The organism is Ruegeria sp. N4, assembly GCF_056531425.1.
Window position 1 is genome coordinate 221966 of record NZ_JBQFLT010000004.1, and the last position, 89115, is coordinate 311080.

The window sequence follows — 89115 nt, forward strand, 5'->3', positions numbered from 1 at the left end:
GAGGCCAGATCGCGCACCACCCCAGTAAAGGTCACAATGGCGCCGTTGGCGTCGTCACCGGCAGCAAAAGCATTGGCCTCGGCCCCCAGATCAAATGGCGCTTCCTGAACCGCGATACGCATCTCAGCCACCGGTCATGGGCGGGAAAAATGCAACCTCGCGCACCCCGGCCAGCGAGGCGTCGAAGTCGGACAATTCCTGATCCAGCGCCACGCGCAGGGCCGAGATGTCGGCAAAGGCGGCGGCATAGCGATCTTCACGTGCGCTAAGCTCGGCGACCAGCTCGGACACGGTCGCAGCCTCGGTCTCGACCTTTTCTTTCGGCAGTCCGATGCGTTCGCGCACCCAGGCGAAATACAGCACGTCCATCGCTTAGCTCTCCTTCAAATGGGGCATGGCTTTACGTAGGTAGTCGTAGCCGGTGATCAATGTCAGAGTCGCGGCGATCCAAAGCAGCCACAACCCGATCTGGCCCGACCAATACATGCCCTCCAACGTCCAGGCGATGTTGTTTACATCCTCGATCTGGCCGGTCAGAACCTGATCGATGGTCGGCGCGTCCATGCCGAACGTTGCCATCACAAAGTAGTGTTCAAAGATCCCCTGCGAAAACAGAATTGCAATGGCGAACATCTGCGCCGTGGTCTTCCATTTTGCCAGCTTTGTTACCTTGAGCGTCCCGGCAACATCCCCCAGATATTCGCGCAGGCCCGAGACAAAGACCTCACGAAACAGGATCACGGTGGCGGGCAGCACCAGCCACGGGGTCCAGTGCTCGGTCGAGTATCCCACAAGGATCATCAGCGCGATCACCACCATCGCCTTGTCGGCAATCGGATCCAGCATCGCTCCGATCTTGGTTTCCTGCTTCCACGCGCGGGCCAGATAGCCATCGAACCAGTCCGTGATCGCCGCCGACATGAACAGGATCAGGGCAAACCAGTCTGCGTAGGGGCGGGTGAAATACAGAAACATCACGGCCAGACCGGGTGCCGCCAGCAGGCGCAGCAGGGTCAGAATATTGGGCAAGTTCCACTTCATGCGCAGACCCTACATCGCCGGGTCAGGACAGAAAAGACGAACACGCAAAAAACTGCACCAATCACAGGCGGTTGTTCAAAGCGACACGGGCTCGGTGCGGGGCTGCATTGCCTCTTGGCCCCAGGTCGGAATGACGTCAGATTGCGGGTGACTTGGCCAAGGGCGACATATGACCCCGAATATTCAAACCGACGCGCGTGCGAACCTGACGGGCAGCGCGTGGATGATCGGCGCGATGGCGTGTTTCGCGCTAGAGGACGCGCTGTTGAAGGCTGCCGCCCTGACGCTGCCGATCTGGCAGATTCTGGTCCTGTTCGGTGCGGGCGGCGCGGTGATTTTTGCCAGTGTCGCGTTTGCGCGTGGCACACGGTTATGGCAGCCCGACGTGCTGTCGCCCGCGATGAAAATCCGCGCCGTGTTCGAGATTCTGGGACGCCTGTTCTACATACTGGCCTTCACGCTGACCCCCTTGTCCTCGGCCACCGTGATCCTGCAGGCCACCCCGCTGGTCGTCGTCGCCTGCGCCGCGCTGTTGTTCGGCGAAACCGTCGGCTGGCGACGGTGGAGCGCCATTCTCGTCGGTCTGCTCGGCGTTGTGATCATCATCCAACCAACAGGGAATAGTTTCACGCTGCTGTCTCTGCTGGCCGTGTTTGGCATGTTGGGATTTGCCGGGCGCGATCTGGCCAGCCGTGCCGCCCCGGCCAGTCTGGGCACCGAAGTGCTGGGGTTCTATGGCTTTGCCTGCGTGATCATCGCCGGGTTTGCCTATAGCTTTTGGGAACAGGTCCCGGTCGCCGCGATGAATTTGAACACAGGCCTGCACGTTGCCGGAGCCGTGGGTTTCGGAACAATCGCCTATGCATCGCTGATGAAAGCCATGCGCACCGGAGAGGTCTCAGCCGTCACGCCGTTCCGCTATTCCCGCCTGCTGTTCGGTGTGGCGTTGGGCGTGGTGATGTTCGGAGAACGTCTGGACCAGACCATGTGGATCGGTTCCGCACTGATCGTCGCCTCGGGGCTGTATATCCTGTGGCGCGGGCGGCGGGTTTAGCCCTTGTCGTGGAAGAAATCGTAAACCTTCTGTGCCAACCCGGCTGAGATCCCCTCGACCGCTTTCAGATCCGCCAGATTGGCCCGGCTGACCGCCTTGGCACTGCCGAAATGCGCCAGCAGGGCACGTTTGCGCGCCGCCCCCACGCCGGGGATTTCGTCCAGCGGGGTCGCGCCCACAGCCTTGGCCCGTTTGGCGCGATGGGTGCCGATGGCAAAGCGGTGCGCCTCATCCCGCAGACGCTGGATGAAATACAGCACCGGGTCATTGCGTTTCAGCGCAAAGGGGCGCTGGCCGGTGCGGTGAAATTCTTCCTTGCCGTGGTCACGGTCGACACCTTTGGCGACGCCGACCATGGGGATATCCTCGACCCCATATTCCACCATGATCTCATGCACCGCACTCACCTGCCCTGCGCCGCCGTCGATCAGCAGCAGATCGGGCCATAACCCTTTGTCCCGATCCGGGTCTTCCTTTTGCAGGCGGGTGAAACGGCGGGTCAGAACCTCTTTCATCATGCCAAAGTCATCGCCCGGCGTCAGGTCATCACCCCGGATGTTGAACTTGCGATAGGCGTTTTTCATGAACCCCTCGGGACCGGCCACGATCATGCCGCCCACCGCATTGGTGCCCTGAATATGAGAGTTGTCGTAAACCTCGATCCGCGCCGGAGGCCCGTCCAGATCAAACGCCTCGGCCACGCCGCGCAGCAGCTTGGTCTGCGTGGCACTTTCCGACATGCGCCGCGCCAGCGATTCACGCGCATTGCGCAGGGCACCGGCGACCAGCTCCTGTTTCTCGCCACGCTGAGGCACCAGAATTTCCACCTTGCGGCCTGCTTTCTCGGTCAGCGCTTGCTGCATCAGATCGGCGTTTTCGATCCCGTCCGACAGGATCAACTGCCGCGGCGGTTCCTTGTTGTCGTAAAACTGGCCAAGGAATGCCTCCATCACCTCGGCCGGGGACACATCGGGCCCCACGCGCGGATAGAAATCCTTGTTGCCCCAGTTCTGGTTGGCCCGGATGAAAAACACCTGCACACAGGCCTGCCCGCTATCCATATAAAGGCCGATCACATCCGCCTCGGCCACGCCGCGCGGGTTGATGCCCTGAGACGTCTGCACCTGCGTCAGCGCCCGGATGCGGTCGCGCAGACCGGCGGCGCGTTCGAACTCCATCGCCTCGGACGCAGCCATCATCTGTTCGGCCAGTTCCTCCTGCACCTTGGTCGAACGCCCCGACAGGAAGCGTTCCGCATCCCTGACGCTTTCGCGGTAATCGTCTTCGGAAATCAACCCGACGCAAGGCCCCGAGCACCGCTTGATCTGATACAGCAGACAGGGCCGCGTGCGGCTGTCGAACATGGAATCCGAACAATTGCGCAGCAGGAATGCCTTTTGCAGCTGGTTCAGCGTCCGGTTCACTGCGCCTGCACTGGCGAACGGCCCGAAATAGGCACCCTTTTCCTTTTTTGCCCCGCGATGTTTCTTGATCTGCGGAAAGGCATGATCCTTGGCGACCAGAATGTTCGGGAAACTTTTGTCATCCCGCAGCAGCACGTTGTATTTCGGCTTGAGCTGCTTGATCAGGTTCTGTTCCAGCAGCAGCGCCTCGGTCTCGGTCCGTGTGGTCAGGAACATCATCGAAGCCGTCGCGGCGATCATCTTCTCGATCCGCCCCGAATGCCCGGGGCGCGTGTAATTCGATACCCGCGCCCTGAGGTTCCGCGCCTTACCCACGTACAGAACCCGACTGTCCCCATCCAGCATCCGATACACACCCGGAGAGCTGTCCAGCGTTTTCACGTAACGCTGAATGCAGGCATAGCCGGTTGGCTGAGTGTCCGAAGTTGATTCGCTGTGGGAGGTCATGGCCCTGAGATATGATTCCCTGACAATGGCTGCAATCTTGCGCGTCTCAGTTCAAGAGAAAACAAATCCACGGTTTCTGTGGATAAGTGTGAAGATAAGTTTCCGTGAGGCTGGATTTTTCCTTGTTTCTTTGCTGTTTCGTCAAGTTGCACAAAAAATAGGCAATGCCATATCGTATTGTTTTTAAATGTTATTTTTTTGAGCACTTAGCAAGTGCATGAAAAAAAAGACATTTTTGTAACGGGCAGGTAACACGAATGAGAGCGGTGCAAAACTTGCACGAAAATTGCTTATTCTACCCCCAGCACATCCGGCGTCTGCCACCCAAGGTGCTGCCCGCCATCCACGCATAAAAGCTGTCCTGTGACCGCATGCGCATCCAGGAAATAGCCCAAAGCTGCCGTGATATCCGACGGATTCGCCCCGCGTTCCAACACGGTGTTGGCGCGCTGCGCCTGAAAATGTGCTTCGGACTGGCGGTGGCCTTGCATGGTTGGCCCCGGCCCGATGGCATTGACGCGGATTGAGGGCGTCAGCGCCTGCGCCGCCGTCCGGGTCAGTGCCCACAGACCCATCTTGGCGATGGTGTAGGTCATGAACTCGGGCGTAAGCTTGCGCACCCGCATATCGACCATGTTGACGATCAGCCCGGTCGCCACAGGCTCACCCTGAGCATCTGTTTCGGGCTGCAAACCCTGTTCGGCCATGGCCTGTGTCAGCACAAACGGCGCGCGCAGGTTGCTGTCGAGGTGCCGGTCCCAGCTTTGGCGCGTGGCGGTTTTGATATTGTCGTATTCAAAAATCGAGGCATTGTTCACCAGACAGGTGATCGGCCCGCCCAGCGCCTCGGCCGCGCGTGGCAGCAAAGCGGTGACCTGAGCCTCATCCAGCAGATCAGCCTGCAGGGCAACGGCTTTCCGGCCAAGGGCCTCAACCTGCGCAATAGTCTCTGACGCAGGTCCTTCGGACGTCGCGTAATGCACCGCCACATCATACCCGCGCCCGGCCAGATACAGCGCCATGGCGCGGCCCAGACGGATACCGGCTCCGGTCACTAACGCTCGGGTCATGGGCTACCTCTTTCTGTCAGATCACATCAGCAATGTGGTGACATAAAGCGCATAAAGGAAAGTCAACACCAGACCCCAGATCCGGGAAATGTCCTGTTTGAAGAACACAAACGGGATCAACAGCAACGATGCGCCCAGCATGACCCACAGATCGAATTCCAGGAATTCCGGGTCGACAGGGATGTTGCCGAACCATGTGGCGATGCCGACGATGGCCAAAAGGTTGAACATGTTCGACCCGATCACATTGCCCAGCGCCACATCCGCCTGACGCCGCAGCGCCGCCATAACGGTTGTGGCCAGTTCGGGCAGGGACGTCCCAACCGCAACCAGAGTCAACCCGATCACCGTCTCGCTGATCCCGTACATCCGCGCGATGACGGCGGCGTTGTCCACAAGCAAATGCGCGCCCATGGGCAGGCCGATCAGACCCAGGATCAGGTAAATCGAGATCTTCCAGTACGGCATGTCAGGGTCGGCCTCTTCCAGACCGTCCAGTTCTTCATCCTCGGCGCATCCGTTCTCGGCATCGGCACAGGCTTTGCGGTGGGCTTTGGCTTCGCGGAACGCATTCCACAGAACAAGGCCAAGCGCGGCCAGCAAAATGGCACCGCTGACCAGATTGAAGACGCCGCAAAACGCCAGACCGATGAACAACACACTGGCCAGCAGCATGAACACATAGTTCTTACGACTGTCACACTCGCTGGTGTGCAGGGTCGCCAGCAAGGCAGGGACACCCAGCACCAGCAGAATATTGGCGGTATTGGACCCTACAACGTTGCCCAGCGCGATCCCCGGCGCGTTTTCCTTCAACGCGCTGATCGCAATCAGCAACTCGGGGGCCGAGGTGCCAAAGGCCACGATCGTCAGGCTGACAATCAGCGCTGGCACACCCAGCCGCAGGCTCAGGTTCACCGCACCGCGCACCAACGCATCGCCGGCCAGCAGCAGGATCACCAACCCAAGGCCGGAGAGCAGCCATGCCGTCATGTCCGGCCTCCTTTTTCGCAGGCGCACGGGCCCTTGCCGATCCGAAACCGGCCACAGCGCGGGCATTTTGCGGAACTCAACCGCTTTTGCCCCGGAAAGCGCAGCTTGCCGAACATCGCCAAAACACCCATGGCGACCAGAAACAAAGTGACAATCTTGATGATCACGTCACAAACCGAAACGCGCGTAGGCCGCCCGCTCCTCTAACCCTGCAATGGCGTCCTGCGCCAGCGAGGCCCCAAAGCGCGACCAGATGGGTTTGCGCAGACCGTAGCGACGGAACTTGACCTTCTCGCCGAACCGTTCCTGCATCTTGGGTTTCAGATGGGCGATGCCTTCGATCAGACCCAGTTCCTGCGCGCGTTTTGCCAGCCAGACCTCGCCCGTGAACAGATCGGCATTTTCGTCCAGCTTGTCGCCCCGGCGGGATTTGACATGGGCAATGAAGTTTTCATGGATGTCGCCCAGCAGGCCTTGCAGGCGCTTCACATCCTCTTTCTTTTCCGGCCGGAAAGGATCAAGCATCGATTTCGACTTGCCTGCCGTATGTACGCGCCGTTCAAACCCCTGCTTTGCCAGAAACTCATGCGCCCCGAACCCGGCCGAGATCACCCCGATTGATCCCAGGACCGAGCTGTCGTCGGCCCAGATTTCATCCGCCGCCGCGGCCAGCCAATACCCGCCCGAGGCAGCAACATCCTCGACAAAGGCAATCACGGGGATCTTCAGTTCGTCTGACAACCGCCGAATCCGCGCCCCGATCAGCGAGCTTTGCGCAGGCGATCCACCGGGCGAGTTGACCTCAAGCGCGACGGCAACCGGTTTGCCCTTGCGAAACGCTTTCTCCAGCACGGGCGCCAGAGAGGTATCGTTCAACGCCCCGCGCCCGGCCATACCAATGGCTCCGGACAGGCGCACGACGGCCACAACGGGGTGCTTTTTGACAAACGGCAGGCTGAGTTTCATGCGTGCCGATGTAGAGTGCCCCCAACGTCTAAACAAGGGACTCTCAGATCGCAAAACGTGACGTGAGACAATTTCCTGACACCAATGGGCAAAAATGCAACGCCCGCCAGTGGCCTAGCTGCGGATGCGCCAACCGGTTTTAAAGATCCATCCGATGACGCCAAGGCAGATCCCGGTGAAGGCCACAATCGCCAGCAGGCTGAACACAATCGGCACATCTGCAAGCCCATAAAACGACCACCGAAAGCCCGAGATCAGGTACACAACCGGGTTGAACAGGGTGATGGTCTGCCACAGCGGCGGCAGCATCGAGATCGAATAGAACGTCCCGCCCAGAAAGATCAGCGGGGTCACAACAAGCTGCGGGACCAGCGACATCTGCTCGAAATTACTGGCCCAGATGCCAATGATGAAGCCCAGCAAGGAAAAGCTGAGACAGGACAGGATCAGAAACGCGGCCATGGCAAAGGGGTGTTCGATGCGAATATCCACAAAGAATGTCGCCGTGATCAGGATCACGATTCCCACAAACAACGCCTTGGTCGCCGCCGCCCCGACATAGCCGATGACGATCTCGATAAAATTCACGGGGGCGGAGAGCAGTTCGTAAATCGTACCCAGAAACTTGGGAAAATAGATACCGAATGAGGCGTTCGAGATCGACAGCATCACCACTGACAGCATGATCAGCCCCGGCACGATGAAGGCCCCGTAGGAGACGCCCTCGACCTCTTGAATCCGGCTGCCGATGGCGGTGCCGAAAACGACGAAATACAAAGACGTGGACAGGACAGGCGACAGAAAGCTCTGCGCCAGAGTACGGAAAAACCGCGCCATTTCAAATCGATAAATGGCGGCAACGGCTGACCAGTTCATGCGGGCTCTCCCGACACCAGATTGACAAAAATCTCTTCCAAGCTGGATTGCCGCGTCTGAACGTCCCGCAAGACAAGCCCGGCCTGCGCCACATCATTCAACAGCGTGGTGATCCCGGTTCGGTCGGCATGGGTGTCATAGGTGTAGACCAGCGCGTCGCCATTGCCGTTCAGAACCAGATTATGCGCCGCCAGAGCGTCGGGAATGTCGGTGATGGGCTCGGTCAGCATGACCTCGATCTGCTTCTTGCCCATCTGCGCCATCAGCGTGTCCTTATCCTGCACCAGCAGCAACTCACCCTTGTCGATGACCCCGACGCGGTCGGCAATGGCTTCGGCCTCTTCGATGTAATGGGTGGTCAGGATGATGGTGACACCGGCCCGTTTCAATTCGGCCACGATCTCCCACATATCCTTGCGCAGCTCGACATCGACCCCGGCGGTTGGCTCATCCAGAAACAACACTCGTGGCTCATGCGCCAGCGCCTTGGCGATCAACACCCGGCGCTTCATCCCACCGGACAATTCCTTGATCGCATTCTTGCGTTTGTCCCACAGCGACAGTTTGCGCAGAATTTCCTCGATCCGCGCACTGTCATGGCCGTGGCCAAACAAGCCGCGCGAAAACCGCACTGTGTTATAGACCTTCTCGAACGGCTCCAGCGCGATCTCCTGCGGCACCAGTCCGATCATCTTGCGGGCGGCGCGAAACTCGGTCTGAATGTCATGCCCACCAACGGTGACCGACCCTGAACTGAGGGTGGTGATACCACAAACCGTCGAGATCAAGGTGGTCTTGCCTGCCCCGTTTGGCCCCAGCAGCGCCAGAATCTCACCCTCTTCGATATCCAGCGACACGCCTTTCAGCGCTTCAAACCCGTCAGCATAGGATTTGCGCAAATCCTTTATGGACAAAATGGCGGTCATGCACGGTCCCCGTTTTGGCCGACCATATCCTGTGATCCGCACGCGGAACAGGTCACTTCCGCACAGTGTTCTGAGCATTTTTGCCGAAAGGTCAATCAGAGTGCGACACACACCGCCCCGATCGCCCACTGCGCTGTGGCCAGAAACGCATTGATCCCCTGCCCGCCTGCCGATACCCCGAAGGCCGCACCATGGAGGAACCGAATGCTTAACGGAATACGTGTTATCGAAATCGAAGGGCTGGGGCCCGCCCCGTTTGCCGCCATGTTGCTGGCCGATCTGGGCGCAGATGTGATCACCATCCACCGCAAATCCGGCAACCCCACGCCCGGCATGCCGGACCAGTCGGTGCTGGACCGGGGCAAACGGTCAATCGCGCTGGACCTCAAGGACCCCGACGATCTTGAAACGGCCAAACGCCTGATCGATACCGCCGACGCCCTGATCGAAGGGTTTCGCCCCGGCGTTATGGAAAAGCTCGGCCTTGGGCCCGACGCCTGTTTTGCACGCAATCCCAGGCTGGTCTTCGGGCGGATGACCGGCTGGGGGCAGGACAGCCCGCTGGCGCAAACCGCCGGGCATGATCTGAACTACATCTCCCTGTCGGGCGCACTCTGGTACGGCTCAACACCCGACACGCCGCCCCAAACCCCCGCCACACTGGTCGGCGACATCGGCGGTGGCGCGCTCTATCTGGTGTCGGGCCTGCTGGCGGGTCTGATCAATGCGCAACGTACCGGGCAAGGCACCGTCGTCGACGCCGCCATCTATGATGGCTCGGCCCATATGATGAACCTGCTGATGACCATGCGGCAGACCGGCAACCTGTCCGACATCCGGGGCCAAAGCATGCTGGACGGCCCGCATTGGAGCCGCACCTACACCTGCGCAGACGGGCGCTATGTCACTGTGCAATGCCTCGAACCCAAGTTTTACGCCCAATTCCTGCACCTCATGGGCCTGACCGACGATCCCGACTTCGCCCAACAATTCAACCCGGCCCTCTGGCCCGATCAAACCCGCCGCCTCGCCGCGCTGTTCTGCAAACACCCGCGCGATCACTGGGCGGCGCTGTTTCAGGGCACAGATGCCTGCGTCGCCCCGGTGCTCAGCCCGACCGAAGCCCTGACACACCCGATGAACGCAAGCCGCCAAACCTGGCAGACGGTGGATGGCACCCTGCAAGCCGCCGCCGCCCCGCGATTCCCGAACCACCCCTGGACTGCCAAACCCAGCCCAACCCGCGGCGAACACAGCGAGGACATCAGAGCCGAGCTGGACAAGCAGCGCGGATCCGCCCCTTCATCTGGCTAAAAATATCTCGGGGGATGAATTGGCCGCAGGCCAAGAAGGGGGCTGGCCCCCTTCCCCTTTACCGCCCGCGCACCGCGTCGATCATCAACTGAACATTCTCGGGATCCGCGTCCGGTGTAATCCCATGCCCAAGGTTGAAGATATGCGGCCCTTTCGAGAACGCCTCGACAATGCGCCGCGTTTCATCCAACAGCGCCTGCCCGCCGGTCACCATATGGGACGAGGCCAGATTGCCCTGCACGCAGCCATCCACCTGCACATGTTCTGCCGCCCAATCGGGCGCGACCGAGTTGTCCAGCGCCACGCAATCCACGCCGGTCTTCTGTGCAAACCCGATATAACCGTCACCAGCCTCACGCGGGAAGCCGATAACCGGGATGCCGGGATGCCGGTCCTTGATCGCCTGAGTGATCACCCGGCACGGCTCGACCGCATATTTCCGGAAGGCTTCACCTTTCAACGATCCGGCCCAACTGTCGAAGATTTTGACCACTTCGGCCCCGGCCTCGATCTGGGCCGAGAGGTATTCGATCGTCGCCAGCGTAATCCGCTCCAGCAGCGCCTCGAACAATACGGTGTTCTCTTCCCGCAGCGCATGGGCAGGCCCCTGATCCGGCGTGCCGCGCCCGGCGATCATGTAGGTCGCCACCGTCCAGGGTGCACCTGCGAATCCGATCAGCGTGGTCTCGGATGGCAGCTCCCGCGACAGGATGCGAACCGTCTCGTAGACCGCCGACAGGGTCTCGTGAATATCCTCAACCGGCCTAAGCGCGTCAAATTCCGACTGCTGCGTGATCGTCGACAGACGAGGCCCCTCGCCAGTCACAAACCACAAATCCGCACCCAGCGCCTGCGGTACCAAAAGAATATCGGCAAACAGGATCGCCGCGTCGAACCCATAGCGGCGAATGGGCTGCAATGTGACCTCGGCCGCCAGATCCGGGTTATAGCAAAGCGACAGGAAATCCCCCGCCTGCGCCCGGGTCGCGCGGTATTCGGGCAAATACCGACCGGCCTGACGCATCATCCAGATCGGCGGCACATCCTGTACTTCGCCCGCCAGTGCCCGCAGCAGTTTTTTCGTCTCGGCCATTGTCATCCCCAGAAATCAGGTTTTGGCAACGGGTCGGCGCTCAGTGGCAATTTGTCAAGCTCTGCCCCCATTGTCAGGGCAATGTGACGCGACTAAAGCTGTGCGTATGACTTTGACCCTGCCCACCCCCGCATCACCTCTCAGAATTGGGACCCGAGGTTCGCCGCTGGCTCTGGCTCAGGCCTTCGAGACGCGCCAAAGGTTGCGTGACGCGTTTGATCTGACCGATGACGCGTTCGAAATCGTTGTGATCAAGACCACCGGTGACAACCGCGCGATGATTGATGCGGATCGCCCGCTGAAAGAGATCGGCAACAAGGGCCTGTTCACCAAGGAAATCGAAGAGGCGATGCTGCGCGAGGACATCGACATCGCCGTGCATTCCACCAAGGACATGCCGGTGGCACAGCCCGACGGGCTGGTGCTGGACACGTTCCTGCCGCGCGAGGATGTGCGGGATGCGTTCATCTCGCCGCATCTGCAATCGATTCACGACCTGCCCGAGGGCGCGGTGGTCGGCACCTCGTCCCTGCGCCGCCGGGCGCAGCTTTTGAACCGCCGCCCGGATCTGAACGTCGTCGAGTTTCGCGGTAACGTTCAGACCCGGCTGAAAAAGCTGGCTGATGGCGTGGCGGATTGCACCTTTCTGGCGATGGCGGGCATTCGGCGGCTGGATATGGATGAGGTTCCGGCAACCGCAATCTCGCCAGACGATATGCTGCCCGCGATTGCGCAAGGCACGATCGGGATCGAGCGGCGCAGCAATGACACCCGCGCGGCCGCTCTGCTGGAGGCCATTCACCACGCTGAAACCAGCCAGCGCCTCAGCGCTGAACGGTCCCTGCTGGCGGCGCTGGATGGATCCTGCGAAACCCCCATCGCCGGTCTGGCCGAGATTCAGGACGGCCAACTGCGCCTGCGCGGTGAAGTCCTGCGCCCCGATGGATCAGAAGCGATTTCCGAAGATACCGTTGGGTCCATCGAGGATGGGGCCGAGATGGGACGCGCAATGGCCGAAATCCTGTTGAAAAACGCAGGCCCCGGTTTCTTCGATTGGAGAAACTCCTGATAATTTTAACCAATGTGAACTAATTCACTGTTCCACGTCTCAGATTGCGGCAAGACTGTGATCATACCGGCTGAAAAGTTGGATCAGTCTCGAAATGTATCGAAGAGTTTCAGATAGTTGGTGTTTTAATAAGTATTCGAGGGGGCGAGGCTGAGCCCGACATTCAGAAGGTGCAGGGTCGCTGTTGGAAACAACAGCGACCCGACTATTTTCTAGCCTTGCGTAGTCTCGCTGAGCGCTGCGACCGCGTGATGAATGGCGTTCTGCGTCTGCTCCAGATCGGCCTCGGTAATCGCCAGTGACGCGTATAGCTTGCCCGGTGATTTGAACACACCATGGGATCGCAGAACCTCGTTGAACACGACATTATGCTTGGGGTCATCATGTTTGGCGCTGCGATAGTCTCGGCAGGCGTTGTCGGTGAAGTAAACGTCGAACAGGGTCACGTCCCCGCAAATCTGATGCGCGATACCGGCCTGATCCAAGGCGCCCGTCAGCATCTGCTGCAACCGGGTACCGATGTCGCGCAAACGGTCATAGGTCCCCTCGCGGCGCAGAATCTCCATCGTTTTCAGACCGGCAACCGACGCAACGGGATTGCCGGACAGGGTTCCAAGCTGCATCAGCCATCCCTCCTGACCGACCTGCGCCTTGTCGAAATGCTTCATGATCTCGGCACTTGCGCCCAACGCTGCCAAAGGAAAGCCGCCGCCGGTGATTTTGCCCAGGGTGCAGATATCGGGCGTAACCCCATACCATTCCTGCGCCCCGCCATAGTCCAGCCGGAAGCCGGTGACGATTTCATCGAAGATCAGCAGCACGTTATGCTTGTCGCACAATTTGCGCAGCCCTTGCAGATAACCGGGCATCGGCGGGATGATCCGCTGCAACGGTTCGGCCATGACGGCGGCAATGTCGTCATGTTCATCCAGCAGCGCCGCCACCGCCTCAAGATCGTTGTAAGGCGCAATCAGCATCTGATCGGCCACGCCTTGCGGAATTCCGGCGCTGTCGGGCACGGCTTGCGGGAAATTGACCTGGCGGCTGGGGGCCAGGCTCATCTGCGCCTCGGCGCTCATGCCGTGATAGCCGCCTTCGAATTTCAGGATCTTGTCGCGCCCGGTATAGGCCCGCGCCAGCCGGATCGCATACATATCCGCCTCGCCGCCCGAAGCGACAAAGCGCACCTGTTCGCAGCAGGGCACCGCGTCGATGATGGCCTCGGCCAGTTCGATACCTTTGGTGTTGTTGGCAAAGAAAGTCATGCCTTTGGGCAATTGCTCCAGCACGGCCTCCATCACCTCGGGGTGGCCATGGCCCAGCAGCATCGGCCCCGATCCGATCAGATAGTCGATATACTCGTTGCCGTCCTCATCCCAGACGCGGCTGCCCTCGCCGTGCGAGATGATGATGCCCGGGTCGAAATTCCCGAACCCGCCTGCGGGCAAAACAGCCTTCGCGCGGTCGATCCATTCGGATTGAGTGTTGATCTTCAGCATGTCACGCGATCTCCATATTCAATAAAATCAGTGTCTATTCGTAAACGGCAACCGGATCGCCCAGCGCGTCTTCATCCGGGTGTACGCCAAGGCCGGGGGTCTCGGGCAGGTGCAGGTGGCCGTCGATATTGCGGGGGCCGCGACCGCCTGCAATGTCAACGGTCAGCATATCCTGACAGGCCCAGACCGCATGGCAATTGTCATCCGGGATGGTGGCGGCCAGATGCAACGCTTCGGTATCGGCCAGCACGCTGCCGCCTGTGGCCATCACGAACATGTCGATGCCATGAGCCAGCGCAATATCCCGCATCCGCGCGGCTTTGGTCAGGCCCCCGACCCGGTTCAGCTTGATCCCGAATATCTCGGCGATCCCGTCACGCGCGATGCGGGCGGCGTCCTGCAGGGTGACAAGGCTTTCATCCACCGACACGGGCGAAGCGTGCTTGCCCGAGATCGCAGCAATATCGTCCAGCGTTTCACCCGGCTGTTCGAACATCACGTTCAGGTCTTCGCAGGCGCTCAGGACCCGCAGGGCCTGTTGCCGGGTCCAGCCGCGATTGACGTCATAGAGGACAATCTCACCCGGTCGCCGGATGCTTTCGACGTCGCGGACCCGGGCAATATCACGTTCGACATTGCCGCCGATCTTCACCGAATGGGCGATATAGCCCCGGCTGCGATAGCGTTCCATCACCTCGCGGGTTTCTTCGACCGTTTTGGCCCCGACCGAGGACGCAATCGGGCGCGGTGTCCGGGACCCGCCGCCCATCAGATCAGCAATCGGCAGGCCCGCCGCCTGCCCGGCGATGTCCCAGCACGCCATGTCGATGGGGCTTTTGGCATAGAGATGCCCTGGCAAGGCCAGATCCATCGCCCGTTCCACATCCAGAACCTTGCGCGGATCAAGGCCCAGAATGAAAGGCGCCATCGTTTCAATACCCGCGCGAATGCCCGGCCCATGCGCAGGCACATAGGTGTGGCCCCACGGGGTACCCTCACCCCAGCCAGTCAGGCCGGCATCGGTTTCGATCTTCACCAGCGTCGCGTCCAGCGTTTCGAACTTTAACCGCCCGCCGGACAGCCAGTAGGGATGCTCCAAAGGCAGATCGACGTGATAGACCGAAATTCGGGAAATCTTCATTTCAATTCCACTTCCACGAAGGACATCGGGGCATCCCCGGCATTGATGACATTATGTTCGACCCCTTCATCGCGGCGATACGCGGTCCCGGCGGGCACAGTCACCTCGTTGACCGTTCCGTCCGGCAGGTCCAAACGCATGTGGCAATCGGTAATCGCCGTGATGACGTAATCCATCGCATGGCGATGCCATCCGGTTTCCGCACCGGGCGCAAAGTCAAACCGCGTCACGCGCACGCGTGCATCGTCGATCATCTGAGTGGCAACGGCTTGTGGTCTCATAACGCGTACTCCGCCACAGGCGCGCCGAGGCTTTCGAAATCCGGTTTGACACCAAGACCGGTTGTGTCGGGCGCGTATAGCTTGCCGTCACGGGCAGTCGGGCCGCCGATGCCGGTGGATCGGGTGTTATAGTTCATAAGGTCAGTTGTGTTCTGCAGGTACTCTGGCGGGGTTGAGGCGGCGAAATGGGCCACAACCGAGGATGTGATCTCGCCGCCCCAGGTATCCTCGCTGACAACCGGGATGCGGTTGTCGACCAGATAATCCCGCACCCGCCGCGCCTTGCTGATCCCGCCGAGGTTCGAGATTTTCAGGCAACAGATCTCGGCCCCGCGATCCGCGACGATGCGCTGCGCTGCGTGGATACCGGTTACGCATTCGTCCAGTTTCATCGGCTGTTCGGCAACGCGGCGCACCTGTTGGCATTCCTCATAGGTGCGGCAGGGCTGTTCCAGAATGAAATCCAGATCGCGCGTGGCGCGGGCCACCCGGATCGCATTGTCCACGCGCCAGCCCTGATTGGCATCGGCCATCGCCTTCTCGTCCGGGTTCAGCAAGGGAACCGTAGTGCGGATACGGTCAATGTCGGTGGCCCAGTCGCTGCCCACCTTGACCTGAAACTGCCGGTAACCCTGATCGCGGTAACGATCCATCTCGGCCACGGTCTCATCCACCGCCTTCTGCGGCGCGACCCGGTACATTGGCGCGCCGTCGGTCAGCTTGCCGCCCAGCAGCATCCAGACCGGCTGATCGCAGGCCTGCCCCAGAATGTCCCAGCAGGCCGCATCGAACGGGGCCTTGGCATAGCCGTGACCCTGCACCAGATGATCCATCAACTGCTCGATCCGCGCCACCTGACGCGGGTCTTCGCCCAGCAGATGCGGAGCCACCAGCCGCGCCAGCGCACCCACGCCTTCGGAATGGGCGACCATGTAGTTTTCACCGCAGGGCGTGAACTCGCCACAGCCTTGCAGGCCGGCATCGGTGTCGATGACCACGACCGAGGCGGTGGCGGTTTCGATGGCGTTGCCAGCCCCCCAGACATATGCCCCGCCGACATACGGAAGCCCGGTCTGATAGACGCGTATCCGAGTGATTTTCATGCCGCATCCATTCTGGGCAGATCACCTATCCCCTCTCCGCGCCACAGCACAAAGGTCAGGATCGGTTGATCGGTTGTAACCATCGCGTGGCTTTGCCAACTGGTATGCAGGCGGGTCTGATCTGTTCCGACAACACCCGTATCCTCGGTGGTTTTGAATTCTGCACCGCCTGCAAGGGTCAGATAGATTTCCTCGGCCTGATGGCTGTGCCAGTCGTAATTCAGCCCCGGCCCCCAATAGGCGATGTAGCCGCGCAATTGGGTCGAGTGGAAATGACCCGTCGGCCCGAACAGCTCGTAATACCCATAGCGTCGCAGGAAATCCGCGCCGACCTCGTCTTCGGTATAGGTCTGTTTCCACTGCGCCAGATGCGTTGTGGCAGAGATGGCGGAAATAAGCGGCTGGGTCAGATCGCTGCCAGCGATTTCAAAGTCCTTCACCAGATCAGCCGCCGGAATATGATTGGCCGTCAACGGGGAAGGCGACAAATCCGTGGGCCACGAACCAAATGCAGACAGGTCGGGATGCGCCTGATGCAAGCGCCGCGCGGCTTCGAGCACATCATCCAGTGTCATGGCGTCACCACGATATTTCCAGTGTGTTGTTTGGCGATGAATGCGGCCTGCGCGTCCCGCAATTCCTCCAGCGGATAGGTGGCGGCGAGGGCCGGTTTGATCTCAGCCGCTTCGATGTATTTCACGAGGTTCTGCATCACCTGAGGGTCAATCACGGTCGAGCCGGTGAAGGTCAGGTCGCGCAGGTAGAAGGTGCGCAGATCAAACTCGACCATCGGGCCAGCGATGGCCCCAGAGCAGGTATAGCGCCCGCCGCGTTCCAGAATGTCGATCAGCTGCGGCCAGTACGGCCCGCCCACCACATCGGCGACAACGGTGATTTTCTCGGCCCCAAGCGCCGCGCGCAGATTGTCAGGCGCGCGGGGCAGGATCATGTCGGGGCCCAGCTTGGCGACGTCTTCGTGCTTGGCCTCGGACGCCATCGCGATGACACGCGCGCCCCGGCGCTTGGCCAGTTGCACCAGCGCACCGCCAACGCCGCCGGATGCACCCGGCACCAGAACCGTGTCTGCGCTGGTCACATTGGCCCGGGTCAACATCCCTTCGGCCGTTGAGTACGAGCAGGAGAATGTGGCGAGTTCCGCATCCGACAGGTCCGACGTGATCGGCACCGCATTCACTGCAAGCGTTGTGGCATATTCAGCAAAGCCGCCATCCCGCTCGGACCCGTAGTATCCGGCCTTGTCCATGTTTTGCGGGTCGTCGGGATCGCGCAACCAGCCGTCTGTTATCACCCGCTGTCCGATACGCGCGCTGTCCACACCCTCGCCTACGGCAACGATATGACCGCAGATATCGGCCCCCTGAATGCGCGGGAAGGTGATGGGCGCGCCGCCCCAGGTGGGATCGTCCTCGCCCACTTCCGCGAACGCGCCGCCGGTTGTGGCATCGGTCACGGTCTTCGAGTACCAACCGGATCGCGTGTTCACATCCGTATTGTTCAGCCCGCAGGCGGCGACACGGATCAGCACCTCGCCCGCCGCGGGTTCGGGGCGCGGCCAATCCTTGTGCAGCACCATTTGCTCAAGACCGCCGTGACCCATGGTCACCATGGCTTTCATTGTGTCGGGCAGACTCATCCTTTAGTCTCCTGAGTTGGGCCACAGGTCGATGCGCGTTTCCCGGCCTGCGATTCTGCTCGACAGGCTAATTTCACAACTGTACCATCGTCAATCATGAATGACACAAATGTATCATCTATCGTCCTGGATCGCCTGACCGAGGAATGGGACGCCCTGACGCCCGAGGCCCAGAAAGCCGCGCGCTATGTGCTGGAAAACCCCACAGATGTGGGCGTTTCCACCGTGCGCGAGATTGCCGAGGCCGCCAACGTCAAACCCAACACTTTTGTCCGCATGGCACGGCAGGTCGGCTTCGAAGGCTACGAGGATTTTCGTGCCCCGTTCCGGCAGGCCATCCGGCAGGGGACGGTTTCGTTTCCCGACCGCGCCCGCTGGTTGCAGGAAATAGGCAAATCCGGTGAAATGGGTGGCCTTTACGCCGACATGATCGGTGCCACGATCCGCAATATTGAAGAGACATTTGCCGGTATCGATGCCGACCGGCTGCGCGCTGCAGCCGAAGATATTTGGAACTGCCGTCAGATTTTCACGCTGGGCGTCGGCGTCAACAATTCAAACGCGCGGAACTTTACCTATCTGGCCTCGACCGGGATGAAGCAGTTTCACGCCATTCCCCGCTCGGGCTCGACCCCGGTGGACGATCTGGCCTGGGCCGATGAACAGGACGTGCTGATTGCGATCACCTGCCATCCCTACCGGACCGAGGTGATCGATGCGATCAAACTGGCGCGCCAGCAGGGGCTGACGGTTGTCGGTATCTCGGACAGCCCGGCCAGCCCGGTGATCCTGAACGCGCAGCACGGATTTGTCGTGGCAGCCGACACCCCGCAATATTTCCCGTCCTCTGTGTCGACCATCGCCTTGCTGGAAACGCTTCTGTCCTTCGTGATCGCGGTATCCAGCGATGAAATCGTCGAACGGGTCGAGCGGTTTCATCAGCGCAGGCACCAGCTTGGGCTATACGCGGCGGAACCGGAATAAGATGCCCGGCACCCTGAACGCCTGAGCCATGCCACTCACCTGCGTTTCAGCGCCAAAAAGGCCGGGTAGACCGCGTTGACACAAGGTCATGAACAATCCTTACGAGAATTCCGCTCAGGTTGTTGCCTGCCTTGCGAGAGTGATCTATCGATACCGGAATGAGATCTGGTTTTGCCATTGTTTCAGCGTTTTTCTTATGCGCCTTTTTCCCTGCTAGCGCGCAGGAAACCACGCTTTCCCGACCGGATCTGAGCGCGTCGGGACAGGACTATCTGAAAGCCGTTCGGTATCGCGGGATCGACACGGATGTTGTCTATTTCGACCCCACGCAACCCGCGCCGCCGCTGGACACAGATGCAACGCCGCAACCCGACCGGACTGTCGAGCTGTCCGTTGACAACCGCTGGATCGTCGGCGGGCTGGCTGCGGTCATTCTGATTTTCCTGACCTTGTTCATCTACAACACTGCCGGGAAGACCTCGGTCTCGTTCCGCAAATCCGTGGGCAATGCGCGGCGCAAAGGCGGGCGGGACGACCCAGAGTTATCGGACACCAGGCAGAACATTCCCGATCTTGACGCGCTTCTGAAATTGAAAGATCGCGATCTGGCGGTCACCGGGTTGGCGCAACTGGCGCTGAGCCATTGCCTGTCCAAAAACGAAGTGCTGTTCAAACGCAGCTGGACCCATCGCGAGGCCCTGCGCAGCATGCCACAAACCTTGTGGTACATCCCGGATCTGCGCGCCCTGGTTCTGGCCAGTGAACGCGTCAATTTCGGCCATCACTCGATCACCGAGGGCGATTTTGAGGCCCTTCTGACCCGGATCGGACCCGTCCTGCGCGAGGTCACCGCATGAGCGACACGACCAGCTTGCCCCCGACCGATCGCATCCGGCTGGATTGGGTCATCGTGGGCGTTGTGGTCGCGGTTTGCGTCGGGATTTTTCTGTACGTCATGGCCGGGCGGCAATACGCCCTGCGCGAGTCGGCCAGCGGATTTGACGGTCTGGATCGCTGGCTGAACAGCCAGTCCCACACGACACATAGCTTTACCGGAGGCTGGCCTCTGGACCGCAGCACCGTGGGTCTGCTGGTGCAGCCGGTCTATGACACGCGTCTGAACACAGATCGCAACGCGGCCAGAACCAAAGAAGAACTGCTGTTTCAGGCGGATGAGTTCGATCAGGAGATCGAGGTGATCCGCGACAAGGCGCAATCTGTGCCCAGCCTGGTGATCCTGCCCAAATGGCGCAGCGGAATGCGCCTGACCGGGTTCGGGCATCCGTTTCTGATGTCTCCGCGCGCAGAGATTCAGACCATCCTGCACCAGATTGCCGGTCCTGATGTCGGGCCGATGGCTTTGGCGCGCCGTCCGTTTTCCGATTACGCACTGGCCGCTGATCCACAATTGAACGCCCGTATCTATGCCGCCCAAACCTTTGACGGACGCGGATGTGACCCCATCGTCGGACGGGCCGGAGAGATGCTGCTGGGCGCGTGCCCTCTGCCGGGGTCCGAGGACGGCCAGAAGGTCTATATCCTGTCCGACCCCGATCTGCTGAACAATCACGGGCTGACGCTGGGCGAAAATGCATGGATCGCGGCGCAGGTTCTGCCCGAAATCGCGGGCGATCAGCGCATCATCATTGACTACAGCGATCAGAACTGGCTGACCGCGCCGGAACTCGTTGAGGCCCGCGAACGCACGTGGGACGACCTCAAGCGTTTGTTTGAACCACCGTTCCGCTCGCTTTGGATCGGCGCAGGGCTGTTGCTGGCCTTAGCGATCTGGCGGGGCGGGGTGCGCAGTGGCCCGGTGATCGATATCGCCCCAACGCTGGGCACCGGCAAACGCATGGCCAACCGCGCAAGGGCACGGCTGATGCGTATGACAGACCAGGACGGTGCAATGCTGTCCGATTATGTTGATACCCGCCTGCGCGCCCGCGCGGCAGAAGTCTTCGGCAGCACGCATAAAACCATGGGCACACCGGAAGAGGCGTATCTGAAATATGTCCGGGCCAGAAAACCTGACCTCGCGGCCCGACTGGACGCACTGATCCAAACCATTCGGGCCCTGCCCCCGCATCTGGGGGCGGAAGACGCCATTTCCCACATTGACCAATTCGAACTGATACTGGAGCACCTTGCCGATGAATCTTGAAGACCTGTTCGCCCGCGCCGAGGCCCTGCGGGCCGAGATCGGCAAAGTTGTGCAAGGCCAGCAAGAGGCCGTCGATCTGCTGCTGACCTCCTTGTTTGCGCGGGGGCATGTGCTGCTCGAAGGCCCTCCGGGCACGGCCAAAACGCTGCTGGCGCGCAGCTTTGCCGGGGCGCTGAACTTGCAATTCGGGCGCATTCAGTTCACCCCCGATCTGATGCCGGGCGACGTTCTGGGCACCTCGATCTACAACTTCCAGACCAGCGAGTTTGTTCTGACCAAAGGCCCGGTCTTCAGCCAGATCCTGCTGGCGGATGAGATCAACCGCGCACCGCCCAAAACGCAGGCCGCGCTGCTACAGGCGATGAATGAGAGGATGGTGACGATTGACGGTACCGACCACCTTCTGGGTTCGGAATTCATCGTGGTCGCCACCCAGAACCCGATTGAACAGCAAGGCACCTATCCCCTGCCCGAGGCGCAGTTGGACCGGTTTCTGTTCAAGGTGAACCTGACCTTCCCGCCCGAGGATGTGGAACTGTCGATCCTGCGCCAGCACGCCAATGAGCCGCTGGATTTTCTAAGCGCGACGCAGACCGTACAGCCGCTGCTGGATGCGCCCACCATGGCGGCGGCGCGGCAGTTGATCGACGGGATCGTGCTGGATGACGACATTCTTGCCTATATCCTGCGGCTGGTCCGCGCGACCCGCGAAAGCGCTGATATCGCCTTTGGCGCCTCGACCCGCGCCGCTGATGCGATTGCCGGGGCAACGCGCGCCACGGCAGCTCTGAACGGGCGCGACTTTGCCATCCCCGACGACGTCAAAACCCTGATCATCCATGCGCTGCAACACCGGATCGTCCTGTCCCCTTCGGCCGAGATCGAAGGACGCGGCCCGCGGCAGGTGCTGGAAAACATCCTCAACCAGATCGAGGCCCCCCGCTGATCCGGCCATCCCGCATATTGCTGATCGCAGCCTGCGCCGCGCTGTGCCTGTCGCTGCTGGCGATTGTTCTGGGCGATGCAACCCGGCCCATCGCCGGTTTGCCGTGGCTTGTGTTGTGCGGTCTGGCGATCCTCGACCTGTTGCTATCCTGGCCCCGCCGCCGGTCTGTCTCGGTCGAGCCAATATCGGATATCTTTGTGGGCGAAGAGGGTCAAATTGATCTGTCCGTATCCCCCGCCGCGCCGGGGATGCGGGGAGAACTGGACTGGCCCGCCGGACTGGACGGACCGTCGGTGTTTGATCTGTCGGGCGGAACCGCACAGATCCCGTTTCGCGCCAGCCAGCGGGGCACATGGGCGCTGTCCAACCTGTGGCTGTCCTGGCCATCAAGGCTGAAACTGTTCGAACTTGTTCCCAAGCTGGCCTTTGGCTTGTCGGTGGCTGTCGTTCCCAATATCCGCCGCGTCATGTCGGGTGAGATTTCGACCACCGTGCAATCGCGCCTGTTCGGCGTAAAGGAAAACCGCGCCATCGGCGAAGGCACCGAGTTCCACCAACTGCGCGACTTCGTGCGTGGCATGGATGCCAGTTCGATCGACTGGAAACGCTCGGCCCGGTATCGCTCGCTTGTGGCCAAAGAGGTACGGGCCGAGCGCAACCACCATGTGATCATCGCGCTGGATAACGGCTATCAAATGCGAGAGCAGGTCGCAGGCTTGCCCAAGATCGACCACGCCATTACCGCCGCGCTGGCCACCGCCTGGGCCGCAGCCATCGGGGGCGATCTGGTCGGGCTGTATGCCTATGACGCCAAGCCGCGCATGTTCCTGCCGCCGGAACCGGGGCGCACCGCGTTCAACCGGCTGCGCAGCCGCACCGCCGAGCTTAGCTATGAAAGCGTCGAAACCAATCACACCTTGGCGATGACCGAGCTGAACGGGCGCACCCCGAAGCGCAGCCTGATCATCGTGTTCTCGGATTTCGTCGATACGACCACGGCCGAGTTGATGGTCGAAAACGTCAGCGTGCTGGCCAAGCGGCATCTGATCGTCTTTGTCACCCTGCGCGATCCCATCCTTGAAACGCAGGTCAATCAGGCCGCCGAGGATATGGATGGCGTGGCCGAGACGATCTCGACCGGGCAATTGCTGCGCGAGCGCCGCCTTGTGCTGGAACGGTTGCACCAGTTGGGCGTGACGGTGATCGATGCAGAACCGGGCGAGGTGTCGGCCCGCCTGATCTCGACCTATCTGGAAATCAAAGCGCGAGAGATGATCTGATGGCTGACAGCGACCTGATCCGCTCGGCCCGGTTTCGGCGGGAGCGCGAAGGCGACTGGCTCAGATTGTCCGATCTGGTGGACAAGGCTGAAAATCAGGGCCTGCATCGCATGAGTTTCCAAGAGGCCCGCGATCTGGCCGATCTGTACCGTCAGGCGACCACGTCCCTGTCCATCGCGCGCGAGATTTCGCTGGATCGCGCCTTGCTGGAGTACCTCGAAGCCCTGACCAGCCGTGCATACCTCAGCGTCTACGCCCCGCAGCAACGGTTGGGCGGCACTATCCGCAGGTTCCTGACCAGCGGCGGCCCGCGGGCGATGCGCGCCTCGTGGCGGGTGACGCTGCTGGGGTTTTTGTGCATGGCGGCGGGGGCGCTTGCGGGGTATTTCTTCTATTTCGACAACCCCGAATGGTTCTATGTCTTCATGCCTTCCGAACTGGCCGGAGGGCGCGGACCAGATGCCAGCACCGACTATCTGCGGGCGGCCATTTACGGCGAAGATGACACCTCGGGACTTGGGGCCTTTGCGACATATCTATTTTCACACAACACGCGTATCGCCATCTTCGTCTTCGGGCTGGGCGCGTTTCTGTGCGCCCCAACGGTCATGTTGGTGTTCTATAACGGTTTAATATTGGGCGTCTTCTACGCCCTGCATATCGACCGGGGGCTGGGCTGGGACATGTTCGGGTGGCTGTCCATCCATGGCGTGACCGAGCTGTCGGCGATCTGTATCGCAGCCGCGGGCGGGTTGAAGCTGGGCCTCGCCGTCCTGTTTCCCGGCCATCACACGCGGCGCGCGGCGTTGCGCGCGGCGGGTCATGATGCGGTGAAACTGGCTGTGATCGCGGCCCTGATGCTGGTGGTTGCGGCGCTGCTGGAAGGGTTCGGTCGGCAGTTGGTTCAGGATCGATCAACCCGAATTGCAGTCGGCTGGGGCGTCGGCGCGCTATGGCTTGCGTGGTTTGTGATGGGCGGAAGGAAGCGGTCATGACCCAAGCCGCGCTGGACCGTCTGTTGCCGCCCGAAGGTGTGCCCCTGTTCTTTCGGGTCGCGGGCGTTGGCGTGCGAACCGCAGCGCAGCTCACCGATCTGCTGATCACCGTCGCTGCGGCGGTGGCCCTGTTCCTGCTTGTCGCTGCCTTCGATCTGGTGACACCCAGCACCGCAATGGCTATTGGCGCGATGCTGTTCTTTGTCACCCGCATCCCCTACTACGCCGCGTCCGAGCTGATCTGGAACGGCCAGACACTGGGCAAGAGGCTGCTAAAGATCAAGGTGGTCGCGGCGGACGGTCAGGCCCTGACCACTCAGTCGCTGGTCGTGCGCAACCTGATGAAAGAGGCCGAGATCTTTCTGCCTGGCACGCTGGTTCTGACCCTGACGACCGAGGCGGTTGTGCCATCGCTTTTGTCGCTGGCCTGGGTGCTGGGCGTTCTGGCCGTGCCGCTGTTCAACAAACGCCGCCAGCGTCTTGGGGACATCATCGCCGGAACCTATGTCATCCACCTGCCGAAACCTATTCTGTTGCAGGACATGTCCAACGCCATGCGGCCCCGAACCAATGCGCAATCGTCCTACAGGTTCCTCTCGCATCAGTTGGAACATTACGGAGCCTTTGAATTGCAGACGCTGGAATCTGTTTTGCGCAATGCCAATCGCGCAAGCGGGCCCGAGGCTTACAGGCGTCAAAAGGAAACCCTGGCCGCGATTTTCGCGCAGGTACGCCGTAAGATCGACTATGCCGATCCGGTGCCGGAACTGGATCATCAAGCCTTTCTTGAGGCCTTTTACAAAGCCCAGCGCGCGTTTCTGGAACAGCGCCAGTTGTTTGGTGACAAACGCAAGGACAAACACCACACCTTGAAAAACGAAGACGCCTAGACGCCCCTGTTGCCGTTTTACCCAAGGGCGAAGCTTTAGTCGCGACTTCCTCTTGCGGATGACCGGTGGCGCGCGGCTTTATTGACGCAGACCCCAAAGACCTTTGTTCAGGAATTGAAGATGGCCGACACAACAAATCAGCACATTCACATCCCCTTTGGCGTTGGCACTGTGATCAGTGACACGTTTTCGATTTTCTTCCGCAAGATACATATCGTTCTGCTGCTGGGCTTCATTCCCGCGCTTGTCGATGTGGTCCTCAGCCTGTGGCTGTTTGACAGCTCGTTCGAAACGACGCCGGCCGCCGATATTGACTGGGCCGCGTTCTGGCCCGCTTTTGGCGGGCTGGTTCTGGTGTCCATGGTTGCCGTCGCTTTCACCTCGGCCATGGTGATCCAGTTTGCCTATGACACCAAACTCAACCGCCCGGCCCAGATCGGGCGGTATTTCGCCTCGGCGTTCAACAACCTGCCCGCGATTGCAATCCTGTCGATTATCACCGGCATCCTGACCATGATCGGCTGGGTGTTGCTGGTGGTGCCGGGCATTTGGCTTTACGCGGTTTTCTCGGTCGTGGTCCCCGCCATCGTCATTGATCGGGCCGGGTTTGGCGCCATCGGGCGCAGTGCAGAGCTGACGAAGAACTACCGCTGGCCCATTGTCGGCGCATTGATCCTGATTGTCCTTTGCATCTTCCTGTTTGCCGCCGCTATCGGTTTCATCTTTGGCCTGGCGTTGCTGTCCTTCGACTCGCAAGGGGCAGAAATCATCTCGGAAAGCATCGGATCAGCAATTGGGTACGGGTGGACCGGTGTTGCCATCGCGATGATCTTCGCCCGCCTGAAGGAGATCAAAGAAGGCGTCAGCGTATCCGATCTGGCGGATGTCTTCCGGTAGTCGACACAAACCGGCCCGGTGGTCGCCAAGGCCACCGGGTGTCTTGATCCCTGACCGACCGTGCAAAAACAGCCGTCACTGCCCTGCGGCGCGGTGGCTGAACAACACCTGGTTTGACTGCACATCCGACCTGAAATCCGCCGCCCGCCCGGGAAGCGCGTCATAGAACGCGCTTAATCCCGGCTCGATGTCCGCTGCAAGGCTGGCACAGTCCTGACACCTCGCCCGGACCAGATCGTGCGATGCACCGTCCCGAATGGACGCGATCAGGGACTTGTGCGTCTCGGCCAAGGACTGAAACGCCGCGCTTTGAAGAACCGGTTTGTTACCAACCAGAATGTATACCGGTTCCAGTTCGGCCTTGCCTTTCAGTTCCACAAACCCGGCCTCAAGCACCGCAAGCTCGGTTCGTGTGTCATCAACAACCGCGCGCGAGATCACGATGTCATAATTGACATGGCGGCAGCTTTGTTCCAGCCGGGCGGCGACATTCACCACATCCCCAATGACGGTATAGTTGAACCGCCGCCGCGAGCCGATATTGCCGACGCAGGCCCGTCCCGTTGCGCACCCGGTTGCCAAGGCAATCGGCGGCCGCCCGCGCATGACCTCGGACGCATTGAACGCCACCAGCGCCTGCCGCATCAACAGCGCAGCCTGTGCGGCCCGTGTCGGATGATCCGCAACCGGAAGCGGCGCGTTCCAGAACGCCATCACGGCGTCGCCGATGAACTTGTCGATGGTGCCCTGCTGCGCCAGAATCTGATCCCCGACCTGCGAAAACAGCTCGTTCAATATGGCCACAAGATCGGTCGCCGACACGGATTCCGACAGGGGCGTAAACCCGCGGATGTCCGAAAACATCACGGTGATGTCCTGTGTCTCACCCCCCAGTTGAAGCGCATGGCCCGAGCCTTCAAGCTCGTGCAGAATTTCCGGTGATACGTAACGCGAGAAGATGCGGCGGATCACCCGCTTCTCGCGTTCGGTCGAAACGAACAGATACCCGGCCAGAACTCCGAAATTGGCCATACCCCCAAGAAGCGGGAAGGTGACATCGAACAGCACCAGATGGTTTCGAAAGGCCAACCAGCTGATCCCCAGAACAACAGCCGCCGAGATCCCTCCGGCCACGAATGAGGCCACCGCGCCCCGGCGCGTCATGACAACGATGACGACAAGGCCCAGCAACGCAAAGGCCAGCAATTCCAGCGCGGCGTTAACGTCCGACCGGCTGATCATCTCATCGGTCAGGATCTGCTCAAGCAGTTGCGCGTGGATCGACACGCCCGGAACGGATTCACCCAGCGCCGTCAGGTGCATGTCGAACAGACCCGCCGCAGAGGTGCCCACCAGAATGATCCGACCTTCGATCTGGGCGCGCATTTCCGGGTCGTCCCCGGATTGCATGATCCTGTTGGCCGGCAGATAGAGCGCCGGGTTCTCGTGGCGGTATCTGATCCAGACCTCGCCGTTTTCGGTGGTGGGCAGGATAAACGCACCAATCTCGACACCCAGCATAATGCCTGTCTCGTCCTGCGCGCCTTCGGCCAGAATGACCGGCTCGTCCATCGCAACCCGCAGCGCCTCGATCCCCAGCGCAGGCAGCGCGGCGTCGGGGCCGCCCCACAGCACCGGCACCCGGCGCACGACGCCGGTATCACCCATGGGCGAAACATTGACGCCGCCGATACCTGTCGCATCCTGATCCAGTGGCGGGGCCAGCGGGGTCCATTGCGGCACGGACACCAGCCCCTCGGTCGGTTGGTCCCCGATTTCGATGATCCCGGCCTTGGCAAAAACAGGTTGGTCTTCGCCGGACAGCCGCGCGGCAACCCCAAGCACGACCGGCCAATTGGCCATCTCGGCCCCGAACAGAACATCATTGTCCAAATCCGCCGCCGTGCGATCCACGGACAGCACGCCGGACAATGCCGGATCGTTCAACAGGCGCGCGGGGGAATACCGGTCCGGCTCGGCAAACAGCATGTCGAAGGCGATTGCGGCGGCGCCATATTCCCCCAGATGTTCGACCATCTGCGCCAGCAAAGTGCGTGGCCAGGGCCATTGACCCCATGTCTCAAGCGCGGCCTCGTCGATATCCACCACGCGCACGGGCAGATCAGGATTAAACGCGCGCGGCGACAGGCGTTGCAGAATATCGAAATACACCAGACGCGACATCCGGACGGGATACGGATCCAGCACCCGGATGAAACAGCCAAACAGGATCAGCCCCAGCCCCACGATCCGAAAAACGCGCCACCGACCGTTCTTTTCCTGCGGTTTTTTGGTCACATCAACCTCGCTGGACAAGCGAAAGGGTCAAGGTCCGGCCCTATTCGGATTCGCGTTCTGGCTGACCGGTTGGGTTGCCCTGACCAGCCCCGGAAGGCGCGGCGGGCGAAGATTCACCGCCGCCGCCCTCTGGCCCGGGCGTTCCGGGATCGCCTGTCGAAGGGGGATCGGGCGTTGGATCCGGTTCGGGCCGCGAGGGCCGCGATGGCTCGGGTTCGCGCGCCCGCGCTTCGCGCCTCTCCGGCCCATCAGGTTTCTCGGGCCGTACCGGAGCAGCCTCGCGCGCGCAGCCTTCGATATTGACCCGCAGCGGGACAAGCAGCCGTTCCTGCGCCTGTATGAACGGGAAGCCGCTTTGGATCGCCTTGTCGTATTGCTCCTGATCGATCGGACGCCCGACACGGCCACGCTGGCTGGTGGCATACAGGCTGCATTGCCGACCGGTAGACCGGCACCCGCCATTCAGACCACACATCTGAACCGTGCCCTGCAACACCAGCATCGAGCTTTGATTGCCCGGCGCGATCCAAATGTCGAAAATCGTACCCCGCACGGCCATGGTCGCCGTCGGAGTGCGGACGGAATACGCCCGTTTCCTGCTTTTACCGGATATGAACCTGAAACTGCCGCCCAGTGCCTGCACCGCAAAGCTTTTGGCCTTGCGATTTCCCCGCAGCATCTTGACGTCCAGCACCATGCTGGCGTTGGGTCCGATGGCGATCTTCGTCTCGTCCACGAAAATCAGCTGCACCACACCACTGCGATCCGTCGAGATCGCATCGCCCGACGCGACCTCCATCCCCATCTTCAACGGCTGCCGGTTTCCGTCACGTGTGATCTCGGCCCCCGGTTTGACCGCCACGACCGTTCCGATATTCGCCAGCACCTGAGACGGAATGATCAGCAGGCAAACCGCAACACAAAACACTTTTAACCAGGCCAACAGTCTTTCCTTCCCCCAAAGGTAATGTCCGAGCGTTCAACGCCCGCTGCCCGGTTTTTTGCCCCCTGCGTAAAGTCTTTGCGCTATCATTTATTTGTTAAATACAGACAAATATGCCGTAAACATCGCATTCTTTGCAAGTATTTCGAAAAACGCCCCTCCCAGACAGTGTTGTGCGGGCCTTGGTGCAAGGACTTCCGTGCTAACCAAACGCCCAACCAACATGTCAGACGCAGCGCTTCGGGATCGAGCGTTTCGGATTGGAGATGTGAGTTCAGAAAAATGACATGGGGCTAAGAATCGACCTTGTATCTCGGTGACATGCACGGATATACCCGTCGGCGGAGACGTGGCCGAGTGGTCGAAGGCGCTCCCCTGCTAAGGGAGTAGGCGGGAAACCGTCTCGAGGGTTCGAATCCCTTCGTCTCCGCCACCCACCCCTATCTCTGCCAGCGCAGTCCTTCTTTCCCTGTTTTCTCCCGTTTTCCCGGGCGCTTGGGCTATGCCATCTGCCAGAGAGACGATCGTAATCCCGTGAGCTGGCGCGATTTCTGCGTAGTGTCTCCGTAGGCACCATCACGCGCTTCGGTTAGGGCCAAAATTCCCTGCTAACAGGGAATTAACAGGGAAATACTTCAGATTTCGGCCCTTTGAGCGATTTCTCGCCCTGAATCATGGCGTGTTATCAATGTGTTGCGCGAGAATTCCCTACGCAAAATATCAGGGAACATTTTCGCGATTATCAGGGAAAATTTTCGGAGGAACAGGGAACGCCACGTCCTGATCAGGGGTGTTACTGACCGCTTTCGAAGCCGTACAATCGGGCCTGAGCGCCCCAGTCGATTGGCACCGGTTTTCGGATAATCCGTTCTAGTGTCAGGTCCGTTGGTTGTCGCCCTTCGAGGATCGCCATTTGGATCTCGGGCGACAAGAACGCCAGCTGCGATCGGGTGCGAATGTAGGATTCTGCATGCCCCGTCGCCACGGCGATCTCTGCAAGGGGCCTGCCGTTGCGCAATTCGGCTGCCCAGACATGTGCGCGGGAAAGAGCGCGAAGGAGCGTGCGATCTGGTCGAGGCTCGCGGTCGCCGATGACGATCCTTCCTTCGACACCGCGTCGGCGAAGTTCGAAGGGAGCCTTGATCGCCAAAACCGCGCGGTCCATCTCATTGGGCTCCATTTCCAACGCCTCGGCTAGACCACCCGCATTCATCCGCAAGACAATGAAGTTCTTCGTGATCTGCCCATCGTCCAAGATCTTCTGCAGAAGATTGGACGCGCCCTCTGAGAGCTGATTGGCGAGCCGTCGTGCCTTCGCCTGAATGGCGCCGTCACGCTGCAGATTGGGTCTTGGGCAAATTCGATGGTCATTGGCCAGTCTGCGGATGCGCTCTGCAATGGCGTTGGCTACAGCCTGTTCCAATGCCGGCGCGGGCAATCGCCAGCCTTGGGGGTCGGTCCCTCCTGAGATCAACCGGTTCGAGACGTAGTATCGGATCTGCCGTCCATGACGCTGGGTGTGCGTCGGGGTAAGCCGGTCTCCGGTTTCATCACGGAGTTTCCCGGTGAGCGGTGCAGTGGGCCTGGTATTGAGTTGCTTGGCAGCGGTCTTTCGACTCCGCGGGCGCGCACTGGCAGTCTCCAGTTTTTCCTGGACCCGTTCCCAAACCGCCTCGCTTACGATCCGCTCATGCTGTCCATCCCAGACTTTGGTCTTGTGGCGGATCTTTCCGATGTAGATCGGGTTGCGCAGAGCCGCATAGATCTGGCCGCGCGAGAATGTATTACCGCCCTGGACCCGCCCGGACTTGAATCGGTGCAGCTTGGAGCGCAGGCCCAACTCGTTGGCGCGACGCATGACAGCATTCAGGCAGCCGAGGTCCTCGTAGAGGGCGAAGATCGTCCGCACTGTTTCAGCTTCGTCTGCGTTGATGACGAGGCCGCGGATCTTGGGATCGGCATGCGGATCGTATCCGAGCGGCGGCACGCCGCCCATCCAAAGACCCTTCTTCTTGGAGGCCGCGATCTTGTCTCGGATCCGCTCAGCCGTCACCTCACGCTCAAATTGGGCAAAGGACAACAGAACGTTGAGCGTCAGCCGGCCCATCGACGAGGCGGTGTTGAAGGCTTGGGTAACCGAGACAAAGGAACAACCGGCGGCATCGAAGCGCTCGACCAGCTTGGCAAAGTCGGCCAGGGATCGGGTCAGACGATCAATCTTGTAGACCACAACCATCTGAACGAGCCCCGCGTCGATGTCTGCCAGCAGGCGCTGAAGGCCGGGCCGGTCGAGCGTGCCGCCGGAGATGCCGCCATCGTCATATCGGGACTTGCCCGCAACCCAGCCTTCGTGCCGCTGGCTGGCGATATAGGCGGCGCAGGCCTCAAACTGGGCATCAAGCGAGTTGAAGTCCTGGTCGAGACCTTCGTCGGAGGATTTACGCGTGTAGATGGCGCATCGGATTCGCGGCTTAGTCACGGTCAGCCCGCCCGCTTCAGACCGAAGAAGCGGGGCCCGGACCATCGGGCCCCGGTGATGGCGCGGGCGATCGGCGACAGCGACGCATAGCGCTGACCTTTCCAGAGAAAGCCGCCCTCGACGACATCGACCACATGGGTCGCCCCATTCCATTCGCGGATCAGACGGCCGCCGGGTTTGAGCGCGGGGCTTGTGGCAGACGGATTATCCCGTGCAGCCTTGGCGAGCTTTGTGACAAAGTCTTTTGGCAACCCGCCACGCCCGCGGGCCTGCACTTCGAAGGCCAGGAACCGGCGCAGGAAGGGACTGCTGAGGCGTTTCGGGACGGGGGTGCCGAAGACCTTGTTCCAGGCGGCGATCAAAGCCGCCCGGTCCATGGTTTCGATCTCGGTCACGGAGAGCTTCATTGGGCGCTCTCCGGGTCGCTGGTGATGCGGTAGACGGCGCTGCCGCCGGGTTTGACGGGTTCCGATCGTTCGACGCTGTACCCTGTCTTCCTGAGCCCGCTCAGCGCCGCTCGGACTTAATGGGCTTGCCAGCCGGTTGCGGACTGAAGGGCGGCAAGATCTGCGCCGGCCTTGCGGCTCAGCAATTTACGCAGGATTGCAGTCTTGCTCACGCGCGAAGGGGTTGATTTGGACTTGGACATTCTTGTTCCTCGGTTTTCGAAGCCAGCGGGATGCCGGCTCTGGTACCGAGATGCGCCCGGGGTCTTGCCGGGCGTGGCAACAGTGACGCTCGTGGCGCGTCGGAAGTCCAGTTCGGAATGGCGCTATTGGCGCAACTTGGAGTCTTCTGGAATTCTTACGCCCATGCGCTCCAGCCGTTCCACCAATTCCTGCCGCTTGTTTTTCTGCTCTTCCTCTTTCGCTTGCACGGCTGGGCCTACTTCCAACATGATCCGGATCGCTTCAAGCAGTGACGGTTTGTGCCCTTTGAGACCGTTGCGGCAGAGCGCAAGATAGGCGGCTTCAATACCGTCCAAACGAACCGTCGTGCCGTCTGGCGCGCGGGCGTCGACGGGCTGGGTCAGAATCTGTGCAGCGTCCATCATGAATTCGGACTTCGTCTTCGGCCGACCCTTGGGATTCCCGGACTGACCCTTTTGCCAACGTGTGGATTTTGGTGGACTGGCGTAGCCGACCTTATTGTCGTTAATCATGGTCTTTTTCTTTCTGCTCCATATCTTTGGCGATCCGCTTGAGGGCGCGGAGAACTTTCTTTTGCTTTTCTTCCGGCGAACAGGCCATGGGGTCTGCGATACCGGACTCATCGATGATGCGCCGCTGCAGAGCCATAGCTTGCTTGTCGCCGTTCAGTGCCAGCTCGCGGAGCTTCCACATCAGCGCATCCCGGATTGGCAGTTTCCGATCGTTGTCTTTCACCCGGACTTTGCGTTTAAGGACCCGGTGCAGCACCGTATTCAGGTCTTCCCGCTTACGCGGGCGACCAAGGGGGTTGCCAGACTTGCCCTTTTTGAACCGGGTGTGTTCAGGCGGGTTCATATAGCCGACCGTAGATGTGTTTTCGTCTGTCATTCGGCAGCCTCTAAATTCGTATCATCGGCTTCGGCTTCGCGGTCGAGTGCAACATCGGCAAACGTCTGATCGGTACAAACCAGACGCGCCGGCTGGCCCGTCTGAGCCTCAAAACGTCGGCAGATCACATCGCAATAGTGCGGATCGAGTTCGATGAGGCGAGCCACACGACCCGTGCGTTCGGCGGCGATCAGCGTGGTGCCAGATCCACCGAAACCGTCGAGCACGATGTCGCCGCGACGGGTCACATCGCGGATCGCATCCGCCACCATAGCCACGGGCTTGACGGTTGGATGCAACGCCAGGTCTTCCTGGTTGCCGCCGAAGCTGTTGACCCCGGCATACTCCCAGACATTTGTCCGATAGCGACCAGTCTCGCCAAGTCCAAAGGTGTTCAGGTGCTTTGCTGTGCCGACCTTGTAGACGAAAATCAGCTCGTGTTGAGAGCGATAGAAGGTGCCCATGCCGCCATTGGTCTTGGCCCAGACCACGAGGTTTTTCAGCTCTGAATAGACGTCAGCACCGGCAGCGCTCAGTTCATCCATGTGGCGCCAGTCCATGCAGACGAAGTGGATCGCGCCATCGAGGCTGACGTCGGCCATGGAGGTGAGAGCATCGCGAAGGAAGCTGGTGAACCCGGCTTTGTCCATCTCGCCTGTCGCCATGGCGAATTCGCGATGCTTGACCTTGCCGGATCCGCAGACATGGCCGTCGATCTTCACTTTGTAGGGCGGGTCGGTGAAGACCGCGCGGGCGCGATCGTCACCCATGAGGCGCCGATAGGTATCTGGATCCAGCGCATCACCGCAGATCAGCTTATGACGTCCAAGCTGCCAGATGTCACTGGGCCGAGTGATCGCGGGGCCAACGGCAGGCTCGTGAACATCGTCGGCCGAGTCACGCTCGCCTTCGTCCTCGTCATCGAGAAGTAGATCGATCTCTGCTGTCTCAAACCCGGTGATCTCGAGGTCGAAGTCGAGCTCCATGTCGGAGAGCGCCTGCAATTCGATCGCGAGGATCTCCTGGTCCCAGCCAGCTCGGCCAGGCGGTTGTCGGCGATGACGTATGCGCGGCGTTCGGCGTCGCTGAGATGTGCCAGTTGGATGACGGGCACTTCGATAAATCCGAGCTTGCGGGCGGCGGCGACGCGGCCGTGACCGGCGACGATACCATCGTCGGCATCCACCAGAACCGGATTCACGAAGCTAAACTGCCGGATCGACGCTGCGATCTGTTCGATTTGCTTGTCCGAGTGCGTGCGGGCGTTCCCCGCATAGAGTTTGAGATCCGCCACCTTGCGGTAGGTGATCTTCAGCCGGAGTGTTTCCGGCAGGGTTGGGCTCTTCACCCGGGTCTTCGCATTTGGCACAGTAGGTCCTCCTTATGCACCACGCCCGCCGGACAGCCCGGAAGGCTTCTTCGAAACTTTCATGCGGTGCTGAACACCGCGGTTTCTCCGTTGATGCGTAAGCAAGACCCTCAGGGGCGCTCACGAAGGATCAGGGTGACCTGATCTGCGAACGGCGCTGTTGCTGCCGTTCGATCCGTCGTTCGGATGCCAGATCTGGCTCTGAACGTCGGGTGAAAAAGAGATGGAGTTGCCTTCAAACAAACGCAAGGAAAAAACTCAAAAGATATAAATGGCTTATACAAAAACTTGGGTGTTCACTGTTGGTTCTGTCGCCAAGGTACTGTCAAAGGAACCTGGGTTGAGGCGGGCAGTAAGTCGATCTAGCGTCTGCGAATGTCGAAGAAAGATCCATTCAAGTACTTCAAAACGAGCCCAGAGATCATCCGCCTGGCGGTGATGCTGTATATCCGTTTTCCTCTGTCGCTTCGGAATGTCGAGGACCTGCTCCACGAATGCGGCATCGACGTGAGCCATGAAACGCGCAGCTTGGCATCTTGTCCGCCGGTCGTGGAATACAGCAGGGAGTTGCAGGCACGGGCGGCCGAGGAAATGGTCACGCTACCGGAGGGCTCAGCGATAGCTGAGATGCTCAGTGACTATGCTGTGATGCGGCAGCAGGCGCGGGTTTGTAGAGAGGCCTGAAAGATGGAGGCTCGGAGTGATTGTGCCGAACGGAACGACCGTAGTCAGGCGATGGGCTTCTGCGGCCAGTCCTTCAGGCGGCCGAGGCGCTCGAGCAGGGATTGCCTGAGATTTTCCCGTCCTGAGCCGTGATGCAGGTGGCGATGACAGTTCGGGCAGCAGGCAACCGCATTGTCGACGGTGTCGGGCCCGCCCTCTGCCAGCGGGCGCACATGGTGTACCTCTAGATACGGTTCGCCGTCGTCGCGCTGGAACGGGGCTTTGTCACCGCAGACCTCACAGGACCCGTCAGCCTGTTCAAGCACCCACGCGACTAAGTTCGGATCCCGGACAAAGCGTTCCGATGAACCACTCGCCCGCTTGACGTCATTCTGTCCCTCAGGAGGTGTCTTGCCCTTCGCGGACGAACGTCTTGCCTTGCGGCGCGCGTTGGCCACACGCTTGTGGAGCTCTTCCTCATCCGACGTTGGGACTTCCGTCCAGACGGATCCACCATTGCGTCCCGTGAAGATACCCTCCAGCTGATCCATTGGTATGTCTGCCGCCTCTGGCGAGCGCACAATCAGCTTCATTCTCTTGCTGTTGTTGCCAGTGGAGTTCGACATGTTCTGAAACGCGGCGGATTGACGGCCGATTGCGAGGCGCAGTTCATTGAAGTCGCTCACTGCAGCCATTCTGAGTGGCCGCGGGTAGCCGTCAGGCCAGACAACGCGTTCAGGTTCAGGCAGCCGTAGCGCCTTCGCACTAGCCACCTGGATCTCGTCCAGGCGCATGCCATGCTCGGCCATGCGCTTCAGGTGCAGAAGCATGCCATCGATGTAGTTCTTGTTCCGGCTGGGGTTCGGGCCATGGTCTGACCCGCCCCGGGACTCAACTGTGAGGGCAAAACCGTCCGGTAGCTTCTCGAGCGTGAATTTCGCATCAAGCTCCTGGCCAGTATCGCTTCTGGGGTTCAGCACATCTTCTCTCCGTAACCGCTCAAGCCATTGATACGCCAAATAGACCGAGCGCCAAGGTGTTCAGAGGATTCTGGCGTGGCTAGGTGTGAGGAGCTGAACGGACATCCGCTCGAATGACGGAAGATGCCTCATCGTCGCCGATCTGCATCTGAATCTCATTCGACCGCAGCCACGCTGATAGGAGGTCGGTTGTGACATTCATCTGATCCGGTTTCCGGAGAGCGCACTCCCAAACTGTGGCGATGCGCCACCCGCCTTCCAGGAGCTTATCGCGAACTGCCTCGTCCCGAGCGACATTTGCGGTGAACTTGGCTTGCCAGAACTCTTGGCGGGTCGATGGACTGGTTGTGTAACGACAGCCCTCATGGCGGTGCCAGAAGCAGCCATGCACGAAGACGATTGCGTGATGCTTTGGAAACACGAGGTCAGGTCGCCCGGGCAAATCTTTCGAATGCAGCCGGTAACGGAAGCCGCAGGCATGAAGTGCCCGCCGAAGCACTAGTTCGGGCTTCGTGTCCTTTCCCTTGATCCCGGCCATCATCCGGGATCGGGTCTGTTTGTCGACGATATCGGCCACGTGCACCCTGGTCTTCGATCTGGAACCTAGTATACACCGACTGAATGAAGTTCGTCAGGAGCCTGATTTGCCTTCGACTTTCGGCATCGTTGATCTGTTCGCCGGCCCCGGCGGACTTGGTGAGGGGTTTGCATCCCTTGTCGAGGACGGACATGCGCCGTTCCGGATCGGCATCTCGGTCGAGAAGGAGGCATCGGCTCATCGCACACTGAGGCTGCGAGCGTTCCTGCGTGAATACAAGGCACGTCAAGGCGCCTTGCCCGATCAGTTCATCGATTTCCATGCAGGGCTTGTCCCCGAGCCGGATTGGTCAATAGTCGACGCAGAAGCTTGGCAGCTTGCCCTCGATGAGGCTCGTGCACTCGAACTTGGAACTGAGGCTGCTGCGAAGGCGATTGACGGTGCCATCGCGAAGCTGCGCAAAAACTATGACGATACAATTCTCATCGGCGGGCCGCCCTGTCAGGCTTATTCTCTGGTTGGGCGCGCCCGAGCCAAGGGCAAGATCGGCTATGTGCCTGAAGATGATGAGCGGCATTACCTATTCCGAGAGTACATCCGCGTGCTCGAAAGGCTTCGTCCCGCCGCTTTCGTCATGGAAAACGTCAAAGGCATGCTTTCCTCGACTGTTGAAAGTCGACTTGTCTTCGAGATGCTGATGGAGGACCTGTCCTCACTTGGTACGGGCCAAGATCATCACTACGACTTGCTGGCAGTGCGAGTGGAAGACGGAAAAGCTAGCCTGCAAGAAGCAGTACGACCGTCTGATTTCATCGTGCGTGCTGAAGAATTTGGAGTGCCGCAACGACGTCACAGGGTGATCATCGTCGGTATCCGATCCGATATTGCGGGCAAGGCAACCCGCGCCGAGATTGCCGTCTCGGGTCTGACGCGGACGGTTAGCGACGTCATCGGGACAATGCCCGACGTACGCAGCGGTATTAGCCGTGGTCGAGACGATTCATTAGCGTGGCGAGAAGAAGTTGTCGAAGCGGCTAAATTAATGGCCGACATACACAAGGGAAAAGAGAACGCTCCTCTTCGGCAGGCATTCTCATCCGTTGCCAAGCAAATGATGTCACGGGCTCCGAACCGTCGAACTGCGTCATGTCTGCCGGATGGATACGGTAACTCAAACGATGAACTATTGAGCTGGCTTGAGCGGCCAGAGCTAAGTGCTATCACCCAACACGAAACTCGCGGGCATATGGCCTCGGACCTCGGGCGGTATCTCTTCGCCGCTGTATTCGGCTCAGTGCATGGCTACAGCCCGAAGGCTGCCGATTTTCCTCTCGCGCTCAGCCCAGATCATCGGAACTGGCACAGCGGCGTATTCAATGATCGATTTCGAGTCCAACTTGCCGACGCGGCCGCGACTACGGTAACCAGCCATATTTCGAAGGATGGACATTATTTCATACACCCCGATCCAATCCAGTGCCGCAGCCTGACCGTGCGCGAGGCTGCACGCCTACAAACATTCCCCGATGACTACTTGTTCATGGGCAACCGAACGCAACAGTATGTGCAGGTTGGTAATGCGGTGCCTCCGTTTCTTGCTATCCAGATTGCTAGACTCCTGAATGCAATTCTCAACTAGCTTAAGTGATCTTTGAGCAGCCTGACTTCGCTCACCAACTATTGGGATTTCTTAGTACCTTGCGGCTCTGATAGCGGAGGCATCCTTTGCTGAAATGGTCAAAACATCTTCGGGATTTGCACAATCAACGATGGTGGGCGAGTGGGTAGCAATAAATATCTGACCAAACTTGCGCGCGGCCAATTCAACCATGCGGACCTGAAGTTCAGGATGGAGATAGATGTCCGGCTCATCCAAGACCAAGACAGACTTATCGGAACCACGCATGAACTGTAAAACCATTTGCATCCACACCTGAAGGCCAAAACCTGACCAAAACATCTCTCTTGGGATTCCCTCTTCGAAAAACATCATCTCCATCGGCTCCCCAGGGCTCAAAACCCTCGGGCGCTCCAACGATATTTCTGGCCATGCAGATGACACTGCCTCAGAAAATTCGTCAAACTCATCTTCTGTTTTTCGAATGAGGATATTTCTCAGATGTCGATGAGCGGTGCGGGTATTCTCGCTAGTTGAGACCGTTTTGTCGGTCAAATATTGTTCATTCTCTTCAACTGGACCCAAAGTTGGAACGACAACCAGGGACAATGGAAACTGACGCCGAAAGGCAGATGTCGTTCGAGGAAAGGGCCCGTCACAAAGGAGATAGGCCTTAATTGGTTGATCTGGATGCAACAGGATCACAAATTGAGATCCGTTTTTCAGTGATAGCCGAACTGAAGCTGGGTTATCAGAGTAGTTCCATGCAATATTATCGATTGGAATTTTTAACGTACTGGTTGGCATGGTAAAGCTTGCACAGCTTCTTCCCTCGAACTCGGACATTTCAGGTTTTCTTCTTGACGCGTACCTGAGCACGTCGTGAGCGACCCGGAGCGCGTCAAGAATGCTTGACTTTCCAGCGTTGTTTTTGCCGGTAAGAATGTTTGTAGCTCCACAGTCAATTCTGAAGCTTCGAAATTTTTTGAAATTCTTCAGTTGGATGGAAGCGACATGCTCGCAAGTTGTTGTGTTGCTTTTTAGCGTCTCTTCTTGCTTGCTTGCATTCGAGGTATCGGGCGTGACGGAAACAGTGCGATCAATTCTATCTTGTGGGGCAGGCTGGCCATCGTGGCAACTCTCCGTTGCAAGTGTCGTCCCAGTGTCTAGGTCGTCTAATGACCAATCGACTTCGTGATGATCCCATCTAGTCTGACTAACCATGATGAATTCACCTTTCGAGGTTTCCGCTTGCCTCGCTCGATGGTAGTCCTCGGCCGCAACCTCCGAACTGAACTCCGAGAGGGAAAGTTCTGAAAGATCTTCCGAGGAAGTCTCATGATCCTTGGTCGGTCCATGATTATCTCGGCCCATTTTTCGGTCATTTGGCATGGTCTCACCTGTTGACAATCTCGGTAAATGCCGGTCTGCGATTTTCCTCGTCCGGTTGGCAAAGGTGGAGTGAGATTCCGTTCAATGCCAACTCGAAAGATGAGACTTTGGTACCGTCTTTGAATTGTGATTTTTGACTGTTCACCAGTTCAACGACGGCAATATTTCTGTAGGGATCCGGCTCACGTGTGCAAAGGCCAATTCATATCTTCTCATGTTAATTCTCCCGCAGTTCATCAATTCCTCCATATTGTTCGGGAAAAGCGACTAGCTTTATTTTATTCCACGTTTCGAGTCTTTTGGCGACTTCTGAAAATTGCTGACCTGGAGCGATCCTATTAAACTCGGAATTCACAATTACTGCCCAGTCCCAAAGCAGATCCCGGAACTCTGCTGAGATGCCTTGTCGCATCCAGATCTTCTCAAGGTCGAGCCTGTCTCCAATCCGGTCTGCGACAACCGCAACAACGTAGGTAGCAATATTTACATAACCTTGGCGGAAGATTTCTTTTGCGTCTTTTGTCTTGATCATACTCTCAATGGCTTTGAACACGATAACCTTTGCAATCATTGCGCGAAACCACTTTGCATTGAGCGGACTAGGAGCGATGTTTGGATCCTCGTCAAGCGCTGCCATGAGGGCTGCGAAGTTCTTTTCGCCGCCAAGCGCGACCTGGTTTGGCTTTCCGCGCCACGCCTCATGGTATTTTGCAAGGTCGTTCTTTGTCAGCTTGCGCCTCGGTGGGATCATCTCCTTCAGCTTGCGGCGTTTAGCAGGGGTAGTGCCCTCTCTCAGCAGCATGACGTTGTAGGCTCCAGCCGCCCGCTCATAGAACCAACGGGTAGCGCCATCAGGACACCAAGTGTCGTTTGCAAGTTTTTCGAGCTCTCGATGGAATGGGCGATTTGCCGAGAGATCTGACATTTTAACTGCGTTTTGACTGTTTGCATAACGCGAGACGTTACTGATTAACCGCTCACGCGCTTCGTCTTGTGAGGCCTTGAGAATGATGATCTTGGCCGGAACCATGACATGGCTCAGATCTATGGTACGGTCGTCGCGCGACGCGAAATAGATGCTCGATGTCGTCTGGCCACCGTTCACGATCTGCAATCCCTTCATGAACGACAATCCCAGATTACCGTCATCAGTACGCTCGAACGCAGCCTCGTCGCAGACTAGGACCAGGCCGTTATTGAATGCGAGAAAGTGCTCCGGTTCCTTTCGTAGAGTTTCGACGATACCTTTGTTCACTGCACGTTTGTTTCCCAGGAACGTGCGAATGTTGGCTTCGAGTAGCGTTGTGCCGTAACGAAGATAAAGATCTCGAATTAGTTGCCCCGGAATGGCAGTCAGGGCGTACTCGTAATCCGCGTCAGGATCAGGAACGTGAACACAAGGTAGAGGTTGACCTATCGACTGAACAAAACTTACTGCGAGTTCATCCCTTGGTTTTCCTTCGGTGTGTCGAAACAGCCGCTCAATATCCATGGCCTCCACGGCCACCATCTTTTGATGAACCTCTTTGTTCGAGAAACGCTTGGTTTTGGTTCGTCCATCTGTGATCACGAAAACCCGTAAGCGGTCGATGTCGTGCCATCGGGAACGGATGGTTGCAACGAGGTCCCTGACCGGGTGGGTAGGATCAATTTTCGCGTCAAGCTGGCCACTCGCAGCGCGAAAGAGGAAGCGCACGCCTTCGCTGGCCGTTCTTGTGGCATCTGAGTCACGTAGATCGTTTAACTCATTTGTTCCAAAATAGTGGGTCACAAACAGGTCGAGCGCCGTTTCATCGGAGCTGAGGGCATAGCCGGTTATGCGCAACTTGGCGTTACCGACCTTGCCGTTCCAATGACAAACGGTGGGCGCGTCGCATATCCCGGTTTCTGCCACGTGCTCCATGACCATTTCGGCAAAAACGAGCTCCTCAGAAGGGAAGGGACCCTCTCCATCCGAAACACGTTCGGCGATGATCGTCTGCATGTCGGAACGAAAATTGTAGTGAAATTCTTCAAGACTCATGTCAATCCAGTCCAAACTCGTTGATCAACTCTGGAAGAGTAATGGAAGGAACTTCCAAAGCATCCAGGTCAAGGACATAGGCGGCAGAACGGATGGCGATTGGCAGGTCAGCACGCGTGAGGCGTGGCATGTGACCTTCCGCACGAAATCCCCTTGCATCCTTCAATATCAGCGTGCGGCCGTAGAGCCGCGCATGCTCGTCAAGGTACCCCATCACCATCAGTAGGGCTTCGAAGCTGCGCTGCACCCCAGCACGCTCAAACCTTTCGCGGAGTTCAGACACCAAATCTACAAGTGAAGATCCGTCCGTGTTTTCCTCGAAGCGAAGCCCGCAAAGAAGAACTGGATCTCGAGAACTATCGAGCTGCTCGATGCTGTTGATTCGGGCCAGGAAGCTGCCGGTCCGAACAGTGCTCTTTACTTCGATCGCGCCTCCGCGCACGTGAAAGTCTTGCGCTGCTCGTAATGGTCCTTGCCAGCAATCGAGAGCACCAACTCCAAGGGAAGTGTCTGCGAGCAGTCTCAAAATCCATAACTCGCCGAGAAGGCCGATCTGTGCATCGGGCGAAAGGGGGCGGTGCGTACGGGCCATGAATGCCTGCCATTCCCTGACCCGTTCGAGGAAGGCCTCTATCACATCACGATTCGCTGTGTTTGCTGCGACTTCCAATGTTCGCAAGACATCGACGACCATGATGGCGAAGATGTCCGGCGATCCTTCGGGCCGTCTGACCAACGCTATGGCGGTCTTTCCGACAACGACAGTCTGACCCTCGATGACAGCGACATCGAAACCCTTGCCTTCAGGCAACCGTGCCGAATTCACTGACCACGAGCTGGGAAATGAAAAGATCAACGCTTCTCGCCCCAGGGGGAAGTGGCAGCCGGCCTCAACAGAGACAGCACCCATCTCGGTGAGATGTACAAAGCGCCAGTCTTCACTGGCCTCCTGGCGCGCGAGCGCTCGCCAAGCGCGTTCAAGCCCCTCCTCAGTCCACCCAGTCATTCAGACCTCCCCACAGAACGCTGTTGGCGATATACTTGGAATTGGACACTCTTCTCTCGGAAGTGCTCGAAGGGAAGCTGATTGCCCAAGCTACTACAGGGTCTGCATTTTCGAGTTCAGGGACGCCAGAACCGGCAGGATCTAGCAGGTAGAGCATCAGTAAGCCACGTTCGCGTCGGGCCGGAATGCCAGCGTCAAGTACCCCGTTTCCGAGAACGTGACGGATCTGGGGTCCTCTGGGTTCGGAAGGTGGTTCTTTGCCTTCGTTTCGATCCGTATCATTGCGCCAGGTTTTTTGACTGAGTTCGAGGGCTGCCTTCCACTCTGCCTCGGTCAGATCAATAGCCTGATCGCGTGGGGAAATGAGGGTCTTGATGGAGTACCGATCCGCATGCTCGGCCGCTCTGCGGCGATCCAGCATTTTGACCGATGCGCCACCAACCAACTTTTCTGTTCCGGGTTGTTCCTTTCCGATAAGGGCCACGGTCCAGTTTGTCAGTTCTTGGTCCTTGTTCATTTCCTCAACGAAGTCTGCGATCAGCGGGCTCATAATCCGGAAGCTGGCCGAATGGGTCCTGTACTCCCGAAGGAACGAGATCACGCTGAGTGCTGGTACATCTCGCCACAGGTGTCCGTTCCACTTCTGACCTTCAGGTACAAAGAGCTGGTGGTTCAGGTCTTTCGATGGGCCTAGTGCGCTGATGAAGCGATCAGTGGCATTGAAGTTTGCCGTGATATCGTCTCTTCGATTTGGGAACACGATGGTCTGCAGCAGATCGCCTGAATAGGTCAACTGCATCGCTCGCGCGTTTCGCATCTTTGCCCGCGACGTCACGGTCAGCACGGAGTGGGATTTCACGCGCAGGCCGAACTGCTTCGGCGTGGCACCGGCCGCAACCATGTTATCAAACTCTTGGCGAAGCTCTTCCGCTGCATCGGCGATATGACCGAACCACTCCACCATTTCTTCGGATGTGTATAGGCGGCAGACATCTAGGTAGCCGTCACGGTAGCCGAACCAACGACCCATTTGCATCAGTGTGTCGTACATGCGTGCGGTCCGCAGGAAGTAGCTTGTGCAGAGACCCTCGAGCGTCAGACCACGCGCAAGCTTGTCGCCACCGATGGCGATAACCTTTAGGCCGCTGGCGTCGTTCTCGGCATAGTCCAGAGCGTCCTTCGCCGTGCCGTTGATCTCGCGCACGCGAATGTCCGACAGGACGTCCGGCAAAACGTCACGAATTTCCGCCCATGAGAAGTCATCCAGTGTCTCGCCTTCCACAAGCGCATCTCGGACCCCTCGCATACCGGGGAGAAAGGTCGCTTCATATTCTTCGCGCATGGATGCTTCGAGGGGAGCAAGTTCGATGCCACGTGTGTATCGGCCTTTCATGTCTCTCACGTAGGTGGCCACCTGATTGAAGACTTCATTTTGTACTGAGGTGAAGCGCGTGACGTGGATGAGCATGGAGGAGTGCTTGTCGCCTTGTCCGCGCAGTTTCCGTACGGCGCAGGCATACGCGAATGACCGGATCGCTTCTGCGAGCGAGTCCGGCACGCGATCTTCGCCCTCCCAGCGTGGTCGATGCCCGTTCTTGTGCGGCTTCATTTCTGGCGACGTTGTCGACTTGCTGGGCATCCAGGGCTGGAATTCGTCGTCTGATAGTGCGCGCACCAGTGGCAGGTCTTCTGGCGTGCTTGAAGCGGACCCAAACACGCGTCCCGGTCCGACGTAGTTCGATGGTGCCGCTAGGTTGGTGATGAATGCGGAAGGGAATAGGTCGGGACCATGCTCCACCGTTTCACCTCGCTCGTGAATGAAGATGTTTGCAAAGGGTGTCGCGGTGTAGCCGACGTAAGCCTTGCGTGTGAAGTGGTGCAAAATCGCCCGGATGAGCCTGTTGATGGTTTTCGGCTGATGCTCGAGATCTGGGTTGCCGAAATCATCTACGACGTCTTCGCCCGTGTCTACTGAACCATGATCCGACTCATCGTCGATCACAAGAATTGGCAAATTGGTAACCATCTTGCGACCCGTTGCGGGATCGGTGTGATTGGCAACGCGATTGCGGATCCAGTGTAACAAGCGCTCAAGGACTGTTTTGTTTTTCTTGACGACGAACAACCAAGGTCGCTGCTCCGGACTGATATTCATCTTGGCCGCAACGGCTGTGTTGAAGTCGCCTTTGTCACTTCGATTAGTTGCTGCATTGGGGCGGACAGATGTGTCGTTGTCGATCAGTCCGACCCCGACCGCGGGAAGCTCATCGGCATCCGCGATCGTGGCAAAGCCGAGAAACCCCTCGTCCAGGCGGATCTGGGTCTGAGCCCTCAAGTTGTTGTGAAGACCCGCAAGCACGATAATGATCTTGTAACCAGCGTCTGCGGCCTTGCAGATCAGACCGGTGTAGTTGCCTGTCTTTCCTGACTGCACGTGGCCGACGACGAGCCCCCGGCGATCCCAAGCGCCTTCGCGGACCGGATCCTCGAGGTTTGAAAGAACTTCATCGGTAGCAACGTCGAGGGCGTCGAGAGCCGACCACGGAATACGCGTTTCCATGTATTCGGAGTAGCGTTGCCAGTATGTCCACCCCTTTTTTCTTTCAGCGTCGAGCCACGGAATATGGTCCTCGCCGTTCATTAGGGTCGCGTTTTGACCAACGGTGCGGCTTGAGCGACGGATCAGTTCGTCAACGAGCGCATCCCGATCGACGAGGGCAAAATCCTCCTCCATCATCATTGCGAGCTTTGACAGCTCCTTTTCGATCATTTCTGGCGTTACAGGGCTCTGTGTCCGCTCCGCAGCGAGGCGCAGCATGTTCTGCGCCATGGAAAGTATTGAATCGAAGGCCTTCTGATTAGAAATCGTCATAGTGAATCTTTCACTTCAAGGGATGAAACTAGGTCGAGATACCTGTCGAATGGGGGCGTGCGACCGAGCCGTTCGCGCGCCTCAGCAGGACTGAGACCTCGAAATGTAACAAGTGCTTCGAACATCGAGGACAATGTCTCCATAACTTCTTCGTCCGGTGCCCCGGCGAAACCTGTCCTCGGCGTTTCCTTGTCTTCTGCGGTGTCAAGCCAGATGCGCTGAACTGGAACGGTCTCCTCAATGAGCCTGAGAACAGCGAGGATGTCCGGTTTGAGCGATCCTGCGCGTTTCAGGATTGAGGCGATAAGGTCATGGTCTCGGGCAATCCGGTAAGAGGTCCCTTGTGCGGAGCGCCGCACTTGCCAAGCCTCGGCAACCGCGTTCGAGCGCGTGCCCGAAACAGGCGCGACGTGACCTCGGTGGGCAAAGACCCGTCTCGCCGTGTCCCGCGTCTCCGATGCAAGGCGGTGAAGTTGAGGCCGCAGACGTACCGGCGGATTGGCGGTCGACTTCAGAACATTGATCTTCCAATCGGCGTCCGCGCTGTTTGGTATGTCAAGCCTTATGCGGGCGAGCCGGTGAGCTTCATCGCGCGGCCATGGCTTGCCGCCATCGCCTAGGCCCAGCCAGCCCCCTGCAAGAAGGAGACGGCGGTTGCGATAGACGTAGAAGCCCTCCTGCTGCGTCCATCCTCCGGGTCCGGCTGCGGATTCTTGTTCGGCGGGCTTGAGCATGTCGCGATGCGGAAGGACATGACACTGAACTGTCACACCTGTCGTATGGAGGATGCGATACTCGGGGCTTTCGAGCGCTTTGCCGGGATGTCCTATCATGTAAGGATCCCAGGGCTTCACCCCTCTACCGTTGAGAAGGAGGCCCAGCGTCGGCTGCTGCCCGTCCAAAAGACGATGAAAGGTCATCGCAAGATGTGCTTCGACGCGATCGGCGAGCTCGATCATGTCTGGGGCGGTGAAGCCATCGGTCACAATACGGTCCAGCTTCTCCCAAAGGACGATAGTGCCGTGTTCCATCTGCTCCAGGGGCGCAAGCAGTTGCTCAGATCCTTGTGCAGGCCCTTCAAAGAGGGGCCATTCGGCGCCCGGCTCCTGACCAATTAGGTCGAGATCCCAGCGCAGGCATACAACAGGACCGCCATTCTGCCGACTGGCAACGGTCAGTCTTCGAGCTTGAGAGAAACTTGCTGTCTTAAGGCCTAGTCCGAAGCGCCCAAGGTCGCTGGCTGCGCGCTCCGCCCGAGGATCGCGCGCTCCAAGGCGCATTCCGGCTTCAAGGGCCGCGTCGTCCATGCCGTCGCCGTCGTCAACAATCCTTACCCAGCTGTCTGGGCCGGCCCATTCGAGATGGATGGCGACCTCGCTTGAATTCGCCGTGATGGAATTGTCAACCAGATCGGCCAGTGCAGTAGGAAGCGCATAGCCGAGCCCGCGAAGTGACTCGAGCATTGAACCTGCGTACGGGGGGGCATTTCTAACTGCCATCAGCTTTTCCTGTGCCGAACACTTCTTGCCAGCTATCAACACCCAAATCTCGGGCTATTTCGTCCGGATTTACGCCTGAGCTCCACATCTGCATGGCGCGATCAAAGAGATCATCAGAGCTTGGCCCTATGGATTGTGCGCCATTTTCACCTTTCCCGTGATTTCTGTTCGCCCCTAAACCAAAATCCTTTGGGAGTTCTTGAGTGTCTTGATGTCCAATTGAATTTGGCGCGAATGCGGCGCTTTTTGCCGAGTTGGCTCCATCACTTTTTTTTTGAGATGCCGCAGACGGAAAAGAATTTTCCACCTTTCCTAATTCACGCCCCAATAGAATCTCAAGACGTCGCATGCGGCCCGGATGAGAAAGCCTGTCGAGGCCCTTTGCCTCGATCTGTCGAATGCGCTCGCGCGTCACTCCATAGATCTGACCGATCTCCTCAAGGGTCATGTCGGAATCGCGATTAATCCCAAAGCGCATTCGAATTATATCAGCCTCGCGCTCTGGCAGTTCGGCCAGGGCGTCTGCAATGATCAGCTCTGTTTCTGCCGCGTCGAAGGCGTTCGCGTCCTCTTGACCAGGGAATATCTCATCCCAGTCGTCGATGCTTTCTGGATACACAGCCTCGCGGGGAAACCCACGAAACTGAGACACCTCTTCAGTTGTCCATTCCAGTTCCGCGGCAAGATCCTTTTCGGAAACATAGCTGTCAGTCCTAACGTCGAGCTTATCCATGGCGAGATCTAACCTCGCAATTTTCTCCTTCCGATGAACGGGGATGCGGATCGTAGATCCCTCGTCAGCACGCCATCGCATGATCGCCTGCCGCATCCAGTAAGAGGCATAGACAACGAAGCGATAACCGCGCTCTGGATCAAAGCGCCGCGTGGATCGCTGTAGACCCATGAACGCCACCTGAAAGACGTCCTCTGGGTCTTCACCTTCCTCCACGCTCCGTGCAGCAAAGCGTCGTGCGTAAGGCAGGTGTTTGCGGACTAGTCGCTCGTTGGCGTCCTCAAAGAGCGAGATTTGGGTATTCAGCTCTTTGACATGCTCTGTGCTGGCAAGGTTTTGTCCAATCGAACTAACGAGCTCTTTTAGGAATCCCAGAGATAGATCGAGCGCCTCAAGCGCGTTAAGCGCTTGCCGTCGCCGTTTACCATCCATAACGCGTCCATTTTCTTGCCAAGACTTGAGGGATTCCGCAGCGGCCATGACTTCGGCCGTCTCGGTGTGGCCAGGGCGAGAGGGGATGATGGTCTTTAGCGAAACAGAACTTGGGTTCCGGACGCCACTCTGGATGGTGTCGACGACATCAAGGATCGTTTGGACGGCGGCTTCGGAGGCGAGAATCCCCAACTGAAGCTCTTGCTTTGCCCGGACCATGGGCTCCAAGAGTTTCCGTTCATCGGACTTGTCCATGACGAAGCGTTGTGTTCCGGGCAGCCGCGTCGATCTCGTGAGAGCTGCCTCGATTGCTTCAGAAAGCTCATCCGCGGATATCTCTGTTCGGGAGTCCCAAAGCCCGTCATTATGCCTGAAGGCTAAATCTACCTCGTCGAAGCCGCCGACCTCAAGGTTGCGCTGGAGGTTGATGCGCAATTCCTCAAGATCACCATTGCCGTCGCATAGAGCGAGAAGGTTTTCGATGTCGCTGGATGAGTACCATCCCTTTTGCAAAATTTCCTTGGCCCATGAGGTGCAGATCTCCGGATCGATTGACAGTCGCGTGCCGCTCTGAACCACCGCGGATTTGGTTGATTGGCGCCCACGGTTACGTACCTTGAGAAAATCATGCTCGGTGCGATTATCCGAGCTTACGGCGGCGGCACCAATGCCTTCACCGGCAATCGATGCTGGTGAAAGGTCGAGATCCCAATCTCCGTGCTCATCCGTGGAAACTACAGGTGAGGGACTGACAAGCGCAACGAATGTCCCCGAAATCGCTTCGCGCTTGGACTCGCCGAAGAATTTCTCTGGCTCTTCCTCAGCTTCAAAAACAAGCAAGTCGTCAAGGTCATCTAGTTGGCTTGGTGCCGCATTAAATTGCTCAGTCTCCGCGCTGAGCGGTTCCGGTTGCGCTGCAATGGGCGGAGCGGCAACGGGCGGGGGTATTTCAGCTACCGTTTCGGAGCTGCTGTCGTCATCACCCTCTTTTTTCCACAGGCCGAGACGATGTGCTTTGCTCAGCACTGCATTGCGGCTGACCCCGCCCAATTCCCTTGCGATCTGGTTCGCACTTCGGCCTTCGGCCCACATTCTTTTCAGGAGGTCGACCCGCTCCTCTGGCCAAGACGACCTTGCGGATGACTTTGGATTTTCTTCGAATTGGGTGAGCTCCGTGCGCTCACTGGTTGTTCCCCTCAACTTGTATATACCCAAACAGTGAATCTGGTTGAGTATTGCGCCGGGAGTGGCGAGCCCGCCAAGTTTTTGAGCGATCTGGCCTGGTTCTGCGCCTAAGGACCACAGTCGTGTCAGTTCCTCATTTCTTTCTGCGGTCCAAAACTTTTCCTCAATTTGTTCATCAACATGCTTTGAAGGCGCTTCCGGCATTCTTTGCGGGGTTTGCGAGAATCGATGTTCTGAAACATCGTTTCTAAGCGCTTTGCTGGTTTCGGGTCTTGGGGTGATGCCGCCTTCTTCAGGTTTTTCTTCAGTTGGCGATTCTGTAACAAGCGACGACAGAAGCTGCGATGCTAACCCGTGACCCTCTGAAAATGCGACGTCAGCGGGGGTTTGCCGTTCATGGTTAAGTGTATTGGGATCGGCCCCGGAACGGATGAAGAGATCGCATAGAGCAAGGTTTCCCGTCCGTGCTGCCAGATGGAGTGGGGTGTCTCCCTTCGAATCAGAAAAATGGAGGCGTGCAGACGCAGCGAAATCGGAAAGTCCATCGAGCTTACCTTCGGCAATCAGCCGGATCTCGTAAGGGGCAAGAACTTGGCTTTCGGGTGTGTAGTTGGGCGAGGCACGACCGCGCAGGACTCGAGACAATTTATCCAGTATTCTCATAAACGGCCTCCCTGTTGAGAAGCACGATTTGCTGATCCTGCGGCTTCCTTGCGCCAGGATCAGTATCAAGCCCAAGTCGTCTAAGCGCATAATAGAGTAGCGCACGCCGAACCTTGATTTTTACCCTGCCACCGCGCATGCCGTAGTCGAGAGCGATGACCTTGGCTTGGGTCTCCGAAAGGGCGGGGTGTGGCCCGATCTCAAGCGTAACATGTTCTTGCCAATCCGCATCGGCCGCATCCGTGGCTCCGCTGGCCTCTACACCGCGTGTCCGGAGGATGCGCGAAAGCAAAAAGTCCTTAAAGGCCTCGTCAGTCTTACAGAAGGCCCGGGTGTGCCATCGAAATCCATCAAAACCGATCGCGTGCGGCGCGATCCACCGCCAGTTCGGCTCCGGGCGCGAGAGGGACTGATACTTCACCTCGATCGCCTCAGAGCGTCGAATTGCACCGACAACAGATCGCAGTATCACGGGGTTCACACCACGGGCCGGTGTCGGTGTGGCGTCATAGGCTGGTAGCTCGGCGATCCATGCGTCGTCGCTGTCCATGACGCCGTCAGCCAAAGACCGAAGCTGTGCGAGGTAGCGGCTTGCATCGGGTTTCAGGAACTGTGCAGCATATTCGGGGCCTCGGACATACGTCCGGGCGCTCTTGTCGTAGACCATGTTGTCCGGAGCCAGACCGATATAGCGGTTCAGGTCGGCGGACGCTTGGTTCACCGATTGTCCGAACTGCTCCATCAAATCGCTCCGGTTCACATGCCCCTCCCAGAAAAGTCGGAACTCAATGAACTCGAGGCGACGCTCAACACCCCAGCGCAATTCCGACTTGCTGCTCTCCAACGCGCCCTCCCACCTGCTTGGTCCGCACAATAAATGTGCGTGCACAATTTCTGGGCTGACGGTAGGGTATCCATGAAAAGTCGAGCAATCAAACTTAAACCGACGCTCTAGCAATCGGGATCTGGGAGGCTCAGCCATGAAAAAGAATGTCGATCAGGTCGTCCTGAGCGCATCCGGCCTCGTCGGCCGTCTGAATGGCCTCCCCTTTGTCTCAATTCAAGACTTGTGTGAAAGCCGCTTTCGCTCGAATAATGAAGAGATATTTTAATGAATTCTGAGGGTTAATGGATTATGTTTCGGTTTATTCATACCGCTGATCTCCATCTTGATGCCCCTCTCAAGAGCTTGGCACTTAAGGATGAAGGACTCTCGGAGCTTGTGGGCAATGCTACACGTCGGGCGCTCGAGCGCATCGTTGAGCTTTGCCTAGAGGAAAGGGTCGATGCGCTCCTGATCTCTGGTGACCTCTACGACGGTGATATGCGGAGCATGAAGACTGCCGCCTTCCTTGTGAGCCAGATGGAACGGTTAAACGAGGCGGGGATCAGCGTCTATTTGATCCGCGGCAACCACGACGCGGAGAGCGTCTTGACCCGTGAACTCGAGCTCCCACCCAATGTTGAAGTGTTCAGCGGTCATGGTGGGACCGTGGAACTCCCTGAACATGGCGTCGCGATTCACGGCGTCAGCTTTTCCAAGCCGCAGGCACCAGAGAGCCTACTCCCGAAGTACAAGCCCCCAGTTCCCGGCCTATTCAATATCGGGCTTTTGCACACGAGCCTCGCCGGAGCGGCAGGTCACGACACCTATGCACCCTGCAGCCCAAATGATCTTGTAACGCACGGGTACGATTACTGGGCCTTGGGCCATGTGCATGTTCGAACCGTCCATCGCGAAGCGCCTCATATTGTCATGCCAGGCATGCCCCAAGGCCGCGATATCGGCGAGGCTGGCCCCAAGTCCGTGACCCTCGTTTCGGTTGAGAACGGGGTTGCTTCGCTTGAGGAGCACATCACGTCGAACGTCGAGTTTGTGCGAACGGACGTTTTACTCGACGCTGTCAGCGACTGGCGCGACGCCATGAGCACCATCGAAGAGGTCATCAAGCTGGCGGCGCAGTCATCCTCAGATCATGTCGTATTGCGCTTGGAGCTCCGCGGGGAAACCCCGCTCGCCTGGCGCCTGAGGCGCGACGCTGACCTCCTTCTGGAGAGCGTGACGAACCTCGCTCGCGCCACTGGGGTCGTATGGATCGACAAGATCGTTCAGCATCTTGTCCCGCCGTCGATCGTTGGGGAGGGCGAAGATCCTCGGAAAGAGTTGAGCGCTCTAATGAAAGACCTAGTCGCGCAGCCAAGCTTTTTAGAGCGCGCGCAGAGTGCGGCAGAGGATCTGATTGGGGATCTGCCACCAGAGCTCCGAAGCACGTTTGGGCAAGCCGAAGATGATCAAGCTCGTGAAGTCGCGCACCTTCTCGACGAAGGCGTCCAGGATATTGTCGCGCGTATGCTTGCCGGCGGTGCGGAGCAACCCTCGTGAGGCTTCGGCGTCTTGATCTCACCCGATATGGGCATTTCACCGACTTCTCCCTCGACTTCGGTCCGAAGGGGGAGGGTAAACCAGATCTTCACATCATTTTTGGGCCGAACGAGGCCGGTAAGTCGACGGCTTTCGATGCCTATTTGGACCTCCTTTTTGGGATCCCAGCCCGCAGCAATTACAACTTCCTTCATGACTATGAGACTATGCGGATCGGTGCCTGTCTGGAGCTCGACCAAGGCGTCGTCGATCTTGTCCGGATAAAGCGTAACAAAGGAGATCTGATTTCTCCTGGAGGAGATCCGATCAATCCAACGATCCTCGCGCATGCCTTGGATGGCATAGACCGTGATCAGTACCGGGCAATGTTCTCGCTGGATGACGTCACAATTGAAGAGGGGGGTGAGGACATCCTCGCGAGCGAGGGCAATCTTGGCGAACTCCTTTTCTCGGCAGCAGCAGGGCTCTCGGATTTGGGCTCAGTGCTGGAGGCAGCCCGCAATGAGGTGGATCTATTTCATAAGCCTCGCGCGAAGAAGACGGTCCTCGCGGAGGCGAAGAGAGAGCTCAAAGCGCTTAATGATCAAATTAGAGATATTGATGTTCCGACAAGCGCATATCGACGCTTGAAGGAGGTCCGCGACGCTGCCGAAAATATCCTCGCTACGTCGAAAGCATCTCGTGACGCACTGTTCCAAAGGCGGGCACGCCTCGGAGCAATGATCGACGCAATACCGCTCTTGGTGCAGCTCGATGAGACGATAGCAGCCCTCTCGGGTCTGGAGGCCTACCCGGTCGTCCCGCACGATGCCCTGGGGGAAGCCAAGACGCTCAAGCTCAATGAGGTCGAAGTGCAGACCGAGCTCCGGCAGGCACGCATTCAGCTCGAGGAGCATCAAAAAGCACGCGACGGTTTGGCCGTGGATGCGGCGGTGCTGGAGATCTCCGATGAGCTCACGGTCCTGCTAGACCTCCCCAGATCTCGAGCGCAGACCGCCGAAGAAGATCTTCCCAAGCGAACAGCAGAGCGTGAAGGGCTGTCGGAAGAGCTCGCCGACGCCGCCCGCGACTTGGGGCTTGAGAAACCGGAGGACGGTCGGATACCCGAGGCCAAGCTGAATCAGCTCGAAAGCATTGCAACGAGCTATACGGATCTTGCAAAGCGGCTTTCGGCGGCTCGGGAGGAAGAAGCTAGGTCCCTATCGCGCCTGGCGGAGATACAGGAGACCGGGTCCGTCGTCGCTTCTGAGACGAATGAAGTAGATCTGGAAGCGCTCCTGGCCGAGCTCGAGCCAGAGGATCAGCTTGCCCGATTGGAAAAAGTCTTAGGTGAAGTCGACTCAGCGGAGCGCCGCTTCGAGAAAGCACTTATGGCTCTGCAACCCTGGGAGGGCGCAGCGGAGGACTTGGGATCGATTGCGCTTTCCGAGAGTGAAGCCGAACGCCTTTCAGCGCATTGGGGTGACCAACTTGAAGGCATCTCGACGCTGAAGCGCCAACTGAAAGACGAGCGCGAGGAGCACGCACGTCTCAGCGCGCGCTTTAAGGAATTCGAAAAGGATGAGGCAGCTTCGGTTGATGAGGAGGCAAAGGGTGCGCGCCAAGAGCGCGACGCGCTTTGGGAGGCGCATTTCTCGACGCTCGACAAAAGGACCGCGTCTGAGTTCCACACGGCCCTTCAGAGAGATGATGCGCTTCAAGAGGCCCGCTTGGGGTTCGCCGAGCGGCTGGCACGACTTCGCGAGCTTGAAATCGAGGTTGCCTCTGCCGCGCGCTCGGTGGAGCTCAAAGACGAGGAAGTGAATGAGGCAGAGGCAGCGCTCGCCAAGTCAGCGGCAACCGCTGAGGCCCTGATGGCGCGCCTTCGACTGCCAACGGTTTTTGATCCAAGGGACCTGCCGCGATGGCGCAGCGCCCTTCTCGAAGCACAAGACGCGCATACCGATCTCGATACCAAGAGGAAGTCTCGGACCGCGGCTGAGCGCATCGTTTCTGACGCCGCCGGTGCGCTCGAAGACGCGCTCGGCCACGAAACAGATGAGCGGGATCTGAGGTCACTCATTCGAACCGCGCGCGCCGAAGTAACGAAAGCCGCCAAGTCCCAAGCGGAAGCGACTGCACATCGCAAAGCTCTTGAGGAAGCTAAAGAAGAAGCGGAAAATCGAACAAAAGAGGTTGTGCGCCTGGAGAAGGAGAAGGCCGCCGCGGCGGAGGCATGGGAGCGCGAAGCCATCTCACTTCCTGAAGCGCTGCGCAAATTGGATGAGTTTGCGTGGAAGAAGACCACACTTCTAAAACTCCACTCCAAATTGTCTCAGCTCGACCAGCTTGAGCGGCGCATCCAAGCTTTGAAGAAAGATTTTGAGGCGTTTTCGGCCTCAGTGGGAGATCTCGCCAGTCGCATTGGCGATACCGAAAGCGCCGCACCTCTTATTCTCGCTGAGCGTTTACGTCGGCGTCTTCAAAGCGCGTTGCGCAACCAAAGCGAGTTTGAGTCCATTTCAAAGAAGATCGAGGCTGCGAGCAGCAGTGTGCGTTCTGCCGAGGCGGAACTCGCGGCCGTCTTAGACCGTATGCAGTCTCTCGCGGCACCGTTTGTGGATGTCGTTGAGATTAATACGCTCGATGCTCTGGTTGTGGCGCTTGAGACGGCCGAAAAGGCCGACGACCTGCGTGGTAAAAGACGCGCTCTCGAAGACCAAATCCAAGAGTGCCTTGGTGTGAAGGGCGTTGATGAGGCGCGTGCGATCCTTGTTGATCAAGACCTTGTAGATCTCCGGGGGCAGATCGAAGCACTGAATTCTGAACTCGAGAGTGCCGAGGCGGATTATTCAGAAAAAATCGGAGATGTTCGGTCGGCGAAGGACGCCCTTGAGAAGGTTGGAGGAGATGATGTTCCGGCACAGCTCGAAGAGCGGCGGCAGACTTTGCTACTCGAGCTTGAAGATCGCGCGAAATCGACGCTGCGGCTGCAGCTCGGTATCCTAGCAGCTGACCAAGCGCTTGCCGCATATCGCGACGAGCATCGCAGCGGGATGCTTGCAGACACCGAAGCGGCCTTCAAAGCCCTTACCAATGGCGCCTATTCGGAGCTTCAAACTCAAGCAGATGGACAAAAAGAGCTGCTGCTCGCTCTCCGAGAACGGGACGGGAGGTTCATTACGGTCTCTGAGATGTCCAAAGGTACACGGTTCCAGCTGTATCTCGCGCTTCGGCTGGCCGGATACCGGCAATACGGGTCTGGTGGGACAACGCTGCCCTTCATTGCTGATGATATTATGGAGACCTTTGATAACACGCGTACGGAGGCGGCCCTCACCTTGCTGAAGCAGATCGCAACGCAGGGCCAGGCTTTGTATTTCACCCATCATGAACATGTGGTGGAACTGGCGCAAAAGGTCTGCGGAGATGGACTAATGGTCCACGAGTTCACTTCGTCCTAAGGCTGCCAAGCAAGTCAGGCCCACCGGCAGAAGACGAAAATAGATGGCGATTGTATGAGAATTAAGCAGATCCACATTGAGAACTTCCGATCGATCAAAGAGGCAACGATCGACTGTGAGCGATTTAATTCATTTGTTGGCCCAAACGGAGCTGGAAAATCCACGGTCTTGAATGCGCTCAATCTCTTCTTTGGGAAAATCAGCAGTTTTTCTGAAGAGGACTTCCATCAACGCGATGACAGCCATCCTATTGTGGTGAAGGTTACATTCCATGAACTCAGTGATGAGGCGGTTCAAGAGTTCAGTCACTACGTCAGATCAGGCCTTCTCGTGGTCCAAGCGGAAGTCACTAAAGATCAGGAAGGGACATTCAAGAAGGCGGTACGCGGCGAGCGTCTCGTTTTCCCTCCTTTCAAGAGCTTTTTTGAGACGAGTGGAGCCAGCCCGCGCAAGCAAGTCTTCGACAAGCTGTGTGAAGACCACCCTGGAATTGAGAATGCCACGAATGACGGAGCGCGCGAGGCCGCTCTTCTTGCTTACGAGGAAGCCTTGCCTGAGGGGGAGAAAGAGCTCACGCCAAGTGGCGCAGAGTTTTTTGGCGTGAGTAAGGGTTCGCACAAGTTCCAACGTCATGTCAGCTGGGTCTATATCCCGGCTGTAAAGGAGGCCGCCACGGAATCAGAGGAGGCGCAGTCTTCGCATCTCGGCAAGCTGATACAACACACGATCCGCTCTCAAATGGGCTATGACGCTGAGCTCGAGCGGATTAGAAAAGAGGCTTTCGAGGCATATTCGGGCCTGTTGGACAGCCAGCGAAAGCACCTAGAAGGACTGGAGTCTCGCCTCGCTGAAAGACTCCAGTCTGCGGTCATGACCGATGCCGGTCTTGAGCTTGCTTGGAAGCAAGATGAGAAATCCGTGTCAGTTGACGCTCCGACTGCCCAGGTCATTCTCTCAGAGCGTGGGTACAGTGACCGAGTGGAGAAGTTCGGGCATGGTCTCCAAAGATCTTTTCTTCTTGTGATTTTGCAGGAACTGATGGCTGTCGATAGTACAGTTAGCCCAACGCTGATCTTGGGGTGCGAAGAACCCGAACTCTACCAACACCCCCCTCAAGCCCGGCATCTTGCCGAGATTTTGATGGAGCTCTCGAAGGCTGATGCACAAGTCTTCGTTACCACGCACAGCCCATACTTCATCGATGTCGATTATTTCGACGGCATAAAAATGTTCCGAAATAACTCAGGGTCGGTAGAGATCTCAAAGTCCAGTTTTGAATGCGTCCTCGAGGAATATAATAAGGCGTTCAAAAAGAAACTTCAGAATGAAGACCAGGCACGTACGAAGCTCGCCATTCAAACACAGCCGAAATTCAACGAGCTTTTTTTCGCTGAACGAGTTGTTTTGGTAGAGGGTATTTCGGATCTCGCCTGCATTGAGGCTTACCTTCGACTGTCCGATAGGAAGAGGGATTTCCAAAAGTCAGGATCATTTATCGTCGTATGCGAGGGTAAGAGCTCGCTTGCGCTCATGCTGCTTGTAGCAAAGAGTTTTGGGATACAGCATCATGTTATTTTCGATTGCGATGCCGTCTATAAGTCGCTCCTCGAGAAAGATGCTGCCAAATATCAACGAGCGCATGATGAGCACATTCGCGATAATGATGCCATTCTTGCACTCACAGGTCATGAAAAGATGGGATCTTTCCCGCAGTCTCATATCATGAAGGACAATCTGACGGCATGGCACTTCGACATCGAGAGCATGCTCGAAGAAGAGTTCGGCGCCAAAAAGAAAAGCTACTATCAGGTGGGACAGGATGCCGTGGGGAACCTCGGAGGTACCAAAAAACATCCTCTTTTTGTCGCCGCATGCATGTCCGCCGCGTGGGACGATGGCGTGAGGTTCGAGATGCTTGGATCGCTCATCGACAGGGTGCTTGCATAGGAAGGACGCTTGCTGTGTCGGATCACTCAAGCGGGATCAACTCGCGAAACGGTCCTGTAAAAGGAGCTGGTCTTTGAGTGACGTTGCGGAAAACCGCTTCTCGGAGCATCTCTGGGAGGCGTAGCCATGAAAAAGCATATCAATCAGATCGTCTTGAGCGCATCCGACCTCGTGGGCCACCTGAACTGCGGCCATCTGACGGAGCTGGATCTTCAGGTCGCCGAAGGAGCACTTGCTAAACCAAAGCACTGGGATCCTCTTCTCGAGATCTTGCGCGAGCGGGGTGACCAGCATGAAAAGGCCTTCATCGAGCACCTTAAGTCTCAGGGTTTGACATCTGTCCGGATCGATGGGGTCGACATCACGCCAGCGACCGTCGACGAGACCCGCGCTGCGATGGAGGCTGGTGCTCAGATCATCGTCCAGGCGGCGCTTGCACATGAGAGGTGGGTCGGGCGGGCCGACATCCTGCGGCGGGTCGAGAAACCCAGCGATCTTGGGGCCTGGTCCTACGAGATCATCGATACGAAACTTGCCCGCGAGACCAAGGCTGGCTCGGTGCTTCAGCTTTGTCTCTACGCCGATCTACTAGAACAAGCGCAGGGTATCGCACCTGAATATGTGTACGTCGTGGCGCCCTGGTCCGACTTCGAACCGCAAGAGTTTCGATATGCAGACTACGCCGCGTATTTCCGGAAGGCCAAGGCTGCCGCGGAAGCGGCGACTTCCGACGGAGCGCCGGGCGGTCAGTATCCTGAGCCGAAGGAGCACTGCGACATCTGCAGGTGGCGGACCCAGTGCGACGCACGCCGCCGTGCAGATGACCATCTCTGTCTGGTGGCAGGGATCAGCAAGAACCAGACGTCAGAGCTTCAGGATAGTGGGATCACGACCGCGGCGGCGCTCGCCGCGATGCCCACGCCGATGCCCTGGAAACCTAAGAAGGGGTCACCGCTTTCCTACGAGAAGGCGCGTGAGCAAGCCCGGATTCAATTGGAGTCGCGTGAGGCCGGAGAAGTCCGGTATGAGCTCCTGCCGATCGACGAAGATATCGGCCTTTGTCTGCTGCCTGAACCGTCTGAAGGGGACATCTTCTTCGACATTGAAAGCGATGCGTTTGTTGGTGAGCACGGCCTCGAGTATCTCTTCGGCTACATCTATCGCCATGAAAATGGCGCCTGGACCTACAAAGCCGATTGGGCCTTCGACCGGGAAGGCGAAAAAGCCATCTTCGAACGCTTCGTGGACTTCGTGAATGCGCGCAGAGAACAGTATCCAGACCTGCACGTTTACCACTACGCACCTTACGAACCCGGGGCGCTGAAACGGCTGATGGGCCGGTACGCGACCCGCGAAGTTGAGATCGATGATTTCCTGCGCAGCAATCTGCTGGTCGACCTCTACAGCGTCGTGCGCAATGGGCTGCGCGCTGGGGTCGAAAGCTACTCGATCAAGAAGTTGGAGCCGATCTATGGCTTTGAGCGGGACACCAGTCTGCCAGATGCCAATGTCGCGCTTGCGCGTCTGCAAGCCGGACTCGAACTAGGCGATATCGATGCCATCGACGGCGAGGTGCGCGCGACCGTACAGTCCTACAACTACGAGGATTGCACCTCGACCATTGCGCTGCGCGACTGGCTTGAAAATCGTCGGCAAGAGCTTGTTGCAGCCGGTACCGATGTTCCGCGTCCCTTGCCGTCCGAGCAGGAACCAAGCGAGGCACTGACAGAACGTCAGGAAGCAGTACAGGCTCTGATCGAGCGCCTCACGGCCGACGTTCCCGCGGACATCGAAGGGCGGAGCGACGAACAGCACGCCCGCTGGATCCTTGCGAATATCCTCGACTGGCATCGTCGTGAGGACAAGGCAGCTTGGTGGGAATACTTCCGGCTTTCCGCGCTCACGCCAGAAGAACTCATCGACGAGCGCGCCGCGTTGTCACAGCTCGTGTTTGTAGGAGACGTTTCGCCGTCGGGCGCTCGGACGCCTGTGCACCGGTATGCGTTTCCACAGCAGGACACGGATCTTCGTGGCGACGAAGCATTGCGGATGAATGGCGGCGACAAAGTCGGCAGCGTGATCGCGGTTTCTGCGGATGACCGGACAGTCGACATCAAGAAGATGGGGAAGACAGCTGACATCCACCCCGAGGGCATTTTTGCACATCAGATGTTCAATACGAAGGAACAGGCCGACAGCCTGATGCGGCTTGGGGAGTATGTCGCTGACCATGGCATCGAAGGAGATGGGCCATATCAGAGCGCCCGGGCACTCTTGCTGCGTCTCAAACCGCAACTTGGCGATGGACCGATCCGACAGCCCGGCGAAACGACCCTGGACGCTGCGCTTCGCGTCGCTCGCGAGCTTGGTGAAGGCGTCTTCCCAATCCAGGGCCCTCCGGGAACGGGAAAGTCGTACACGGGCGCGCGCATGATCTGCGAACTCGTCAAGCGTGGGAAGAAAGTCGGGATCACGGCCAACAGTCACAAGGTGATCCGCAACCTGCTCGACAAGGTCGTCGAAGCCCTCCCGGAGATGAAGGTCGATCTCTGCTGTGTTCAGAAACCGAAGTCCGGCGAGATGGAACCTGATAAGGACCAGTTGAAGTTCGTGTCCGACAACGCCGGGGTTTATGCCGCGCTGGGCTCGGGGTCGGCGCAGGTTGCAGGTGCGACGCACTTCCTTTGGTCACGCGCTGACGCACATGAAGTGCTTGATGTGCTCGTGGTTGACGAAGCTGCGCAGATGTCTCTGGCCAATGTCCTGGCAGTTGCTCAGAGCGCGAAGACCCTGATCTTGCTCGGAGATCCGCAGCAGCTGGACCAGCCCACGCAGGGCACGCATCCGGACGGCACAGGCGTCTCCGCGCTCGAGTATATTCTTGGCGGCGCACATACGATTGCGGGCGACGAGGGCCTTTTTCTGGAGGAAACCTGGCGCCTGCACCCCGATATCTGCCAGTTCAATTCTGAGCTTTTCTATGATGACAAGCTGCACTCAGTAAATGGATGCGAGCTACAGGAAATCCGCGGCGGCGGGTCCCTTACCGGCATGGGCCTGAGGTTTTTCCAAGTTGAGCATTCAGGCAATCAAAGTTCTTCGATTGAGGAGGCCGATGCCGTTGCCGGACTTGTTGAAGAGGTCTTGTCGGGTCAGCCGACATGGATTGATCGGGAGGGTCAGGAGGAGCCTTTGATGCTCGAAGACATCCTGATCATCGCGCCCTACAACGCGCAGGTCTTTGAGATTCAGCAACGTTTGCCAGGCGCGCGCGTTGGGACTGTCGACAAGTTTCAGGGCCAGGAGGCACCCATCACGATCTACTCGATGGCGACATCGAGCCATGCTGACGCACCACGGGGCATGGAGTTCCTATACAGTGCGAACCGCTTCAACGTTGCAATCTCGCGGGCGAAGTGTGTTGCGGTCTTGGTCGCGTCGCCAAGGGTCTTCGAGGCGGAATGTCGGACTCCGCGGCAGATGCAGTTGGCAAATGCGTTCTGCAGGTACCTAGAGTTATCTCAGAGCGTCAAACGAAGATAGGAGACTATGAAAAAAATTCTTGAGGAATTGCTGGATCGCTTTGTTGAAATCCATGGGGTTCAAGATCTGAACCTGCAACCTCTCCAATTGGAGTTTGAGGGCGCCCCTCATACAAGGCCCCAGCCACTGCGGAACGCTCGAGGAGTTTACCTGTTTTTTCGTGATCAGGAGTGGCTTCGAATTGGACAAACAGGTTATTCGCCGAGATTTACAAGCCAACACTACGGGACGCGACGTGCGGGTAGTACCTTCGCCCAGGACATCTGGGTTAACCGCGTTGAATTTGGCTTCAAAGGCGCTGAGGAAGACATAGGCGACTGGATATTCGAGAATTTTGGCCGCGCCAATGTCCGGCTTCCCGGAGCAGAGAACGATGCCTTGAGCCGAATGCTTGAAGCTTTTCTGCACCTCAATCTGAAACCTCGGTTCGAGGGGCGTCGCTAAGCACGAATTGGTTCGAGTGGGCCGTTCATTTTTGGCATGATCAAAGCGATATGGCTCTGTGGCGCAAAATGGATGCGGTTTTACGCTGGCCTAACGAGTCCGGAATGGATGCTTGAGGACAAATGGTACGCAAGAAGACATATGAGGAGAAGATCGCTGATCATATCGCGGAGGTAGTGAATGCCAGGCAGATTGAGTATGTCCTGCACTTCACTTTGCTGGATAACCTTCCGGGCATTCTCGAGCACGGCCTTCTCAGTCGATCGCTTCTTCAACACGCTGACTACGATGTGTTTGCAAGCGATGTCGATCGCCTGGATGGTGCGGAGACCGCCATCTCGGTGTCGATCTCCTGCTATTATCCCAAAATGTTCGCGGCAAAACGCCATCGATCCGGCAATGCGGCTTGGGTCATCCTCGCTTTGGACCCGAGCCTACTATGGGATACCAACTGCCTCTTCTATCGGAGCAGTGCAGTGAGCAGTTCTACCAGGTACGAGCGCGGCAAGAGATATGGCGGCTTCGCTCTTGAGCATCTCTTCGAAGACTGTTCGGTTTTGATGGATGAACGCGGAACTGGGTTCCGAGAGGCCCACAGTCTCCCGTTGAGTTGGCCCACATTCCCCGACTCTGAAGTGCAGGTGATGAACTCTATCCATCCCGATTATCTTCTCGGCGCTTGGATCGAGACGCCCAAACACCGCGATCGGGTGCAGGAAGCTCTTGATGCCGTTGGACGCGACGATTGTGATGTCGTTGTTCATCCATTCGAGCCAAGAATCCGCGGAAAGCAGTATTCTTGGGGATGAGCCTTATGCATCGGCTCGGTCCGGCCTTACAGAGCCGGGATCGTTTCGTCTCTTGTTTCCGAGGCTATCAAAGACTGTCAGAGGCGGGGCCATTCTTCATCGATAGGGCGTTAAGAACCAGGGTTGCATGACATTTTCAAGTTTATTGCGCGACAGCCGAGTGCTGCGTCCCAATAAGTCGAAGGCGGAGGTCGGCGCCTGAAGCGCTAGAAGGCTCCCCGAATGTAGTTCAGACGAATTTGACCGAACTGCTTGGATCAGGATGCGAGCCTGCGAACTTCAGGGCGTACTATTCTGCTGCTACTCGTCTTCAGAACCGGGACATGCCAGGCAGATGCCAGAACAAAGACTGCGCATCTTCCAGCTTCCCCCAGAAGAACTCGCCGCCGAGACTCTCCAATCGGCTAGAAGAGTTTTTCTTGAACTGGGCTTCGACATCCTCCGCTGCTTCTTTGTTTGGGAATGGCTGCGAGGTGAAGCTCATTGCCCAATTGCCTGAGGCCGCCGGAGGGATGCCTGCGTTCAGTTCGGCACACCGGCGCTTTGGCGCATTGGTAACACCGATCTTCATCGCGACCGATTTGTCGCCAAGGCCCTTCTTACGGCCCAAGAAGCTATGACTATCGCCGTCGTAGACAGCCAGATAAAGGTAAGCCTCACCATCTTCATATGTCGCGCTTCTCTCCCCGAAGCTTCCGGGAAAGGCTTTGGATGGTTTGAAGGTCTCGGCAAATGGCAAGACCGGACTTTCGTCTTCGGTTAAAGGGTTTTCGCCGAAAACACTAACCTCGCGCACCTTGATCTTGAGGGCCTGTGCGATTTCATCATCGTCAAGATCCGCACCATGCACAGCCAGAGCTTGACCTGCTTCGGGCCGATAGGAATTGAATGCGATTCGGGAGATCATGACCTTTTCTTCGGCTCGCCACGCTCGGCGCACTGGGATCGCGTGGGTCCATTTGTCAGCCCAACCTGCGTCTCGTTTCCGCTTGAGGCCTGCCTCAGAGGCCTTCTCGTAGTCTCGGATCGGCGTAGCTTCGATCTCAAGAAAACCCAAAACATAGGAGCGTAGCGACTTTTCAGTTTCCGGCGTGCTGGCGCCGTAGATCATAATGAGATCGCCATCCTGAAGCTTGCGGAGGTAGGCGTCTCGAGCGCTCTCCTGTGTCCAACCAACATAGCCATCTTCCTCGGGCCCGAAACCGTAGAATGATCGGATGCGGATATGTTTTCCTTCAGGCAGAGTGGTGTTCATGTTGCGCTCTGTTGTATCGGCTGCCGCAGGTGGTTGTGGCAACCGATTTTCCGGTAGAGAAGTTCGGCTTGGTTGCCCAGAACCGAACTGAGAAACCCCAGTCTCTGTCAGTAAAAAGACGAGCTGATCACCTAGGTACTTTCCCTCGATAAGGCCATTATCAAAGAGCGCCTTTGTCAAACCCTTGTCGGGAAAGCGTTTTTTGTTCTCGTAGAATTCAAACACCGCTGGAAATGAATATGCTGGCAACTCATCTTCTGCATTTGCGGCAAGCCGCAGATAAAATCGTACTCCCGCGAATTTTCGCGTGTGATATATACTTGCCGGCTTTGGTTCCGTTAACCAAGCCTCGATAGAATTTGGATCTCTTACTTTGGTCGTTTTCGTCAACGGTTTGCTAGCGCCTGGGTAGTCCGATGCGATCAACTCTTCTGCTTCTGCCGTCGTCATCTTGATTTTCATGAGCTTCTCCCGCCGGTCGCCAGTTTCAAATGAGCGCTTTCCGGTCACCTCGCAAGAAGTCTAGCGGTTTGAATGATTCCTCCAACCCATTGAATTCGGAACAATTCGTGAGACGCGGGAATGATTGGTGAACCGGAACGTCTTTCCCTTGGGTCAGTCGCTCCGGCTCCCATGCGAGGTAATTCTCGCAAGTCTGGCCGAGTGAATAATCTCGGCTTGGTGGGCCCCGCACGGGTTCGCCGCCATCCCCACCGCCGCACTTGATCCGCCCCACCGTGCGGCGTCTCCTGCGGTCCCCGCGCTTGTACGGGTCCGGGTCCCCTGTCACAGCCCAGCCGAAATTGACCGAACTGCTCGGATCAGGAGGCCAGGGCCTCCGTCTCCGTGATTTTTTCGAACTCAGGCAGAAACTCGGAATGATACATTTCGAGATACCGCGTGACGCGTGCATTGGTGATGAGCTTGGAGACATAGCCACGCGCGAGAACCAGATCGAGGTGATCACTGCCGTAGGTGTCCTCGACCAGACGCAACTCACGCTCCAGGTTCGCGGATTCACGTTCCATCATCTCGAGTTGCTGTCGAGAAATCCCCTTCACAGCCTTTGGCTTCTCGGGATCTTTCAACTGGCTGGCCGGCGTCGCAACCAATAGTGAGCGGGCGTAATTGACGGTGTACTTGTTCATCGTCACCATCAGCTCTGCGGCTTCGATCTGACGCATCGGCTTCATCTTCTTCAGGATTTGGAACCCGGTCAGCGCGACCTGCTTGTCCTTGAGAAGCTCAGCTGCCTCTGGGCAGATACCGTCCAGAAGTCGCTTTTTGTCCTGCAAGGATTTGACGTTCACATTGAGCGCCCGGGCCAGCCGTTCTTCGGGTACACCGCGCTCGAGCGCTTTCAGGATCATCTTGTGTTCCTGAATGGTGGCAAGGCGGCTGATGCGCTTGTTGTAGGTGAAGGCTTCGTCGTCCGTCGATACCTGACACGGCGCATTCTGCTCGCCGAGGTCGCTGAGGATCGCAAGTCGCACGTGCCCATCGAGCAGCATGTATTTCTCGGGATCGGATTGGTCGCGGACGACAACCAGTGGCTCGACAAGCCCGACTTCCTTGATGGAAGCGACGACCTGGCGGTATTTCACCGTGTCCTTGGTTTCTTTCCGAACGGCGTAGAGCGGGCAGATCTGCTCAAGCGGCAGCTGAATGAGATCTTTTTCAAACGCCATGGTGATCGATTTGGAGCGTCCGGATCGTGCCATCAGAGGTCTCCCGTTCGAGCGGCCAAGCGGTCAGAGAGGTTCTTGGGGATCGTCGCCAACCCTTCGGCCCTGAGAAGGGTGACGAAGTTTTCGTCATTCAGGAGTTTGCGAAAGGCCTCCGTGATGAACATCAGCTCGTTGCGCGTTGCTGTCGCTTTTCGGAGCAGCACCTGCTTCTTCTCGACGTCGTTCGGATAGGTCCGGATCAAACTTTCGACCGAAAGCGAACGCCTCTTCTTTTGGTCCGCGCTTGGGCGGCCTTTCCCGTATTGCTGACGCGCCTCGACAAGTCGTTTGGCGGCCATCAACCGCCCGCCGCGCAGCTGGTTGTTCTCGTAAGCCTGACGCAGAACGTCCTGAACTTCGGTGTCTTTTGCTTCAGCGATATCAACGGCGACGCTAACCGGAAGCTTTCCGCTCTCGACAGCTCTCAGCAGTCTATGCTCACCGCTTTCGAGGAGACGAAGGACGCCGCGGACGTATTTGAGAGAAAGCTGGGTTTTGCGGGCGATCTCCGGGCCAGAGTAACCGCGCTCTTTCAACCCTTTGATATCGCGCAGAAGGTCGAGGGCGCGATGTTGACGGCGCGCCAGATTTTCTACGAGGCTCATCACCAGGCAGTCTTCGCTGCTGGCGTCGATGACGATCGCCGGAATTTCCGTTTGACCGAGCTCCTGAAAAGCCTCCAGCCGGCCCTGTCCACAGACCAGATCGTATCGCAAGCCATCCTCGCTCTGGCGGGCTGCGACAGTGATTGGGCGTTTCAGCCCGAGCTCGGCAATGTTGTCGACGATATCTCTGAAGGCTTTTCGGTTTCTCACGCGCGGATTCACCACCGTGATGCGATCCATCGGGATCAATTCGGCTGTTTGGGGTTGCGAGTCTGCCATCAGGCCACCTCCGGAACAGGGACGTGAACCGCCATGTCGAACAAAGGGTCCAGCGTCTCGAAACGATACGCATCGAGCGACAAGCCGTTGTGCTCAGCCAGGCGGATGCGGGGAAGGGTCATGTCGAGGCTTGGGAGCAGGTAGTAGTCTAGCGGCCGTTGGTTTGGTCGATCCATACGAACCGCAATCGTGATGTCGGGCTTGAGGCTCATGTCGAAGCGGATATTCCATCGCAGAGAGCCCGCATTGGTTTCGCTGCACCTCACGATGACGAGAGACGCGGTGAATTCGCCGTTGATGGTGAGCAGGTCTGTTTTGGGATGTCGTTCGACGCTGCCGCCCGAGGCTTCGATGCCTTCAATCGTCTCAGCAACAATATCGGGATGCAGCTCGCGCAAGCGTCGATTGATCTCGATGTATCTGTAGTCCCGATCAGGCTTGAACCCGACAAGCCGGTAGGCGCGCAGCAGGCTGCCAAAGCGTGATCGGTACGCGCTGCTTGATGGCAACGCGTCGGCTTCATCTATGACGAGGCCGGAGAGAAAGCCCTGAGCCTCGAATACCTCCTTCAGGCCCTCGAGCATTTCGTCGTCGGTGAGCTTGCTCGCTCGCGCGTTGATGATGGCGTTGGCGGCCGCAAACAAGTCTGGATCGACGATCCCTTCAAAAGCGCCCTCGGCGCGAACCCAGATCTCGGGATCGTTCTGCACACGCCGCTTCTTCAGTTTGAAAGAACTCCGGTTCCAGACGTTGTTGCCGATGTATTTCTCGTTGATCAGGATTTGATGCACGGTCCCGCGGGTCCAGGCGCGATCGAGGTCCGTTAGAATACCGCGGGCATTCAGAGCCTGGGCAATTTCGGTTTCGGACTTTTGACCTTCAACGAAGGCGAGGAAGATTTCTCGGACGACGGCGATCTCCTCGGCAGGGCCTGGGACGAGCGTGACGCGATCCGTCTGAATACTCTTGTGTTCACCGCGGTCCAGGATGCCTTTCGCGACCCCATGCTCGTCGATCAGCATGCGCCGCAAGCCGAAGCCGGGCGGACGTCCCTCCAGCTCAAGTGCCGAGCCCTTCATCTTTTGCCTTCGCCAAATTGGTGGGAATGCCTGTGATTCCATGGGGCCGAAGCATAGACGCGGAGGTTCGGAAAAATGTTTCCTAAGATGGGCAAGACTTTTCCAGATGAAGACGAACGGAAGGTCGATCGATTAAAATACCAAATGGCCATTGCAGCCGCGTTGAAGCGAGAGCTCGGCGGATCTCATCGGGCGATCAAGATCGTGATGCGCTGGACGGGAGTCTCGGAGCGAACGGCCAAGAACTGGCTTGCCGGCTCCCACGGTCCGGCCGGAGAGCACCTGGTCGAGCTCATGCGGAATTCGAACGAGGTGTTGGCAGCCGTACTTTCGCTGGCCGGGCGAGGTGAGTTGAAGATCGAGGCGGGACTTCACGAAACCCGCGAGACCCTTCTTCAGTTGCTTGATGTTTTGGACAGCCTTCTCGGAAATTCCGAGTCAGGGGCTGGTGAAAACGAGTAGGCAGCGTTTCGCGCCAGGTGCGCGGCACTCCTGAGTAGAGCGACGTTCAGTTCGAAGTCGCTTCGCTCCATCAAAACCGAAAAAATTCAAAAAGTTAGAAAATCGCCCGGAGTTCGCAGGGTGTTCCCGTGTGCCGCCATTTTAGTAGAGACTGGTTCGCATTGGTCTCCCAGCACCGCCATTATATCATGCCCATTGCCTTGGTTTGGCTGAACCGCCTGTAGTACGACCTTACCCAATATCCAAAAACACCTGAAACGTTGACAGGGGTCGCGTTCGATCGTCATTTAGGGAAGCATGGCACCAAGCTTCGACCAATCGACTTAACCCTCAACGCTTCGCAGCGCGAAAGGGTCGCGAGAAGGGAGAACGTTATGCGACTTCCGAACGTTGACGTCATTCTGGATGATATCGGCCCGATCCCAGAGGCACATGCGCATTACCTTGCGCGGATCACGGCCAATCTCGGTCAAAACCGGGCCGAGCACAGCCATATGTCGCCATTCCCGACCGGCCGGGCGACCGTTCATGCGTGTGAATGCGACTACCTGATTGCGTATCAGAACGGCTCGGCTTTGGCATTACAACGCCTGCGGGAGCGCCTGCCCGAGGTTATGCACAAACTCTATGGCCAAAGCATCGAACTGCCTGAAATTTTTGTTTTTGTGGGCGAGGCGCGCAATGGGTTTTCCGTGCTTGAACGCAATGGCTGCCATGCGGTGAAGATTGATTTTCGCACGGCTATGACCCTGACTCTGACCCAATTTCTGCTTGGTGTTTCCGGGGGTAACCCGCAGCTCAGGCAACTGGCGACATGGCTGATCCTGTCGGTCGTTCTATCGAAGAACCGTGTGTTTGACCCGGTCCTGATGCAGCTTGCTCATGAGGCCCGGGCGATGGACCAGCGCGTTTTTGAGGACCTGGTGGGCAGCGTCGCCAATCTGATCCTTCTGCACGAGGTCGGCCATGTGCTGTTCGACCAATTGCCAAAGGGTTTTGCGCAGGTGGTCTATCAATCCGTCGACATTCCCGGTGCGGATCAAGGCCAAAGAATTGGTGCGGCGTCAGCAGCAATTGGGGCACCACCCACTGAAAGAACGCAGCCGGTGGACGCGCACGCGCGTTTGATCCTGCCCCCGGAACTGGCGCGCTGGAACCCGGAAATCACCGCCGATTGCTTCAGCGTTTTCGGGCATTTCGCATGTCTGCTTGAGGTCTATAACGGTCAGCCTCGGATCGCCATCGAGGCTATCTGCGATTCATTTCTGGGCTGGAACCTGACTTTCTTTGGCCTTTGGTCGATGCAACAAGTTCAATCCGAGGCGATGGGACTTGGACCCGGGACCAACCCCGAAACGGCCAGCCATCCGGATGGGCTGACCCGTTGCGATATCATGCTTTTCTTCATCAATCACATCATGGCGCGGGTTGTTCCCGACTATCGCAGCCCGGCTTTGGGGCGGTCCGTGCGCGCCTATCAAAACCTTTGGTCCGCCGATATGCATCAATCGCTAAGGGCCCTGCGCACCTATCTGCTGGTCACACCCGAGGCGTTTGAAACCTTCCGGGACAAGCTTTTGCGAACCGTTTTGTCCGGGTGCCTCTATGATGAATTCAAGCAGGTTGGCGGCGCCCAGCGATTGACCAACAACCTGCACGAAATCGAAGGGAAATGGACCGCCTTTCACACGGCCAGCCACCTGAACGGGCAGCCGGTCTTTCTTGACCTCGCGCAGCAGTTTGGCGCGCTTGACCTGAAATTCATCTCGGAGGACCGCGTATGAGTTACGATCCAACACTTGTATCCGCAATTGCCCAAGCGGATCAGGGCGGAGATCTGGACGATGTCAGGGCCTTGCTTGATCCTGACCGCCCCAATGAAGAAGAGAACTTTCTGGGCGGGCTCACGCCGGATCTGGCCGCGATCCTTGCGTTTTGTGTCGCCGTCGGGACCATCAGCGGTGCCGCCAAAAGCATTGCCGACATGATCGGGCTGGCCAACAAGGCCGCAAAATGGGCAAAATCCTTGCGCGGCGAGAAACCGGTAAAGGCCGAACTGACGCTTCGGGAACGCACGCTTGCATTGCTGTTTGAGGCCACAACAAACCGGCGCGAGGGGTTGTCTGCCAAAACACTGCAAACCATTCTGGGATGCTCACACGCGGATCTGGACAAAGCCCTGACCGCGCTTGAACACAGCGGCGTTGCCCGCAAATCCTTGCAAGGCAACTGGAAGTTTTCGTCCCACTGATGCCCCGGACCGGCGGTGCCGGAAAACGCCGCCGTCAGAACCCCGCGAACCGATTGGATCTCTGTCATGCCAGAAAATCTTGCCCCCGGTGTTTTCGTTGAAGAAGTCAGCCGAGGCCCAAGGCCCGTCGAAGGTGTTGAAACCAGTACCACGGCCATGATCGGTGAAACCGAACGCGGACCGCTCAGGCCGTCCCTGATCACGTCGTACCGGGAATACCTGCGTGTGTTTGGCGATGTGTTCGCCGAAGACCGCTTTGTACCATTCAGCGTCAAGGCGTTTTTCGACAATGGCGGGCAGCGTTGCGTTGTCTGCCGGGTCGTCGGAGATGGCGCTGAAACGGCCCATATCGACGCGGCCGGATACCGTCTGAGCGCAAGCGGCCCCGGTCAATTCGGCAACGCCATCTGGGTCCGCATCCTGCCGTCGAGCGCACAGAAGCGTGGTGCAGACGGGCCAGTGCCCATCGGTTTTCGGTTGCAGGTCGCATATTTCGGACACGGGTTTTCCGGCGATCTATTCGATCCTTTCGACGACTCCAAACGCAAACCCCGGCCCGTTCTGGTCGAGGACTTCGATGACCTGTCGCTGGATACGAACAGCGATGATTTCTGGCGCAAGAAACTCTCGGAAAACCCATCTGCGCTGATCACGCTCGATCTGACCGATCAGGCCGACATACCCGCCGGTCTGGTGTTTAGCGGCGCTTTGAAAGGGGGGCAGGAGGGTAAAAGACCTACCGCCGCCCAGTTCGCAGGCAGGACCGACGCGGCAGGGGCGGTGATCACAGACCCGGCCAACTATCGCGGCCTCGCGGCGCTGGAGCGTGATGCATATCCGTCTGTCGCGATTGTCCATGCGCCGGGTATTGGAAACGACACGCTGCCCGAGATTGCGATACAGGATGAAGTCATCGCACATTGCGAACGCAATCGTTTTCGGTTTGCAGTGCTCGATACGCCGCGCGGCGTGAAAGATTTGCGGTCCGACGCGCTGTCTCCGCGCAATCGGCGCGCGTCTGACTATGCAGCGATCTACTACCCCTGGATTGTTGCGGCACACCCGAAGACGGGCGACAAGGTTCTTGTCCCTCCGGGCGGGGCCGTCTGTGGCGTTTACGCGCGCGTGGACTCGGCACGCGGCGTCTGGAAAGCACCGGCGGGTGTGGCGATCAAAGGGGCCGTGGATGTCGAGTTCAATCTGAACGCAAACCAACAGGACGTTCTGAACCAGGCCAGCGTCAATTGCATTCGTCAGTTTCCCGGGCGCGGGATTTGCGTCTGGGGCGCACGTACGCTGTCGTCGGGCCCGGAGTGGAAATACGTGCCTGTCCGCCGGTTCTTTATCTTTCTTGAAGCATCCATTTCCCGCTCGCTCCAATGGGTTGTGTTCGAGCCGAATGACGAAAAGCTCTGGTCCAGTGTCGCGCAGGCGGTGGGAAATTTCCTAAGCACCCAATGGCGCGCGGGGGCTTTGGCGGGCGCAAAGGAATCCGAGGCGTATTTCGTATCCGTTGGACGGGACACGATGACCGAGGCGGATATTGCAAACGGTCGGTTGGTGATGCTGATCGGAGTGGCTGCACTGCGCCCGGCTGAGTTCGTGATCATCCGTATATCGCTGAAAACCAGTGACGCGCTTGATTAAGCGTTGCGCTGGCCAGTCGGCAGCAAAACCCAAGGCCGGAATTCAAGTTTCAAGTGGTGTTCGAAGAAACCAGCAAAGCGGGGATATCCGTCAACATGACGTTCAAACGCGGGGTTCTCGGCGACGCGTGTCTCGACACATGGCAAGCAAACCATTCATGGTTGACTTAACGGCAGGCTGTATACAGAACGGTGTTCAACTGTGTTCGACATATGACGAGGCGAAAATGCACAAATTGCATGGCGGTAAAACGGTGTTCGGGGCCAATCTGGGCATCCTGATGCTGGAAACTCAGTTTCCGCGCATTCCGGGCGATATCGGCAACGCGACCACATGGCCTTTTCCCGTGCAATACCGCGTCGTCCGCAGCGCAACGCCGGACAAGGTTGTCCGCAATGACGCCCGCGAACTGGTCGGGCTGTTTATCGATGCCGCGAAAGAGCTGGTTGCCACCGGCTGTGACGGCATCACCACCAATTGCGGTTTCCTGTCCATCGTGCAGGATCAACTGGCCGAGGCGGTGCCAGTTCCCGTCGCCACCTCATCGCTGATGCAAACCCCGATGGTGCAGGCCATGTTGCCGCCCGGTAAACGTCCGGGGATCTTGACGATCTCGAAGGAAACTCTGACACCCGCGCATCTTCAGGCCGCGAATGTCCCGCTGGATACGCCAATTGTCGGAACCGAGGGCGGTCGGGTCTTTACCCGCGACATTCTGGGCGACGCGCCCGAGATCGATTTTGCCGCCTGCCGCGAGGATATGCGCGATGCTGCGCGGCAATTGGTGACCGAGCATCAGGATATCGGCGCGATCATTCTGGAATGCACCAACATGACGCCCTATGCGGCGGATGTGCGCAAACTGACCGGCCTGCCCGTGTTTTCAATCTACAGCTTCGTTCGGTGGTTCCATCAGGCACTGGTGCCGGATCGCTTTCCGGTCGATCTGGACGATCCGCTGCTCGGGCTGGCAGGTCAGTCCTGATCTATAGTCACAAAAGACCCCCCGGCCTGGAGCAAAGCCGGGGTCTGTGTTGAAAGGATCGGGCGCGAGCGCCCGACCGATGGGATCAATAGAAATGCGGCAGGTTCTTTGCCCGCGCCGCGCGCACCCAGTTGGGGACAAACGGAACGATCTTGTCCTGCGACGGAACCATCATCTCGATGAAGTTTGCGCCGGGGTTGGCGATGGCCTCGGACAGGATCGGCTCGATATCGTCTTCGGATTTGATCCGGGCGGTCTTGAAGCCAAAGCCTTCGGCCACTTTGCAATAGTCGACGCGGCCAAAATCCGTTGACCACGGTTCGTCCACGTCGTCCAGCAGAATGGCCTCGCCCCGGATCCAGCCGAAGGTATCGTTGCGGGTCAGGATAACGGTGATGTTCTTGCCGCTGCGTTTCAGCGTCTCCATATCACCGATGACAAAACCAAACGACCCGTCGCCGGTGAACGAAATAACCGGCCCGTCATTGGCATAGATCGCGCCCAGCCCCGCAGGCACCGAATAGCCCAGCGCGCCCATGGAATAGTTGGTGATATAGCGCCGCCCCGGCTTGCGGAAGGTCAGAAGGGCCGAGGGGTAGATCGCGCTGACGCCCGGCTCGGACGTGACCACAGCATTGTCCGGCATGATCCGGTCCAGTACCTGAGACAGCTTGACCGGCGAAATCGCGCCCTCGGGCATCGGAATGTTCGAGTTGAATACCTTGTCCAACGCCGTCTTCTTGATCGGGTTCAGATCGATCTTCGGGCGGTTCAGGTTGGGATGATCGGCTTTGATGAGCACATTCATGTATTCCAGCGTCGCGCGCGCATCTCCGACCAGACCGACTTTGACGGGGAAGTTGTTGCCGACATGCGCCTCGGCAATATCCAGATGCAGGAAGGTCTTGGTCTTGGGATCGCCATACAGCTTCCAGTGATCGGTCGCGGCGCTGTCGGTGTTCGAGCCGATGAAGAAGATCGTATCGGCGTCGTGCACATATTGGTTGGAATACTCCATGCCGCCACGCCCGCCGATCACGCGCAGGGCAAGCGGGTGATCCTCGGGGATGGTACCCTTGCCCGGCGTGGTGGTCCCGACCGGGATTTGCAGCAGTTCAGCCAGTTCCAGGATCGCCTCGGACGCCTTTGAAATCAGCCCGCCCTGCCCCACGACAATCGCCGGTTTCTCGGCAGCCAGCAGCACATCGATCGCCGCCCGGATTTTCGAGTGATCGGCCACGGGGCGATGCGCCGGATAGGTGCTGTATTCGGGTTCGGCATAAAGATCGTTGATCTCAGCCTCTTCCCCAAAGATGTTGATCGGAACGCGGATATGCACCGGCGCCGGACGGCCCGAGGTCGCCACGCGGAAGGCCCGGCGCATCAGGAACGGGATTTCCCTGGCATTGGTCAGAACAAAGCTTTCCTTGCAGATGCTGTCATACAGCTTGGTCTGATCGACCCCGGTCAGCCCGTGCTTTTTGTCCTGATTGATCGGGATGTCCGAGCTGAAATAGATCACGGGAACCGAGCTCAGATACGCCTCGGTAATACCCGGCGTGCAGTGGGTCACACCGGGGCTTGGCGCTTCCAGCACGCAAGGGCGTCCGGTGATCTTGGCATAGGATTCAGCCGCGTAGGATGCGGTACGTTCGTCGCGGGTCAGCACAAACTCGATATTCGAGTGTTCGCGCCACTCTTTGTACCACCCGATTGTGGTTTCCCCGGGCAGGCCGAATACGTGGCTTACACCGTGCAGTTCGAGCATCTTGAGAATGATCTGAGCGCCGTTCATGCGCTGGGTGTCAGCATCGGTCATTGGTTTGAACCTTTCTCAGCCGGATTTTTGCGCACAGGACTGTATACAATAAATCCGCAGTTTTTTAGTTACGTCAGTGTTTCGGCGACGGCGTATTTCGCCAGTTTGTCAGGATCGACCGCAACGCCCAGCCCCGGCCCGTCCGGCACGTGAACGCGCCCGTGCTTGACGGGGAATGGCTGGGTCAGGATGTCGTCAGCGGCATAGTAGGTGGCCATGTAAAACTCGCATTGCAGCACCAGATCAGGCACAGCCGCCATCAGATGCGCACCGGCAGCGTGGGCCAGACCGGTTTCGAACATGCAGCCGCCATAGATCTCGATTCCCGCCGCACGGGCAATCGCCGCAACCTCAAGCGCGCGGCGAATACCGCCCGATTTCATGATCTTCAGCGAGAAAATATCGGCAATCCGGTTCTGCGCACCATAGAGCGCACCTTTGGGATCAAACACGCTTTCATCCGCCATGATCGGCGTATCGATGGCATGGGTGATATGGGCCAGCGCCTCACGCTCGTGCATCTTGACGGGCTGTTCGACAAAGGTCGGGCGGAAGGCTTCGAGGTCGCGGATGCAACGTACCGCGTCATAGGCCAGCAGACCCTGATTATAGTCGATGCGGATATCGACTTCATCGCCGTAAATCTCGCGAAGTTTCTCGACACGCATTACATCGAACTTGTGATCGGCAAAGCCGGTCTTGAACTTGAAGATGCGCACGCCGTCGTCCCACATGGCGGCAATGTCATCCAGATCGGCGTCGAAATCCGGGTTGGCGACCGAAAAGCTCATCCCCATACTGTCGCGCATCTTGCCGCCGACCAGTTCGCAAACGGACAGGCCGGTGATCTGGCCGGTGATGTCCAGCAGCGCCATTTCCAGCGCCGCCTTGGCCTCGGGGTGGCCGACCAGCACCTTTTCGGCCATGTTCATGTGTTTCTCGACCTGCACCGGGTCCTGACCGATCAGATGCGGGCGCAGATGCACGTGCAGCGCGGCGGCGTTGCCTTCGGCTGTGCCGGTAAACACGGGCCAGGGCGAGGCCTCACCCCATCCGGTGATCCCGGTGTCCGTGACAAGTTCCAGTATGGCCACGTTGATACCCGCAACATCGCCCGAGCCGTGGGAATGCACGGCCTTGGCAGGGATCAGAATGCGGTGAACCCGCAGGGCTTCGATTTTGTGATCGCTCACGGTCGTCTCCGTGTGAGAGTTTTTGGGTTATTCGTGTCTTAGCGCGGGCGCACGACCATCACGCTGCATCCGGCATAGCGGGCGACGCGGGCCGCGTTGGGGCCAATCAGCAGGTCAGTGACCGACGGTTTACTGGCACCGATCACCACAAAACCGGCGGACAGCGTGTCGGCGTGTTCGATCAGTTTTTCATAGACAACGCCGCGCAGCACCTGACTGTCATGGACCACGCCCTGCCAGTCAAAACCGGCGGCATAGGCCTGAAGATCGAGCACGGCGTCATCGACAACCTGTTGATGCATATCCGCCGGGATATAGTTCTGCGCGTAAGAGTTTTCCTGATCCGGGATCACGAAAACAACCTCGACCTCATGATCGTGGGCCTTGGCCAGCAGGATCGCCTCGTGGATCACTGCGGCGTCGCTGTCCTTGTGGACAAGGTCCACGGCAGCCAGAATTTTCGGTTTCGTCATGGTTTGGCACCTCTTGGGTGGCTATCGGTAAATCGGGGGAGGCGGGCCGGTTATCGGCCCGCTGAACTCACCATGCTGTCCGGCAGATAGGTCGCCAGTTCCGGGAAGCCGATCATGATGAAGACCATCACGACCATGATCAGGAACAGCGGCAACGCGGTCTTGGCGATATAGCCCATCTCGTGCCGGGTGATCCCCTGCATCACGAACAGGTTGAAGCCAATCGGCGGCGTGATCTGCGCCATTTCGACGACAATCACGATGAAGATGCCGAACCAGATCAGATCGATACCCGCGCCTTCGACCATCGGTTGCACAATCGCCATGGTCAGCACCACCGAAGAGATACCGTCCAGGAACATGCCCAACACGATGTAGAACAGCATCAGGGCGATCAGCAGTGAGAACCGCGACAACTCAAGCCCTTCGATGAACTCGGCCAGGGCGCGCGGCAGGCCGGTGAACCCCATGGCCAGCGTCAGGGCGATGGCGCCCATCAGGATGAAGGCAATCATGGCCGAGGTGCGCGTGGCCCCCAGTAGGCTTTCGATAAAGGCCTGTTTGGTCAGGGATCCCTGCATCGCGGCCAGTGCAAATGCGCCTAGCACACCGATGGCCGCAGCCTCGGTCGCGGTGGCAAAACCGCCATACATCGACCCGATGACCACCAGGATCAGCAGGATGATCGGGATCAGGAACCGGCTTTCATTCAGCTTCTGCCCAAATGTCATGCGGTCGGCAATCTCGGGCACTTCGGACCGGCGCACAAAGGACCAGCCGGCGACATAGGCCATGAACAGACCGGCCAGAACGATGCCCGGCAGGATACCCGCCATGAACAGCTTCGAGATCGACTGCTCGACCGCCACGCCATAAACGATCAGCGTCAGCGAGGGCGGGATCATCAGGCCCAGCGTGGCCGCACCGGTCAGCGTGCCGATGATCATGTATTCGGGATAGCCGCGCTTGCGCAGTTCCGGGATCGACATTTTACCAACTGTGGTCAGCGTCGCAGCGGACGACCCCGACACGGCGGCGAAGATGGTGCAGCCGACGATGTTCACATGGACCAGACCGCCCGGCATCCGCTGCATCCAGGGGCTGAGGCCGCGGAACATGTCCTGCGACAATCGACTTCGGAACAGGATTTCACCCATCCAGATGAACAGCGGCAGCGCGGTCAGGGTCCAGCTGGACGAGCCGGTCCAGATCCGCGTCAGCATCGCATCGCCAGCCGGGCGCGAGGTGAACATTTCAAGCCCCAGATAGGCCACGCCAAACAGCGCCAGCGCCACCCAGACCCCGGTTCCCAGCAACAGGAACAGGGCGAACAGGAAAATGGTAACGAGATAGACTTCTTCCATCAGGCTTACTCCGCGTGTGCGTCGACCGCAGAGGATCGCATGTTGTCTTCCCCGGTCACGAGGATGGTGATCAGGTTGTCGATTGCGCAGATCGCCAGCAGAACGGTTCCAATGACCATGGACATCTGCGGAATCCAGATGGGCCAGGCGTCCTGCCCCTGGCTGATGTCATTGAAGCGGTAGCTTTCGTAGGTCAGCTTGATCGCGTAACGCGCAAACAGAAAGGTCAGATAGCTGGCAATGGCCCAGCACCAGATCTCGCCCAGCTTGCGGAACCGGCCCAGCGCATTCAGCAACAGGCTGACGCGGATATGGGCACCGCCATTCAGCGCATAAGGCAGTGCAAGGAACGAGGCCGCCGCCATGCAATAGCCGGTAAAGTCCGGTGCGCCGGTGATGATTTCTCCACCCCAACGAGACACCATCTGCAGGGTCACGAAGACAAGGATCATGATCAGAAAGCACGCAGCAAGATAGCCTGCAAAGCGATAAATCGCATCCAGAACGCTGCGCAAGGTTGAGAAGATCACCATGGTAGGTCCCCCCGTTTGGCTGACAGGCCCGTGTCGTGTTTGGCCATGCCGGTCATAAGAAACCCCCGGCGATCAGGACCGCCGGGGAAAGAAGCAAGGCCGGGCTTATTGCGCGGCGTTGAAATCGTCGACGATCTTCTGCCCGGCTTCGCCTGCAGCTTCCAGCCACTCGGCGGTCATGGTCTCACCGATCGCGCGCAGTTCAGCGGCCAGCGCTTCGCTTGCGGGGCCGGTGGTCATGCCGTTTTTGGCCAGCTCGTTCACGGTGAACTCGGTATACTGGATCGAACGCCAGTCGCCCGCGTATTCGGCGGCCACAGCACAGCCGTTCATGACGGCCTTGGTGGCATCGTCCAGACCGTTCCACGCGTCCAGATTGACCAGCATGTAGTTGCGCGGCATCCAGGCATCGACGCCATAGTAATGCGACAGGCTTTCCCAGACCTTGCGGTCATAGCCGGTCGAGCCCGACGACACCATGCCCTGCGCCACGCCGGTGGCAAAGGCCTGGCTGATTTCAGCCGCTTCGATCTGCACCGGCAGCATACCGGCCAATTCCGCCATACGGGCCGAAGCCGAGTTATAGGCGCGGAACTTCAGACCTTCCGCATCTGCCAGAGTGTTGACCTCACGGTCGAAATACAGGCCCTGCCCCGGCCACGGTACCGAATACAGCAGGTGTAGGTTCTGTTCTGCCAGCAACTCGGACAGCGGTTCTTTGGCGAACTCCCACAGCTTCTCCGAGGCCTCGAAAGAAGTCGCCAGGAAGGGTACCGAGTCAAAGCCAAACAGCGCGTTTTCGTTCTGGTGCCCAGACAGCAGACGCTCGCCAATGTTGACCTGACCGGTCTGGATCGCACGCTTGATCTCGGCCCCGGCATAGAGCGAACCGCCCGGATGGGTCTGAATAGTTAACGCGCCACTGGTGCCTTGGGTCACGCATTCTGCAAAAACCGCGCCGGTTACCGAATGGAAGTTCGTGGCCGAATAGGCCATCGGCAGGTCCCAGGTTTCCGCCGACACTGCCGCCGCAGAGGCCGTGATCACGCCAATGCTGGCAGCCAGTTTGGTAAGTGTTTTTGACATGTTTGTCTCCCTTGTTGACTTTTGTGCCCCTTCAGGGGGCGTCGTTGAAGTTTGGTTCAGAACCGCATTGGATCGTACACGCCCAGATCGATATTGGTACGGTCTTTTGTGATCAGCCCCGCAAGTATCCGCCCGGTCTTGGGTCCGGCGGTGAGGCCGATGTGATGATGTCCGAACCCGGCCAGCACGCCGGTTTTGCCGATCTCACCGATCAGCGGCAGGCTGTCCGACGACGCGGGCCGGTGGCCCAGCCAGGTCTTTTCGCTTTCGAATGTGAGGTTCGGAAAGCTTTCCCGAACCTTGCGTTTCAACAGGGCGATTGGGGCTTCGGATGGTCCGGCCTCAAGCCCGCCAAACTCGACAATACCGGCACAGCGCAACCTGCCTTCCATTGGGGTCGCGACAAACTTGCCGGTTGTAACCATCAGCGGGGTCGACGGGCCGTTTTCCGGCAGTACGAATTCCATATGATAGCCGCGCTCGGTCTCCAGCGGTACGGACAGGCCCAGTTTGCGGGCCAGAGGTTTTGACCAGACGCCCGTCGCCAGAACCACCTTGCTGCAGGGCAATGTGCCGTCCCCGGTGACGACCGCCGACACGGACCCATCGGTCAGTTCGAAATCGACAACTTCGGCCTGACGGAAAACAGCGCCCAGCTTTTCCGCCTCGGCCGCCAGCGCGGCGATATAGGCACCGGGATCGCGGCTGTAGCCATGGTCGCGCATGACGGCCAGCAGGTTCAGATCCTTGGACAGGTTCGGCTCGAACTCGTGAACCGCGCCGCCTTCCAGCACCTCGGGCTCGAACCCGGCCACCTTGCGCAGCGCCCAGGTATAGCTGTCGGCCTCGAACGCCGCACGGGTTGGATAGACAAAGCTGTAATCCGAGGTCTGCACCCAATCCGCCGCACCGGTGTCACTGGTCAGCGCCTGATGCTGTTCGACCGAGTCACTGGTCAATGGTGTCAGGCCAGCCGCGATCCGCCGGGTGTCGCTGTCATTGGCATGCGACATGTATTTCAGCAGCCATGGCATCAGCTTGGGCAAATAGGACCAGCGTAGAAACAGCGGAAAGTTCGGGTCCAGCGCCATCTTGGGGCCCTTGCGCATCAGCCCCGGTGCGGTCACCGGTGCCACGGAACACGCAGCCAGAACCCCGGCATTCCCATAAGATGTCGCATTTGGATCACCCGGCGGGTTGCGATCAACAACCGTGACCTCAACACCTTTGCGTCGCAGCCAGATCGCGGTCGAGACACCAACAATGCCCGCCCCAACAACTACAACCTGTTCTTCCTTGGTCGTCATGTGCCCTCAACTTGCCGGGAATCGCTTGAAATAGGCGATATGCCGATCTGTATACAGAATTGTAGATTTCTGTGAAGTCTAATGTTTATTATGGGGCAGTCTTTGGTAAAAGACGTCCAACCGAATGGCAGGAGATCCATGTCCAAATCCGAAGGCAATGTCGAACGCGCCTACCAGGCCCTGCGCCGGATGGCGGTTAACTTCGAGTTCAAGCCCGGTGAACGGCTGAACGAAACGTCGCTGACCAAGCGGCTGGACATCAGCCGGACGCCCTTGCGCGAGGCGCTCAACAGGCTGGTGGCCGAAGGGTTCCTGACCTTTTCGCTGGGCAAGGGGTTTTTCTGCCGCCCGCTGACACCAGAGAAAGTGCTGGAACTGTACCAACTGCGCTGTGCGCTTGAGACCGAGGCGCTGCTGCGCACCATCGGCGGGGCCGAGGATCAGCAGATCGACGCGGTCATTGCCTATCTGGACGAGGTCGAAAAATCCTATTCCGTCTGCCACGATCTGGATGAGCTTCTGCGCATGGATGAAGAGTTCCACATCAAGCTGGCAGCGCTTTCCGGCAACCAAGAGTTGCTGAAGCTGCTGCACAACGTCAATGAGCGCATCCGCTATGTCCGCATCGTAAACCTGCGGCTGCTGCGGGACCGGCGCGAGAACGCCGAGACAGACCAGACCTCGATGTCGGCGCATCGGATCATTCTGGATGCGGTAAAGGCGCGCGACGTGGATCGGGCGGTGTCTGCCCTGCGCGGCCATATCGAGCGACGCAGCGAACAAACCGTCGAACTGGTGCGGGTCGCCTATTCCCAACTCTACGTGCCGGATTTCTGATCGCGTGGGGTGTTGTGGCGATAACCCGATAGCCTTTTCGAGGAGACCCGCCGCGCTAACTACGCCGTCATGACAGCGCGTTTCATCGGCTCGGAAATCTATCGCCACTCGACTTACGGCACATGGCATCCGCTCAGGATCCCTCGGGTCTCGACCGTCATGGACCTGTCGCGTGCCCTGGGCTGGTTGCCGGACGCGCAGTATATCCGCTCGCCCCGGGCTAAACCCTGGGCGCTTACGGCGTGGCATGACCCGGACTATATCGAGGCCCTGCAACAGGCCGAGCATCTGCAAGCCGTCACCCCGGATCAAAAGACCCGGTTCAACATCGGGACAATCTCGAACCCGATTTTCACCGAAATGTTCCGCCGTCCTGCCACAGCCGCCGGAGGCTCGATCCTGGCTGGCGAACTGTTGGCAAACGGTGGCGTGATCTACAATCCGGCGCGTGGAACCCATCACGGGATGCCGGATCGGGCCAATGGGTTCTGCTATCTCAACGATCCGGTGCTTGCGATGCTCAGCCTGCGCGCGCATGGGGTGCGGCGGTTGGCCTATGTCGATATCGATGCGCATCATCCCGATGGGGTCGAGGTCGGCTTTGGCGGCGATCCCGATTGCCTGATGATCTCGGTCCATGAACAGAACCTGTGGCCCAAGACTGGCAAGTTGGAGGATGACGCAGGCGGCAACGCCCTGAATCTTCCCGTGCCGCGCGGCTTCCATGATGACGAAATGGCACTGGTGCGCGCCCGGTTGATCCTGCCTGCTGTTGCCGCGTTCCGCCCCGATGCAATCGTCCTGCAATGCGGCGCGGACGCGGTCGAGGATGACCCGCTGGCGCATCTGTCGCTGTCCAACAACGCCCATTGGGATGTTCTGCGCGGCCTTACCGGGCTGGCACCACGCCTGTTGGTGCTGGGCGGAGGCGGCTACAACCCGTGGACCGTCGGCCGCCTTTGGACAGGTGTATGGGGCATTCTGGCCGGGCACGACATACCCGATCACCTGCCTGACGCAGCCCAGGCCGTGCTGCGTCAGCTCAGCTTTCGCGGCAGGACACGCAAGCAGGACCCCAAGGCAGAATGGCTTACGACCCTGCAAGACGCACCGCGCAACGGGGTTATCTCGGATACCGTCCGAGAAAGGGTCGATTTTCTGGCAAGCCGTTTGCGGGCTTGGGTTTAAGTCGGCGGCCATTTGCCCAAATCCCTTGGGCCTTTCGCAGGAAAACAACAGATTCCTAGATTTTGGATCCAATATCCAGTATGAATGCCGAGAATCCGACTGACCCACCGCCACTGAAAGATACCCTGCGATGACCAAATCCATCTTCTCGGGCACCATGCCCGCCCTGATGACCCCCTGCACAGCGGACCGGACACCCGATTACGACGCCCTTGTACGCAAGGGGAAAGAGATGATCTCGGCAGGCATGTCCGCCGTGGTCTATTGCGGGTCGATGGGCGATTGGCCCCTGTTGACTGACGCCGAGCGTATGGAAGGGGTCGAACGGCTGGTTGCGGCCGGTATCCCGGTTGTTGTGGGCACCGGCGCGATCAATTCGAAATCCGCGGTTGCCCACGCCGCCCACGCGCAGAAAGTGGGGGCCGTTGGCCTGATGGTGATCCCGCGTGTGCTGTCGCGGGGATCCTCCATGGCTGCGCAGAAAAACCACTTCAAGGCGATCCTCAGCGCCGCGCCGGATGTGCCCGCGATCATCTACAACAGCCCGGTCTACGGTTTTGCCACCAAGGCTGATCTGTTCTTTGCCCTGCGCGCCGAACACCCCAACCTCGTCGGGTTCAAAGAGTTCGGAGGCAAGGACGATCTACGCTATGCCGCCGAGCACATCACCTCACAAGACGATCAGGTGACCCTGATGGTGGGCGTCGATACCGAGGTCTATCATGGTTTCGTCAACTGCGGCGCCACCGGGGCCATCACCGGCATCGGTACTGCCCTGCCGAATGAGGCGTTGCTGCTGGCGGCCCTGGCTCAGAAAGCCGCCGAAGGTCATGCCGAAGCCCGGATGCGCGCGCGTGAGTTGGAAGAGGCGTTTGGCGTTCTGGCCAGCTTTGATGAGGGCACCGATCTGGTGCTCTATTACAAGCACCTGTTGGTGTTAAACGGCGAGGAGGAATACCGCCTGCATTTCAATGAAACCGACGCGCTGACGGACGCACAGCGAAACTATTGCGAACAGCAATATGACCTGTTCCGCAACTGGTTCGCCGATTGGTCCAAACAGGGCGGGGTTATCGCTGAATGCATGTGATCGACAGCCATACCGGCGGAATGCCCACGCGAGTGATCCTCGACAACGCGCCGGATCTGGGCACCGGCCCGCTGGCCGAGCGCGCGCAGCGGCTGGCGACCGAGCATGAGGCGTTCTACAAATCCGTCTTGCTGGAACCGCGTGGACAGCCCGGCATGGTTGCGGCCCTTCTGGTGCCGCCGGTCAATCCCGACTGCGTCACCGGCGTCATCTATTTCGATGCCGACGCCGTGCTGGGCATGTGCGGGCACGGCACCATAGGGCTGGGCGTCACTCTGGCCCATCTGGGCCGGATCACACCCGGCACAAGCAAGATCGAGACCCCTGCAGGCGTCATTACAATCGACCTCCACGACGCGAACACCGTGAGCGTGACCAATGTCGAAAGCCGCAGGGTGCATAAGTCGGTTACCGTGGAGACCGCCCAATACGGACCAGTCACCGGTGATGTCGCCTATGGCGGCAATTGGTTCTTCATCGTCGATCCAAGCCCGATCCAAGTCGCCCCCGAAAATATCCGCGCCCTGACCGATATGACGATCGCCATTCGCGAGGCCTGCATCGCGCAATCCGTGGGCGGTGAGGGCGGAGAGCCCGTGGACCACGTCATTTTTCAGGACTCGTCTGGTACGCCCGATGTCCACAGCCGGAACTTCGTTCTGTGCCCGGATGACAACTATGACCGTTCGCCCTGTGGCACCGGCAGTTCCGCGCGTCTGGCCTGTCTTGCAGCAGATGATCTGCTGGCCCCCGGCGCCGAGATTGTGCAGCACAGCGTGATCGGCAGCCCCTACCGCCTGTCCTATCAGCCCGGCCCAAATGGCGGCGTCATCCCCACTCTGACCGGGCAGGCGCATATCATGGCAGACAGCACGCTGGTCTTCGCCGAGAATGACCCTTTCAAACTGGGTATCCCGATCTGACACGCCTGAAACGGACAGCACAAATGCCGCCTGAAGACCCAAATGACATTGTCATCGTCGGAGCCGGGATCATCGGCATCAGCATCGCGCTGGAACTGCAACGGCGCGGGCGCGATGTTCTTGTGTTGGACCGCGAAGGGGTCGCCGCAGGCGCATCGCAAGGCAATGCCGGGGCCTTCGCCTTTGCCGAGATCGAGCCGCTGGCCAAGCCCGGCATCATGCGCGAGGCACCGAAATGGCTGCTCGATCCCCTTGGGCCGCTTTCGGTGCCCCCGTCATATGCGCCGCAGATCGCACTGTGGATGCTGCGCTTTTGGCGCTCCAGCTGGAAGGATCGCTATCGCGCATCGCTCGCGGCGCAGGGGGCGCTGATGAAGCACTGCCGCCTGGCGACCGAACGCCAAATCGCCGAGGTCGATGGCGAAGCGATGATACAGCGCGACGGTCAGTTGCAACTTTATGAAGGGGTCGCGCAATTCCGCGCCAGTCAATCCGCCTGGACCCTGCGGCGCGATCATGGGGTGGATTTCGATCTGCTCCACAGCCCCGAGGCGATTGCCGAGATACAACCCGGTCTGAGCCGCCACTTCACCCATGCCGGATTCACGCCGCATTGGATGAACACAAGGGACCCGAAAGCCTGGACCGAACATCTCGCCACACAATTTCAGGCACGCGGCGGGCGAATTGATGTGCAGCCCGTGTCATCGGTAACGCAGCAAGGGGAACGGGTTGTTCTGGAAACCCCGTCGGGGCAAGTTCACGCCCGACATCTGGTGATTTCAGCTGGCGCGTGGTCTCATATTCTGGCCCGGCAGCTGGGGGACATAATCCCCCTGGAAACCGAGCGGGGGTATAACACGACCCTACCACAGGGTGCGTTCGATCTGCGCACGCATCTGACCTTCAGCGGCCATGGGTTTGTGGCGACGCGCATAAATGGCGGCGTGCGCGTGGGCGGCGCGGTCGAGCTTGGCGGATTGTCCCTGAAACCGAATTTCAAACGGGCCGACACCCTGTTGGCAAAAGCGGGCCAGTTCCTGCCCGACCTCGATATCAGTGGCGGCACGCAATGGATGGGGTTCCGCCCCTCATTGCCAGACAGCCTGCCGGTCATCGACCGCGCGCCCAAGGCCCCGCGGGTTCACTATGCATTTGGCCATGGCCATCTCGGGCTGACCCAATCCGCCGGAACGGCCGAGCTTGTGGCGGATCTGGTGATGGATGCCAAACCCGCAATCGACCTGTCCCCCTTTTCTGCAACGCGGTTCTGACCTCGGAGGCCCTTGATGCGCAGCACAAAAACGATCCATGTGATCTCTGCCCATGCCGAGGGTGAGGTTGGCGACGTCATTGTCGGCGGCGTCGCGCCACCGCCCGGAGATACGCTTTGGGACCAACGCACATTCATCGCGCAGGATCAGACGCTCAGGAATTTTGTCCTGAACGAACCGCGTGGCGGAGTGTTTCGTCACGTGAACCTGCTGGTGCCCCCCAAACACCCCGACGCGGACGCCGCTTTTATCATCATGGAGCCCGAGGACACGCCCCCCATGTCCGGGTCGAACTCAATCTGCGTGGCAACGGTTTTGCTGGATTCGGGCATCCTGCCGATACAGGAACCGGAAACCTACCTGACGCTCGAAGCGCCGGGCGGTCTGGTGCAGGTTCGGGCGGAATGCCGAGATGGGAAAGCACAGCGCATCTTCGTGCAGAACCTGCCCAGCTTTGCCGATCAGATCGCGGTTTCGCTGGATGTTCCGGGGGTTGGCACGATAACGGTCGATACAGCCTATGGCGGTGACAGTTTTGTCGTCGTTGACGCACAGGATCTTGGATTTGAGATCATCGAAAGCGAAGCCAAGGCGCTTGCCCAATTGGGCGTCGGTATCACCAATGCAGCCAATGAACAGCTTGGGTTCAGCCATCCTGACAACCCGGATTGGACACATATTTCCTTTTGCGCCTTCTGTGGCCCGTTAAGCGAAACGGAAACCGGTTTGGCGGGAAAATCCGCCGTCGCCATCCAACCGGGCAAGATCGACCGGTCCCCAACAGGCACGGCAGTCTCGGCCCGCATGGCCCTGATGCTGGCGAAAGGTCAGATGAAACCGGGCCAGACATTCGACGCGCAATCCATCATCGGGTCGCGCTTTACCGGCAGAATTCTTGGCACCACCAAGGTCGCAGGGCGCAACGCAATTCTCCCCGAGATCAGCGGGCGCGGCTGGATCACCGGTGTTCATCAACACATGCTCGACCCCGATGACCCTTGGCCAGGTGGCTATCGACTGTCAGATACGTGGGGCGCGTGACGATGCTGTCGATTGCCACCAACGCTAATCAAAAAAGGACCTGACATGCCGGGGACCCGCGCAATCACCAAGAAAAGCCTGCCGGACATCATCACGGACGACCTGCGGGAACGCATTCTGAACGGCGAACTGGCCGAGGGCGAAACCATCCGGCAAGAGGCTTTGGCCGAAGAATACGACGTTTCACGCATGCCCATCCGCGAGGCCCTGAAACGTCTGAACGCCGAGGGGTTGGTGAAATGGTCCACCAATCGCGGTGGATCTGTCATCAAGCATTCGCTGACGGAAATTGGTGAGATATTCGACCTGCGCACCCTGATCGAAGTGGACCTGTTCCGCCGCTCCATTCCAAATATGACCCAAATGGATTTCGCGCGCTGTGCCGAGATATTGGACCGGATGGACACCTCCTTCGATCAGAATGACGTCGGCAAATGGGGTATTCTGAACCACCAATACCACTCGGCCCTTTATGCAGGTGCCGACAGACAACTGACGCGTGACATGCTCGATCGGATCAACACGCAAGCGGACCGGTACGTCCGCATGCACCTGAGCGTGATGAAGCAAAGGGAACCCGCAAAAATAGAGCATCACCAGCTTCTGTCTTTGGCCCGGTCCGGCGATGTAGACGCGGCTTGTGAGCTGTTGAAAACCCATATTGAGCGAACCAGGGACCAAATTCTGGAACTCATTGCTTTAAAGCGGAAGCGTTCCCTCTGACCTTTCAGACAGACGGTTTGCGGATTACCGCCTTGCGGCCTTCAAGCCGTCCAGATAGGCGCGCTTTGCCGCCGCCACGTCTTCGTCGGTCATGGTTGATCGGTTCAGTTCCAGAAAATACTCTGCCGCTCCGTCAGGCTGAACATTCAGGTTATTGACGGGCAACAGATCATCGGACCTGACATTCAGCATCGACAGCGCCTTGGTTACGGGGAACAGGCGATCATCAAGCCCGGACACGTTGAGGCGCACGACGTCCGCACGGGGCGATACGGCCTCCTCTACCCGGTTTACCACGCCGTCAAGATCCGCACCTTGTCGCAGGCGCTCGCTATATTCCACAAGGTCTTGCTGAATCCTGTCTGCGCGGATGTTCTGCCAATAGACACTGCGCACCCAGTCGCTGGCGTTTCTGGTCGTGAAGAACAGGGTGATACGCGCAGTACCATCTGAAACCTGGTCGATTTCATCGACCAGAGTTTCTGCCAGGACATGAGTCTGAGAATAAGTCCACACATCCTTGCGCCCCGGAATCATCCCGGCAAACTCCTCGCTGCTGATAAGCAGAGGTGTGTCTGTCCGCCCGTCGAAAGGCTCAAGGGCATGCCGAACCCTTTGGCGGAATTTCCTGAGGACTTGGTCCTTTTGAACAAGGGAATAGCGCCGCGCAGAAAACCCGGCTTCCTTCAGATCGCGGGGGATTAGAACGTTCAGTCGATCCTCCAACAGGGACCGGTTCCTGAACAACATCGTTTGCATGGTTCTGGTGCCTGTTTTGTGAAACCCCTGATGGATCACGACCTTCAAAATGCGACTTTCAGCTTGCTTCGGTTATGCGTGCAATATTCCGCGAACAAAGCTGATTTGTCGAATGCAATGCGCGTCGATATGGAACCGTGCGTTTCTTGGAAAGCGCGGGTGCGCCGGAACAACACAGCCTTCATTGGCATTAGATTCTGGTGTTAGGGGATTTTCGATCGTAAGAGAGATATGGGCTTTTACTAGGTTTGGCGGTGACCTACTCTCCCGGGGCTTAAGCCCAAGTACCATTGGCGCGGCAGTGCTTA

At 58.5% G+C, this 89115-nt stretch carries 76 protein-coding genes, 1 tRNA gene and 2 pseudogenes (1 of these 79 running past the window's edge); 33 read left to right on the forward strand and 46 right to left on the reverse strand.

Features of this window, described 5'->3' with window-relative positions:
* The 3 genes in view from ACR0LW_RS09005 to pgsA are tightly spaced (at most 3 nt apart) and all read right to left on the reverse strand, a layout consistent with a single transcriptional unit that may run on beyond the window.
* Nucleotides 1–122, reverse strand: the beginning of a protein-coding gene (locus ACR0LW_RS09005; protein ID WP_170624137.1) for a molybdopterin synthase catalytic subunit. Its footprint begins 349 nt before the window's first position; only the first 122 of its 471 coding nucleotides appear in the window; the start codon lies at nt 120–122; its stop codon lies off the left edge, out of view.
* Between the two features lies 1 nt (nt 123).
* Nucleotides 124–369, reverse strand: coding sequence for a molybdopterin converting factor subunit 1 (gene moaD / locus ACR0LW_RS09010; protein ID WP_480882332.1), 246 nt, complete (start codon nt 367–369; stop codon nt 124–126).
* A gap of 3 nt (nt 370–372) precedes the next feature.
* Entirely contained in the window at nt 373–1041 is a 669-nt protein-coding gene (gene pgsA, locus ACR0LW_RS09015) for a CDP-diacylglycerol--glycerol-3-phosphate 3-phosphatidyltransferase (RefSeq protein ID WP_170453227.1), read from the reverse strand.
* A gap of 169 nt (nt 1042–1210) precedes the next feature.
* Between pgsA and ACR0LW_RS09020 the strand changes: the two genes are divergently transcribed.
* Entirely contained in the window at nt 1211–2095 is an 885-nt protein-coding gene (locus ACR0LW_RS09020; RefSeq protein WP_480882334.1) for a DMT family transporter, read from the forward strand.
* Here ACR0LW_RS09020 and uvrC read toward each other — a convergent pair.
* The 6 genes from uvrC to ACR0LW_RS09050 all read right to left on the reverse strand — a co-directional run bounded on the left by uvrC (nt 2092) and on the right by ACR0LW_RS09050 (nt 8797).
* Nucleotides 2092–3966, reverse strand: a complete 1875-nt coding sequence (uvrC, locus tag ACR0LW_RS09025; RefSeq protein WP_480882335.1) for an excinuclease ABC subunit UvrC — start codon at nt 3964–3966, stop codon at nt 2092–2094. The genes ACR0LW_RS09020 and uvrC overlap by 4 nt on opposite strands.
* 290 nt (nt 3967–4256) lie before the next feature.
* A complete protein-coding gene (locus tag ACR0LW_RS09030) occupies nt 4257–5036 on the reverse strand; it encodes an SDR family oxidoreductase (protein ID WP_480781384.1) in 780 nt (259 codons plus the stop codon).
* A 21-nt stretch (nt 5037–5057) separates the two neighbouring features.
* Nucleotides 5058–6029, reverse strand: coding sequence for a calcium/sodium antiporter (locus ACR0LW_RS09035; protein ID WP_480882336.1), 972 nt, complete (start codon nt 6027–6029; stop codon nt 5058–5060).
* 168 nt (nt 6030–6197) lie between these two features.
* Nucleotides 6198–6995 carry a S49 family peptidase gene (locus ACR0LW_RS09040; protein ID WP_480882338.1) on the reverse strand — a complete coding sequence of 266 codons (798 nt, stop codon included), beginning with the start codon at nt 6993–6995 and terminating at the stop codon, nt 6198–6200.
* A 114-nt stretch (nt 6996–7109) separates the two neighbouring features.
* Nucleotides 7110–7871: an ABC transporter permease gene (locus ACR0LW_RS09045; RefSeq protein ID WP_170453233.1), complete on the reverse strand. Its 762-nt coding sequence runs from the start codon at nt 7869–7871 to the stop codon at nt 7110–7112.
* Nucleotides 7868–8797 (reverse strand): ABC transporter ATP-binding protein, encoded by a 930-nt coding sequence (locus ACR0LW_RS09050; RefSeq protein ID WP_170737341.1) that lies wholly within the window; start codon nt 8795–8797, stop codon nt 7868–7870. The genes ACR0LW_RS09045 and ACR0LW_RS09050 overlap by 4 nt, the downstream gene beginning before the upstream one ends.
* 204 nt (nt 8798–9001) lie before the next feature.
* Between ACR0LW_RS09050 and ACR0LW_RS09055 the strand changes: the two genes are divergently transcribed.
* Nucleotides 9002–10111 (forward strand): CaiB/BaiF CoA transferase family protein, encoded by a 1110-nt coding sequence (locus ACR0LW_RS09055; RefSeq protein ID WP_480882339.1) that lies wholly within the window; start codon nt 9002–9004, stop codon nt 10109–10111.
* Between the two features lie 58 nt (nt 10112–10169).
* Here ACR0LW_RS09055 and hemE read toward each other — a convergent pair whose 3' ends face one another.
* Nucleotides 10170–11204: a uroporphyrinogen decarboxylase gene (hemE, locus tag ACR0LW_RS09060; protein ID WP_480882340.1), complete on the reverse strand. Its 1035-nt coding sequence runs from the start codon at nt 11202–11204 to the stop codon at nt 10170–10172.
* Between the two features lie 106 nt (nt 11205–11310).
* Between hemE and hemC the strand changes: the two genes are divergently transcribed.
* Entirely contained in the window at nt 11311–12273 is a 963-nt protein-coding gene (hemC, locus tag ACR0LW_RS09065) for a hydroxymethylbilane synthase (RefSeq protein ID WP_480882342.1), read from the forward strand.
* 212 nt (nt 12274–12485) lie between these two features.
* Here hemC and ACR0LW_RS09070 read toward each other — a convergent pair whose 3' ends face one another.
* Genes ACR0LW_RS09070 through ACR0LW_RS09095 form a run of 6 tightly spaced genes read right to left on the reverse strand, consistent with a single transcriptional unit; the run spans nt 12486 to nt 17951 of the window.
* Nucleotides 12486–13772, reverse strand: coding sequence for an aspartate aminotransferase family protein (locus ACR0LW_RS09070; RefSeq protein ID WP_480882343.1), 1287 nt, complete (start codon nt 13770–13772; stop codon nt 12486–12488).
* A 34-nt stretch (nt 13773–13806) separates the two neighbouring features.
* Nucleotides 13807–14913, reverse strand: coding sequence for a mandelate racemase/muconate lactonizing enzyme family protein (locus tag ACR0LW_RS09075; RefSeq protein WP_480882344.1), 1107 nt, complete (start codon nt 14911–14913; stop codon nt 13807–13809).
* Nucleotides 14910–15194, reverse strand: coding sequence for a cupin domain-containing protein (locus ACR0LW_RS09080; RefSeq protein WP_480585471.1), 285 nt, complete (start codon nt 15192–15194; stop codon nt 14910–14912). Before ACR0LW_RS09080 ends, ACR0LW_RS09075 begins: the two co-directional genes overlap by 4 nt.
* On the reverse strand, nt 15191–16297 hold the full coding sequence (locus tag ACR0LW_RS09085) for a mandelate racemase/muconate lactonizing enzyme family protein (protein WP_480882346.1): 1107 nt from the start codon (nt 16295–16297) through the stop codon (nt 15191–15193). The genes ACR0LW_RS09080 and ACR0LW_RS09085 overlap by 4 nt, the downstream gene beginning before the upstream one ends.
* Nucleotides 16294–16872 carry a dimethylsulfonioproprionate lyase family protein gene (locus ACR0LW_RS09090; protein ID WP_480585465.1) on the reverse strand — a complete coding sequence of 193 codons (579 nt, stop codon included), beginning with the start codon at nt 16870–16872 and terminating at the stop codon, nt 16294–16296. Before ACR0LW_RS09090 ends, ACR0LW_RS09085 begins: the two co-directional genes overlap by 4 nt.
* Nucleotides 16869–17951, reverse strand: a complete 1083-nt coding sequence (locus ACR0LW_RS09095) for an alcohol dehydrogenase family protein (RefSeq protein ID WP_480882348.1) — start codon at nt 17949–17951, stop codon at nt 16869–16871. The genes ACR0LW_RS09090 and ACR0LW_RS09095 overlap by 4 nt, the downstream gene beginning before the upstream one ends.
* 96 nt (nt 17952–18047) lie before the next feature.
* Here ACR0LW_RS09095 and ACR0LW_RS09100 point away from each other — a divergent pair, with 96 nt between their 5' ends.
* The 8 genes from ACR0LW_RS09100 (at nt 18048) to ACR0LW_RS09135 (ending at nt 26107) form a co-directional block, all read left to right on the forward strand.
* Entirely contained in the window at nt 18048–18935 is an 888-nt protein-coding gene (locus ACR0LW_RS09100; RefSeq protein WP_170453242.1) for a MurR/RpiR family transcriptional regulator, read from the forward strand.
* A 158-nt stretch (nt 18936–19093) separates the two neighbouring features.
* Nucleotides 19094–19792: a hypothetical protein gene (locus tag ACR0LW_RS09105; RefSeq protein ID WP_480882349.1), complete on the forward strand. Its 699-nt coding sequence runs from the start codon at nt 19094–19096 to the stop codon at nt 19790–19792.
* Complete coding sequence (locus tag ACR0LW_RS09110; RefSeq protein WP_480882350.1) at nt 19789–21099, forward strand: hypothetical protein; 1311 nt, start codon at nt 19789–19791, stop codon at nt 21097–21099. The genes ACR0LW_RS09105 and ACR0LW_RS09110 overlap by 4 nt, the downstream gene beginning before the upstream one ends.
* Nucleotides 21089–22045 carry an AAA family ATPase gene (locus ACR0LW_RS09115; RefSeq protein WP_480882351.1) on the forward strand — a complete coding sequence of 319 codons (957 nt, stop codon included), beginning with the start codon at nt 21089–21091 and terminating at the stop codon, nt 22043–22045. The genes ACR0LW_RS09110 and ACR0LW_RS09115 overlap by 11 nt, the downstream gene beginning before the upstream one ends.
* A 17-nt stretch (nt 22046–22062) precedes the next feature.
* Complete coding sequence (locus tag ACR0LW_RS09120; RefSeq protein WP_480882352.1) at nt 22063–23325, forward strand: DUF58 domain-containing protein; 1263 nt, start codon at nt 22063–22065, stop codon at nt 23323–23325.
* Complete coding sequence (locus tag ACR0LW_RS09125) at nt 23325–24320, forward strand: stage II sporulation protein M (RefSeq protein ID WP_480882353.1); 996 nt, start codon at nt 23325–23327, stop codon at nt 24318–24320. The genes ACR0LW_RS09120 and ACR0LW_RS09125 overlap by 1 nt, the downstream gene beginning before the upstream one ends.
* Nucleotides 24317–25210, forward strand: a complete 894-nt coding sequence (locus ACR0LW_RS09130; RefSeq protein WP_480882354.1) for an RDD family protein — start codon at nt 24317–24319, stop codon at nt 25208–25210. The genes ACR0LW_RS09125 and ACR0LW_RS09130 overlap by 4 nt, the downstream gene beginning before the upstream one ends.
* Nucleotides 25211–25330: 120 nt before the next feature.
* On the forward strand, nt 25331–26107 hold the full coding sequence (locus ACR0LW_RS09135; RefSeq protein ID WP_480882356.1) for a hypothetical protein: 777 nt from the start codon (nt 25331–25333) through the stop codon (nt 26105–26107).
* A gap of 75 nt (nt 26108–26182) precedes the next feature.
* Here ACR0LW_RS09135 and ACR0LW_RS09140 read toward each other — a convergent pair whose 3' ends face one another.
* Both ACR0LW_RS09140 and ACR0LW_RS09145 read right to left on the reverse strand, forming a co-directional pair.
* Nucleotides 26183–28405, reverse strand: a complete 2223-nt coding sequence (locus tag ACR0LW_RS09140; protein WP_480882358.1) for a CHASE2 domain-containing protein — start codon at nt 28403–28405, stop codon at nt 26183–26185.
* A 40-nt stretch (nt 28406–28445) separates the two neighbouring features.
* Entirely contained in the window at nt 28446–29348 is a 903-nt protein-coding gene (locus ACR0LW_RS09145) for a FecR family protein (RefSeq protein ID WP_480627070.1), read from the reverse strand.
* Between the two features lie 343 nt (nt 29349–29691).
* Between ACR0LW_RS09145 and ACR0LW_RS09150 the strand changes: the two genes are divergently transcribed.
* Nucleotides 29692–29781, forward strand: a tRNA-Ser gene (locus tag ACR0LW_RS09150).
* Between the two features lie 360 nt (nt 29782–30141).
* On the opposite strand, the gene ACR0LW_RS09155 is transcribed toward ACR0LW_RS09150, so the two are convergent.
* The 7 genes and pseudogenes from ACR0LW_RS09155 to ACR0LW_RS09185 form a co-directional block, all read right to left on the reverse strand.
* Nucleotides 30142–31827 carry a recombinase family protein gene (locus ACR0LW_RS09155; protein WP_480882359.1) on the reverse strand — a complete coding sequence of 562 codons (1686 nt, stop codon included), beginning with the start codon at nt 31825–31827 and terminating at the stop codon, nt 30142–30144.
* Between the two features lie 2 nt (nt 31828–31829).
* The gene (locus ACR0LW_RS09160) at nt 31830–32234 is read right to left on the reverse strand and encodes a DUF2924 domain-containing protein (protein ID WP_480882360.1); all 405 of its coding nucleotides are present in this window, start codon (nt 32232–32234) and stop codon (nt 31830–31832) included.
* Nucleotides 32235–32350: 116 nt separating this feature from the next.
* Nucleotides 32351–32476, reverse strand: coding sequence for a DUF3489 domain-containing protein (locus tag ACR0LW_RS09165; RefSeq protein ID WP_480882362.1), 126 nt, complete (start codon nt 32474–32476; stop codon nt 32351–32353).
* A gap of 123 nt (nt 32477–32599) precedes the next feature.
* The gene (locus ACR0LW_RS09170; RefSeq protein WP_480882363.1) at nt 32600–32989 is read right to left on the reverse strand and encodes a DUF5681 domain-containing protein; all 390 of its coding nucleotides are present in this window, start codon (nt 32987–32989) and stop codon (nt 32600–32602) included.
* On the reverse strand, nt 32982–33365 hold the full coding sequence (locus ACR0LW_RS09175) for a DUF5681 domain-containing protein (protein WP_480882365.1): 384 nt from the start codon (nt 33363–33365) through the stop codon (nt 32982–32984). The genes ACR0LW_RS09170 and ACR0LW_RS09175 overlap by 8 nt, the downstream gene beginning before the upstream one ends.
* Complete coding sequence (locus tag ACR0LW_RS09180; protein WP_480882366.1) at nt 33362–34351, reverse strand: DNA-methyltransferase; 990 nt, start codon at nt 34349–34351, stop codon at nt 33362–33364. Before ACR0LW_RS09180 ends, ACR0LW_RS09175 begins: the two co-directional genes overlap by 4 nt.
* Nucleotides 34352–34479: 128 nt before the next feature.
* Nucleotides 34480–34734 (reverse strand): annotated as a pseudogene (locus ACR0LW_RS09185) (ParB/Srx family N-terminal domain-containing protein); the annotation flags it as partial.
* A 375-nt stretch (nt 34735–35109) separates the two neighbouring features.
* On the opposite strand from ACR0LW_RS09185, the pseudogene ACR0LW_RS09190 reads away from it, so the two are divergent.
* Nucleotides 35110–35256, forward strand: a pseudogene (locus ACR0LW_RS09190) (IS6 family transposase); the annotation flags it as partial.
* A gap of 206 nt (nt 35257–35462) precedes the next feature.
* Here the strand turns inward: ACR0LW_RS09190 and ACR0LW_RS09195 are convergent.
* Nucleotides 35463–36377: an HNH endonuclease gene (locus ACR0LW_RS09195; RefSeq protein ID WP_480882368.1), complete on the reverse strand. Its 915-nt coding sequence runs from the start codon at nt 36375–36377 to the stop codon at nt 35463–35465.
* A 79-nt stretch (nt 36378–36456) separates the two neighbouring features.
* The gene (locus tag ACR0LW_RS09200) at nt 36457–36954 is read right to left on the reverse strand and encodes a very short patch repair endonuclease (protein ID WP_480882369.1); all 498 of its coding nucleotides are present in this window, start codon (nt 36952–36954) and stop codon (nt 36457–36459) included.
* A gap of 67 nt (nt 36955–37021) precedes the next feature.
* Between ACR0LW_RS09200 and ACR0LW_RS09205 the strand changes: the two genes are divergently transcribed.
* Nucleotides 37022–38554 (forward strand): DNA cytosine methyltransferase, encoded by a 1533-nt coding sequence (locus ACR0LW_RS09205; protein ID WP_480882370.1) that lies wholly within the window; start codon nt 37022–37024, stop codon nt 38552–38554.
* Nucleotides 38555–38605: 51 nt separating this feature from the next.
* Here ACR0LW_RS09205 and ACR0LW_RS09210 read toward each other — a convergent pair whose 3' ends face one another.
* The 7 genes from ACR0LW_RS09210 to ACR0LW_RS09240 form a co-directional block, all read right to left on the reverse strand.
* The gene (locus ACR0LW_RS09210; protein WP_480882371.1) at nt 38606–39925 is read right to left on the reverse strand and encodes an ATP-dependent nuclease; all 1320 of its coding nucleotides are present in this window, start codon (nt 39923–39925) and stop codon (nt 38606–38608) included.
* A gap of 217 nt (nt 39926–40142) precedes the next feature.
* A complete protein-coding gene (locus ACR0LW_RS09215) occupies nt 40143–41948 on the reverse strand; it encodes an AIPR family protein (protein WP_480882373.1) in 1806 nt (601 codons plus the stop codon).
* A 1-nt stretch (nt 41949) separates the two neighbouring features.
* Nucleotides 41950–42954, reverse strand: a complete 1005-nt coding sequence (locus ACR0LW_RS09220) for a PD-(D/E)XK motif protein (RefSeq protein WP_480882375.1) — start codon at nt 42952–42954, stop codon at nt 41950–41952.
* The gene (locus ACR0LW_RS09225) at nt 42938–45784 is read right to left on the reverse strand and encodes a Z1 domain-containing protein (protein ID WP_480882376.1); all 2847 of its coding nucleotides are present in this window, start codon (nt 45782–45784) and stop codon (nt 42938–42940) included. The genes ACR0LW_RS09220 and ACR0LW_RS09225 overlap by 17 nt, the downstream gene beginning before the upstream one ends.
* A 38-nt stretch (nt 45785–45822) precedes the next feature.
* A complete protein-coding gene (locus tag ACR0LW_RS09230) occupies nt 45823–47289 on the reverse strand; it encodes an ATP-binding protein (RefSeq protein WP_480882377.1) in 1467 nt (488 codons plus the stop codon).
* 25 nt (nt 47290–47314) lie between these two features.
* A complete protein-coding gene (locus tag ACR0LW_RS09235) occupies nt 47315–50338 on the reverse strand; it encodes a sigma-70 family RNA polymerase sigma factor (protein WP_480882379.1) in 3024 nt (1007 codons plus the stop codon).
* Nucleotides 50322–51182, reverse strand: coding sequence for a BrxR family helix-turn-helix transcriptional regulator (locus ACR0LW_RS09240; RefSeq protein WP_480882380.1), 861 nt, complete (start codon nt 51180–51182; stop codon nt 50322–50324). Before ACR0LW_RS09240 ends, ACR0LW_RS09235 begins: the two co-directional genes overlap by 17 nt.
* A 136-nt stretch (nt 51183–51318) precedes the next feature.
* On the opposite strand from ACR0LW_RS09240, the gene ACR0LW_RS09245 reads away from it, so the two are divergent.
* The 7 genes from ACR0LW_RS09245 to ACR0LW_RS09275 all read left to right on the forward strand — a co-directional run bounded on the left by ACR0LW_RS09245 (nt 51319) and on the right by ACR0LW_RS09275 (nt 62907).
* Nucleotides 51319–51450: a hypothetical protein gene (locus ACR0LW_RS09245; RefSeq protein WP_480882381.1), complete on the forward strand. Its 132-nt coding sequence runs from the start codon at nt 51319–51321 to the stop codon at nt 51448–51450.
* 23 nt (nt 51451–51473) lie between these two features.
* On the forward strand, nt 51474–52721 hold the full coding sequence (locus tag ACR0LW_RS09250; protein WP_480882383.1) for a metallophosphoesterase family protein: 1248 nt from the start codon (nt 51474–51476) through the stop codon (nt 52719–52721).
* Nucleotides 52718–56164: an ATP-binding protein gene (locus ACR0LW_RS09255; protein WP_480882385.1), complete on the forward strand. Its 3447-nt coding sequence runs from the start codon at nt 52718–52720 to the stop codon at nt 56162–56164. Before ACR0LW_RS09250 ends, ACR0LW_RS09255 begins: the two co-directional genes overlap by 4 nt.
* 54 nt (nt 56165–56218) lie before the next feature.
* The gene (locus ACR0LW_RS09260) at nt 56219–58111 is read left to right on the forward strand and encodes an ATP-dependent nuclease (RefSeq protein ID WP_480882386.1); all 1893 of its coding nucleotides are present in this window, start codon (nt 56219–56221) and stop codon (nt 58109–58111) included.
* Nucleotides 58112–58237: 126 nt separating this feature from the next.
* Nucleotides 58238–61654: a TM0106 family RecB-like putative nuclease gene (locus ACR0LW_RS09265; RefSeq protein WP_480882387.1), complete on the forward strand. Its 3417-nt coding sequence runs from the start codon at nt 58238–58240 to the stop codon at nt 61652–61654.
* 6 nt (nt 61655–61660) lie between these two features.
* Nucleotides 61661–62098: a hypothetical protein gene (locus tag ACR0LW_RS09270; protein WP_480882388.1), complete on the forward strand. Its 438-nt coding sequence runs from the start codon at nt 61661–61663 to the stop codon at nt 62096–62098.
* Nucleotides 62099–62220: 122 nt separating this feature from the next.
* Entirely contained in the window at nt 62221–62907 is a 687-nt protein-coding gene (locus tag ACR0LW_RS09275) for a DarT ssDNA thymidine ADP-ribosyltransferase family protein (RefSeq protein WP_480882389.1), read from the forward strand.
* 310 nt (nt 62908–63217) lie between these two features.
* Here the strand turns inward: ACR0LW_RS09275 and ACR0LW_RS09280 are convergent, their stop codons facing one another.
* The 4 genes from ACR0LW_RS09280 to ACR0LW_RS09295 all read right to left on the reverse strand — a co-directional run bounded on the left by ACR0LW_RS09280 (nt 63218) and on the right by ACR0LW_RS09295 (nt 67795).
* The gene (locus ACR0LW_RS09280; RefSeq protein WP_480882390.1) at nt 63218–64624 is read right to left on the reverse strand and encodes a hypothetical protein; all 1407 of its coding nucleotides are present in this window, start codon (nt 64622–64624) and stop codon (nt 63218–63220) included.
* A 359-nt stretch (nt 64625–64983) separates the two neighbouring features.
* The gene (locus ACR0LW_RS09285) at nt 64984–65883 is read right to left on the reverse strand and encodes a plasmid partitioning protein RepB C-terminal domain-containing protein (protein ID WP_480882391.1); all 900 of its coding nucleotides are present in this window, start codon (nt 65881–65883) and stop codon (nt 64984–64986) included.
* The gene (locus tag ACR0LW_RS09290) at nt 65883–66773 is read right to left on the reverse strand and encodes a plasmid partitioning protein RepB C-terminal domain-containing protein (protein WP_480882392.1); all 891 of its coding nucleotides are present in this window, start codon (nt 66771–66773) and stop codon (nt 65883–65885) included. Before ACR0LW_RS09290 ends, ACR0LW_RS09285 begins: the two co-directional genes overlap by 1 nt.
* Nucleotides 66773–67795, reverse strand: a complete 1023-nt coding sequence (locus tag ACR0LW_RS09295) for a recombinase family protein (protein WP_480882394.1) — start codon at nt 67793–67795, stop codon at nt 66773–66775. Before ACR0LW_RS09295 ends, ACR0LW_RS09290 begins: the two co-directional genes overlap by 1 nt.
* 132 nt (nt 67796–67927) lie before the next feature.
* On the opposite strand from ACR0LW_RS09295, the gene ACR0LW_RS09300 reads away from it, so the two are divergent.
* From ACR0LW_RS09300 to ACR0LW_RS09320, 5 genes are all read left to right on the forward strand, one after another.
* Nucleotides 67928–68314, forward strand: coding sequence for a hypothetical protein (locus tag ACR0LW_RS09300; RefSeq protein WP_480882395.1), 387 nt, complete (start codon nt 67928–67930; stop codon nt 68312–68314).
* A 374-nt stretch (nt 68315–68688) separates the two neighbouring features.
* Nucleotides 68689–70098 (forward strand): hypothetical protein, encoded by a 1410-nt coding sequence (locus ACR0LW_RS09305; RefSeq protein ID WP_480882397.1) that lies wholly within the window; start codon nt 68689–68691, stop codon nt 70096–70098.
* The gene (locus ACR0LW_RS09310) at nt 70095–70565 is read left to right on the forward strand and encodes a hypothetical protein (protein ID WP_480882399.1); all 471 of its coding nucleotides are present in this window, start codon (nt 70095–70097) and stop codon (nt 70563–70565) included. Before ACR0LW_RS09305 ends, ACR0LW_RS09310 begins: the two co-directional genes overlap by 4 nt.
* A 66-nt stretch (nt 70566–70631) precedes the next feature.
* The gene (locus tag ACR0LW_RS09315; protein ID WP_480882400.1) at nt 70632–72212 is read left to right on the forward strand and encodes a phage tail sheath family protein; all 1581 of its coding nucleotides are present in this window, start codon (nt 70632–70634) and stop codon (nt 72210–72212) included.
* 226 nt (nt 72213–72438) lie between these two features.
* A complete protein-coding gene (locus ACR0LW_RS09320) occupies nt 72439–73197 on the forward strand; it encodes an aspartate/glutamate racemase family protein (RefSeq protein WP_170624178.1) in 759 nt (252 codons plus the stop codon).
* Between the two features lie 85 nt (nt 73198–73282).
* Here ACR0LW_RS09320 and ACR0LW_RS09325 read toward each other — a convergent pair whose 3' ends face one another.
* The 7 genes from ACR0LW_RS09325 to ACR0LW_RS09355 all read right to left on the reverse strand — a co-directional run bounded on the left by ACR0LW_RS09325 (nt 73283) and on the right by ACR0LW_RS09355 (nt 80972).
* Entirely contained in the window at nt 73283–75016 is a 1734-nt protein-coding gene (locus ACR0LW_RS09325; RefSeq protein WP_480882402.1) for a thiamine pyrophosphate-binding protein, read from the reverse strand.
* 68 nt (nt 75017–75084) lie between these two features.
* Nucleotides 75085–76209 carry an enolase C-terminal domain-like protein gene (locus ACR0LW_RS09330; protein WP_170453253.1) on the reverse strand — a complete coding sequence of 375 codons (1125 nt, stop codon included), beginning with the start codon at nt 76207–76209 and terminating at the stop codon, nt 75085–75087.
* A 38-nt stretch (nt 76210–76247) separates the two neighbouring features.
* Complete coding sequence (locus ACR0LW_RS09335; RefSeq protein ID WP_170633472.1) at nt 76248–76682, reverse strand: universal stress protein; 435 nt, start codon at nt 76680–76682, stop codon at nt 76248–76250.
* Between the two features lie 50 nt (nt 76683–76732).
* Nucleotides 76733–78046 (reverse strand): TRAP transporter large permease subunit, encoded by a 1314-nt coding sequence (locus ACR0LW_RS09340; RefSeq protein WP_170453255.1) that lies wholly within the window; start codon nt 78044–78046, stop codon nt 76733–76735.
* Nucleotides 78047–78051: 5 nt separating this feature from the next.
* Nucleotides 78052–78579: a TRAP transporter small permease gene (locus ACR0LW_RS09345; protein ID WP_480882405.1), complete on the reverse strand. Its 528-nt coding sequence runs from the start codon at nt 78577–78579 to the stop codon at nt 78052–78054.
* A gap of 105 nt (nt 78580–78684) precedes the next feature.
* Nucleotides 78685–79665, reverse strand: coding sequence for a TRAP transporter substrate-binding protein (locus ACR0LW_RS09350; protein ID WP_480882406.1), 981 nt, complete (start codon nt 79663–79665; stop codon nt 78685–78687).
* A 56-nt stretch (nt 79666–79721) separates the two neighbouring features.
* Entirely contained in the window at nt 79722–80972 is a 1251-nt protein-coding gene (locus ACR0LW_RS09355) for an NAD(P)/FAD-dependent oxidoreductase (protein WP_170633477.1), read from the reverse strand.
* 138 nt (nt 80973–81110) lie between these two features.
* On the opposite strand from ACR0LW_RS09355, the gene ACR0LW_RS09360 reads away from it, so the two are divergent.
* From ACR0LW_RS09360 to ACR0LW_RS09390, 7 genes are all read left to right on the forward strand, one after another.
* Entirely contained in the window at nt 81111–81809 is a 699-nt protein-coding gene (locus tag ACR0LW_RS09360) for a GntR family transcriptional regulator (RefSeq protein WP_170624190.1), read from the forward strand.
* 69 nt (nt 81810–81878) lie between these two features.
* The gene (locus ACR0LW_RS09365; protein ID WP_480882408.1) at nt 81879–82997 is read left to right on the forward strand and encodes an acetoin utilization protein AcuC; all 1119 of its coding nucleotides are present in this window, start codon (nt 81879–81881) and stop codon (nt 82995–82997) included.
* A gap of 130 nt (nt 82998–83127) precedes the next feature.
* Nucleotides 83128–84087: a dihydrodipicolinate synthase family protein gene (locus ACR0LW_RS09370; protein ID WP_480882410.1), complete on the forward strand. Its 960-nt coding sequence runs from the start codon at nt 83128–83130 to the stop codon at nt 84085–84087.
* Nucleotides 84078–85010: a 4-hydroxyproline epimerase gene (locus ACR0LW_RS09375; RefSeq protein WP_480882412.1), complete on the forward strand. Its 933-nt coding sequence runs from the start codon at nt 84078–84080 to the stop codon at nt 85008–85010. The genes ACR0LW_RS09370 and ACR0LW_RS09375 overlap by 10 nt, the downstream gene beginning before the upstream one ends.
* Nucleotides 85011–85033: 23 nt before the next feature.
* Entirely contained in the window at nt 85034–86284 is a 1251-nt protein-coding gene (locus tag ACR0LW_RS09380; protein ID WP_480882414.1) for an NAD(P)/FAD-dependent oxidoreductase, read from the forward strand.
* 15 nt (nt 86285–86299) lie between these two features.
* Nucleotides 86300–87325 (forward strand): trans-3-hydroxy-L-proline dehydratase, encoded by a 1026-nt coding sequence (locus tag ACR0LW_RS09385; RefSeq protein WP_480882416.1) that lies wholly within the window; start codon nt 86300–86302, stop codon nt 87323–87325.
* A gap of 45 nt (nt 87326–87370) precedes the next feature.
* A complete protein-coding gene (locus tag ACR0LW_RS09390; protein WP_480882417.1) occupies nt 87371–88048 on the forward strand; it encodes a GntR family transcriptional regulator in 678 nt (225 codons plus the stop codon).
* 24 nt (nt 88049–88072) lie between these two features.
* Here the strand turns inward: ACR0LW_RS09390 and ACR0LW_RS09395 are convergent, their stop codons facing one another.
* A complete protein-coding gene (locus ACR0LW_RS09395) occupies nt 88073–88807 on the reverse strand; it encodes a hypothetical protein (protein WP_480882418.1) in 735 nt (244 codons plus the stop codon).
* Nucleotides 88808–89115: the final 308 nt, after the last annotated feature.

Coding starts and splice junctions, on each gene's coding strand:
- ACR0LW_RS09305 (WP_480882397.1), top strand. CDS start 68,689: ATGCGACTTCCGAACGTTGACGTCATTCTGGATGATATCGGCCCGATC.
- ACR0LW_RS09175 (WP_480882365.1), bottom strand. CDS start 33,365: ATGACAGACGAAAACACATCTACGGTCGGCTATATGAACCCGCCTGAA.
- ACR0LW_RS09050 (WP_170737341.1), bottom strand. CDS start 8,797: ATGACCGCCATTTTGTCCATAAAGGATTTGCGCAAATCCTATGCTGAC.
- ACR0LW_RS09235 (WP_480882379.1), bottom strand. CDS start 50,338: ATGAGAATACTGGATAAATTGTCTCGAGTCCTGCGCGGTCGTGCCTCG.
- ACR0LW_RS09100 (WP_170453242.1), top strand. CDS start 18,048: ATGAATGACACAAATGTATCATCTATCGTCCTGGATCGCCTGACCGAG.
- ACR0LW_RS09135 (WP_480882356.1), top strand. CDS start 25,331: ATGGCCGACACAACAAATCAGCACATTCACATCCCCTTTGGCGTTGGC.
- ACR0LW_RS09280 (WP_480882390.1), bottom strand. CDS start 64,624: ATGAAAATCAAGATGACGACGGCAGAAGCAGAAGAGTTGATCGCATCG.
- ACR0LW_RS09270 (WP_480882388.1), top strand. CDS start 61,661: ATGAAAAAAATTCTTGAGGAATTGCTGGATCGCTTTGTTGAAATCCAT.
- ACR0LW_RS09095 (WP_480882348.1), bottom strand. CDS start 17,951: ATGAGTCTGCCCGACACAATGAAAGCCATGGTGACCATGGGTCACGGC.
- ACR0LW_RS09225 (WP_480882376.1), bottom strand. CDS start 45,784: ATGGCGCAGAACATGCTGCGCCTCGCTGCGGAGCGGACACAGAGCCCT.
- hemC (WP_480882342.1), top strand. CDS start 11,311: ATGACTTTGACCCTGCCCACCCCCGCATCACCTCTCAGAATTGGGACC.
- ACR0LW_RS09030 (WP_480781384.1), bottom strand. CDS start 5,036: ATGACCCGAGCGTTAGTGACCGGAGCCGGTATCCGTCTGGGCCGCGCC.
- hemE (WP_480882340.1), bottom strand. CDS start 11,204: ATGGCCGAGACGAAAAAACTGCTGCGGGCACTGGCGGGCGAAGTACAG.
- ACR0LW_RS09040 (WP_480882338.1), bottom strand. CDS start 6,995: ATGAAACTCAGCCTGCCGTTTGTCAAAAAGCACCCCGTTGTGGCCGTC.
- ACR0LW_RS09165 (WP_480882362.1), bottom strand. CDS start 32,476: ATGTCCAAGTCCAAATCAACCCCTTCGCGCGTGAGCAAGACTGCAATC.
- ACR0LW_RS09230 (WP_480882377.1), bottom strand. CDS start 47,289: ATGCTCGAGTCACTTCGCGGGCTCGGCTATGCGCTTCCTACTGCACTG.
- ACR0LW_RS09380 (WP_480882414.1), top strand. CDS start 85,034: ATGCCGCCTGAAGACCCAAATGACATTGTCATCGTCGGAGCCGGGATC.
- ACR0LW_RS09045 (WP_170453233.1), bottom strand. CDS start 7,871: ATGAACTGGTCAGCCGTTGCCGCCATTTATCGATTTGAAATGGCGCGG.
- ACR0LW_RS09055 (WP_480882339.1), top strand. CDS start 9,002: ATGCTTAACGGAATACGTGTTATCGAAATCGAAGGGCTGGGGCCCGCC.
- ACR0LW_RS09340 (WP_170453255.1), bottom strand. CDS start 78,046: ATGGAAGAAGTCTATCTCGTTACCATTTTCCTGTTCGCCCTGTTCCTG.
- ACR0LW_RS09215 (WP_480882373.1), bottom strand. CDS start 41,948: ATGAGTCTTGAAGAATTTCACTACAATTTTCGTTCCGACATGCAGACG.
- ACR0LW_RS09080 (WP_480585471.1), bottom strand. CDS start 15,194: ATGAGACCACAAGCCGTTGCCACTCAGATGATCGACGATGCACGCGTG.
- ACR0LW_RS09285 (WP_480882391.1), bottom strand. CDS start 65,883: ATGGCACGATCCGGACGCTCCAAATCGATCACCATGGCGTTTGAAAAA.
- ACR0LW_RS09320 (WP_170624178.1), top strand. CDS start 72,439: ATGCACAAATTGCATGGCGGTAAAACGGTGTTCGGGGCCAATCTGGGC.
- ACR0LW_RS09295 (WP_480882394.1), bottom strand. CDS start 67,795: ATGCTGATCGACGAGCATGGGGTCGCGAAAGGCATCCTGGACCGCGGT.
- ACR0LW_RS09210 (WP_480882371.1), bottom strand. CDS start 39,925: ATGCCAAATGACCGAAAAATGGGCCGAGATAATCATGGACCGACCAAG.
- ACR0LW_RS09125 (WP_480882353.1), top strand. CDS start 23,325: ATGGCTGACAGCGACCTGATCCGCTCGGCCCGGTTTCGGCGGGAGCGC.
- ACR0LW_RS09315 (WP_480882400.1), top strand. CDS start 70,632: ATGCCAGAAAATCTTGCCCCCGGTGTTTTCGTTGAAGAAGTCAGCCGA.
- ACR0LW_RS09375 (WP_480882412.1), top strand. CDS start 84,078: ATGCATGTGATCGACAGCCATACCGGCGGAATGCCCACGCGAGTGATC.
- ACR0LW_RS09170 (WP_480882363.1), bottom strand. CDS start 32,989: ATGATTAACGACAATAAGGTCGGCTACGCCAGTCCACCAAAATCCACA.
- pgsA (WP_170453227.1), bottom strand. CDS start 1,041: ATGAAGTGGAACTTGCCCAATATTCTGACCCTGCTGCGCCTGCTGGCG.
- ACR0LW_RS09070 (WP_480882343.1), bottom strand. CDS start 13,772: ATGCTGAAGATCAACACTCAATCCGAATGGATCGACCGCGCGAAGGCT.
- ACR0LW_RS09105 (WP_480882349.1), top strand. CDS start 19,094: ATGAGATCTGGTTTTGCCATTGTTTCAGCGTTTTTCTTATGCGCCTTT.
- ACR0LW_RS09115 (WP_480882351.1), top strand. CDS start 21,089: ATGAATCTTGAAGACCTGTTCGCCCGCGCCGAGGCCCTGCGGGCCGAG.
- ACR0LW_RS09300 (WP_480882395.1), top strand. CDS start 67,928: ATGTTTCCTAAGATGGGCAAGACTTTTCCAGATGAAGACGAACGGAAG.
- ACR0LW_RS09275 (WP_480882389.1), top strand. CDS start 62,221: ATGGTACGCAAGAAGACATATGAGGAGAAGATCGCTGATCATATCGCG.
- ACR0LW_RS09350 (WP_480882406.1), bottom strand. CDS start 79,665: ATGTCAAAAACACTTACCAAACTGGCTGCCAGCATTGGCGTGATCACG.
- ACR0LW_RS09390 (WP_480882417.1), top strand. CDS start 87,371: ATGCCGGGGACCCGCGCAATCACCAAGAAAAGCCTGCCGGACATCATC.
- ACR0LW_RS09110 (WP_480882350.1), top strand. CDS start 19,789: ATGAGCGACACGACCAGCTTGCCCCCGACCGATCGCATCCGGCTGGAT.
- moaD (WP_480882332.1), bottom strand. CDS start 369: ATGGACGTGCTGTATTTCGCCTGGGTGCGCGAACGCATCGGACTGCCG.
- ACR0LW_RS09020 (WP_480882334.1), top strand. CDS start 1,211: ATGACCCCGAATATTCAAACCGACGCGCGTGCGAACCTGACGGGCAGC.
- ACR0LW_RS09260 (WP_480882386.1), top strand. CDS start 56,219: ATGAGAATTAAGCAGATCCACATTGAGAACTTCCGATCGATCAAAGAG.
- ACR0LW_RS09160 (WP_480882360.1), bottom strand. CDS start 32,234: ATGAAGCTCTCCGTGACCGAGATCGAAACCATGGACCGGGCGGCTTTG.
- ACR0LW_RS09385 (WP_480882416.1), top strand. CDS start 86,300: ATGCGCAGCACAAAAACGATCCATGTGATCTCTGCCCATGCCGAGGGT.
- uvrC (WP_480882335.1), bottom strand. CDS start 3,966: ATGACCTCCCACAGCGAATCAACTTCGGACACTCAGCCAACCGGCTAT.
- ACR0LW_RS09360 (WP_170624190.1), top strand. CDS start 81,111: ATGTCCAAATCCGAAGGCAATGTCGAACGCGCCTACCAGGCCCTGCGC.
- ACR0LW_RS09345 (WP_480882405.1), bottom strand. CDS start 78,579: ATGGTGATCTTCTCAACCTTGCGCAGCGTTCTGGATGCGATTTATCGC.
- ACR0LW_RS09325 (WP_480882402.1), bottom strand. CDS start 75,016: ATGACCGATGCTGACACCCAGCGCATGAACGGCGCTCAGATCATTCTC.
- ACR0LW_RS09085 (WP_480882346.1), bottom strand. CDS start 16,297: ATGAAAATCACTCGGATACGCGTCTATCAGACCGGGCTTCCGTATGTC.
- ACR0LW_RS09265 (WP_480882387.1), top strand. CDS start 58,238: ATGAAAAAGCATATCAATCAGATCGTCTTGAGCGCATCCGACCTCGTG.
- ACR0LW_RS09250 (WP_480882383.1), top strand. CDS start 51,474: ATGTTTCGGTTTATTCATACCGCTGATCTCCATCTTGATGCCCCTCTC.
- ACR0LW_RS09335 (WP_170633472.1), bottom strand. CDS start 76,682: ATGACGAAACCGAAAATTCTGGCTGCCGTGGACCTTGTCCACAAGGAC.
- ACR0LW_RS09090 (WP_480585465.1), bottom strand. CDS start 16,872: ATGACACTGGATGATGTGCTCGAAGCCGCGCGGCGCTTGCATCAGGCG.
- ACR0LW_RS09220 (WP_480882375.1), bottom strand. CDS start 42,954: ATGACTGGGTGGACTGAGGAGGGGCTTGAACGCGCTTGGCGAGCGCTC.
- ACR0LW_RS09245 (WP_480882381.1), top strand. CDS start 51,319: ATGAAAAAGAATGTCGATCAGGTCGTCCTGAGCGCATCCGGCCTCGTC.
- ACR0LW_RS09355 (WP_170633477.1), bottom strand. CDS start 80,972: ATGACGACCAAGGAAGAACAGGTTGTAGTTGTTGGGGCGGGCATTGTT.
- ACR0LW_RS09290 (WP_480882392.1), bottom strand. CDS start 66,773: ATGGCAGACTCGCAACCCCAAACAGCCGAATTGATCCCGATGGATCGC.
- ACR0LW_RS09395 (WP_480882418.1), bottom strand. CDS start 88,807: ATGCAAACGATGTTGTTCAGGAACCGGTCCCTGTTGGAGGATCGACTG.
- ACR0LW_RS09370 (WP_480882410.1), top strand. CDS start 83,128: ATGACCAAATCCATCTTCTCGGGCACCATGCCCGCCCTGATGACCCCC.
- ACR0LW_RS09130 (WP_480882354.1), top strand. CDS start 24,317: ATGACCCAAGCCGCGCTGGACCGTCTGTTGCCGCCCGAAGGTGTGCCC.
- ACR0LW_RS09365 (WP_480882408.1), top strand. CDS start 81,879: ATGACAGCGCGTTTCATCGGCTCGGAAATCTATCGCCACTCGACTTAC.
- ACR0LW_RS09035 (WP_480882336.1), bottom strand. CDS start 6,029: ATGACGGCATGGCTGCTCTCCGGCCTTGGGTTGGTGATCCTGCTGCTG.
- ACR0LW_RS09180 (WP_480882366.1), bottom strand. CDS start 34,351: ATGGAGCTCGACTTCGACCTCGAGATCACCGGGTTTGAGACAGCAGAG.
- ACR0LW_RS09075 (WP_480882344.1), bottom strand. CDS start 14,913: ATGAAGATTTCCCGAATTTCGGTCTATCACGTCGATCTGCCTTTGGAG.
- ACR0LW_RS09310 (WP_480882399.1), top strand. CDS start 70,095: ATGAGTTACGATCCAACACTTGTATCCGCAATTGCCCAAGCGGATCAG.